This is a genomic window from Agrobacterium sp. El2ro-1b, assembly GCF_048298475.1.
GTDB classification, from domain to species: Bacteria; Pseudomonadota; Alphaproteobacteria; order Rhizobiales; family Rhizobiaceae; genus Agrobacterium; species Agrobacterium fabrum.
The window spans coordinates 1,921,421-2,034,833 of the sequence record NZ_CP103459.1; the positions used below are offsets into that span (position 1 = coordinate 1,921,421).

General features: G+C 59.7%; 110 protein-coding genes and 1 pseudogene (1 of these 111 only partly in view). 72 read left to right on the plus strand and 39 right to left on the minus strand.

Translation table 11 applies throughout. From position 1 onward, the window contains the following. Positions 1-114: the 3' end of a YqaA family protein gene (locus NYR50_RS22810; protein WP_092732962.1), read on the plus strand. The gene continues 324 nt to the left of window position 1, outside the view; only the last 114 of its 438 coding nucleotides appear in the window; its start codon lies off the left edge, out of view; its stop codon occupies positions 112-114. 78 nt (positions 115-192) lie between these two features. Here the strand turns inward: NYR50_RS22810 and zigA are convergent, their stop codons facing one another. Beyond that, on the minus strand, positions 193-1,395 hold the full coding sequence (gene zigA / locus NYR50_RS22815) for a zinc metallochaperone GTPase ZigA (protein ID WP_418138133.1): 1,203 nt from the start codon (positions 1,393-1,395) through the stop codon (positions 193-195). Between the two features lie 299 nt (positions 1,396-1,694). Between zigA and aztA the strand changes: the two genes are divergently transcribed. The 10 genes from aztA (at position 1,695) to NYR50_RS22865 (ending at position 11,446) form a co-directional block, all read left to right on the plus strand. Continuing rightward, on the plus strand, positions 1,695-2,522 hold the full coding sequence (aztA, locus tag NYR50_RS22820; RefSeq protein WP_418138134.1) for a zinc ABC transporter ATP-binding protein AztA: 828 nt from the start codon (positions 1,695-1,697) through the stop codon (positions 2,520-2,522). Further along, a complete protein-coding gene (gene aztB, locus NYR50_RS22825; RefSeq protein WP_418138135.1) occupies positions 2,515-3,381 on the plus strand; it encodes a zinc ABC transporter permease AztB in 867 nt (288 codons plus the stop codon). Before aztA ends, aztB begins: the two co-directional genes overlap by 8 nt. A 28-nt stretch (positions 3,382-3,409) precedes the next feature. Further along, positions 3,410-4,423 (plus strand): zinc ABC transporter substrate-binding protein AztC, encoded by a 1,014-nt coding sequence (gene aztC, locus NYR50_RS22830; protein ID WP_418138136.1) that lies wholly within the window; start codon positions 3,410-3,412, stop codon positions 4,421-4,423. 137 nt (positions 4,424-4,560) lie between these two features. Continuing rightward, positions 4,561-5,034, plus strand: a complete 474-nt coding sequence (locus NYR50_RS22835) for a ribonuclease H family protein (protein WP_174009747.1) — start codon at positions 4,561-4,563, stop codon at positions 5,032-5,034. A gap of 241 nt (positions 5,035-5,275) precedes the next feature. Then, on the plus strand, positions 5,276-5,968 hold the full coding sequence (locus tag NYR50_RS22840) for a FadR/GntR family transcriptional regulator (protein ID WP_162688084.1): 693 nt from the start codon (positions 5,276-5,278) through the stop codon (positions 5,966-5,968). Continuing rightward, positions 5,965-7,137, plus strand: coding sequence for a PLP-dependent transferase (locus NYR50_RS22845; protein WP_418138137.1), 1,173 nt, complete (start codon positions 5,965-5,967; stop codon positions 7,135-7,137). Before NYR50_RS22840 ends, NYR50_RS22845 begins: the two co-directional genes overlap by 4 nt. A 38-nt stretch (positions 7,138-7,175) precedes the next feature. Continuing rightward, entirely contained in the window at positions 7,176-8,435 is a 1,260-nt protein-coding gene (locus NYR50_RS22850; RefSeq protein WP_418138138.1) for an ABC transporter substrate-binding protein, read from the plus strand. A gap of 151 nt (positions 8,436-8,586) precedes the next feature. Next, entirely contained in the window at positions 8,587-9,531 is a 945-nt protein-coding gene (locus NYR50_RS22855) for a carbohydrate ABC transporter permease (RefSeq protein WP_174021093.1), read from the plus strand. Between the two features lie 3 nt (positions 9,532-9,534). Then, entirely contained in the window at positions 9,535-10,365 is an 831-nt protein-coding gene (locus NYR50_RS22860; RefSeq protein WP_006314464.1) for a carbohydrate ABC transporter permease, read from the plus strand. A 4-nt stretch (positions 10,366-10,369) separates the two neighbouring features. Further along, positions 10,370-11,446, plus strand: coding sequence for an ABC transporter ATP-binding protein (locus NYR50_RS22865; RefSeq protein WP_418138139.1), 1,077 nt, complete (start codon positions 10,370-10,372; stop codon positions 11,444-11,446). A gap of 402 nt (positions 11,447-11,848) precedes the next feature. On the opposite strand, the gene NYR50_RS22870 is transcribed toward NYR50_RS22865, so the two are convergent. From NYR50_RS22870 to NYR50_RS22890, 5 genes are all read right to left on the minus strand, one after another. Beyond that, entirely contained in the window at positions 11,849-12,847 is a 999-nt protein-coding gene (locus NYR50_RS22870; protein WP_418138140.1) for an ABC transporter ATP-binding protein, read from the minus strand. 12 nt (positions 12,848-12,859) lie between these two features. Continuing rightward, positions 12,860-13,684 carry a carbohydrate ABC transporter permease gene (locus NYR50_RS22875; RefSeq protein ID WP_121691137.1) on the minus strand — a complete coding sequence of 275 codons (825 nt, stop codon included), beginning with the start codon at positions 13,682-13,684 and terminating at the stop codon, positions 12,860-12,862. 12 nt (positions 13,685-13,696) lie between these two features. Further along, positions 13,697-14,569: a carbohydrate ABC transporter permease gene (locus tag NYR50_RS22880; RefSeq protein ID WP_080814368.1), complete on the minus strand. Its 873-nt coding sequence runs from the start codon at positions 14,567-14,569 to the stop codon at positions 13,697-13,699. Positions 14,570-14,691: 122 nt separating this feature from the next. Then, the gene (locus tag NYR50_RS22885) at positions 14,692-15,969 is read right to left on the minus strand and encodes a D-tagatose-bisphosphate aldolase, class II, non-catalytic subunit (protein ID WP_174009731.1); all 1,278 of its coding nucleotides are present in this window, start codon (positions 15,967-15,969) and stop codon (positions 14,692-14,694) included. Next, positions 15,966-16,955 carry a sugar kinase gene (locus NYR50_RS22890; protein ID WP_418138141.1) on the minus strand — a complete coding sequence of 330 codons (990 nt, stop codon included), beginning with the start codon at positions 16,953-16,955 and terminating at the stop codon, positions 15,966-15,968. Before NYR50_RS22890 ends, NYR50_RS22885 begins: the two co-directional genes overlap by 4 nt. A gap of 329 nt (positions 16,956-17,284) precedes the next feature. Here NYR50_RS22890 and NYR50_RS22895 point away from each other — a divergent pair, with 329 nt between their 5' ends. The 10 genes from NYR50_RS22895 (at position 17,285) to NYR50_RS22940 (ending at position 27,644) form a co-directional block, all read left to right on the plus strand. Next, positions 17,285-18,598: an ABC transporter substrate-binding protein gene (locus tag NYR50_RS22895; RefSeq protein ID WP_418138142.1), complete on the plus strand. Its 1,314-nt coding sequence runs from the start codon at positions 17,285-17,287 to the stop codon at positions 18,596-18,598. Positions 18,599-18,860: 262 nt separating this feature from the next. Further along, complete coding sequence (locus NYR50_RS22900; RefSeq protein ID WP_418138143.1) at positions 18,861-19,631, plus strand: galactitol 2-dehydrogenase; 771 nt, start codon at positions 18,861-18,863, stop codon at positions 19,629-19,631. 16 nt (positions 19,632-19,647) lie between these two features. Beyond that, positions 19,648-20,658: a D-altritol 5-dehydrogenase gene (locus NYR50_RS22905; RefSeq protein ID WP_418138144.1), complete on the plus strand. Its 1,011-nt coding sequence runs from the start codon at positions 19,648-19,650 to the stop codon at positions 20,656-20,658. A gap of 114 nt (positions 20,659-20,772) precedes the next feature. After that, entirely contained in the window at positions 20,773-21,786 is a 1,014-nt protein-coding gene (locus NYR50_RS22910) for a LacI family DNA-binding transcriptional regulator (protein ID WP_080814376.1), read from the plus strand. A 262-nt stretch (positions 21,787-22,048) separates the two neighbouring features. Next, complete coding sequence (locus tag NYR50_RS22915) at positions 22,049-23,407, plus strand: NAD(P)H-dependent oxidoreductase (protein ID WP_418138145.1); 1,359 nt, start codon at positions 22,049-22,051, stop codon at positions 23,405-23,407. A gap of 17 nt (positions 23,408-23,424) precedes the next feature. Then, a complete protein-coding gene (locus tag NYR50_RS22920; protein ID WP_211398674.1) occupies positions 23,425-23,727 on the plus strand; it encodes a putative quinol monooxygenase in 303 nt (100 codons plus the stop codon). Positions 23,728-23,739: 12 nt separating this feature from the next. Continuing rightward, complete coding sequence (locus NYR50_RS22925) at positions 23,740-24,666, plus strand: NAD(P)-dependent oxidoreductase (RefSeq protein WP_418138146.1); 927 nt, start codon at positions 23,740-23,742, stop codon at positions 24,664-24,666. 101 nt (positions 24,667-24,767) lie between these two features. Then, positions 24,768-25,763, plus strand: a complete 996-nt coding sequence (locus NYR50_RS22930) for a DctP family TRAP transporter solute-binding subunit (RefSeq protein WP_418138147.1) — start codon at positions 24,768-24,770, stop codon at positions 25,761-25,763. A 55-nt stretch (positions 25,764-25,818) separates the two neighbouring features. Beyond that, positions 25,819-26,367 (plus strand): TRAP transporter small permease, encoded by a 549-nt coding sequence (locus tag NYR50_RS22935; RefSeq protein ID WP_174009723.1) that lies wholly within the window; start codon positions 25,819-25,821, stop codon positions 26,365-26,367. Continuing rightward, entirely contained in the window at positions 26,364-27,644 is a 1,281-nt protein-coding gene (locus NYR50_RS22940; protein WP_174009722.1) for a TRAP transporter large permease, read from the plus strand. The genes NYR50_RS22935 and NYR50_RS22940 overlap by 4 nt, the downstream gene beginning before the upstream one ends. 25 nt (positions 27,645-27,669) lie before the next feature. On the opposite strand, the gene NYR50_RS22945 is transcribed toward NYR50_RS22940, so the two are convergent. Further along, positions 27,670-28,566 (minus strand): LysR substrate-binding domain-containing protein, encoded by an 897-nt coding sequence (locus NYR50_RS22945; RefSeq protein WP_306019268.1) that lies wholly within the window; start codon positions 28,564-28,566, stop codon positions 27,670-27,672. 85 nt (positions 28,567-28,651) lie between these two features. Next, positions 28,652-29,848 (minus strand): MFS transporter, encoded by a 1,197-nt coding sequence (locus NYR50_RS22950; protein WP_418138148.1) that lies wholly within the window; start codon positions 29,846-29,848, stop codon positions 28,652-28,654. A 123-nt stretch (positions 29,849-29,971) separates the two neighbouring features. Here NYR50_RS22950 and NYR50_RS22955 point away from each other — a divergent pair, with 123 nt between their 5' ends. Then, positions 29,972-30,826: an AraC family transcriptional regulator gene (locus NYR50_RS22955; RefSeq protein WP_418138150.1), complete on the plus strand. Its 855-nt coding sequence runs from the start codon at positions 29,972-29,974 to the stop codon at positions 30,824-30,826. Here NYR50_RS22955 and NYR50_RS22960 read toward each other — a convergent pair. After that, complete coding sequence (locus tag NYR50_RS22960; RefSeq protein ID WP_418138151.1) at positions 30,823-31,713, minus strand: helix-turn-helix domain-containing protein; 891 nt, start codon at positions 31,711-31,713, stop codon at positions 30,823-30,825. The genes NYR50_RS22955 and NYR50_RS22960 overlap by 4 nt on opposite strands. Positions 31,714-31,805: 92 nt before the next feature. Here NYR50_RS22960 and NYR50_RS22965 point away from each other — a divergent pair, with 92 nt between their 5' ends. The 6 genes from NYR50_RS22965 (at position 31,806) to NYR50_RS22990 (ending at position 39,699) form a co-directional block, all read left to right on the plus strand. Beyond that, positions 31,806-33,077: an ABC transporter substrate-binding protein gene (locus NYR50_RS22965; protein ID WP_418138152.1), complete on the plus strand. Its 1,272-nt coding sequence runs from the start codon at positions 31,806-31,808 to the stop codon at positions 33,075-33,077. A gap of 257 nt (positions 33,078-33,334) precedes the next feature. Beyond that, the gene (locus NYR50_RS22970) at positions 33,335-34,195 is read left to right on the plus strand and encodes a carbohydrate ABC transporter permease (RefSeq protein ID WP_418138153.1); all 861 of its coding nucleotides are present in this window, start codon (positions 33,335-33,337) and stop codon (positions 34,193-34,195) included. Then, a complete protein-coding gene (locus NYR50_RS22975) occupies positions 34,192-35,028 on the plus strand; it encodes a carbohydrate ABC transporter permease (RefSeq protein ID WP_418138154.1) in 837 nt (278 codons plus the stop codon). Before NYR50_RS22970 ends, NYR50_RS22975 begins: the two co-directional genes overlap by 4 nt. An 11-nt stretch (positions 35,029-35,039) precedes the next feature. Further along, entirely contained in the window at positions 35,040-36,125 is a 1,086-nt protein-coding gene (locus NYR50_RS22980; protein ID WP_418138155.1) for an ABC transporter ATP-binding protein, read from the plus strand. A 45-nt stretch (positions 36,126-36,170) separates the two neighbouring features. Beyond that, positions 36,171-38,174, plus strand: a complete 2,004-nt coding sequence (locus tag NYR50_RS22985; RefSeq protein WP_418138156.1) for an aldo/keto reductase — start codon at positions 36,171-36,173, stop codon at positions 38,172-38,174. 292 nt (positions 38,175-38,466) lie between these two features. Continuing rightward, positions 38,467-39,699: a M24 family metallopeptidase gene (locus tag NYR50_RS22990; RefSeq protein WP_418138157.1), complete on the plus strand. Its 1,233-nt coding sequence runs from the start codon at positions 38,467-38,469 to the stop codon at positions 39,697-39,699. Positions 39,700-39,707: 8 nt separating this feature from the next. Here the strand turns inward: NYR50_RS22990 and NYR50_RS22995 are convergent, their stop codons facing one another. The 3 genes from NYR50_RS22995 to NYR50_RS23005 form a co-directional block, all read right to left on the minus strand. Further along, positions 39,708-40,025 carry a cupin domain-containing protein gene (locus tag NYR50_RS22995; protein WP_174009711.1) on the minus strand — a complete coding sequence of 106 codons (318 nt, stop codon included), beginning with the start codon at positions 40,023-40,025 and terminating at the stop codon, positions 39,708-39,710. A gap of 43 nt (positions 40,026-40,068) precedes the next feature. Then, a complete protein-coding gene (locus tag NYR50_RS23000; protein WP_418138158.1) occupies positions 40,069-40,806 on the minus strand; it encodes a FadR/GntR family transcriptional regulator in 738 nt (245 codons plus the stop codon). A gap of 90 nt (positions 40,807-40,896) precedes the next feature. Continuing rightward, positions 40,897-41,694, minus strand: a complete 798-nt coding sequence (locus NYR50_RS23005) for an NAD-dependent epimerase/dehydratase family protein (protein WP_418138159.1) — start codon at positions 41,692-41,694, stop codon at positions 40,897-40,899. A gap of 138 nt (positions 41,695-41,832) precedes the next feature. Here NYR50_RS23005 and kduI point away from each other — a divergent pair, with 138 nt between their 5' ends. The 8 genes from kduI to NYR50_RS23045 all read left to right on the plus strand — a co-directional run bounded on the left by kduI (position 41,833) and on the right by NYR50_RS23045 (position 49,450). Next, positions 41,833-42,657: a 5-dehydro-4-deoxy-D-glucuronate isomerase gene (kduI, locus tag NYR50_RS23010; protein WP_418138160.1), complete on the plus strand. Its 825-nt coding sequence runs from the start codon at positions 41,833-41,835 to the stop codon at positions 42,655-42,657. Beyond that, positions 42,654-43,397, plus strand: a complete 744-nt coding sequence (gene kduD / locus NYR50_RS23015) for a 2-dehydro-3-deoxy-D-gluconate 5-dehydrogenase KduD (protein ID WP_418138161.1) — start codon at positions 42,654-42,656, stop codon at positions 43,395-43,397. Before kduI ends, kduD begins: the two co-directional genes overlap by 4 nt. 113 nt (positions 43,398-43,510) lie before the next feature. Further along, positions 43,511-44,422: a 5-dehydro-4-deoxyglucarate dehydratase gene (gene kdgD, locus NYR50_RS23020; protein ID WP_418138291.1), complete on the plus strand. Its 912-nt coding sequence runs from the start codon at positions 43,511-43,513 to the stop codon at positions 44,420-44,422. 23 nt (positions 44,423-44,445) lie between these two features. Beyond that, positions 44,446-45,582 carry a D-galactarolactone cycloisomerase gene (locus tag NYR50_RS23025; protein ID WP_418138162.1) on the plus strand — a complete coding sequence of 379 codons (1,137 nt, stop codon included), beginning with the start codon at positions 44,446-44,448 and terminating at the stop codon, positions 45,580-45,582. Continuing rightward, the gene (locus NYR50_RS23030) at positions 45,579-46,457 is read left to right on the plus strand and encodes a D-galactarolactone isomerase (RefSeq protein WP_418138163.1); all 879 of its coding nucleotides are present in this window, start codon (positions 45,579-45,581) and stop codon (positions 46,455-46,457) included. Before NYR50_RS23025 ends, NYR50_RS23030 begins: the two co-directional genes overlap by 4 nt. Positions 46,458-46,600: 143 nt before the next feature. Continuing rightward, on the plus strand, positions 46,601-47,578 hold the full coding sequence (locus NYR50_RS23035) for a TRAP transporter substrate-binding protein (RefSeq protein ID WP_111806740.1): 978 nt from the start codon (positions 46,601-46,603) through the stop codon (positions 47,576-47,578). 70 nt (positions 47,579-47,648) lie between these two features. After that, complete coding sequence (locus tag NYR50_RS23040; RefSeq protein ID WP_258114339.1) at positions 47,649-48,170, plus strand: TRAP transporter small permease; 522 nt, start codon at positions 47,649-47,651, stop codon at positions 48,168-48,170. Next, positions 48,170-49,450: a TRAP transporter large permease gene (locus tag NYR50_RS23045; protein ID WP_174009704.1), complete on the plus strand. Its 1,281-nt coding sequence runs from the start codon at positions 48,170-48,172 to the stop codon at positions 49,448-49,450. Before NYR50_RS23040 ends, NYR50_RS23045 begins: the two co-directional genes overlap by 1 nt. A 29-nt stretch (positions 49,451-49,479) precedes the next feature. On the opposite strand, the gene NYR50_RS23050 is transcribed toward NYR50_RS23045, so the two are convergent. Then, entirely contained in the window at positions 49,480-50,406 is a 927-nt protein-coding gene (locus NYR50_RS23050; protein WP_418138164.1) for a helix-turn-helix domain-containing protein, read from the minus strand. Between the two features lie 212 nt (positions 50,407-50,618). On the opposite strand from NYR50_RS23050, the gene NYR50_RS23055 reads away from it, so the two are divergent. The 7 genes from NYR50_RS23055 (at position 50,619) to NYR50_RS23085 (ending at position 58,828) form a co-directional block, all read left to right on the plus strand. Next, complete coding sequence (locus tag NYR50_RS23055) at positions 50,619-51,500, plus strand: carbohydrate ABC transporter permease (RefSeq protein ID WP_418138165.1); 882 nt, start codon at positions 50,619-50,621, stop codon at positions 51,498-51,500. Between the two features lie 4 nt (positions 51,501-51,504). Further along, on the plus strand, positions 51,505-52,389 hold the full coding sequence (locus tag NYR50_RS23060) for a carbohydrate ABC transporter permease (protein ID WP_006311868.1): 885 nt from the start codon (positions 51,505-51,507) through the stop codon (positions 52,387-52,389). Positions 52,390-52,391: 2 nt separating this feature from the next. Continuing rightward, complete coding sequence (locus NYR50_RS23065; RefSeq protein ID WP_418138166.1) at positions 52,392-53,492, plus strand: ABC transporter ATP-binding protein; 1,101 nt, start codon at positions 52,392-52,394, stop codon at positions 53,490-53,492. 43 nt (positions 53,493-53,535) lie between these two features. Further along, positions 53,536-54,801, plus strand: a complete 1,266-nt coding sequence (locus tag NYR50_RS23070; RefSeq protein WP_418138167.1) for an ABC transporter substrate-binding protein — start codon at positions 53,536-53,538, stop codon at positions 54,799-54,801. A 114-nt stretch (positions 54,802-54,915) separates the two neighbouring features. Then, positions 54,916-56,469, plus strand: coding sequence for a glycoside hydrolase family 28 protein (locus tag NYR50_RS23075; protein WP_418138168.1), 1,554 nt, complete (start codon positions 54,916-54,918; stop codon positions 56,467-56,469). 8 nt (positions 56,470-56,477) lie between these two features. Beyond that, positions 56,478-57,575 (plus strand): glycoside hydrolase family 88/105 protein, encoded by a 1,098-nt coding sequence (locus NYR50_RS23080; protein ID WP_418138169.1) that lies wholly within the window; start codon positions 56,478-56,480, stop codon positions 57,573-57,575. 155 nt (positions 57,576-57,730) lie between these two features. Then, positions 57,731-58,828: an acyltransferase family protein gene (locus NYR50_RS23085; RefSeq protein WP_418138170.1), complete on the plus strand. Its 1,098-nt coding sequence runs from the start codon at positions 57,731-57,733 to the stop codon at positions 58,826-58,828. Between the two features lie 391 nt (positions 58,829-59,219). Here the strand turns inward: NYR50_RS23085 and NYR50_RS23090 are convergent, their stop codons facing one another. The 12 genes from NYR50_RS23090 to NYR50_RS23145 all read right to left on the minus strand — a co-directional run bounded on the left by NYR50_RS23090 (position 59,220) and on the right by NYR50_RS23145 (position 67,500). Continuing rightward, entirely contained in the window at positions 59,220-59,507 is a 288-nt protein-coding gene (locus NYR50_RS23090; RefSeq protein WP_010972777.1) for a hypothetical protein, read from the minus strand. 551 nt (positions 59,508-60,058) lie between these two features. Further along, the gene (locus NYR50_RS23095; protein ID WP_006311876.1) at positions 60,059-60,196 is read right to left on the minus strand and encodes a hypothetical protein; all 138 of its coding nucleotides are present in this window, start codon (positions 60,194-60,196) and stop codon (positions 60,059-60,061) included. 46 nt (positions 60,197-60,242) lie between these two features. Continuing rightward, entirely contained in the window at positions 60,243-60,458 is a 216-nt protein-coding gene (locus tag NYR50_RS23100; RefSeq protein ID WP_006311877.1) for a hypothetical protein, read from the minus strand. A 36-nt stretch (positions 60,459-60,494) separates the two neighbouring features. After that, a complete protein-coding gene (rpsU, locus tag NYR50_RS23105; RefSeq protein ID WP_080827726.1) occupies positions 60,495-60,731 on the minus strand; it encodes a 30S ribosomal protein S21 in 237 nt (78 codons plus the stop codon). Between the two features lie 28 nt (positions 60,732-60,759). Continuing rightward, positions 60,760-61,050, minus strand: a complete 291-nt coding sequence (locus tag NYR50_RS23110; protein ID WP_006311879.1) for a cold-shock protein — start codon at positions 61,048-61,050, stop codon at positions 60,760-60,762. Between the two features lie 111 nt (positions 61,051-61,161). Beyond that, complete coding sequence (locus NYR50_RS23115) at positions 61,162-61,371, minus strand: cold-shock protein (protein WP_003508146.1); 210 nt, start codon at positions 61,369-61,371, stop codon at positions 61,162-61,164. Between the two features lie 260 nt (positions 61,372-61,631). Beyond that, entirely contained in the window at positions 61,632-61,802 is a 171-nt protein-coding gene (locus tag NYR50_RS23120; protein WP_006311880.1) for a hypothetical protein, read from the minus strand. Between the two features lie 332 nt (positions 61,803-62,134). After that, complete coding sequence (locus tag NYR50_RS23125; protein WP_174009697.1) at positions 62,135-63,370, minus strand: Gfo/Idh/MocA family protein; 1,236 nt, start codon at positions 63,368-63,370, stop codon at positions 62,135-62,137. Between the two features lie 19 nt (positions 63,371-63,389). Further along, positions 63,390-64,211 (minus strand): sugar phosphate isomerase/epimerase family protein, encoded by an 822-nt coding sequence (locus tag NYR50_RS23130; RefSeq protein ID WP_174009696.1) that lies wholly within the window; start codon positions 64,209-64,211, stop codon positions 63,390-63,392. Positions 64,212-64,239: 28 nt separating this feature from the next. Further along, positions 64,240-65,403 carry a dihydrodipicolinate synthase family protein gene (locus NYR50_RS23135; protein WP_418138171.1) on the minus strand — a complete coding sequence of 388 codons (1,164 nt, stop codon included), beginning with the start codon at positions 65,401-65,403 and terminating at the stop codon, positions 64,240-64,242. A 10-nt stretch (positions 65,404-65,413) separates the two neighbouring features. Continuing rightward, on the minus strand, positions 65,414-66,556 hold the full coding sequence (locus NYR50_RS23140; RefSeq protein ID WP_162688101.1) for a Gfo/Idh/MocA family protein: 1,143 nt from the start codon (positions 66,554-66,556) through the stop codon (positions 65,414-65,416). Positions 66,557-66,801: 245 nt separating this feature from the next. Next, positions 66,802-67,500 carry a TetR/AcrR family transcriptional regulator gene (locus NYR50_RS23145; protein WP_174009694.1) on the minus strand — a complete coding sequence of 233 codons (699 nt, stop codon included), beginning with the start codon at positions 67,498-67,500 and terminating at the stop codon, positions 66,802-66,804. Positions 67,501-67,617: 117 nt separating this feature from the next. On the opposite strand from NYR50_RS23145, the gene NYR50_RS23150 reads away from it, so the two are divergent. The 4 genes from NYR50_RS23150 (at position 67,618) to NYR50_RS23165 (ending at position 71,886) form a co-directional block, all read left to right on the plus strand. After that, a complete protein-coding gene (locus tag NYR50_RS23150) occupies positions 67,618-68,907 on the plus strand; it encodes an ABC transporter substrate-binding protein (RefSeq protein ID WP_174009693.1) in 1,290 nt (429 codons plus the stop codon). A 72-nt stretch (positions 68,908-68,979) separates the two neighbouring features. After that, positions 68,980-69,867: a carbohydrate ABC transporter permease gene (locus tag NYR50_RS23155; protein WP_010972768.1), complete on the plus strand. Its 888-nt coding sequence runs from the start codon at positions 68,980-68,982 to the stop codon at positions 69,865-69,867. After that, positions 69,860-70,735 carry a carbohydrate ABC transporter permease gene (locus NYR50_RS23160; protein WP_010972767.1) on the plus strand — a complete coding sequence of 292 codons (876 nt, stop codon included), beginning with the start codon at positions 69,860-69,862 and terminating at the stop codon, positions 70,733-70,735. Before NYR50_RS23155 ends, NYR50_RS23160 begins: the two co-directional genes overlap by 8 nt. 77 nt (positions 70,736-70,812) lie before the next feature. Beyond that, positions 70,813-71,886: an ABC transporter ATP-binding protein gene (locus NYR50_RS23165; RefSeq protein WP_174009692.1), complete on the plus strand. Its 1,074-nt coding sequence runs from the start codon at positions 70,813-70,815 to the stop codon at positions 71,884-71,886. 17 nt (positions 71,887-71,903) lie between these two features. On the opposite strand, the gene NYR50_RS23170 is transcribed toward NYR50_RS23165, so the two are convergent. The 6 genes from NYR50_RS23170 to NYR50_RS23195 all read right to left on the minus strand — a co-directional run bounded on the left by NYR50_RS23170 (position 71,904) and on the right by NYR50_RS23195 (position 77,445). Continuing rightward, entirely contained in the window at positions 71,904-72,383 is a 480-nt protein-coding gene (locus NYR50_RS23170) for a hypothetical protein (protein ID WP_174009691.1), read from the minus strand. After that, on the minus strand, positions 72,380-72,640 hold the full coding sequence (locus NYR50_RS23175; protein WP_174009690.1) for a DUF4160 domain-containing protein: 261 nt from the start codon (positions 72,638-72,640) through the stop codon (positions 72,380-72,382). The genes NYR50_RS23170 and NYR50_RS23175 overlap by 4 nt, the downstream gene beginning before the upstream one ends. Positions 72,641-72,727: 87 nt before the next feature. Next, positions 72,728-73,504, minus strand: coding sequence for a sugar phosphate isomerase/epimerase family protein (locus NYR50_RS23180; RefSeq protein ID WP_418138172.1), 777 nt, complete (start codon positions 73,502-73,504; stop codon positions 72,728-72,730). Then, positions 73,501-74,517: a hydroxyacid dehydrogenase gene (locus NYR50_RS23185; protein WP_174009688.1), complete on the minus strand. Its 1,017-nt coding sequence runs from the start codon at positions 74,515-74,517 to the stop codon at positions 73,501-73,503. Before NYR50_RS23185 ends, NYR50_RS23180 begins: the two co-directional genes overlap by 4 nt. After that, positions 74,514-76,391 (minus strand): DUF2264 domain-containing protein, encoded by a 1,878-nt coding sequence (locus NYR50_RS23190; protein WP_418138173.1) that lies wholly within the window; start codon positions 76,389-76,391, stop codon positions 74,514-74,516. The genes NYR50_RS23185 and NYR50_RS23190 overlap by 4 nt, the downstream gene beginning before the upstream one ends. Further along, positions 76,384-77,445 (minus strand): LacI family DNA-binding transcriptional regulator, encoded by a 1,062-nt coding sequence (locus NYR50_RS23195; protein ID WP_174009686.1) that lies wholly within the window; start codon positions 77,443-77,445, stop codon positions 76,384-76,386. The genes NYR50_RS23190 and NYR50_RS23195 overlap by 8 nt, the downstream gene beginning before the upstream one ends. A 112-nt stretch (positions 77,446-77,557) precedes the next feature. On the opposite strand from NYR50_RS23195, the pseudogene NYR50_RS23200 reads away from it, so the two are divergent. From NYR50_RS23200 to NYR50_RS23230, 7 genes and pseudogenes are all read left to right on the plus strand, one after another. Continuing rightward, a pseudogene (locus NYR50_RS23200) lies at positions 77,558-78,832 on the plus strand (ABC transporter substrate-binding protein); the annotation flags it as partial. 165 nt (positions 78,833-78,997) lie between these two features. Continuing rightward, positions 78,998-79,927 (plus strand): ArsR/SmtB family transcription factor, encoded by a 930-nt coding sequence (locus NYR50_RS23205; protein ID WP_418138174.1) that lies wholly within the window; start codon positions 78,998-79,000, stop codon positions 79,925-79,927. A gap of 120 nt (positions 79,928-80,047) precedes the next feature. After that, positions 80,048-81,559 (plus strand): alpha-N-arabinofuranosidase, encoded by a 1,512-nt coding sequence (locus NYR50_RS23210; protein WP_174009683.1) that lies wholly within the window; start codon positions 80,048-80,050, stop codon positions 81,557-81,559. Positions 81,560-81,566: 7 nt separating this feature from the next. Further along, a complete protein-coding gene (locus tag NYR50_RS23215; protein WP_174009682.1) occupies positions 81,567-82,640 on the plus strand; it encodes an ABC transporter ATP-binding protein in 1,074 nt (357 codons plus the stop codon). A 74-nt stretch (positions 82,641-82,714) separates the two neighbouring features. Next, positions 82,715-83,989 carry an extracellular solute-binding protein gene (locus NYR50_RS23220; protein ID WP_174009681.1) on the plus strand — a complete coding sequence of 425 codons (1,275 nt, stop codon included), beginning with the start codon at positions 82,715-82,717 and terminating at the stop codon, positions 83,987-83,989. Between the two features lie 69 nt (positions 83,990-84,058). Next, positions 84,059-84,943, plus strand: coding sequence for a carbohydrate ABC transporter permease (locus NYR50_RS23225; protein WP_174009680.1), 885 nt, complete (start codon positions 84,059-84,061; stop codon positions 84,941-84,943). Further along, the gene (locus NYR50_RS23230) at positions 84,940-85,767 is read left to right on the plus strand and encodes a carbohydrate ABC transporter permease (protein WP_418138175.1); all 828 of its coding nucleotides are present in this window, start codon (positions 84,940-84,942) and stop codon (positions 85,765-85,767) included. The genes NYR50_RS23225 and NYR50_RS23230 overlap by 4 nt, the downstream gene beginning before the upstream one ends. A 223-nt stretch (positions 85,768-85,990) precedes the next feature. On the opposite strand, the gene NYR50_RS23235 is transcribed toward NYR50_RS23230, so the two are convergent. From NYR50_RS23235 to NYR50_RS23255, 5 genes are all read right to left on the minus strand, one after another. Then, positions 85,991-87,112, minus strand: a complete 1,122-nt coding sequence (locus NYR50_RS23235; protein WP_418138176.1) for a sn-glycerol-3-phosphate import ATP-binding protein UgpC — start codon at positions 87,110-87,112, stop codon at positions 85,991-85,993. Between the two features lie 31 nt (positions 87,113-87,143). Beyond that, complete coding sequence (locus NYR50_RS23240) at positions 87,144-88,028, minus strand: ABC transporter permease subunit (protein WP_174009677.1); 885 nt, start codon at positions 88,026-88,028, stop codon at positions 87,144-87,146. A 7-nt stretch (positions 88,029-88,035) separates the two neighbouring features. Then, a complete protein-coding gene (locus NYR50_RS23245; RefSeq protein ID WP_174009676.1) occupies positions 88,036-88,926 on the minus strand; it encodes a carbohydrate ABC transporter permease in 891 nt (296 codons plus the stop codon). An 82-nt stretch (positions 88,927-89,008) separates the two neighbouring features. Beyond that, positions 89,009-90,352, minus strand: coding sequence for an extracellular solute-binding protein (locus NYR50_RS23250; RefSeq protein WP_174009675.1), 1,344 nt, complete (start codon positions 90,350-90,352; stop codon positions 89,009-89,011). Positions 90,353-90,612: 260 nt separating this feature from the next. Further along, complete coding sequence (locus tag NYR50_RS23255) at positions 90,613-91,086, minus strand: VOC family protein (protein WP_006311917.1); 474 nt, start codon at positions 91,084-91,086, stop codon at positions 90,613-90,615. Between the two features lie 236 nt (positions 91,087-91,322). Between NYR50_RS23255 and NYR50_RS23260 the strand changes: the two genes are divergently transcribed. The 4 genes from NYR50_RS23260 to NYR50_RS23275 all read left to right on the plus strand — a co-directional run bounded on the left by NYR50_RS23260 (position 91,323) and on the right by NYR50_RS23275 (position 96,148). Further along, on the plus strand, positions 91,323-93,107 hold the full coding sequence (locus NYR50_RS23260; protein ID WP_418138177.1) for a methyl-accepting chemotaxis protein: 1,785 nt from the start codon (positions 91,323-91,325) through the stop codon (positions 93,105-93,107). Positions 93,108-93,511: 404 nt separating this feature from the next. Further along, positions 93,512-94,450 (plus strand): IS110 family transposase, encoded by a 939-nt coding sequence (locus tag NYR50_RS23265; protein ID WP_418138178.1) that lies wholly within the window; start codon positions 93,512-93,514, stop codon positions 94,448-94,450. A 234-nt stretch (positions 94,451-94,684) separates the two neighbouring features. After that, positions 94,685-95,578, plus strand: a complete 894-nt coding sequence (locus NYR50_RS23270; protein WP_418138293.1) for a transglycosylase SLT domain-containing protein — start codon at positions 94,685-94,687, stop codon at positions 95,576-95,578. 168 nt (positions 95,579-95,746) lie between these two features. Next, positions 95,747-96,148: a hypothetical protein gene (locus NYR50_RS23275; RefSeq protein WP_162688099.1), complete on the plus strand. Its 402-nt coding sequence runs from the start codon at positions 95,747-95,749 to the stop codon at positions 96,146-96,148. Between the two features lie 48 nt (positions 96,149-96,196). On the opposite strand, the gene NYR50_RS23280 is transcribed toward NYR50_RS23275, so the two are convergent. Continuing rightward, positions 96,197-97,099 (minus strand): hypothetical protein, encoded by a 903-nt coding sequence (locus tag NYR50_RS23280; RefSeq protein WP_418138179.1) that lies wholly within the window; start codon positions 97,097-97,099, stop codon positions 96,197-96,199. Between the two features lie 191 nt (positions 97,100-97,290). On the opposite strand from NYR50_RS23280, the gene NYR50_RS23285 reads away from it, so the two are divergent. From NYR50_RS23285 to chrA, 12 genes are all read left to right on the plus strand, one after another. Continuing rightward, positions 97,291-98,271 (plus strand): 3'-5' exonuclease, encoded by a 981-nt coding sequence (locus tag NYR50_RS23285; protein ID WP_418138180.1) that lies wholly within the window; start codon positions 97,291-97,293, stop codon positions 98,269-98,271. 226 nt (positions 98,272-98,497) lie between these two features. After that, a complete protein-coding gene (locus tag NYR50_RS23290; protein WP_418138181.1) occupies positions 98,498-99,583 on the plus strand; it encodes an ABC transporter ATP-binding protein in 1,086 nt (361 codons plus the stop codon). Between the two features lie 30 nt (positions 99,584-99,613). Continuing rightward, positions 99,614-100,903 (plus strand): ABC transporter substrate-binding protein, encoded by a 1,290-nt coding sequence (locus NYR50_RS23295; protein WP_418138182.1) that lies wholly within the window; start codon positions 99,614-99,616, stop codon positions 100,901-100,903. A gap of 236 nt (positions 100,904-101,139) precedes the next feature. Then, positions 101,140-102,051 carry an ABC transporter permease gene (locus NYR50_RS23300; RefSeq protein WP_174009737.1) on the plus strand — a complete coding sequence of 304 codons (912 nt, stop codon included), beginning with the start codon at positions 101,140-101,142 and terminating at the stop codon, positions 102,049-102,051. Positions 102,052-102,054: 3 nt separating this feature from the next. Continuing rightward, complete coding sequence (locus NYR50_RS23305) at positions 102,055-102,873, plus strand: ABC transporter permease (protein WP_173988407.1); 819 nt, start codon at positions 102,055-102,057, stop codon at positions 102,871-102,873. Positions 102,874-102,884: 11 nt separating this feature from the next. Continuing rightward, positions 102,885-103,628 carry an aspartate/glutamate racemase family protein gene (locus tag NYR50_RS23310; protein WP_418138183.1) on the plus strand — a complete coding sequence of 248 codons (744 nt, stop codon included), beginning with the start codon at positions 102,885-102,887 and terminating at the stop codon, positions 103,626-103,628. A gap of 150 nt (positions 103,629-103,778) precedes the next feature. Next, complete coding sequence (locus NYR50_RS23315; protein ID WP_418138184.1) at positions 103,779-104,321, plus strand: RNA polymerase sigma factor; 543 nt, start codon at positions 103,779-103,781, stop codon at positions 104,319-104,321. Next, complete coding sequence (locus NYR50_RS23320; protein ID WP_418138185.1) at positions 104,318-104,758, plus strand: hypothetical protein; 441 nt, start codon at positions 104,318-104,320, stop codon at positions 104,756-104,758. Before NYR50_RS23315 ends, NYR50_RS23320 begins: the two co-directional genes overlap by 4 nt. Further along, the gene (locus tag NYR50_RS23325; RefSeq protein ID WP_418138186.1) at positions 104,755-105,204 is read left to right on the plus strand and encodes a periplasmic heavy metal sensor; all 450 of its coding nucleotides are present in this window, start codon (positions 104,755-104,757) and stop codon (positions 105,202-105,204) included. The genes NYR50_RS23320 and NYR50_RS23325 overlap by 4 nt, the downstream gene beginning before the upstream one ends. Before the next feature lie 76 nt (positions 105,205-105,280). Next, on the plus strand, positions 105,281-106,774 hold the full coding sequence (locus NYR50_RS23330; RefSeq protein ID WP_418138187.1) for a DUF1800 domain-containing protein: 1,494 nt from the start codon (positions 105,281-105,283) through the stop codon (positions 106,772-106,774). A gap of 2 nt (positions 106,775-106,776) precedes the next feature. After that, positions 106,777-108,000 carry a DUF1501 domain-containing protein gene (locus NYR50_RS23335; RefSeq protein WP_418138188.1) on the plus strand — a complete coding sequence of 408 codons (1,224 nt, stop codon included), beginning with the start codon at positions 106,777-106,779 and terminating at the stop codon, positions 107,998-108,000. A 117-nt stretch (positions 108,001-108,117) separates the two neighbouring features. Beyond that, positions 108,118-109,335, plus strand: coding sequence for a chromate efflux transporter (chrA, locus tag NYR50_RS23340; RefSeq protein ID WP_418138189.1), 1,218 nt, complete (start codon positions 108,118-108,120; stop codon positions 109,333-109,335). Between the two features lie 9 nt (positions 109,336-109,344). Here chrA and NYR50_RS23345 read toward each other — a convergent pair whose 3' ends face one another. Beyond that, the gene (locus tag NYR50_RS23345) at positions 109,345-110,223 is read right to left on the minus strand and encodes a LysR substrate-binding domain-containing protein (RefSeq protein WP_418138190.1); all 879 of its coding nucleotides are present in this window, start codon (positions 110,221-110,223) and stop codon (positions 109,345-109,347) included. A 134-nt stretch (positions 110,224-110,357) separates the two neighbouring features. Here NYR50_RS23345 and ampC point away from each other — a divergent pair, with 134 nt between their 5' ends. Both ampC and NYR50_RS23355 read left to right on the plus strand, forming a co-directional pair. Beyond that, positions 110,358-111,515 carry a class C beta-lactamase gene (gene ampC / locus NYR50_RS23350; protein WP_418138191.1) on the plus strand — a complete coding sequence of 386 codons (1,158 nt, stop codon included), beginning with the start codon at positions 110,358-110,360 and terminating at the stop codon, positions 111,513-111,515. Positions 111,516-111,772: 257 nt separating this feature from the next. Then, positions 111,773-113,095: a solute carrier family 23 protein gene (locus NYR50_RS23355; RefSeq protein ID WP_418138192.1), complete on the plus strand. Its 1,323-nt coding sequence runs from the start codon at positions 111,773-111,775 to the stop codon at positions 113,093-113,095. 85 nt (positions 113,096-113,180) lie between these two features. Here NYR50_RS23355 and NYR50_RS23360 read toward each other — a convergent pair whose 3' ends face one another. After that, entirely contained in the window at positions 113,181-113,381 is a 201-nt protein-coding gene (locus tag NYR50_RS23360) for a type II toxin-antitoxin system VapB family antitoxin (RefSeq protein ID WP_418138193.1), read from the minus strand. Positions 113,382-113,413 lie beyond the last annotated feature (32 nt).

Sequence of the window (113,413 nt, forward strand, 5' to 3'; positions counted from 1 at the left end):
ACCGTGGCAGCCGGGATTATGAAGGAACCATTACCGGTGTTTCTGCTGCTGGTCACCATCGCCAAGGTCGGAAGATACGTCGTGCTGGCGCTGCTGACGCTGAATTTTCTTTGAGCCGCCCGTTTCTTCTCCCCGGGCGGGGAGAAGACTAAAACTGCTGTCGCTCGCCTGAAATGCGGGCGGCGAGGGCAATCAGGCGGCCTGTCGGTCCCAACTCGCAAAGGGGTCCGGCAGTTGCCGCCAGGCGTCCGGCGTGAATGCTTCGGTATCGATCAGGCAGGCATCCAGCTGCGCCCGGATGCGGGCCTCGCTCATCGGATCGGAACCGATGAACACGATTTCCTGCCGACGGTCACCGAAGGTCGGGTCGAGATAGGGTTTCATCATGTCGAGGAACTGCCTTTCGCGCGGCCATTGTTCCCTGGGCACGGCGGACCACCAGAGGCCCATCTTGCCGGTGCGGACCAATGCGCCCGCCTGGCTGATTTCGCCGACATAACGCGGCCGTGTCGCCAGCCAGAAAAAGCCCTTGGCGCGCACCACTCCCGGCCAGGCACGATCGATGAAGCGCTGGAAGAGCACGGGATCGAACGGCTTTTTGGCGCGGTAAACGAAGGAGCGGATGCCATATTCCTCGGTCTCGGGAATGTGGTCCTTGAAGCCATGCAGCTCCTTGAACCAGAGGGGATGTTCTTCGGCCCTGGCGAAATCGAAGCGGCCGGTGCCCAGCACCTCCTTCAGTTCCACCTTGCCGAAATCGGCCTCGATGAGTTTTGCATCCGGGTTCAGCCCGACGATGATCTTGCGGGCCGCATCCCGTTCCTCCGGGGTGGCGGTGCCGATCTTGTTGAGGACGACCACATCGGCAAATTCGATCTGCTCTACCAGAAGGTCGACAATGGTGCGGTTGTCGCCATCACCCGCGGTTTCACCCCGGTCGGCCAGAAAATCGGATGAACCGTAGTCATTAAGAAGATTGGCGGCATCCACAACCGTCACCATCGTATCCAGCTGCGCGACATCAGACAGGCTGCGGCCGTTCTCGTCACGGAAATCGAAGGTGGCGGCGACGGGAAGTGGCTCGGCGATGCCGGTGGATTCGATCAGCAGATAATCGAAGCGACCCTGTTCGGCGAGCGCACGGACCTCGGTCAAGAGGTCGTCGCGCAGCGTGCAACAGATGCAGCCATTGGTCATTTCCACCAACTGTTCCTCGGTGCGTGAGAGATTGGCGCCGCCGTCCCGCACCAGCGCCGCATCGATATTGATTTCGCTCATATCGTTAACGATCAACGCCACGCGCAGGCCATCACGATTGGCGAGGATGTGGTTGAGAAGGGTGGTTTTGCCAGCGCCTAAAAAGCCGGAGAGGACGGTGACAGGGAGTTTTTTCATGGGGACCTCGTTCTGTGGCAACGGTCGCGTGGACATTATGACGACCACGGCAGGCGATCTGGAAACGGAGGATTTTTGAAGTGCCGGTTCCAGTTATGTAACGTAATAACATTACATATGCGCGACATGTCAACGGGCTTTGGAAAAAAAGCATCTGCGTAAGAGTGAGGTATCTGCCCAACAGCGCGCCACTCTAACTTTCCAATAGTTAATGTTATTTCATTACATATTCGTTTGACGAATGTAATAACATTACATATCAAGGGGCCAATGAATGAAATCCTGCCCCGGAGGGATCGATGAACGATCCGTGCCTTACCTTCACAAATCTGACGCTTGGATATGCCGGCCGTGCGGCCGTGCATCATTTGGATGGCGATATCACCAAGGGATCGCTCACCGCGGTTGTCGGTGCCAATGGCTCGGGAAAATCGACGCTGATGAAGGGCATCGCCGGCATCTTGAAACCGCTCGGCGGTGAGTGCCGGATCAGCGCAGGCATTTCCGTCGCCTATCTGCCACAGCAGTCGGAACTCGACCGGTCGTTCCCGGCTCAGGTGCGCGATCTCGTTGCGCTGGGTCTCTGGCCGAAACGCGGCCTGCTTGGCCGACACCTTTCCCAGGACAAAGCGGCGATGGGCCGGGTGATGGAAGCGGTCGGGCTTTCCGGTTTTGAAAAGCGCAATATCGATTCGCTCTCCGGTGGCCAGATGCAGCGCGCCCTGTTTGCCCGCGCCATGTTGCAGGACGCGCAGCTTATACTGCTGGATGAACCCTTCAATGCCGTCGATGAGCGCACCGTCACCGATCTTCTGGTGCTGATCAAGGCGTGGGTTGCGGAAGGGCGCACGGTGCTGGCCGTCCTGCATGACCATCAGCTGGTGCGGCAGCATTTTCCCCAGACGCTGTTCCTTGCGCGGCGTCTCGTGGGCCTTGGCCCGACAGCCGATTTCCTGAAGCCGGAAAACATGCGCCAGGCGCGGCATTTCCACGAGGCATGGGAGGAAAATGCACCGTGGTGCGCGCCGGGCGATGCGCCAGCGACCGATGCGCTCGATGCAGGCCCACGGGCGGCGTCATCCCATTCCCACATTCACTCCCACGCGAATTCGAATGCTCATGGCTGATTTCTTCATCGAACCCTTCGTTCAATATGTCTTCATGCAACGGGCACTCGCCGGCGCGTTGATCCTTGCCATCAGCTGCGGGCCAGTCGGAGTGTTCCTGATGCTGCGCCGCATGAGTCTCACGGGCGATGCCATGTCGCACGCCATCCTGCCGGGCGCGGCGGTCGGCTTTCTGTTTTACGGGCTGGAAATCCTGCCGATGACGATTGGCGGGCTGGTGGTCGGCCTCGTGGTGGCGCTGGGTGCCGGTGCGGTATCGCGTTTCACCGTCCAGAAGGAAGATGCGTCACTTGCCGCCCTTTATCTGATTTCACTGGCGCTCGGCGTGCTGCTCGTTTCATGGCGTGGCTCCAGCGTCGATCTCATGCATGTGCTGTTCGGCACCGTGCTGGCGCTGAACAACGAGGCGCTCGGCCTCATCAGCGGTATCTGCATCGTGACGCTGGTGGTGATGATCACCTTCTGGCGGGCGCTTCTGGCGGAATGCCTCGATCCCCTGTTCCTGCGCTCGGTCAGCAGCTGGGGCAGCCCGGTGCATTTCCTCTTCCTCGCCATCGTCGTGCTCAATCTGGTTGGTGGCTTTCAGGCGCTCGGAACGCTGCTTTCGGTCGGCCTGATGATGTTGCCCGCCGCCGCCAGCCGTTTCTGGTCCAACCGCGTGGCGCCCATGTGCTTCATCTCGATCGGCATCGGCATGGTCTCCTGCTTTGCCGGCCTCATCCTGTCCTATCACGCGTCGTTGCCATCAGGCCCGGCGATCATCCTTTCGGCGGGCGTCATCTATGCGCTCTCCATTCTCGTCGGCACGCGCGGCCTGCTTGGCGATCTTCTCGGTTCCGGCCGCCACAGAACGGCCTGAAAACAGCGTTCGAAAAAGGAGAACCTTCATGTTCAGAACCTTCCGTCTTGCCACCTGCGCAAGCCTTCTTACCCTCTCCCCGGTCCTGATGGCGCAGGCTTCGGCTGCCGAACTCAAGGTCGTCGCCAGCTTCTCGATCATCGCCGATTTCGCCAAAAATGTCGGCGGCGACCGCGTCGAGATCACCACGCTCGTCGGTCCTGATGGCGATGCGCATGTCTATGAACCGCGTCCCGCCGATGCCGTCGCCGTCAGCAAGGCGGATGTCGTTCTCGTGAATGGCCTGGAATTTGAAGGCTTTCTGAAGCGGCTGATCGACACCAGCGGCACCAAGGCCCCCGTTGTGGAGCTGACCAAGGGCGTCGAGCCATTGAAGCTTTCCGACGAGCCTGCCGGTCACGCCCATCCGGAAGCCGAGGAAGAAGGCCATGACCATAAGGCCGAAGAAGCCGGCCACAAACACGAGACGGCCGGGGCCCATGATCACGTCCACGAGGGACATCATCACGGCGAATACGACCCGCATGCGTGGCAGTCGATCAACAACGCCGAAATCTACGTGAAGAACATTGCTGGCGCATTCTGCGAGGTCGACAAGGCAGGTTGCGCGACCTACACCGCCAATTCGGAAGCCTATATCGCCAAGCTTGCCGCTCTGAACGAGAAGGTGAAGACCGAAATCGCCGCCATCCCGCCGGAAAAACGCGTCATCATCACCTCGCATGACGCCTTCGGTTATTTCGAACATGCCTATGGCCTCAACTTCCTCGCGCCCGAGGGCATCTCGACGGAATCCGAAGCCTCGGCCGCCGATGTCGCCAAGCTCGTGGATCAGGTCAAACATGACAAGGCTTCGGCGATCTTCGTCGAAAACATCACCGACAAGCGGCTGATCGACCAGATCGCCAGCGAAACCGGCCTGAAGGTTGGTGGCACGCTCTATTCCGATGCACTTTCCACCGCCGATGGCCCGGCCGCGACCTATATCGACATGGTCAACCACAATATGCAGACGATTACGGCCGCCGTTCTCAGCCAGTAAAACGGGCAGTTTCGGCGTAAGTGAGGAGAGGGTGGCTGGCGCCGCCCTCTCTGCTTTTGTGGTGCTGGAACGAAAGAATCCCTCCGCGATGCCCTGTTCCTTTAGCGATTTCCATTTTGGTGCTACACACCCTCTTCATGTCCGACGCGCTTCACATCTTCACCGACGGCTCCTTCGACGATGCATCCCGATCCGGGGGATGGGCGTTCGTCGTTCATGAAGAAGGTCACCAAGTCCATTCCGCCACGGGCAAGGCGGCTGGCGCATCGAACAATAGTTTCGAGGTTCTCGCCGTCCTGAACGCCATGTCCTGGGTCGCCGCCGAAGCGCCCACGCGAGATGTCACGCTCTGGACGGATGCCGTTCATGTGATTGAGGGCTGCTGCCGTTATAGGGCGATCTGGCGCAATAACGGCTGGAAGCGGATCACGCCCAACCAGCGCGCCCGCCGAAGACCGATCCCCGACAGGGAAATCTGGCAGCAGCTCGACAAGCTGCTGGAGCGGCATCCGCATGTGGCCGTGGAGTGGTGCAAAGGACATTCGGGTACAGCTGGCAATGAGCGTGCCGATGCATTGGCGCGTGGTGTCGTCCAGGCGACGGCGACTTAACCGGCCGCCATCAGTCACCGTCCTTCGGCACCTTAAGTTTCATTCCAGCCGTTCCCGGTCTCGACCTTTCCCCTATCGAGCGGGTGCACCGATATTTTACCGCGCCGTCAACCCACTTGGCCACATGCAGTTACCTGAGTCGTATTTTTCGTAGCCTGTTGACAATCGATTTTCCCTTTGAAATGGTAAGATGTCAGACCAATTTAGAGGGTAAGTCTTGGACAGGTCCAGCCGGGAACTCATGCAGCCCATTCCGCCGAGCGACCGTGTGCGCCAGGTGGAGGCCGCGCTTTCCGACTATGTCGAGCGGGCAGGGCTGAAGGCAGGCGAACGGCTGCCGGCCGAGCGGGAGCTGATGGCGGCGCTGGGCGTCGGCAGGTCGACCATCCGCGAGGTTATCCGCAAATTTCAGGCGCTTGGCGTCATCGACAGCCGCAAGGGCAGCGGCAATTATCTGCTGAAGCCGATTTCCGCCGCCACTGTGCATATGCCGATTTCCATCGACGCCGAAAGCCTGCGCGACGCGCTGCTGATGACGCTGGAAGTGCGGCGCGGCATCGAGGTCGAGGCCTCCATGGCCGCCGCGCGCCGGCGCACGGCAGAAGATATCGCCACCATGGAAGCGCGGCTTGATGAGATGGAGCGGGTGCATCTGGCCGAAGGCACCTCCGGTAAGGCCGACCTTGCCTTCCATCTTTCGATTTACGACGCCACGCATAACTCGCTGTTCAAGCAGCTGCTCGAGCAGATGCGTGAAGGTTTCGAACGCTTCTGGCTAAAGCCCTTCGATCGGCCGGATTTCGCCAGCCGCTCCTTTCCCTTTCACCGCACGTTGTTCAACGCCATCGCCGCCGGCGATGCCGAGACCGCCCGTGAAGAAACACTGAAAATCCTCGCCGTCGTCGAGGAGGATATCAAGGACATGTCGAAATGAACCAAGGCAACGATCTCTTCGATCCCGCCTCCCTGATTGTCGCGCATGACGAGACCCACGCTTTCGAAGCTGTGGTCCCGCCCCTTGTGCAGACCTCGCTTTTTACCTTTTCCAGCTACGATGAAATGGTCTCCACCTATCGCGGTGAAAAGGTGCGACCGGTCTATACGCGGGGGCTGAACCCGACGGTGCGCATGTTTGAAGAAATGCTGGCCAAACTCGAAGGCGCTGAAGACGCGCTCGGTTTTGCCAGCGGCATGTCTGCTATCTCTTCCACCGTTCTGTCCTTCGTGTCGCCGGGCGACCGCATCGTCGCGGTGCGCCATGTCTATCCCGATGCCTTCCGCCTGTTCGGCACCTTCATGCAGCGAATGAATGTTGAGGTGGTCTATGTCGACGGCCGCGACGAGGCGGCGGTTGAAAAGGCGATGCCGGGCGCCAAGCTGTTCTACATGGAAAGTCCGACGAGCTGGGTGATGGAGACGCATGATGTCGGTGCGCTGGCTGCCATCGGCAAACGGCATGGCGCCGTCACCGTCATCGACAATTCATGGGCAAGCCCGGTCTTCCAGCAGCCGATCTCGCTTGGCGTCGATCTCGTCGTGCATTCGGCCTCGAAATATCTCGGCGGCCATAGCGATGTGGTCTCCGGCGTGGTGGCCGGTTCGAAGGCGATGATCGACCGCATCCGGGCGGAAACCTATCCCTATCTCGGTGGCAAGATGGCGCCTTTCGATGCGTGGCTGCTCATTCGCGGGCTTCGCACCCTGCCGCTGCGCATGAAGGCGCATCAGGCCTCGGCGCTCGACATCGCAACCCGCCTGCAGTCGCTGGACGTGGTAGAGAAGGTTTGCCATCCGGGTCTGTCGAACCGCCTGCCGCCTGGCCTTCACGGCACGTCGGGCCTGTTTTCCTTCATTTTCAAGGAAGGCGTGGATGTGCGCGCTTTTGCCGATCGCCTCCAGCTTTTCAAACTGGGCGTTTCCTGGGGCGGGCATGAAAGCCTGATCGTTCCGGGCGAAGTGGTGCTCGAACAGAAGGCGCAGCCAAACTCCGCCCACACGTTCGGCATCAGCGCGCGTTCGGTGCGCCTGCATGTCGGACTGGAGGGCACGGAAGCGCTCTGGAATGATCTCGAACCCGCGATCAAGGCGGCGTCTGCCGCCTGACGTGTTTTTAAACTGACGACAAAAAAGGGGAGAACGACATGAAAAAACTGGTAACAGCAGCAATCTTCACCGCCCTGATGACCGGAACGGCGCTGGCGGACACGACCTTGAAACTGGTCGAGGTCATCACAAGTCCCGAGCGGACGGAAACGCTGAAAGGCATCGTCTCGAAATTCGAGGCTGCCAATCCCGGCACCAAGGTGGAGATCATCTCCCTGCCGTGGAGCGAAGCCTTCCAGAAATTCGCTACCATGGTATCCGCCGGCGATGTGCCTGACGTGATGGAAATGCCCGACACCTGGCTGTCGCTTTATGCCAATAACGGCATGCTGGAGAGCCTCGAACCCTATCTTGCCAAGTGGGAATACACCAAGGGTCTGAGCGAGCGCACGCTGGAACTCGGCCGCGATGTGAAGAACACCGCCTATATGCTGCCCTACGGCTTTTATCTGCGCGCCATGTTCTACAACAAGAAACTGCTGGCCGAAGCCGGCGTGAAGGAACCGCCGAAGACGCTCGAGGAGTTTGCCGACGCCTCCAAGAAGGTCGCGGCACTGCCCGGCAAATACGGCTATTGCCTGCGCGGCGGCCCGGGTGGCCTGAACGGCTGGGTGATGTTCGGCGCATCCATGGCCGGTTCGAACGAGTTCTTCACCAAGGACGGCACCTCCACCTTCGACAGCCCCGGCTGGGTGAAGGGCCTGACCTATGTGATCGATCTCTACAAGAACGGGTCGGCGCCGAAGGACAGCGTCAACTGGGGCTTTAACGAGATCGTCGCCGGCTTTTATTCCGGCACCTGCGCCTTCCTCGATCAAGATCCGGATGCTCTTATTGCCATTGCCCAGCGCATGAAGCCCGAAGATTTCGGAGTCATGACCATGCCGAAGGGACCCGACGGCAAGACCTTCCCGACCATCGGTTTTGCCGGCTGGTCGATCATGTCGGCCTCTGCCAACAAGGACCTCTCCTGGAAACTGGTCGAGACGCTCGAGGGGCCGGAAGGCAATATCGAGTGGAACAAGAAGACAGGCGCACTGCCGGTGCACAAGTCGGCGGAAAAAGACCCCTTCTATGCCAGCGAGCAGTTCAAGGGCTGGTTCGACGAGTTGGCCGACAAGAACGCCGTGCCGACGAAAATGCCGACCTATCTTGAGGAATTCGCCTTCTTCAAGGATTCGCTTGTCATCAAGACATCGCAGGAAGCGCTGCTCGGCGATATCACGCCGGAAGATCTGGCCAAGCAATGGGCTGATTACATGACGAAGGCGCAGCAGAAGTTCCTCGCCTCGAAATAAACGACTTGGGGCCGGCTGCGCGTGGGTAAACCCGCGTGGCCGCTCTTCCGGGCTGCCAGAAAAGGCAGGCCGATTTGAAAACGTGCGGACCGGCTGGCCAGAGGCCATGAAAAACCTGTCTGCCCCGCCGTCCGATCAGGAGCGATCAATCATGTCCTATGCCCATGGCGCCGGACCCGTGGCCGCGCGTAACCGCGCCGGCAAGCCGGCAATGCGACGGTTTGCCGATTGGGCCGAACCCTGGCTCTACAGCGCTCCGGTGCTGGTGCTCATCGTTGCCGTCATGCTGGTGCCGCTGGTGCTCGGCTTGTCCTATGCGTTTCGCGACGTGCAGCTGCTCAACCCGTTCTCCGGCGGTTTCGTCGGTTTGAAACATCTGGAAGCCCTTTCACAGGACGCTGCCTTTTATCGGGCGCTGAAAAATACGCTGTGGTGGACGGGTGCTTCAGTTTTTCTGCAATTCTTCTTTGGCCTCATTCTGGCGCTGCTGCTCGATAAACCCTTTGCGGGCAGGGGGCTGGCGCAGGCGCTGGTATTTCTGCCATGGGCGGTGCCGACATTTCTTGCCGGTCTCAACTGGGCCTGGCTGTTCAATCCGGTCATTGGCCCGCTGCCGCACTGGATGGTTTCGCTGGGGCTTCTCTCCGCACCCAACAATATTCTCGCCGATCCGCAGCTTGCCATGTGGGGGCCGATCATCGCCAATGTCTGGTGGGGTATTCCCTTCTTCGCCATCACTTTGCTTGCGGCCCTTCAGGCCATCCCGCGCGATCTCTATGAAGCAGCGGAAATCGACGGCGCAAACCCGTTCCAGCGCTTCACCTCCATCACCCTGCCGTTTCTGGCGCCCACCATCGCCATCACGGTGCTGTTGCGCACCGTCTGGATCGCCAATTTCGCCGATCTCATCATCGTCATGACCAATGGCGGACCGGCCGACCGCACCCAGATCGTTGCCAGTTACATTTTCACGCAGGCCTTCCGGCGTCTCGATTTCGGCTACGCCTCGGCGATTGCACTGGTGCTGCTGGTCCTGCTGCTTGCCTATTCCATGCTGATCGTGCTTTTGCGCCAGCGCCTGATCGAGAAGGACTGACCGATGACATCAAGGATATTTTTTACCCTTGCCCATCGCCTGGCGATCCTTGCTTATATCGTCTTCGCGCTGTTTCCGCTGTTCTGGCTGCTCAAGGTTTCGGTTACGCCGAACGACCTGCTTTACAGCGAAGGCGTCAGAATGTGGCCGTCGCATGCGACGCTGGATCATTACCGTTACGTCATAGAAAACAGTGCCTTCCCGACGTTTTTTAAGAATAGCGTCATTGTTGCCGGCTCCACTGCACTTGCCGTTACGGTACTTTCCTCGCTGTCGGGTTATGCGCTGTCGCGTTTCCGCTTCAAGGGCAAATACTGGATCGTCGCGCTGATGCTGATCACCCAGATGTTCCCGCTGGTCATGCTGGTCGCGCCGATCTTCAAGATGCTGTCGCCGCTCGGCCTCACCAACAGTTTGACTGGCCTCGTCATCGTCTACACCGCCTTCAACGTGCCCTTCGCCACCTTCCTGATGCAGTCCTTCTTCGATGGCATTCCGAAGGATCTGGAGGAGGCGGCGATGATCGACGGGGCAAGCCGTTTCACGGCCTTCCGCCAGATCATCCTGCCGCTGACGCTGCCGGGCATTGCCGCCACGCTGGGCTTCGTCTTCACCGCCGCGTGGAGCGAGCTTCTGTTTGCGCTGATGCTGATTTCCGGCAACCAGAGCGCCACTTTCCCGGTCGGGCTTTTGACCTTCGTTTCCAAATTTTCCGTCGATTTCGGGCAGATGATGGCGGCGGGCGTTCTGGCGCTCATTCCGGCCTGCCTCTTCTTCCTGCTCATTCAACGTTATCTCGTGCAGGGCCTGACGGCCGGCGCGGTGAAAGGATAATTCCATGGCTTCCATCGAGCTGAAGAATGTCGGCAAGACCTATGGCGACCTCGCCGTGCTGCATGGCGTCGATCTTGATATCAGGGATGGCGAGTTCATCGTCCTCGTCGGCCCCTCCGGCTGCGGAAAATCGACGCTGCTGCGCATGATCGCCGGGCTTGAAGAGATAACATCCGGCGACCTGTCGATCGATGGCGAGCGCGTCAACGACCGCAGGCCGAAGGATCGCGACATCGCCATGGTGTTCCAGTCCTATGCGCTTTATCCGCATATGAGTGTTGCCGACAATATGAGCTATAGCCTGCGCCTGCGCCGCAGCACCAAGGAAACCATTGCGGCGGCGGTGGCCGGTGCTTCCGCCAAGCTCGGCCTCGACCCCTATCTCGCCCGCCGCCCGAAGGCGCTGTCCGGCGGCCAGCGCCAGCGCGTCGCCATGGGCCGCGCCATCGTGCGCCAGCCAAAGGCGTTTCTGTTTGACGAGCCGCTGTCCAACCTTGATGCCCGCCTGCGCGAGCAGATGCGTGCCGAAATCAAGCGCATGCATGCCGATCTCGGCGCGACGTCAGTCTACGTCACCCATGACCAGATCGAGGCGATGACGCTTGCCTCGCGCATCGTCGCCATGAATGCCGGCCATGTGCAGCAGATCGGCGCGCCGCTCGATCTTTACGATCGTCCCGCCAATCTGTTCGTCGCCGGTTTCATCGGCTCTCCGGGCATGAATTTCCTTGAAGGACGGCTCGGGCAGGAGAATGGCGGCAGTGTCGTCGTGCTGGGTGACGGCACGCGCCTTGCGCTTGGCCGGGAAATAGACCTCGCCGATGGCGAGCCGGTCACGCTCGGTATCCGCCCGGAACATGTCACCGTTGCGCCGGCTGATGGCGGTGTCGAAGCGACGGTCGATCTGGTCGAGCCAACCGGCCTAGGCATCATCCTGCATCTGACCGTGCACGGATTGCCCTTCAAGCTGTTTTCGTCGGACCGGTCATTGTTGCAGCCGGGTAAATCCCTGCGGGTCGGTTTCCCGCAGGAAAGACTGCATGTCTTCGATCGGAATGGCGTCAGGATCGGGGAGGCGTGAGGCTTTCCTGTGCCGTTGTATGCCCCCTCCGTCATTTTTTGGCTAAAGCCGGAAAGACGGAAAGCTGGAGATGTTGAGAACCGTCGCAAACGCGCCAACCGTGGCATCAGATTGCCGTTCGGTCGTCTATTGCGGAGGCTCCGGCTGGATGTGAACTTTCACAAGATGCGGACCCGAAGGTGCGTGAGGCTTACCCCCCTCTGCCTGCCGGGCATCTCCCCCTCAAGGGGGGAGATCGGCAAGAGGCTCTTTCATCGCTTCATTCGCAAGCCCCGAGATGGGCGAGACCTTGCCGCAGATCGATCTCCCCCCTTGAGGGGGAGATGCCCGGCAGGGCAGAGGGGGGTAAGCCCCACGCGCCTGTGGGTCCGCGTGAATGAAAAACCTTGTGAAAGCCAACACCTAGATCGCGATGCCCTTGTCATCGAACCTGTGGATTTTGGTATCATCCGGCGTGATGAACACGGTATCGCCGTGTTTGCATTCGAACTCGCCATCGGTCCTTGCGGTGATGGGCCCGATGCCTGACACCTCGAGATGCAGGAAGGTATCCGATCCGAGATGTTCGGCAACCGTGACCTTGCCCTGCCAGAGGCCGGTTTCCTTCGACAGCACCAGATGCTCCGGCCGCACGCCGGCGGTGGTCGCACCCTTTTGGCGGGCAAAGTCGCCGGTGATGAGGTTCATGCGCGGTGAGCCGATGAAGCCGGCGACGAAGAGGTTGCGCGGTGTCTTGTAAAGCTGCATCGGCGAGCCGACCTGCTCGATATTGCCGCGGTTGAGGACGACGATCTTGTCGGCCATGGTCATGGCTTCCACCTGGTCGTGGGTCACATAGATCATCGTTGTCTTCAGCGTGTTGTGCAGCTCGGAGATTTCCAGCCGCATGGTGCCGCGCAGCGCCGCATCGAGGTTGGAGAGCGGCTCGTCGAACAGGAAGGCTTTCGGTTCGCGCACGATGGCGCGGCCGATGGCAACGCGCTGGCGCTGGCCGCCCGACAGCTGCGAGGGCCGGCGCTCCAGATAATCGGTGAGGTTCAGCACCCGGGCGGCGTCTTCGACCTTCTTGTCGATCACCGCCTTTTCGAGCTTGGCCATCTTCAGCGGGAAGGCGATGTTGTTGCGCACACTCATATGCGGATAAAGCGCATAGGACTGGAACACCATGGCAAGGCCACGCTCGGCCGGGGCCTTTTCGGTGGCGTCATTGCCGTCGATGACGATTTTGCCACCGGAGACGTCTTCCAGCCCGGCAATCAGCCGCAGAAGCGTGGACTTGCCGCAGCCGGAGGGGCCGACGAAGACGACGAATTCGCCATCGTTGATATCGAGATCGATCGACGGGATGACTTTCGCCTCACCGAAGAGCTTGGACACGTTCTGAAGGGAAATGCTGCCCATGTTTGTCGTTCCTTATTTCACGGCGCCGAAGGTGAGGCCACGCACGAGTTGTTTCTGCGAGAACCAGCCGATGACGAGAATGGGGGCGATCGCCATCATCGAGGCGGCCGAGAGTTTTGCCCAGAACAGCCCCTGCGGTGAGGAGAAGGAGGCGATGAAGGCCGTCAGTGGCGCGGCATTGGTGGTCGTCAGCCGGATCGTCCAGAAGGATTCGTTCCAGGCAAGGATGACGTTCAGAAGCAGCGTCGAGGCAATGCCCGGCACCGCCATCGGGGTCAGCACATGCACGATCTCGTTCCAGAGCGATGCGCCATCCATGCGGGCGGCCTCGAGTATCTCGCCGGGGATTTCCCGGAAATAGGTATAGAGCATCCACACCACGATCGGCAGGTTGATGAAGGTGAGCATGATGGTCAGCCCAATGCGGCTATCGAGCAGGCCGGCATTGCGGAAGATCAGGTAGATCGGCACCAGCACCGCCACCCCCGGCATCATCTTGGTGGAGAGCATCCACATCAAAATGTCCTTGGTGCGTTTGGTCGGCGAGAACGCCATCGCCCAGGCGGCGGGAATGGCGATGATCAGCGCAATGATGGTCGAGCCGAGCGACAGCACCACCGAGTTCATGAACGGCTTGAAGTAATCGCGCTGGGTCTGGACGGTGATGTAGTTTTCGAGCGTACCCGATGGCAGGAGGCTGAAGCCTGCGATCGCTTCCGGCTCGGTCTTGATCGAGGTGAGGAAGGCATAAAGGATCGGGAAGAACAGCAGGAGCGCCACGGCCCAGGCCGCGATGGAAAAGCCGATCTTTGCGCGAGTGGTTGTCTTGCGGGCCATGATCGGTTCTCCTTAACGGTCCAGATTCTTGCCGACGGCGCGCATCAGGAAGATGGCGACGATATTGGCGAGCACGACGGCGATGATGCCACCGGCCGATGCGCCGCCGACGTCGTAGCCTAAAAGTGCGGTGCGATAGATGAGGAAGGCAAGGTTGGTGGAGGCATAACCCGGTCCGCCATTGGTGGTGACGAGGATTTCCGCGTAGACGCCGAGCAGGAAGATCGTCTGGATGAGGATGACGACGGTGATGGCGCGGGCAAGATGCGGCAGGGTCAGATAAATGAAGCGGTTGACGAAGTTGGCGCCATCCATCTCGGCGGCTTCCTTCTGCTCGCCATCGAGCGACTGCAGGGCGGTCAAGAGGATCAGCGTCGCGAACGGCAGCCATTGCCAGGCGACGATGATGATGATCGACAGCAGCGGAAACTGCGCGAACCAGTCGACCGGTTGCAGGCCGAAGAAGCGCGAGAGATCGGCAAGCACGCCGTAACCGGGATGCATGATCATGTTCTTCCACACCAATGCTGCGACAGGTGGCATGACGAAGAAGGGCGAGATGATCATGATGCGCACGATGCCCTGACCGAAAATGTCATTGTCGAGCAAGAGCGCAATGGCGATGCCGCCGACGACGGTGATCAACAGCACGCCGCCGACGATCAGCAGCGTATTCCAGATCGACTGGAAGAAGGCCGGGTCGGTGTAGAAATACTGGTAATTGAAGAGACCCGCAAAGCTGACATTGGCGGGGTTGAGGAGATTGTAGTTCTGGAACGAGAACCACAGGGTCATCGCCAGGGGTACGATCATCCACACCAGCAAAAGCAGAACCGAAGGCGCCATCATCACCCGCGCTAACCCGCTCGTGTTTCGTGTTGCCATGGGTAGTCCTCCCTCACGGATATAGTTATAAGTTTGAGCGGGATTTCAGGTGAAAACCGCTCGCACTTCCCCATCTCGCTCCGGCGGCCTCTGCCGCAGGGGCATCCGGATTATGATTGCCGTCAGTGGCGGCCTTCGCCCGTCGCCGCGTGATAGGTCGCCAGCACCTGATCCACAGCCGCGACCAGAACCTCCTCCGGTTCTTTGCCCGCAACCGCCGCGAGCGGCAGTTCGCCGAGATATTGGCGCAGCAGGGTTTCGGGAATTGTCTTCCCATCCAGCGCCTTATGCAAGGCGGAAACGGCCGCGAGCGCCTCCGGCCGCGTCCAGTAATAGCGGATGCGGTCGCTGTAGCTGTAATGGCGCTGCAATCGGAGCGTGATGTCATCGCCATGGTAATGGCCCTGCCAGTCGCCCGGTGCGCTTAACATCAATTTTTCCATGGTCCGCGCCAGCGGCCGCTCGCCATAGGTACTGACCATTTCGGAGGCGATCATGTCGAGTGCATAAAGGGCTTCCCGGTAAGCGAAGGTGAGGCCCGGACCGACTTTAAGGATCGGATACCCGTCGCGCACCAGTGCCGCAAGAGCAGGCTCGGTCTGGTAATCGGTCGAATGGGCCTCGAAAACCAGCTGCGGTTCGCCGTCCAGCACGGCGCTGAGCGCTGTGGCCGCCTGCGGGTCATAAGCGACGACATTGTCGCTGCCGAATTCCACACCCGGCTGCACGACAAAGGCGATGACCCGTTCGAAAGCTTGCGAAAGACCGTGCTGCGCGAAGATTTCGCGGTGAAGATCGATGGTGTTGCGCGCCGCCTGCGGTTCGGTCGGGGCAACGGTGTCAAGCACATGGTCGGCACCACCAGGCACGGGCACTTCGGTGCCGAGAATATAAAGCGGTCTGGGCAAGCCAGCCTCAGTGGCTGCCTTTTCGGCAACGGCTGCGAGTTTGGCGGCGCGGTTGGCGATCGTCACGTCGTCCAATGCCGCCGGCTCACCGGCGCAGCCCATCGACGCATCGAGATGGATCTTGCGAAAACCGGCTGAAACATAGGCTTCGACCATGGCGGCGGCTTTTGTCAGCGCGTCCTCGGCCTTCTCCCTGCGCCAGGGATTGGGGCCGAGATGATCGCCGCCGAAGATCAGCAGTTCAGCGGGCAGCCCTTCTTCAGAGGCGATGGTGTTGACGAAGGCAACGAAGTCACGCGGCGTCATGCCGGTATAACCGCCGAGATGATTGACCTGATTGCAGGTTGCCTCGATCAGCACGGCTGTCTGACTGGCGGCGGCGCGGCGGATTGCGGCGCGCAGGACAACGGGGTGGGCCGAGCAGACCGAAGTGATGCCGGCAGGTTTGCCGGCGCGGCGCGCGGCGGCGAGATTTTCCAGAATGGCGGTCACAGGATTTCCTCCGACAATTGCGCGGCCATGAAGGCGTCGAGTTCGGGAAGGCTGGCAGCGCCCTCCATCGGGCCGCGCCTGATGACGTTGTGGGCGCCCGATGCATTGGCGTAAGCGAGCGCTTTTGCCGGGTGCATGCCGAGGCGGCGGCAGGTGAGATAGGTTGCGCCGAAACAGTCGCCGGCACCGGTCGGGTCGATTTCCTCCACTTCAAGGCCGGGGGCGTCGATGCGCCCATGGGCGCGGCTGAAATGGCTTGCGCCGTTTGCACCGCGTTTCAGCACGATCTCGCCGATACCGGCGGCGAGCAGCTTTTCTATCGCTGCTTCCTCGTCGTCCAGACCGGAGGCGGCCTGAAGTTCTTCGCCTGACGGCAGCAGGAGATCGGTGACGGCAAGCAGATCGTCTATCAGTCTGCGGCCGGCATCGCCCTGCGCCAGTTCCTTGCGGATATTCGGATCGAAAGACACCGAACCGCCGCGCGCTTTAACGCTTTTAACGGCCTCGAGAATGATCGCGCCGATGCCGGCAATCGCGAAGGCCGATCCCATGACGTGCACATGGCCCGCCTTTTTGATGAGCGCCTGCGCCTCATCCGTCATCCGTGTTTCGCTGGCGGCCGAATGGGCGATGTTGAAAACGAAATCCCGCGCGCCGTCTTCGCGATAACGCACGAAGGCGCTGCCGGTCGGGCGGTCCGCTATGGTGGTGATGGCCGAGACATCGACGCCGTCGCGGCGCAGCCGCTCGATGTTGAGGCGGCCGAAATCGTCGTCACCGACAGCCGCGATGATGCCGGCGGTTCCGCCGCAGCGCGCCACCTGATCGATGAAGATGGCGGGCGCACCGCTCGGAAAGGGGCCGATCAGCGTTTGCGGCTCCAGAAAACCGTCGCCCACCGTCGTCGCCATGATCTCCACGAGGATTTCGCCGGCCGTGATGGTCGGGCCTTTCATCTGCGACGCCAGTGCGGATGCCTGCCTCATCGTCTCCTCCATATGCTTTCGGCTCCATCCTTCCGATGGGGGAAAATCCCCGGAATTTCGGGTTCGTTGTTTTCCGGATATCAGTTAAAATTTACACGCGTCAAGATATTAATTGATGCAAATTTTGTTGCAATGCAGCAAGTGGCAGGGGAATTATAATAATTTTTTCTGATATTATTCGCATTAAAACAGGCATTTAATGTCTTGTTGGCAAGCGTTGTTACCACTTCGTCTATTTTTGGATGTTGACAAAAGACGCGATTTTGCAGGATAAAAAATTTACGCATGTATTGTTGTGCGTGGACATCCGTAAAGGAGGAGCGGGTCTCATGAGCAAATTCATTGGAATTCTGTCGTCGTCTGTGGTGGGAGCAGGGCTTCTGGCCGGGCTGGCGCAGGCGGAAGAAATCAACATCGCCACCGTCAACAATGGCGACATGATCATCATGCAGAAGCTTTCCAGCGCCTGGGAGAAGGAAACAGGCAACAAGATCAACTGGATCGTGCTGGAAGAGAATGTTCTGCGCGAACGCGTCACCACCGATATCGCCACCAATGGCGGCCAGTTCGACATCATGACCATTGGCGGTTACGAAGCGCCGATCTGGGGCAAGCAGGGCTGGCTGGCGCCCGTTGATGATCTCGGCGACGACTACGATTATGCTGATCTGCTCGACCCGATCAAAAAAGGTCTGACGGTGGACGGCAAGCTTTACGCCGTGCCGTTCTACACCGAAAGCTCGTTCACGCTTTACCGCAAGGATCTGTTCGACGCCGCCGGCCTGAAGATGCCTGACAATCCGACCTACGCCCAGATCAAGGATTTCGCCGCCAAGCTGACCGACAAGTCGAAACAGCAATATGGCATCTGCCTGCGCGGCAAGCCGGGCTGGGGCGAAAACATGGCCTTCCTCGGCACCATGATCAATACCTATGGCGGCCGCTGGTTCGACATGGACTGGAAACCGCAGCTGACGAGCGAGCCGTGGAAAAAGGCGATTGCGGATTATGTGGCGCTGATGACCTCCTACGGTCCGCCCGGTGCGGCCGCCAACGGCTTCAACGAAAACCAGACGCTGTTTTCCTCCGGCCGTTGCGCCATGTGGATCGACGCCACCTCGGCGGCGGGCCGCGTTTATGATCCCAAGCAGAGCCAGGTTGCCGACAAGACCGCGTTTACGCGTGCTCCGGTGGAGGTAACGCCGAACGGTTCGAGCTGGTCGTGGTCCTGGAACCTCGCCATTCCAAACAGCACGAAGAAGCTTGAAACCGCCAAGTCCTTCGTCAAATGGGCGACCTCCAAGAACTACGTGAAGACGGTTGGTGAAAGCGAAGGCTGGGTGGCCGTGCCGCCAGGCACGCGCAAATCCACCTATGAGCTGCCGGAATACAAGAAGGCCGCGCCTTTCGCGGATACGGTGCTGAAGGCGATCATGTCTGCCGATCCGTCGAAGCCGACCAAGGATCCGGTGCCCTATACCGGTGTGCAGTTCGTCGCCATACCGGAGTTCCAGTCCATCGGTACGGTCGTCGGCCAGCAGATCGCGGCAGCCCTTTCCGGCCAGCAGACCGTCGATGCGGCGCTTGAGGGCGCGCAGAAACAGGTCGAACGTGACATGACCCGCGCGGGCTACATCAAGTAGCCGCGTCCTCCCGGCGTGCCGCCCGTTCGCCTTTTGGTGGCGGGCGGCATGGGTGGGGATTGAGGGCCAGTTCTTCCCTCATTCCTGTGCTTGTCACAGGAATCCAGTCAGCCCAAGTCTTTGGGCTGGAAGGACTCTCTTGCCGCGCAGACGCGCGTCGGCTGGATTCCTGTGACAAGCACAGGAATGAGGGGAGTGACGAAAAGCATCCAAAAACAAACGGGCATGGCCAATTTACCCGCCATGCATCACGGAGATCGACATGAGATTGAACAACAAGGTTGCGCTGATCACCGGCGCTGCCCGCGGTATCGGCCTTGGTTTTGCGCAGGCTTTCGCTGCTGAGGGCGCAAGGGTCATCATCGCCGATATCGATATTGCCCGCGCCACGGCGTCTGCTGCCGCCATCGGTCCTTCGGCTAAGGCGGTGCGGCTGGATGTTACCGACCTCGCTCAGATCGACGCTGTCGTGAAGGCGGTGGATGAGGAGTTCGGCGGTATCGATATTCTCGTCAACAATGCCGCGATCTTCGATATGGCGCCGATCAACGGCATTACCGAAGAGAGCTATGAGAGGGTGTTCGACATCAATCTCAAGGGGCCGCTGTTCATGATGAAGGCGGTCTCCAATGTCATGATCGAGCGCGCGCGCGGCGGCAAGATCATCAATATGGCTAGCCAGGCCGGCCGGCGCGGTGAGGCGTTGGTCACGCTTTATTGTGCTTCCAAGGCGGCGATCATTTCCGCCACGCAGTCGGCGGCGCTGGCGCTCGTCAAACATGGCATCAATGTCAACGCCATTGCGCCGGGTGTCGTGGATGGAGAGCATTGGGAAGTGGTCGATGCGCATTTCGCCAAATGGGAAGGCCTGAAGCCCGGCGAGAAAAAGGCGGCGGTGGCCAAATCCGTGCCGATCGGCCGTTTCGCCACGCCTGATGATATCAAGGGGCTGGCGGTTTTCCTCGCCTCCGCCGACAGCGACTATATTCTCGCCCAGACATATAATGTCGACGGCGGCAACTGGATGAGCTGAAAAGCCGGAGATGACCATGCATGCCATTCAATTCGTCGAGAAGGGACGCGCCGTTCTGGCGGAACTCCCGGTCGCCGATCTGCCGCCGGGTCACGCGCTTTTGCGGGTCAAGGCTTCCGGCCTGTGCCATACCGATATCGACGTGCTGCATGCGCGTTATGGCGACGGTGCGTTCCCCGTTATTCCTGGGCATGAATATGCCGGTGAAGTTGCAGCCGTGGCGTCCGATGTGACAGGCTTCAAGGTCGGCGACCGGGTGGTCGTCGATCCCAATCTGCCCTGTGGCAGCTGCGCCAGCTGCAGGAAAGGGCTGACCAACCTTTGCAGCACATTGAAAGCTTACGGCGTTTCCCACAATGGAGGCTTTGCGGAGTTCAGTGTGGTGCGTGCCGATCACCTGCACGGCATCGGTTCCATGCCCTATCACGTCGCGGCCCTTGCTGAACCGCTCGCCTGTGTCGTCAACGGCATGCAGAGTGCCGGCATCGGTGAGAGTGGCGTGGTGCCGGAAAGCGCGCTTGTATTCGGTGCCGGTCCCATCGGCTTGCTGCTTGCTTTGTCGCTGAAAGCACGCGGCATTGCGACGGTGACGATGGCCGATATCAATGAAAGCAGACTGGCCTTTGCCGAAAGTCTCGGGCTCAAGGTGGCGGTTTCCGGCTCGGAAGCGCTCTTGCGGCAACAGAAGTCTTTCGATTTCGTGGCCGATGCGACGGGTATTGCCTCTGTCGCGGAAGCGATGATCCCGCTGGTTGCGGATGGCGGCACGGCGCTGTTCTTCGGCGTCTGCGCGCCGGATGCCCGCATTTCGGTGGCGCCTTTCGAAATCTTCCGGCGTCAGCTGAAGCTTGTCGGCTCACATTCGCTGAACCGCAACATACCGCAGGCGCTTGCCATTCTGGAGACGGATGGCGATGTCATGGCGCGGCTGGTGTCACACCGGCTGCCGCTTTCGGAAATGCTGCCGTTCTTTACGAAAAAACCGTCTGATACTGCGACGATGAAAGTGCAATTTGCGGCCGAATGATCGTTTGGCCGTTGATAACCATTCGACCGGCTTTTCGTGCAAAGGCCGGTCGATATAGAGTACCACATGTAATATTTCATGGGGGCAAGCAGTTTGGCCAAATCTATCAGGACGATGGAAGAATTTTCGGAATTCGTCGGCCTTTCCCGCCCGACCGTTTCGAAATACTTCAATGATCCCGCCTCGGTCCGCAAGAAGACGCGGGACACCATCGAGGATGCGCTGAAGAAATCAGGCTTCCGGCCGAATATCTTTGCCGTCAATCTCAACCGCCGCCGTTCCAATATCATCGGCATCATCATTCCGAACTCGACCGACCCGTTCTACATGGCGCTGACGAGCCGTATCGAGCTCATCGCCAACGAGGCGGGGTTCCTCGCCTTCGTGCTGTCGTCCGACGGTAAGGCGGAAATCGAGGACCGGGCGATCCGCACCTTCAAGTCGATGAATGTCGCGGGCGCGATCATCGCGCCGCTCGGCGTCAAATCCCATCGCGCCACGCTGGAGCAGCTGGCGGCCAGTATTCCGATCGTTTATGTCGATTCGCCGCTGGATGAGACCTCGGCCTTTGTCGGCACCGACAACCGCCAGAGCGTCGGGCTGATGGTGGATTATCTCTGCCGTTCGGGCGAACCGCCCTGTTTTTTCGATATGCCGCAGGTCAATACCAACGCCGCCACACGCCGCACGGCCTATGAGGAGGCGATGCAGCGTCTCGGTTTCGAGCCGCATGTCATCGGTGTTCCCGGCACCGTCACCTGGGATTTCGAGCGTTTCGCCTTTGATGAAGCGAGCCGGCTGCTGGATGGGGCAGGGCATTTGCCATCGCGCACCATTTTATGCGCCAATGACCGTATCGCCTTCGGCGTCATCGCCGCCGCCTTCCAGAAGGGCATCAAGGTTGGCCACGGCGCGGATTACGACCTCAGAGTCGCCGGCCATGACGATCATCCGCTGTCGCGTTATGCCTGCCCGCCGATTACCACGGTCGCGCAAAATTATAACGAGATCGGCAGGCTGTCGATCGAGCTTCTGCTGCAGAAGCTGAACGAAGAGGCGGATGACACGACACGGATGCGGGAACGCATTCTCCTCAGCGCCGATCTGATGCTGCGTAAATCGGCCTGATAGTTTGTTAGATAAACTAAACGAAAAATCTGATTTTCTAAATAGAACTAATATCTGAACGCTCCTACTCTGGTCTCAAGGTTGCTTTGGGAGGCGACCGCGAGAGCCGGCACAGAGGTGCGCCGGAATCCGGGAGGAACGCAGAAACGTCATGTGGCCAGCGCCGCGAAGGGTGAACCTTCGCAGCCTCGGTATCGCATGGCCTTCGCCGGGCAGACTGGACACTCTCGCCAGCAATTTCCCCAGCGAAGGATGTCAAAACATGAATCTCTATTCTCTTCTGTCAGCGCGTGCAGCCGGCGGCAAACCTGTCCGGGTCGGTCTCATCGGTGCTGGCAAATTCGGCTCCATGGTGCTGGCGCAGGCGCAGCGCATCGCCGGTTTCCACATGGTCGCCGTCGCAGACCTCAATGTCGGCAAGGCGCGGGAATCGTTTGATCGCGTCGGCTGGCCGAAGGAGCGTTATGACGCGACGAGCTGCGCCGACGCTTTGAAGAGCGGCAAGACCTATGTGACCGACGATGTGAACGAGCTGTTTGCCTGCGGCGAGATTGAATGCATTATCGAAGCGACTGGCCATCCGCTGGCCGGCGCGCGCCATGCGCTGGGCGCCATCGACAACAACAAGCACGTCGTCATGGTCAATGTCGAAGCCGACGTCATGGTCGGGCCGATCCTTGCCGAAAAGGCGCGGGCCAAGGGCCTGATCTATTCCATGGCTTACGGCGACCAGCCGGCGCTGATCTGCGAGTTGGTCGACTGGGCGCGCGCCACCGGTTTCGAAGTTGTTTCCGCCGGCAAGGGCATGAATTTCGAGCCGCGTTACCGTTATTCGACACCGGACACGGTCTGGAGCTATTTCGGCTGGACAGACGAGGAAGTGGCCAAGGGCGACTTCAATCCGAAAATGTACAATTCCTTCACCGATGGCACCAAGGCGGCCATTGAAATGGCGGCCGTCGCCAATGGCACGGGACTGGATTGCCCGGATGACGGTCTGGCCTTCCCGCCCGCCGGCCTGCACGATCTCGCCCGCGTTTTCCGCCCCGCAGCCGATGGCGGCCGTATGGCGCGCTCGGGTCTGGTCGATATCGCCGCGAGTCAGGAGCCGGATGGACGCGAGGTGTTCAACAACATTCGCTACGGCGTTTTCGTCACCTTCAAGGCGCATAACGACTATGCCCGCGCGTGCTTCAAGCAATATGGCCTCCTGACCGATCCGTCGGGCTGGTACGCCTCCATGTGGCGTCCGTTCCACATCATCGGTCTCGAAACCTCGATCAGCGTGCTCTCCGCGGTCCTGCGCAACGAGCCGACGGGTTGCTCGAAAGAGTTTCGCGGCGATGCTGTCGCGACCGCCAAGAAGGACATGCAGCCCGGCGAGATGCTGGATGGTGAGGGCGGTTATGCGGTCTGGGCAAACGCCATTCCGGCGACGCGCAGCCTCGACATCAAGGCGCTGCCGATCGGCCTTGCCCATAATGTCAAGCTGAAGCGCCCGATCAAGAAAGACCAGATCGTCAGCTTCGACGACGTGGAGCTGGTGAGCGATCTTGATGTGGTCAAGCTTCGCCAGGACATGGAAAACCAGTTCCGTCCGCAAAAAGACGCTGCGGCGTGATGGGCGGAGAAGCTGACATGTCCAATGGCGCTTTTGTGGTGATCGCGGAATTTCGGGTGAAGCCCGATGCGATGGATGCGTTTCTCGATGCAGCGCGCGATGACGCCAAGCATTCGGTTGCGGACGAACCGGGCTGCCGGCAATTCGACGTGGTGCGGCCGGAAACGGGAAACAATGTGGTGTTCTACGAGGTCTATGATAACAGGCAGGCTTTCGACGACCATCTGAAAACACCGCATCTCGACCGTTTTCGCGAGGCGTTTCCCGCCCTCATCGAAGAAGAACTGCCGGTGCGTTTTCTGAACCGGCAGTGGCTTTGAAGGATGGAGCAAATGCAGGACATCCGCGACATCGCCGTCATCGGCACGGGTATCATGGGCGCGCCCATGGCGGTCCGTCTGGCTGAGGCCGGTTTTGCCGTCCGTGCCTGGAACCGCAGTGCTGAAAAAGCCGCTACCCTGGCGGAAAAAGGCGTGCGTCAGGCGGCGACAGCCATCGATGCGGCGGCGGAAGCGGATGTCGTCATCTGCATGCTGAGTTCGGGGCCTGTCTGCGACGAGGTTCTGCTCGGGGCCTCGGGTGTCGTTTCTGCCATGAAGCCCGGCGCGCTTCTGCTGGTCATGAGTTCCATTCCCGTCGATAGCGCGCGGGACCAGGCGCAGGCCGCCAAGGCTCACGGTGTGAGATATGTCGATGCGCCGGTCTCCGGCGGCGAGAAGGGCGCGATCGAGGGAACGCTCGCCATCATGGCCGGCGGCGAACAGCGGGATGTGGATGCGCTGCGGCCACTCCTGAATTGCCTCGGCCGCGTCACCCATGTCGGTCCGGTGGGTTGCGGTTCATTGGCCAAGCTTGCCAACCAGTTGATCGTCGCCTCGACAATCTGCGCTGTTGCCGAAGCTTTGACGCTGGTTGAAGCGGGGGGAGCCGACCCGGCACAGGTGCGGCAAGCTCTACTTGGCGGTTTTGCCGATTCCACCGTTTTCCGCCAACACGGAAAACGCATGGTGGAGGGCGATTTTCGCCCCGGCGGGCCGGCGAAATACCAGGTGAAGGATACGTCCACGGCGCTGGCTTTCGCCAAAAGCCGTGGCCTCAGTTTACCGGTCGGCGAGGAGGTTGACCGGCTGTTCCGTTCCATGGTCGAGCATGGCGCGGGCGAGCTTGATCACAGCGGTGTGATCCTTGAAATTAAACGCATGAATGCGTTCGGAGGAACGCTCGAAACTGTCCAGAGCATTTCCAGTAAAAGTGCGTAGCGGTTTTACGTCCGGATAATGCTTTAAAACAAAGAGATAGAGCACGTCCAAAGATTCCGTTTTAACCGGACGTGCTTCACAGACAACAAAGGGAGGAACACATGAAAATTTCAAAACTTTACGGGCTGGCTTTGGCCGCCACCATGCTGGTCGCATCGATCGCACAGGCGGAAACGCTGACGCTTTCGACGCCGGATCCGGACAATTCCGAAATTACGCTGGCCGCCAACAAGTTCGCGGAGCTGGTGTCGGCAAAAACGAATGGCGAAGTCACCGTCAAGGTCTTCCCGAACGGCTCGCTTTATGGCGGTGATCCGTCGGGCGCCGTCAAACAGCTGGCGGGCGGATCGCTCGACATGCTGCTTCTGGCGACATCGCTTTACGCGAATTTCGATCCGCGTTTTTCGGCGATCTCCATTCCCTATCTTTTTGACGATGAAGAACAGCTTCGCACCTATCTGGAAGGCGAGCAGGGCAAGGAGCTGATTGCCGGACTGGAAAAGATCGGCATCAAGGCAGTCGATCTGTGGCCGCGCCCGTTCCGCCAGATGACCAATTCCAAGCACCCCATCACCTCGCCGGATGATCTCAGCGGTTTGAAGTTCCGGGTGCCCAACAATCCGCTCTGGGTGGAGTTCTTCAAGAAGATGGGCGCCGCACCAACGCCGCTCGCCTTTGCCGAGGTCTATAATGCCCTGCAGCTGAAAGTCGTCGACGGCCAGGAAAACCCGATCAACGTGCCGCTATCTGCAAAATTCTACGAAGTGCAGAAATTCGTCTCGATCACCAACCACATGGGTGACGGCTGGGTTCTGGGCATCAGCCCGGCCAAGTTCAACGCGCTCAGCGATGCTCACAAGGCGGCTGTCGAGGAGGCGGCCAGGGAAGCGGAAGTGTGGAAGGTGCAAAACGACGCCTCAAGCGCGGAAACGACGATTGCCGAACTGCAGAAACATGGCATGGAGGTCAATCGCCTGACGCCCGAGCAGCAGAAGGCTTTCGTGGAGGTGTCAAAGGGCCTCTATCCCGTCTTCGCCGGTCTCGTGAAGGATCAGGCTTTCTTTGACAAGACCATTGCCGCCGTTGGCAAGAAATAAGGCAATCAGGTCTTCCGGGCCGGCGCGCAGCCGGTCCGGTCGGGAGGACAGGTTTATGGACGAAACGTCATCAATTTTCGGCAGGGTCATCAGATTGGCGACCGACGTGCTGGCCGGTCTGGCTGCTATCGGGGTTCTGGCCGTCGTGCTTTTGCAAGTATCGACCCGTATGTTGGGCACACCGGTCTCCTGGACCGAGGAAGCGACACGGTATCTTTTCATATGGATGGTTTTCCTGGGCGTGGCGGGCAGCTTCCGCACGGCTGACATGGCGCGGGTGACGGTGTTCATTGCCCTGATGCCGGCCTTTGTGCGGCGTCTTGCGCTGCCCATTTACGTTCTGTCGTCGGTCGTCTTCTTCGGCCTGATGATCTGGACGGGCTGGACGCTGGTGCGCCAGCAATATGTGATGAATGAAGCCGCCGCGACGCTTGCCACGCCGATGTGGATGATCGGCGTCATCGTTCCGCTGAGCGCGGCTCTCGGCATTGCCGCCATCGTGGAATCCCTGCGTCAACATCGCGACCGTATCGAACTGCCGGAAGGCCTGCAGCCTCTCGCGGATGCCGATCTGGTCGTTGGAAATATGGAGAAACGGCCATGAGCCTGACGCTGCTGGGACTTTTCCTTCTCATGAGCGCCTTTGGCGTTCCGCTTGCCGTCGCTCTCGGCCTTGCGAGCCTTGCCGCCATCGCGCTCTACACATCGATGCCGATGGACCTTCTGGCGCAGACCATGTTTTCGGGCATGAACTCCTTCCTTCTCGTCGCCGTGCCGCTTTTCATTCTCGTCGGTGTTCTGATGGAGCGGGGCAAGGTCGCCGAACGGCTGTTTGACTTTGCCGAGGCGATTGTCGGCTGGCTTCCCGGCGGTCTCGGCCACGTCAATGTTGCCTCGTCGGTGATTTTCGGCGGTGTCTCCGGCTCGTCCGTCGCCGATATCGCCTCTATCGGCGCCATCGAAATCAAGGCGATGGAACGCCACGGTTTTCCGAAAGGCTATGCCGTCGGCCTGACGCTCTGCACTTCCACGCTTTCGTCCATCATCCCGCCGTCGATCCTTATCGTCATCGCCGGTTCGGTGGCGAACGCCTCAATCGGAACCTTGCTCGTGGCCGGGCTGGTGCCGGGATTGTTCCTCGCATTCGTCTTTATGGTGTATAATCACATCTATGCGGTGCGAAACGGTTTTAATCCGCCCACGCCGTTCAATGTCCGGCGTGTGGTGACGACCGGCCTTGCGGCCATCCTGCCGATGCTGACGCCGGTGATCCTGCTGATCGGTATCGTCGACGGTTATTTCACGCCGACGGAAGCCGCCGGCATCGCCGTTGTCTATACGCTGTTTCTGGCCGTCATACTTTACCGGACGATCCCGTTTTCGGCGCTGCTCGGCATCTTCATGGAAACGGCGCGGACATCCGGCTCGATCCTGTTCATCGCCGCGACGGCGAAGCTGGCAGCCTGGGTTTTCACTTTTGATGGTCTGCCGGCGCAGGTCGCGGTCTTCCTTGGCCATATCAGCACCGGGCCGACCATGGCGATGGTTCTGATCTTCCTGTTCCTCATCGTCGTCGGCATGTTCATGGATGCGATTGCCGCCATGTTCATTCTGATCCCGGTGCTGATGCCGCCAGCCGTCCTGCTTGGGGTCGATCCGATCCACTTCCTGATCGTCATGGTCATCACCCTGACGCTCGGGCTTGTCACGCCTCCAGTCGGCGTATGCCTGTTTGCGGTGGCGCAGGTGGCGAAAATGTCGATCGAGGATGTGATCAAGGGCTCGCTAGCGCCCATGTCGATCCTTGTCGCCGCGATCCTGGCCCTGGTGCTGTTCCCGGCTCTGACGCTCGCGCCGATCAGGCTGATGGGTCTTTATTGACCCGAAAAATGGACCGCCTGAACTCTCAGACAACGCGACGGGTTTGCCACTCGTCGCGTTGTTTTCGCATCCACTCCAGAAACAGCATCACCTTTCTCTGCCGCAGATGGGAATGCGGGCAAACGATCCATTGGGTGACCAGCTTGATGCGCGGGGCGTCCGCTACGGCTGGAACCAGCATTTTGTCCTGCAGCTCCCGCTCCATCATCAGCGTGCTTTCCAGCGCCACGCCGATGCCGAGAACGGCGGCGTCGATGGCCATGTGGCTGCGGTCGAACAGGACACGCCGCCAGCGCTTTTCAGCCGTTACGCCAGCCAGAGGAAACCAGTGGTTCCATTGCGCCTGCGCTTTGACCGAATGGATCAGCCGCTCATTCTGCAGCTCTTCGGGCTGAAATTTTCCGGCCCCCTGATAGTTGGGTGAACAGACCGGCAGGAATTCCTCCTCCACCAGCCCTTCCACGAACAGCCCCGGCCAGCGGCCATCGCCATGGCGCAATTCAATATCGACAAGTTCCTGCGAAAAATCGGTCGGCTCGTTGGTGCCGTCGAGGCGCACTTCGAGTTCCGGATGTTCCTCCAGAAAAGAGCCGAGACGCGGCAAAAGCCATTTGTTGGAAATGGTCGGCGTCGCCCGGATCGTTAGCGTCGTGACCGAGCGGAAGCCGCGAATACTGTCGGTGGCGTCGGAGATCTGCTCGATCTGGGCGGTGATCATCGAGAAATAGCGCTCGCCGGCTTCCGTCAATGTCACCTTGCGGCCGGTTCGCGCCATCAGCGTCGTGCCAAGCTGGCCTTCCAGCAGCTGAATCTGCTGGGAAACGGCAGAAGGTGTGACGCTCAATTCTTCCGCCGCCCGCGAAATGCTGCCCGCCCTTGCTGCGGCGTGGAAAACAAGGATCGATTTTATCGGGATTTGCATGGGTAGGGCTTTGCTCAACGAATTACGGCGGTCACCTGAGTATCACAGGTGACCGCCGTGTTGAAAAGCGTTGAACGCGAAGCTCTTAGCGGTGGCTCGGCAGTTTTGGCAAAAGCACCGTCAACAGGCCGAGCAGCGGCATGTAGGAGCAGATGCGGTAGACGAATTCGATGCCTTCCTTATCCGCATAGACGCCAAGAACCGCAGCACCGATGCCGCCGAAACCGAAGGCGAAACCGAAGAACATGCCGGCGATGAGGCCCACACGACCCGGCACCAATTCCTGCGCGAACACGACGATGGCCGAGAAGGCGGAGGAGAAGACGAAGCCGATGACGACGACCAGAACCGCAGTCCAGAACAGGTTCGCATAGGGCAACATCAGCGCGAAGGGAATGACGCCGAGGATCGAGAACCAGATGACGACACGCGAGCCGAAACGGTCACCGATCGGGCCGCCGAAGAACACGCCCAAGGCCGAAGCGCCGAGGAAGAGAAACAGCAGAACCTGCGCATCCTGCACGCCAAGGCCGAACTTCTCGATGGTGTAGAAGGTGAAGTAGCTGGAAAGGCTGGCGAGATAGGCGTTCTTGGTGGCGGTCAGAACCACCAGCACGGCGAGCGTCATCATGACAGTGCCACGGGCAAGGGGAAGGGTGCGGCTGGCCGGCGCCTTGCCGACGGTTGCGCGGCGGTGGCGGGTGTACCAGACGCCGACCCAGGAAAGCACGCCAAAACCGACGAGCGCGATCAGCGAGAACCAGCTGAGGCTGGACTGGCCAAGCGGGATGACGATGAAGGCCGCGAGCAGCGGGCCGATGGCCGTGCCGGTATTGCCGCCCACCTGGAAGAAGGATTGTGCCAGACCGTGACGGCCGCCGGATGCCAGGCGCGCAACGCGGGAAGCTTCCGGATGGAAAATCGCCGAGCCGATGCCGATGAGGCAGGCGCCGATGATGAGAACTTCAAAACTATGGGCGAAGGCGAGCGTGATGAGGCCGGCGCAGGTGGACAGCATGGCGACGGGCAGGGAGAACGGCATGGGCCAGCGGTCCGTTACCATGCCGACGACCGGCTGCAACAGCGATGCGGTGACCTGAAAGGCGAAGGTAAGCAGGCCGATCTGCATGAAATCGAGCGCGTAATTGGCTTTCAGCAATGGATAAAGCGACGTCAGCAGCGATTGCATGATGTCGTTCAGCATGTGGCAGAAGCTGGCGGCTGCGATGATCGAAAAGGCCGTGCGTTGCGGGTTAAACCCGGCGCTGGTGACGGTGGCCATGATGAAGTCCTCTTGGGGTCCCGGCGGAAGACGGGAAACATGTCTTTATTTCTTCCCGCTTTTATTCATATTGTTTCTGGCCTGCATCTGTGTTCTGGACGATTTTCTTTGTGAGTGGGCCAAATGGCTAAAATCAAATCGCGGCAGCCTTCAGGACTGACGCATGACGAGCATGAGCGCAGCCTGAAATTGATCGACGGCACCAATGAGCCGGTGCTGGCGCTTCATCGTGTCTATCCGACCGGGCATAGGACGCCGCCGCACAGCCATAGTCGCGTCCAGATCTGGTGCGCCCGTCAGGGCGTGGTGCTGGTAAGCACAGCCGATGGGCGTTGGATGATACCGCCTGGTCACGGTCTCCTCATTCCCGCGGGGCTGCAACACGAAGCAGAGATCATATCCAATGTCGAGATGCATTCGATTTACGTTCATCCCGAACTATTCCAGGCGGAGTCTCCAAGGGTTGTGGAAATAACCGATCTGGCCTCCAGCCTTATTTCCGAATTGCTGGCCGAGGAACATCAGCCTTCAGCATTTCACCGGCAGGGGCTTGTGCGGGCTCTTTTGCTGGATGAGGTGAATCGACTGCCAGAACGTCCACTCGGATTGCCGTTTCCGGACAATCAACGTCTGGCGGCGCTCTGTCGTGATTTTCTCAGGAAGCCCGTGGCGCGGGTGGAGATCGACGAGTGGGCAGCGGCCATGGGTATCAGCCGCCGCTCTTTCACACGCCTTTTTCGCCGTGAACTCGGTGTCAGTTTTGTAACCTGGCGTCAGCAGGCCTGTATCTTCGCCTCGCTGCCGAGGCTGGCGGCGGGGGAAGCGGTGACGAATGTGGCGCTGGACGCCGGTTATGAAAACATCCCGGCCTTCACCACCATGTTCCGGCGCATGCTGGGCAGTTCACCAAGGGCCTATCGGCAGGCGGCGCGGCAGCGCAGCGCTGCTTTCTCCGACAGGGAGGACAGCGAAGACTAAGCCGCCGTCGCCCGCATGTCGCGGCGGAAATCGGATGGCGACATGCCTGATATCTGGCGGAACGCCTTGTTGAAGGCGCTGACGGAACCGAAGCCGCTTTCCATGGCAATCTGCAGGATATTGTCCTTGCCGGTCATCAGCATTGCCTGCGCGCGGGAAAGCCGCAGCAACGTCAGATATTTGATCAGCGTCATGCCGGTGGATTTGCGGAACAGGTTCATCGCATATTTCGGGTGCAGCGAAGCGGCGCGGGCAATTTCCGTCGCGTCAATATCGTCGAGAAAATTGGCGGCGATGAAGTCGCACATGCGCACCACGCCAATCGAGGGCGCTATTCCCTCGTCATCCTGCCTGCGTTTGCCATTGGCGGCGGATGATATGACGGAGTAGGGTTCAAGGAACATCCGCTCCACCCTGAGCAGCAATTCCTCCACTGCGTGCTGGGCTTTCGCCTCTTCACCCGAAGTCACATAACGAAACCAGCGGCCGAAATTCTCCGCATCGGCCCGGTCGGTCTCACCGCTCACCATCGTAGCACCCCCCATCAGCAGGCTGGAGACCGTGGCGGGCAGCCGCATGCGGAAGAAGTGCACGAGCGGCAGATGCGCGCCGGCGTAAAAGGAATCGTCGGAGGAATGGTCCATCTGGTGCGGCTGGCCACCCCAGAAAATACACATCTGCCCGGCATTCAGCGTCAGGTCGTGATCGCCCATGCGGTAATGCACCGATCCCGACATCACATAATTCACCTCCACCTGCGCGTGCCAGTGGGGGCGAAGCATGATGGGCGGATGGTTGTGGAAAAGCTGAAGCGTTGTCGGCATGCCTTCGATGCTACTTGCACCGGGCTGGTAAAAGGCTCTTTCGGCAATCTTACTTTCCGCCAAATCGATGTTCCCTTTTTACGAGACAGATTTCCTGCCGCCGCTAATGTGCCCATGTTCGCTGAAGAACGGCAATTGAAAAAGGGAGGTTTTCAATGTGCTTTAAATTTCTTGGCGCGTCTACGGCTCTGCTGCTGCTTGCAGCCCCGGCTTTCGCGCAAACCGAAACCGTCACCATCTGGAGCTGGAATGTCGCGGCTTCCGCGCTGAAATCCACGGTCGAGGGCTTCAACAAACAGAATCCTGACATCAAGATCGTCGTTGAAGACCTTGGAAACAATCAGGTTTTTGACAAAACTCTGGCTGCCTGCGCAGCCGGGGGCGATGGTCTTCCTGATATCGTCACCATTGAAAATTTCGAGGCGGAGCTGTTCTGGAGCCGTTTTCCCGATTGTTTCGCCAATCTGACAGAGCTTGGCTATACGCCTGAAAAACAGGCGCTTTTCCCTGACTTCAAGCGCACGGAGCTGGAAGTTGACGGTGTCGCCTATGCGGTTCCGTGGGATTCAGGCCCTGTGGCTGTGTTCTATCGCCGCGACTTCTATGAGAAGGCAGGCGTCGATCCGGCCACCATCAAAAGCTGGGATGATTTCATCGCCGCCGGCAAGAAGGTCATGGCCGCCAATCCCGGCACCGTCATGGCGCAGGCCGATTTCAACGGCGATAGCGAATGGTTCCGCATGATCGCCAATGAGCAGGGATGCGGTTACTTTTCGACCGATGGCCAGAATATCACCATCAACAAGCCTGCCTGTGTCGCGACCCTTGAAAAGGTCAAGGAAATGAAGGATGCGGGCATCATCACGGCGGCGATCTGGGATGAGAAAATCCAGGCGAACACGGCCGGCAAGGCCGCAAGCCAGATGTATGGCGCGTGGTATGAAGGCACGGTGCGTTCCGGCTCTCCTGATCTTTCCGGCAAATGGGGCGTCTATCTGATGCCCAGCCTGACGGCGGATGGTCCGCATGCGGCCAATCTCGGCGGTTCGTCGCTGGCGATCAGCTCGACATCGCAGCACAAGGAAGCCGCGTGGAAATATATCGATTACGCGCTCACCACCAATGAAGGCCAGGTGACGATGCTGAAATCCTTCGGCCTCGTTCCCTCGCTGCTGTCAGCCATCGACGATCCTTTCGTCAAGGAAAAGCAGGCCTATTGGGGCGGGCAGGCGGTGTGGACCGACATTCTCGCCACCCTGCCGAAGATCGTGCCGAGCCGCGGCACCGCGTTCCAGTCGGATGCCGATGCGATCTACAAGGCCACACAGACGAAATATTTCGCCGGCGGATATCCCGATGCGAAAGCGGCGCTGGACGATGCCGCCAAGCAGATCGAAACGGCGACGGGGCTGCCAGTCGCGCAGTAAGCCGGCGGTTTAGGAACCGAGCGGGTGCCACGAATTTCTTCTCCCCGAGGGGGAGAAGTCCGCGGCAGCGGGATGAGGGGGGCGACGGTAGCGATAGACCGAGAGCTAGCCCCCTCATCCGACCCTTCGGGCCACCTTCTCCCCCTCGGGGAGAAGAAATACGCCGCGCCGTTTTGCAATGGTCTCGCCCTCAAACGGGGGGCAAGCCTCCAAGCTTTTCCATTTATCCGGCCATCGTCCGGCATCTGGAGGTCGTCATGCCGTCTAGGAACAGGATCGCTTATGCGTTTCTCGCGCCCTATCTCCTGATTTTCGCCACCTTCTGGGTGTGGCCGATCATCAGCTCGTTCATGCTGTCATTCCAGAATACGCGGATCAATCCGTGGCGGTTTGCGCCTTCCATGAACTGGGGGCGGCTCGTTTCCGATCCGGCCTTTTATAATGCGCTTTATAATACGTTGATCATTCTGGTCATTCAGGTGCCCGTGATGATCGCGCTCGCCACCGTCATGGCGGTGCTGTTGAACTCGCCTCTCCTGAAGGCGCGGCCGCTTTATCGTTTTGCCTTTTTTGCGCCTGTCGTCGTTGGCGAGGTGGCCTATGCAGCTGTCTTCCGGCTGATGTTCAGCGCCGATTTCGGCATCATCAACAAGCTCATCACGTCAGTTGGCCTTTCGCCCCTCTCGTGGTTCGACAATGCCAATGCGGCCATGGCGCTGGTCATCATCGCGGTGACCTGGCGCTGGGCGGGGTATAATGCCATCATCATCCTCGCCGGCCTGCAATCGATCCCCGGCGATGTCTATGAGGCGGCCACGCTGGACAAGGTCAGCAAGCGTCAGCAGTTCTTTTATATCACCCTGCCATTGCTGAAACCCATCATCCTGTTCTGCGTGATTTTGTCTGTCATCGGCACCATGCAGCTGTTCGCCGAACCCTTCCTCATCACCAATAGGGGCGGGCCGGGCGGCGGCACGGAAACGCTGGGGCTATTCCTTTACCGCCAGGGCTTCACCTCGCTCAATTTCGGTTACGCCTCGGCCATCGCCTACACCATGGCGGCGCTCGCCATCGCCATTTCCCTCCTCAATCTCTGGGTCGGGAGGGAACCGAAATGAGATCGAAATCGAGATCGCTTTTCTGGCAGAAGATAGCCCTGCACGCGGCGCTGACACCACTTGCCATCATCTGGCTGTTTCCGCTGTGGATGATGTTCGTTTTCTCGACCATGCCGGATTACGGCATTTTCAGCCCTGATATCGTGCTCGTTCCGTCCAGCAATTTCATCGAGAACTTCGAGAACCTTCAGGCGGATACCAATTTCCTCAGGGCTATGTTCATCTCCATCACCGTCGCCGTCATCTACACCATCCTTTCGGTGTTCCTGACGTCGATGGCCGGCTGGGCGCTGGCGCGTTATCGTTTCGCCGGACGCGGGGTGGTGATCGCCATCATTCTCGGCACCATCACCCTGCCGTTCGCGGTTGTCGTCATCCCGCAATTCATCATGGTGGCGCGGGAGTTCAAGCTCGCCAACACATGGGTGGCGCTCATCGTGCCGCCGCTGTTCAACTCGCTCGGCGTGCTGTTCATGCGACAATCCTTCTCGATGATGCCGACCGAGCTTTTCGACGCGGCACGGGTGGAAGGCGTCAAGGAGTGGCAGATTTTCCTGCGCATCGCCCTGCCACTGACGCGGCCCACCATGGCGGCGCTGTCGATCATTCTCTTCCTGGCCTCGTGGAACAATTATCTCTGGCCGCTTCTCATCAATTCCCGCCCAGGAATGATGACCGCACCCGTGGCGCTTGGCACCCTCATCGGGCTGACCAAAGTGTCATGGGGCGGCATCATGGCCGGTGCGGTGCTGCTCACCGCACCCATCCTCGTGGTTTTCGTGGCTCTGCAACGTCACTTCATCGCCGGTATTTCCGCCGGCGCAGTCAAGTAAGGGGAGGCCGCATGGCGGAACTTTCGCTCAACAACGTGGTCAAGCGTTACGGCGCGCTGGAAGTCATCCATGGCGCAAATCTGGACGTAAAGGACGGAGAATTCGTCGTTTTCGTCGGCCCCTCCGGCTGCGGCAAATCCACGCTTCTCAGAATGATCGCCGGGCTGGAGGATATTTCCGGCGGCGATATCGTGATTGGCGGCAGAACCGTCAGCGATGCCGATCCGGCAGATCGTGGCATCGCCATGGTGTTCCAGTCCTATGCGCTTTATCCGCATATGACGGTGGCCGAAAACCTGTCCTTCGGCCTTCGAATGAACGGTAACCCCAAGGCCGATACGCAAAAACGTGTCAGCCGCGCCGCCGAAATCCTGCAGATCAACGAGCTGATGGAACGCCGGCCAAAACAGCTGTCCGGCGGCCAGCGACAGCGCGTCGCCATCGGACGTGCCATCGTGCGCGAACCGCAGGTCTTCCTGTTCGACGAGCCGCTGTCCAATCTCGATGCGGAACTGCGGGTGCAGATGCGCGTGGAAATCTCGCGGCTGCACAAGCAGCTCGGCACCACGATGATCTATGTGACGCATGACCAGACCGAGGCTATGACGCTGGCCGACAAGATCGTTGTGTTGCGGGCGGGCAATATCGAACAGGTCGGCGCGCCGCTCGATCTCTATGACGATCCCGCCAACCGTTTCGTTGCCGGTTTCGTCGGTTCGCCGAAGATGAATTTTCTCGAGGCGACCATCATCGGCACCGGCGCTGAAAGCGTAACACTCTCCCTCGACAGCGACCCAGCTGTGCGACTGACCTTGCCGATAAAGGAACGCATCGACGAGGGGGCCAAGGTTTCGCTTGGCATCCGGCCGGAGCATTTTGCCGATGCGGGCGGGGGCGATGCCGATCTCACCGTGCATGTCGATGTCGCCGAACATCTCGGCAATACCAGCTATGTCTATGCCCGAACCGAAGGCGGCGAGCAGCTGATCATCGAGCGGCCGGAATCGCGCGATGTCGGCAATCGTGACCGGCTGACGGTCGGCCTTTCCGCCCGCCGGGCTTTCCTTTTCGACAGCAAGGGCGACCGCCTGCGCTGAACCCTTTCCCAAGCACCCAAGACTGATATGAAGGACGAGGATTTCATGACGACCGAACAACCGATCCGCTGGGGCATCATCGGCCCGGGAACCATCGCCAGGACTTTTGCAGATGGCATCGCCCATTCCCGCACCGGCAGGTTAGAGGCCATCGCCACCCGCAATCCGGATAAGCCCGGCCTTGCCGAGGCCTTTGCCGGCGCGCGCATCATCCATGGTTACGATGCGCTGCTTGCCGATCCCGATATCGATGCCGTCTATATAGCCACACCCCATACCGGCCATGCCGAATGGGCGATCAAGGCGATCCGGGCGGGCAAGAACGTGCTGGTCGAAAAACCCATCGCGCTTTCCGCCTATGATGCCGATGCCATCTTCCACGAGGCGAAAAAAGCCGGTGTCTTCGCCGGCGAGGCCTATATGTATCGCCTTCACCCGCAGACGGCGAAATTGCTGGAACTGGTGAAAGCCCGCGCGGTTGGCGATATCCGCATCATCCGTTCCAGCTTCGGTTTCAACATGGGGTCTTTCCGGGCCGATCACCGGCTTTTCGCCAATGAAATGGCGGGCGGTGGCATTCTCGATGTCGGCGGCTATCCGGTCTCCATGGTGCGGATGATCGCAGGCGCGGTGGAGGGAAAACCCTTTGCCGAACCGGAAAAGGTGGCGGGTGCCGCCCATCTTGGCCAGTCTGGTGTCGATGAATGGGCCTCCGCCGTGCTGAAATTTTCAAACGGCATCGTCGCCGAAGTCTCGTGCTCGATCATGGCGGCGCAGGACAATGTGCTGCGCATCATCGGTTCGGAAGGCCGCATCGAGGTCAAGGATTTCTGGTATGCCGCCGGCCACAAGGGCGGCACCGGCCGGATCGATATCATCAGGGGCGACAAGGTCGAAACCATCGAGCTGCCGGAGGATCGCTGGCTTTATTCCTTCGAGGTCGATGCGGCTGGCGAGGCAATTCGGCAGGGCAGACATGAGTTCGATGCACCCGGCATGGCCTGGGCCGATAGCCTCGGCAATCTGCGTGTCATGGACCAGTGGCGGGCGTCCGTCGGGCTGGAATACAGCATCGAAAAGGCGACATCGCGCATCGGAAATATCGCTGGCGGCAAGGTCGTTGCCGGAAATTCGGTTCCCAAGCGGCAGATACCGGGCCTTGCCAAGCCGGCCTCCGTGGTCGCGCTGGGTTTCGAATTCTTCCCCAATTTTGCCTCCGCATCCCTGACGCTCGATGCCTATTACGAGGCGGGCGGCAATCTGTTCGATACGGCCTATGTCTATGGCGCGGGGAAGACCGAAGCGATTTTCGGCGACTGGCACACCAGCCGCAACGTGCCGCGCGAAGAGATCGTGCTGATTGGCAAGGGCGCGCATTCGCCGCTCTGCTATCCTGACATGATTGCCAAGCAGCTCGATCAGTCGCTGCAACGGCTCAAAACGGATTATGTCGATGCCTATTTCATGCATCGCGATAATCTGGACGTGCCGGTCGGTGAATTCGTCGATGCCATGGATGCCGAAGTCCGGCGCGGCCGCATTCGCGGCATTTTCGGCGGCTCGAACTGGACGCGCGAGCGCATGGATGAGGCCGCGGCTTATGCGCAGAAAAACGGCAAACAGGCCCCGGGCGCGCTTTCCAACAATTTCTCGCTTGCTGAAATGCTCGATCCCATCTGGGCCGGCTGCGTGGCGGCATCGGACGATGAGTGGAAGGAATGGCTGCAATCGCGCCAGATCCCCAATTTCGCCTGGTCCAGCCAGGGGCGCGGTTTCTTCACCGACCGGGCAGGGCGCGACAAGCATGATGATGAGGAAATCGTCCGCGTCTGGTATTCCGACCGCAATTTCGTCCGCCGCGACCGGGCGATCGAGCTTGCGCAAAAACTCGGCCGCCACCCGATCCACATCGCGCTCGCTTATGTCATCGCCCAGCCTTTCCCAGTCATCCCGCTGATCGGGCCGCGAACGATTGCGGAGCTTGAGGACAGTCTTTCGGCGCTGGATATTGCGCTGACGGATGAGCAGGTGAAGTGGCTGGAGGCGTGAAAGACCACGAGGCGTCGCGGCATATTTCTTCTCCCCGCCGGGGAGAAGATGCCCGAAGGGCAGATGAGGGGGCAACGTTGCCGAATATCTCTGCCGTAGCCCCCTCATCCGGCGCTACGCGCCACCTTCTCCCCGGCGGGGAGAAGAAACAAATGGCATGCGCTCGCTCCAACTGACGACCGTTGGGGTGGAGATGTCATCTTCCACCTTCTTTCCTCTTCCGGTGACTGCTAAAGCGTAGGTTCACAAACCTGCCGCGAAACACCGTAGCCAGACAATCACCGGGGTTCCCATGAGCGATATCGACCGAAGCCGTGCGCAGCAGCTGATGCGGGAGGCGGATATTGATGCGCTGGTGCTGTTCCAGCCCGAAGCCTTCCGTTATGCCGTCGGGGCTCCTGCCGGCGTGGCGACCATGTGGGGCAGGGCTGGTTCGGCGATTGCGCTTGTTCCGACAGACGCCGGGGCGGGGCTCGCCGCCGTTGTCAGCGATCATGCCGCGCCGCTCGTCCGACGCGCCGTGCCTGATGTCGATCTGCGCTGCCATCGCATCTGGATCGATTTGGTTGATCTTTCCGGTGCCGAAACCGTCCCGCAGGTAGATGACGCCTATCGCCGCAACAATTCCGGTGGGCCACGGCCGGAGACATTCGATCGTGCCGCCTGTTTCGGCCTGCTCTCCGATCTGCTGCGGGAGCGCGGGCTGTCTGCGGCGCGTCTTGGTGTGGACCTTGAGTTCATGCCTGCCGCCGATTTTTTGGCCCTGCGTCAGGCGCTGCCCCACGTGAACTGGATTGATGGTTCGACGGTGCTGAAACGTTTGAGGGCGGTTAAATCCGAACGCGAGATCAAACTTCTCCGGCAGGCGGCCGCTGCCGCTGAGGCAGGGTTGGTCGAAATGGCGACCGCCGTCAGGCCGGGAGCAGCCCTTGGTCAACTCTCCGCCGCCTGGAAATCCGGCGCACAGGCGCAAGCTGCGAAATCCGGTTTTTCGCTGAGCGGGCATTGGGACTATATTTCCGTCGGCCCGGCCCTGTCGGATATAACGGCAGCGGTCACGCCGGGCGCGCTGATCAAGGCCGATGTCGGCACGCTGGTCGATGGGTATTCATCGGATGGCGCGCGGACTTTTTCGTGGGGGCCGGTCTCGACCTTGGCGGCCGATATTTTCAAGGCGCTGGAAGCGGCTTTCGCCTGCGGGCTGGAAGCTGTTCGCCCCGGCAATACATTCGGCGCGGTGCACGCGGCCATGCTAGCCTCGATGCGAGGGCAAGGTTTCGGTGAATATTATCGCGGTCATTTCGGCCATTCCGTCGGCGGCGGGGTGGGTATCGAGGAATGGCCGTTCTTTTCCCATGACAATGCGGAAATCATTCTTCCCGGCATGGTGGTCGCGCTCGAAGCGCCATTTTACGGGGAAGGGCTGGGCGCGCTGATGATCGAGGATCAGTTTCTCGTCACGGCATCCGGTGCGGAGTGCATGAACAACCTGCCACGCACTCTCTGGGATTTATCCGTAAACTAAGCTCCGGTTTAGAGAAAATCGTCGCGGCGCGGGGTGAAGCAGTCGATCAGCTCGCCCTCTTCCAGACACAGGCAGCCGTGCTCGACATGGCCAGGAATGATCAGGCTGTCGCCCTTTTGCAGATCATAGGCTTCGCCATCGCGGTAAAAGCGGAAGCTGCCGCTGGAGACGTAGGTAGACTGCACATGCGGATGGCTGTGCAGCTTGCCTTCCGCGCCGGTCTTGAACCGGAAGGACACGACCATCAGCTCTGGCGCTTCGGAAAGCACGGTACGTTCCACGCCGTCATCGGGTGAAACGGTGGGGAATTTGGGAAGCTGCTGCATGTCGTTCTCCTCAGTCGTGTAATCTCATTGATGTGGGAAGTTCTCAGCGTGGTGCACGCAACATGGCGCGGTAACGCGTCTGGCTGCTTTTCAGGTGGCTGCGCATGGCGCTTCGCGCCGCATCCTCGTTGCCGTCCTGTATGGCGATCAGGATCGCCTCGTGCTCGCCGACGAGACGGCTGAGATCGGTGGGGGAAAGTACGGTTTCGGCACCGTTTTCGGCCACCGCGCGGCGCGGAATAACGGTTGGGCCAAGCACCTGCAGAAATTCGCTGAAGCGGGGATTGTTTGTCGCTTCGGCGACCGCGATGTGAAAAGCGAAATCGGCCTCGGCCGTCGGCATGCCCCTGGCGGCGCTGGCGCGGAAGGCATCGAAGGCCTCGATGATCTTTTCTTCCTGTGCCGGCGAACGGCGAATGGCGGCAAGGCCCGCGGCATCGCCTTCCACGGCGGTGCGCAGTTCCAGCATCTCGATCAGCGAGGAAACACGCGCAAGATCGACATTGTGGAACGGCCGCCGCTCGACAGGGGCGGGCTCCAGCACGAAGACGCCGGCGCCCTGACGCGGCTCGACCAGACCATCGGAGCGCAGCGAGGCAACCGCCTCGCGCACCACCGTGCGGCTCACGCCGAATTCCTGCGTCATCTGCGCTTCGGAGGGCAGGCGGTCGCCGGTTTTGTAGCGGCCCTTGGCGATCTGGCTGCGGAGTTCCTCCGAAACCTTCACCACAAGCGTCTTGGCTTGCGGAGCTGCCGGTTCGGAGGTGGTCGCTTTTGTCATCTGTGTCGCCGTTCTAAAATGGGTGCGGGGGTTGCGTCCGGATGTCCTCGATACGTCATTCGCGGCCCGGCTTGCAATCCCGCTGATCACTCAGCTCTGTTTGAAGATCGGGTTGTCGACAAAGGTGCCGCCCTGGAACCGCACCAACGCATCATTCGGGTCCGGCGGCGGTGTCGTCTCGGTTATATGCTGCCGGAAAGCCTCGGCATTGTCCTTCGGCTTCCAGCCCAGGAAGCCGAGATGCGAATTGTCCCACCAGCTGGCCTCATTGGCAGATGCGCCCCAGACCACTGGGCAGTCGAGTACCGGTGCCCGAAATACTGCCTCGATCAGCGACACGAAATCATCGTGCGAAAACCATGTCGAAAGCATGCGGTAATTGACAGGTTCCGGCGTGCAGGAGCCGATGCGCACCAGCGCCGTCTCCTGCCCGAATTTATCGAAATACATGCGGGCGAGGTTTTCGCCGAAACATTTGGAGACGCCGTAAAGACCGTCCGGCCGCGCCGGAACATCCGGACCGAGCCGTTCGGTCTGCGGATAATAACCGATCGTGTGGTTGGAGCTGGCAAAGACGATGCGTGGCTGGCCATGGGCGCGGGCGGCCTCATAGAGATTATAAAGCCCGATGATATTGCCCTGAAGGATCTGCTCGAAGGGCTTCTCCACCGAGATGCCGCCGAGATGAACAATACCGTCGCAGCCGGCGACCATGGCATTCACGGCATCCGCATCGGCAAGGTCGCATTGCACGCATTCCTCGTTCGGCCCTGCCGGATCGAGCGGGGAGAGATCGGCAAGGCGCAGTATCTGCGCCATCGGTGCGAGACGCTCGCGCATGACGCGGCCAAGCTGGCCCGCCGCACCGGTAACAAGAAGCCGTTTCATCACCATTCTTCCAAGCCTTTTCTGCGTCTTTGCTGTGGTCCAGAGTGCCGTCACCTCTTGACCTTGTCATACAGATCGTACAAAAAGCGGATAACATATATTATGTGCCATACGCAACAATCATGAAGGATGAGTTTGATGCTGACCGTCGAAACCAGACAGGCCGTGAACCCGGAATATGCAAAAACGCTGGATACCGAAGGGCTCCGTCGGCATTTCCTCGCCAACGACATGTTCCGTTCCGGTGAAATCAGGCTGATCTATACCCATTACGACCGTTTCGTCATGGGCGGCGCGGTGCCCAATGGCGCGCCGCTGACGCTGGACAAGGTGGAAGAAACCAAGACGCCGTCCTTCCTCGACCGGCGCGAAATGGGCATCGTCAATATTGGTGAGACCGGCACCGTCAGCGCTGGCGGGGAGACCTACACGCTCAATCGCGGCGATGTGCTTTATCTCGGTGCGGGCAGCGGGGCTGTCACCTTTGATGGGGAAAGCCGATTCTACATCACCTCCTGCCCGGCGCATCGCAGCCTGCCAGCCAAGCTCGTCACGCTCGCCAACAGCAAGGAAGTCAAGCTCGGCGCGACGGAAACCTCCAACAAGCGCACCATCAACCAGTTCATCCATCCGCTGGTCATGGAAAGCTGCCAGCTGGTGCTGGGTTATACGATGCTGGAGGACGGCTCGGTCTGGAACACCATTCCCTCCCACATTCATGATCGCCGCATGGAGGCCTATCTCTACTTCGGCATGGATGAAAAGTCGCGCGTGCTGCATCTGATGGGCGAGCCGCAGGAAACCCGCCATCTGTTCATTTCCAATGAAGAGGGTGCGATTTCGCCGCCCTGGTCGATCCATTCCGGCGCCGGCATCGGCTCTTACACCTTCATCTGGGCCATGGCCGGCGACAATGTCGATTATACCGACATGGACTTCATCCAGCCGGGGAATCTGAAATGAAAAATCCCTTTTCGCTTGAAGGGCGCAAGGCGCTCGTGACGGGCGCCAATACCGGGCTTGGCCAGGCGATTGCGGTGGGTCTCGCCGCTGCCGGTGCGGAGGTGGTCTGCGCCGCCCGCCGTGCGCCGGATGAAACGCTTGATATCATCGCAAAGGAGGGTGGCAAGGCGAGTGCGCTGCTCATCGATTTTGCCGATCCGCTGGCGGCGAAGGATAGCTTTACCGACGCCGGTTTCGATATTCTCGTCAACAATGCCGGCATTATCCGCCGCGCCGATTCAGTCGAGTTTTCCGAACTCGACTGGGACGAGGTGATGGACGTCAATCTGAAGGCGCTGTTTTTCACCACGCAGGCTTTCGCGAAAGAGCTTTTGGCAAAAGGCCGCTCCGGCAAGGTGGTCAATATCGCCTCGCTCCTGTCGTTTCAGGGCGGCATTCGCGTGCCGTCCTATACGGCGGCGAAACATGGCGTTGCCGGTCTCACCAAGCTTCTGGCTAATGAGTGGGCGGCAAAGGGCATCAATGTGAACGCCATTGCGCCCGGCTACATCGAAACCAACAATACCGAAGCGCTGCGTGCGGACGCCGCCCGCAACAAGGCTATCCTCGAGCGTATTCCGGCCGGCCGCTGGGGGCACTCGGAAGATATCGCCGGCGCGGCAGTATTTCTGGCGTCACCGGCGGCGGACTACGTGCATGGCGCCATTCTCAACGTCGATGGCGGATGGCTGGCGCGCTGATCTGCGTCAGTTTTTGAAATTCATCATATAACTTGTATGATGAATTGTTGACAAATATACGGCAAGCGGTTTAGGTGGCTTTCAGTCAGTGAACTTGCAGAGGAATTTCGATGATGAACCCTGAACAAATCAAGACGGCGCTCGGCTCCGGTCTTTTGTCCTTCCCGGTCACCCATTTTGATGCCGAGGGTCGTTTTGCGGCCGATAGCTACAGGGAGCATGTCGAATGGCTCGCCGGTTATAAAGCGCCGGTGCTGTTTGCCGCCGGCGGCACGGGCGAGTTCTTCTCGCTGAAGCCGGATGAAATCCCCACCATCGTTGCCGCCGCCAAGGACGTGGCCGGCGAAACCGCCATCGTTTCCGGCTGCGGTTACGGCACCGAGATCGCCGTCGATATCGCCCGCTCCGTGGAAAAGGTCGGTGCTGACGGTATCCTGCTTCTGCCGCATTACCTCATCGATGCGCCGCAGGAAGGTCTTTACGCTCATATCAAGAAGGTGTGTCAGTCGGTCGGCATCGGCGTCATGGTTTATAACCGCGACAATTCCGTGCTTCAGGCGGATACGCTGGCGCGTCTTTGCGACGAATGCCCGAACCTTGTCGGCTTCAAGGACGGCACCGGCGATATCGGCCTCGTGCGCCAGATCACCGCCAAGATGGGCGACCGCCTGATGTATCTCGGTGGCATGCCGACGGCGGAACTGTTTGCCGAAGCCTATCTCGGTGCCGGTTTCACCACCTATTCCTCGGCCGTCTTCAACTTCGTGCCGGGTCTTGCGAATGAGTTCTACGCGGCGCTGCGTGCCGGCGAGCGCGCCACCTGCGAACGCATTCTCGTTGATTTCTTCTATCCGTTCATGGCGATCCGCAACCGTGCCAAGGGTTACGCTGTCTCCGCCATCAAGGCCGGTGTGCGCCTGCAGGGCTTTAACGCCGGGCCGGTGCGTGCGCCGCTGAAGGACCTGACCAATGAGGAAATCGGCATGCTCGAAGCCCTGATCGGCACGCACAAGCGTAAAGCCTGATCACGGCATAACGGGAGGGAGCCATGAAAATCACAGCGGTGCGCACGCATCTGCTCGAACACCGGCTGGACACGCCGTTTGAAAGCGCATCCATGCGCTTCGATCGCCGCGCCCATGTTCTGGTGGAGATCGAATGCGATGACGGAACGGTCGGCTGGGGCGAATGTCTCGGCCCGGCAAGACCGAACGCCGCCGTGGTTCAGGCTTACGCGGGCTGGCTGATCGGCCAGGACCCGCGTCAGACCGAAAAGATCTGGGCCGTGCTTTATAATGCCCTGCGCGATCAGGGCCAGCGCGGCCTCAGCCTCACGGCCTTGTCCGGCATCGATATCGCACTCTGGGATATCAAGGGGAAGCATTACGGCGCTTCCATCTCGATGCTGCTTGGCGGGCGCTGGCGCGAAAGCGTGCGCGCTTATGCCACCGGCAGCTTCAAGCGTGACAAGGTGGACCGTGTCTCCGACAATGCCTCCGAGATGGCCGAGCGCCGGGCGGAGGGTTTTCACGCCTGCAAGATCAAGATCGGTTTCGGTATCGAAGAAGACCTCAGGGTCATCGCCGCGGTGCGCGAGGCGATCGGGCCGGATATGCGGCTGATGATCGATGCCAATCACGGTTATACCGTCACCGAAGCCATCATGCTCGGCAACCGCGCTGCCGACTATGGCATCGACTGGTTCGAAGAGCCTGTTGTTCCCGAACAGCTTGATGCCTATGCCCGCGTGCGGGCCGGCCAGCCGATCCCGGTTGCGGGCGGTGAGACATGGCATGGGCGCTACGGCATGTGGCAGGCGCTTTCCGTCGGTGCCGTGGATATTATCCAGCCCGATCTCTGCGGCTGTGGCGGTTTTTCCGAAACGCAGAAGATCGCGACGCTCGCCACGCTGCACGGCGTGCGCATCGTGCCGCATGTCTGGGGCACCGGCGTACAGATTGCCGCCGCGTTGCAATTCATGGCGGCGATGACGCCTGACCCGGTGCGCGTGAACCCAATTGAGCCGATCATGGAATTTGACCGTACGCATAATCCGTTCCGCCAGGCCGTGCTGCGTGAGCCTCTCGAAGCGGTGAACGGCATTGTCACCATTCCCGATGGTCCCGGCCTCGGCATCGAGATCAACCGCGATGCATTGACTGAATTCAGGATGCCAGACCCATGAGCGAACTCGTCAGAAAACTGAGCGGCACAACGCCGAACCCCGCCTTTCCGAGAGGCGCGGTCGATACGCAGATGCACATGTATCTGCCCGGCTATCCTGCCTTGCCGGGTGGTCCTGGCCTGCCGCCGGGCGCTCTGCCGGGGCCGGAGGATTATCGTCGCCTCATGCAATGGCTCGGCATAGACCGGGTCATCATCACGCAGGGCAACGCCCATCAGCGCGATAATGGCAACACACTGGCTTGCGTTGCCGAAATGGGCGAGGCGGCCCGCGCCGTGGTCATCATCGATGCGACCACGACCGAAAAGGACATGGAAAAGCTCACCGCCGCCGGTACGGTCGGCGCACGTATCATGGATTTGCCGGGCGGCGCGGTGAACCTGTCCGAGCTGGACGCGGTGGACGAGCGGGCATATGCGGCCGACTGGATGGTGGCAGTGCAGTTCGATGGCAATGGTCTTCTCGATCATCTGCCGCGCCTTCAGAAAATCCGCTCTCGCTGGGTGTTCGATCATCACGGCAAGTTCTTCAAGGGCATCAAGACCGATGGCCCGGAAATGGCGGCGCTTCTGAAGCTCATCGACCGCGGCAATCTCTGGTTCAAATTCGCCGGCGTTTATGAAAGCTCCCGCGAAAGCTGGCCCTATGCGGATGTCGCCGCCTTTTCGCGGGTGATCGCCGCCCATGCGCCGGAGCGCATCGTCTGGGGCACCAACTGGCCGCATAATTCGGTGCGCGAGACGGCGGCCTATCCCGACGATGCCCGTCTTGCGGAACTGACGTTCGGCTGGCTGCCGGATGAGGCGGCGCGTCATCGGGCGCTGGTCGAAAACCCGGAAGCGCTGTTCAAGCTGTCGCCGGTCAAGGCGACCTAGTTTTACAAGGGATGGTTGGGAATGGGAGGCCCCATCATCCTTTTCAAGTGAAAGGACTTTGCATGCCGGCCCGGATGGGCGTCAAAAAATCGGTCCGATAGCCTTGGAGGGGCTGGGCCGTTTCAACAATGGAGGAGGAAAGCATGAAAAAGATTGCAAGCATGATGTGCGTCGCGATGGGGATCGCGCTGTCAGGTGTTTCCGCCAGCGCACAGGAAATCACCCTGCGCTCCGCCGATATCCACCCGGATGGTTATCCGACCGTCGAGGCCGTGAAATATATGGGCGAGTTGCTGGCTGAGCGCAGCAAGGGTCGCATCAAGATCCAGGTGATGAACAATTCCGTTCTCGGCGGCGAGAAGGACACCATCGAGCAGACCCGCTTCGGCGTCATCGACATGAACCGCGTCAACGCTGCGCCCTTCAACAATCTGGTGAAGGAAACCACCGTTCTCGGCCTGCCTTTCCTGTTCCGTTCGACGGAGCACATGCATAACACCGTTGATGGCCCGATCGGTGATGAAGTTCTTGCGGCCTTCGAACCGCACGGCCTCATCGGTCTTGCCTTTTACGATTCCGGTGCACGTTCCTTCTACACCACCAAAAAGCCGATTGAAAAACTGGCGGACCTGAAGGGTCTCAAAATCCGCGTGCAGCAGTCGGATCTGTGGATTTCGATGATGCAGGCCTTTGGCGCCAACCCGACGCCGATGCCGATGGGTGAGGTCTACTCCTCGCTGGAAACCGGGGTCGTTGACGGTGCGGAAAACAACTGGCCGTCCTACGAATCCGCCCGTCATTACGAGGTCGCGAAGAACTACTCGCTGACGGAACATTCCCTCAACCCGGAAATCCTCGTCATTTCCAAGATCTCCTATGACAAGCTCTCGCCGGAAGACCAGAAGCTGCTGCGTCAGGCGGCCAAGGATTCGGTCGGCAAGATGCGCGAACTCTGGAGTGCCCGCGAAAAAGCGTCGGAAGAAAAAGTCCGCGCCGGTGGCGCCAACGTCATCAAGGTCGACAAGGAGGAATTCGCTGCGGCGATGGGTCCGGTCTACGACAAGTTCGTCACCGATCCGAAGATGAAAGACCTTCTGGAGCGGGTGAAAGCGGTCAAGTAACGCGCGGAAAACCGGCCTTGGAAACAGGGCCGGTTTTCTTTTGTCGCCGTTGACGCGGGAGGAACAGACAATGCGAAATTTCATGCGGGCAATTCGCCCTTTTCTCGGCGCGCTCAGCCACGCGTCGCTTTATATTGCCGGTATCGGCATGATCGCCATGACGCTCATCGTCGGCTGGCAGGTCTTTGCCCGTTATATCCTCAATGATTCACCCAGCTGGTCGGAGCCGCTGTCGCTGCATCTCATGTCCTGGTTCATCATGCTGGGGGCAGCCGTTGGCGTGCGCGAAAGCGTGCATCTCGGACTCGATATTCTGCGCTATATGATGCCGCCGCGCGTGCAGAAGGGCATGGACCTGACGAGCCTTGCGCTGATCTTCTTCTTCGGTGCGGGCATGGCCTGGTATGGCACCTCGCTTTCCATGGGCACCTGGACGGCGACCATTCCGGTTCTTGGCTGGCCGGGCGGAACTGATTTCTTTCCGCTGATCGGTGGTGGTTTCCTCATCGCGCTGTTTGCAGCGGAACGTTTTGCCGATCTTGCCATCGGCGAGGACACCGCAGCTGACGTCGTCGTGCAGGAGGCCGCATAATGGCTTACACCATTCTCTTCGGTGTCTTCACCCTGCTGATGCTGATCGGCACACCGATCGCCTTTTGCCTCGGCATTGCCTCCTTCGCCACGGTTCTTTATCTCGGCCTGCCGCCCATCGTGGTGTTCCAGCAGATGAATTCCGGCATGAGTGTGTTTGCGATGATGGCGATCCCGTTCTTCATTTTCGCAGGCGACCTGATGGTGCGTGGCGGCATCGCCCATCGCCTCATCCGGTTTGCCGCCGGTCTCGTCGGGCACCTGCGTGGCGGTCTTGGCCAGGTCAATATCGTCGCTTCGACGCTGTTCGGCGGCATTTCCGGTTCGGCCGTCGCCGATGCTTCGGCAGTCGGCGGTTTGATGATCCCACAAATGGCCAAGCGCGGTTATGACAGGGACTATGCCGTCAATGTCACCGTCAATGCCGCCATCATCGCGCTGATGATCCCGCCCTCGCATAACATGATCCTCTATTCGATCGCGGCGGGTGGCAATGTCTCGGTTGCCGATCTCTTTACCGCCGGCATCATCCCCGGCTTTCTGCTTGCTGCGGCGCTGATGGTGACGGCCTATATCGTCGCCCGGCGTAAAGGCTATCCGTCCGAGCCGTTCCCGGGCTTCTCCAAGCTGATGTATTATCTGCTGGCCTCGTTTCCCGGCATCCTGCTGATCGGCATCATCTTCGGTGGCGTGCGTTCGGGCATCTTCACCGCGACGGAGAGTTCCTGCATCGCCGTGCTTTATGCTTTCCTCGTCGCCATGCTGGTCTATCGCGAGCTGAACTGGGACGGTTTCGTGGAAGCGGTTATGGGTGCGGTTCGCACCACGGCCATGGTTCTGCTGGTCATCGGCACGGCGGCATCCTTCGGCTGGCTGATGGCATTCCTGCAGGTGCAGACATTGATGATTGCGGCCATCAGCGCGATTTCGGACAATCCGATCATCGTGCTGCTCGTCATCAACGTCATCCTGCTGCTGCTCGGCACTTTCATGGATATGGCGCCGATGGTCATCATCTCCACGCCGGTGCTTCTGCCTGTCGTGAAGGCCTTCGGCATCGACCCCGTGCATTTCGGCGTGGTGATGATCCTGAACGCCGGTATCGGCCTCAACACGCCGCCCGTGGGAACGGTGCTCTTCGTCGGCTGCGCGGTGGGCGGCATCACGATACGGGAAGCGATGCGGACGATCTGGCCGTTCTTCGGCGCCAGTATCGCCGTGCTGCTGGCTGTTACTTATATTCCGTCGCTGTCCCTGTGGTTGCCGTCACTGTTCCGGTAATTCCAGAGCTTGCAAACGAGAGGGCCCCGCTATGCCGGGGCCTTTTCCATTTCAGCGGCAAGCAGCCTTTGCTGTTCGTGTTCGTCAAAGGCCATGAGATTGCCGTGCCGGCTGCGGCGTATCCGGTTCATATGGTCGCGCGGACTTAAGCCCAATGTACGCTTGAACATCCGTGAAAAATAATAGGGGTCGCCGTAACCCACTTCTGCGGCCGCTGCCGAAACCGAAAGCCCCGCCTCGAGAAAATGCATGGCGCGTTCCATGCGCTTGAATTCCTGATATTTGCGCGGCGTCCGACCGACCCGCTTCTGGAATTCTCGCAGGAAATAATCGCGATTGTAGGGTGCCGCATCGGTCGCCCGGCCGGCAATATCAGGGTCGAGCGGATTGGCCGAAATCATCGTGATCGCCTTCATCACCGCAAGATCGAGGCCTTCCGTGCCCTCCGGCTGAAAACTCGGGCGGTCGACCCATCCGAGAAAGGCATCGTCAATAAAAGCAATCAGCAGCACCATGAAAAGATGGTGCTGGCCGAGTGTCACGGAGGAGGGCGGGGCACTCTGCCGGTAGTGGCGAACCAGTGGCTCCAGCAAAGGCCAGCGGCTCAGCCTCACCTTTGGTTTCAGGTCCATCTGCGCGATCAGGTTGTGTCGGCCGTAAATATCGAGGTTGAAGTGCTGCGCCACGCCGCGATAGGTCACGGCCTGTTCGTTCCAGCCGACGAAGAGCTGCCCCCTGAAAATCAGCATGGCGTCACCCGGCTCCAGCACCCGCGCTTCACCATCCACGAGATAATGCCCGCGCCCTTCCAGGCAGATGATGAGATCGTCCACCGGGTTGGATTTGTCGATCTGCCAAGTGCGCGAATGCTCCATCTTGATCGTCGCGCGCGTGAGATTGAGGTTGAGCGCCGCGGGCGGAACGGATGACAGAATGCCACCTTCGATTTCGTCCATCTTTTTCCTCATCTTTGTTAATTCACCTTGGCGCGGAAATTTGGTTTTGTCACCGTATAAATCGCATTTATGCGCCGTATCAATGAGGGAGGAGAACGGTCGCGACGTGACATTGCGCTTTTATGCGCCCGTCGTAGCCCGTTCCGGGAGAATCACTTGTACGAAATTGAATTCTGTCATTCGCGTCCCATCGGGGCGCGGGGAGGCGCATCATGAAATCTCAGCGCTTCCTGGGGCTGGGATATCTGACGCCTTATATCGTCGGGCTGCTGGTCTTCACAGCAATCCCTTTCCTTGGCTCGCTCTATCTCAGCTTTACCCGTTACGACCTGATGAGCGATCCCACATGGGCGGGGCTTGCCAATTACGAACGGCTGTTCACCCGCGACCGTACCTTCCTGAAATCGCTGAACGTTACCCTGTTCTACGTGTTCCTGACGGTGCCGCTGAAGCTTGCCTTTGCCCTCTTCATTGCGGCGATCCTCAATTACAAGCTGCAATTCATCAACTTCTTCCGAACTGCCTTTTATGTGCCATCCATCCTCGGCGGCTCGATCGCGATTGCGGTGCTGTGGCGTTATATCTTCGCGAGCGAAGGGCTTGCCAATATGGCGCTGGCGGTCATCGGACTGTCACCAGTCGACTGGTTCGGCGATCCGGGCAATGCGCTTTTCACCATCACGCTGCTGCGCTGCTGGCAGTTCGGTTCTGCCATGGTGATTTTCCTCGCCGCGCTGCAATCCATCGACAAGTCGCTTTATGAAGCGGCCGCCATCGATGGCGCGGGCAAGGTAAAGACCTTCTTCTTCATCACGCTTCCCTTGCTGACACCGGTAATCTTCTTCAACCTCATCATGCAGATGGTCCAGGCGTTTCAGGAGTTTAACGGCCCTTACATCATCACCCAGGGCGGGCCGCTGAAGTCCACTTACCTCTTGCCTCTCTACATCTATGACGAGGCCTTCAAGAAGTTCAACATGGGCTATGCCTCCGCCATTGCCTGGGTGCTCTTCACCATCATCACCGTGCTGACCCTCGTGGCCTTCTGGTCGTCGAAGAAGTGGGTCTATTACGCCGGCGACAAGCGGAATTGATGCCATGACCGATATCGCAACCCTCAACGACATGCAGGCGGCCCGCCGGGCAAGGCTCAGGCTGCTCTCCACCTCTGTGCGCTACGTGCTTCTCTTCGCGGTCGGCCTCGTCATGCTTTATCCGCTGATCTGGCTGGTGGGCGCGAGCTTCAAGACCAATTCGGAAATCTTCTCCGGTGCCGGGTTCATCCCCGAAAACCCGACACTGGACGGCTATATTCGCGGCTGGCAAACCTCGACGCCTTACACATTCGGCCGGTTCTTCTGGAATTCGTTCCTGATCATCCTGCCGAAAGTCATCGGCACGGCGATTTCCTGCACCATGGCGGCCTATGCCTTTGCCCGCTTCGATTTTCCGCTGAAGAAAATCCTGTTCGGATCGGTCATCGCCATTCTGCTTTTGCCGAATGTCGTTACCCGCATTCCGCAATATATCCTGTTCCGCGATCTCGGCTGGCTGGATAGTTTCCTGCCGCTCTGGGTGCCCTCGGCTTTCGCTGGTGATGCCTTCTTCGTCTTCATGCTGGTGCAGTTCCTGCGCTCGCTGCCGTCGGACATGGAAGAGGCAGCCCGCGTGGATGGCGCCAACAGCCTGCAGACGCTGATCTACATCGTCGTACCGATGCTGGCGCCGGCGCTGATTTCGGTCTGCCTGTTTCAGTTCATGTGGACGATGAACGATTTTCTCGGGCCGCTGATCTATCTGTCGTCGGTCGACAAATATCCTGTGAGCCTGGCGCTCAAACTCTCCATCGACACCACCGAAGCCTTTGAATGGAACCGCATCCTGGCGATGTCGGTGCTGACGATCGCGCCCGCGCTGATCGTGTTCTTCGCGGCGCAACGGTATTTCATTGAAGGGATCTCGTCTGGCGGGGTCAAGGGCTGAAAATGGCAAGCGTTCAACTTAGAAATCTCGAAAAAGTCTATGGCGGCAGCTTCAAGGCCGTGCACGGCATCAATCTCGATGTCGAGGATGGCGAGTTCATGGTGTTTGTCGGCCCTTCCGGCTGCGCCAAATCCACGACGCTGCGCATGGTGGCAGGGCTGGAGGAAATCACCGGCGGTGAAATTCTGATTGGCGACCAGCGCGTCAACGACCTGCCACCCGGCAAGCGTTCCATTGCCATGGTGTTCCAGAATTATGCGCTTTATCCGCATATGAAGGTGCGCGGCAATCTGGCCTTCGGCCTCAAGATCGCCGGTGTCGCCAAACCCGAGATCGAAAAGGCAATCGATAATGTCGCGCGCATTCTCGAAATCGAACCGCTGCTCGACCGATTGCCGAAGCAGCTATCCGGTGGGCAGGCGCAGCGTGTGGCGTTGGGCCGCGCGCTCATCAAGAAGCCGGGCGTGTTTCTGTTCGATGAGCCTCTGTCCAATCTCGATGCCAAGCTGCGTGCCTCCATGCGGGTGCGGATCACCGATCTGCATCGTCAGCTGAAGGCGGAAGGCCTGTCCTCGACAGTTATTTACGTCACCCACGACCAGACGGAAGCCATGACCATGGGCGACCGTATCTGCGTCATGCAGGCGGGCCGCATCATGCAGGTTGCTACTCCGAAGGAGCTGTATAACCGCCCTGCCAATCTGTTCGTGGCCGGTTTCATCGGCATGCCGGAAATGAATCTGGTGGATGTGGCCATCGAAGGCGCGGAATTCGTCATCGGCGGACAGCGCCTGCCGATCGGTGCGCATCTGGAACAACGGCTTTCGGCCAGACCTTCGGACGCCGTTATCGGCATCCGCCCACAGCATCTTTCGCTGGTGGGGGAAGCCGATGGTCCGGCGCTGGAGGCGAAACTCACCAATGCGGAATTTATGGGGCACGAGGTCTATCTGCACGCCGATCTCGGTGGCCAGAAACTGGTGAGTGTTGTGGGTGCGGCGGAATTCGAGGCGCTCGGGCGCGACGGCATCCTGCGGCTGAAACCGGACCCGGAGAAGCTGCATATTTTCGACAAGGCCGATGGCCGCAACGTCTCGCTGTGAGGAGGGGACGGGCGTGCCTGATTTTTCGAGGAGGAGAATAACAATGACGATGACAAGAATAATGGCGATGCTTGCCGGTGCCGCCTATGTGGCGATGGCAACTGCCCCGGCTGCCGGCGCTGCCGAAATGCGCATGTCGTGGTGGGGCGGTGAAAGCCGTCATGTCGCCACCCAGAAGGCAATTGCCGCCTGCGGCGAGAAATACGGTCACACGGTAAAGGGCGAATTCACCGGCTTCGACGGTTATCTCGAAAAGCTCACCACGCAGATGGCGGGCAAGACGGAGGCCGATATCGTTCAGGTCAACTGGCCGTGGCTGCCGCTGTTTTCCAAGAGCGGCGAGGGTTTTGCCGATCTGCGCCAGCTGAAGCCGCTCGATCTTTCGCAATGGGCCGAGAGCGATCTGGAGGCGGGGTCGATGAACGGTGTGCTGCAGGGGCTTTCCGTTTCCACCACCGGCCGCGTCTTTTTCTTCAACGCCACCACCTTTGAAAAGGCGGGCGTCGAAATTCCGAAGACATGGGACGAATTCTTCGCCGCAACGAAGACCATCAAGGAAAAGCTCGGCAAGGACCACTATACCTTCAACGCGGTGAAGGAGACTGCCCAGCTTCTGGTGACGCTGGCCGTCGTGCAGAAGACCGGCAAGGATCTGGTCGACCCGAAGACCAACCGTGTCGCCTGGACACCGGCGGAACTGGCTGAGGGCATCTCCTTTGTCGGCAAGCTGGTGGAGACCGGCTCCATCCGCTCCCAGAAAGAAGAAGCGGCTGATGGCAACGTCAACCTCTATGAAAAACCGTCATGGTCCGAAGGCCGCATTGCCGGCTCCTACGAATGGGATTCGACCTATTCGAAATACGCTGATCCCCTGAAGGAAGGGCAGGTTCTGAAACCCGTGCCGATGCTGAAGCTCGCAGATGCGGTAACCGAAGGCGTCTATCGCAAACCTTCCATGGTGTTTTCGATCTCGAAAAACTCGAAGAACCCGGAAGCGGCCGCGCAAATCCTGAACTGCCTGCTGAACGAACCGGAGGGTATCGATGCGCTCGGCACCTCGCGTGGCCTGCCTGCGTCAAAGGCTGCGGCGGAGCGTCTGGGCAACAAGGGTGAGCCGGAAGTGCGCGCTGCCAATGCCATCGTCATGGCGGCATCGGGTCCGGTGGTATCGCCCTTCAATGAACATCCGGAAATCCGCTCGGGCTTCATCGATACGCTGGAGGAATATGCCTATGGCCAGCTGACGGCGGAAGAGGCGGCCGAGCAGATCATCGATACGACCAACGATGTTCTGGCCAAGTTCGACTGAAACAAACGGTCCCGCCGCGCAAGTTGCGGCGGGGCCATTTTTGCGGCCGCCGGGTGATAGGCTGCATGTCCGGCAGCAGATTGGCCGGACAGGCGTGAAAGACGAGAAGAGAGCATGAACGAACCCCTTATCATCGCGCTTTCCGCGCGAACGGCAGCCCTTTGCCTTGCCGCACCAGGTGCGCGCTATCACCTGCCGTCAAAAACGGCATGGCATCTGTCCTTGCCGGATGGCGATGTTCAGCATGGCGAAACCACGACCGTGGTGACGCTGCTGCATGATCTGCGCCCGGATACGCGCTATGTCTTCGAAGCTGAGGGGTTCGGCAGGCTGGAATTCAGGACCATCCCCTGTGCCGGGCTCGTCGAAGCCACGGCGTTTTCCCTGCAACCGGATATTGCGCTTGACGATGAAGACGGTGCGCGCGCCAATGCGACGGCGCTCGAAAAAGCTGTCGCTGCCGTGCCTGCTGGCGGCGCCCTGCGTCTTGAGCCCGGCGTCTGGACGGCCTTTCCGGTGCGGCTGAAAAGCGACATGACGCTGCACCTTTCGGAAGGTGCCGTGTTGCGTGCGCCATCCGTCCGTAACAGGTGGCCGATCCTGCCCGCGCGCGATGAGGCCGGGGGCATGCTCGGCAGCTGGGAGGGACTACCGGATGCCTGTTTCGCCGCGCCTGTTCATGCGATCGGGGCGGATAATCTCGTGATCGAGGGCGGGGGTATCCTGGATGGCTCCGGCGACAGGGGCGACTGGTGGAGCTGGCCGAAGGAAACCCGTGACGGCGCGCGCCGGCCGCGCGGCCTGCATCTTGTGTCCTGCCATAAAACACAGCTTTTGGGGTTCACGATCCGCAACGCCGCTTCGTGGACGATCCATCCGCAGGGCTGCGAGGATCTGACGGCCGCCGGCCTCACCATCATCGCGCCGCATGATAGCCCCAATACCGATGGTTTCAACCCTGAAAGCTGTCGTAACGTGATGATATCAGGCGTGCGCTTTTCCGTGGGTGATGATTGTATTGCGGTGAAGGCGGGAAAACGCGGGCCTGATGGTGAGGACAATCATCTGGCGGAGACACGCGGTATCAGCGTGCGCCATTGCCTGATGCAGCGCGGCCACGGCGGGCTGGTCATCGGTTCGGAAATGTCCGGCGGGGTACATGATGTGACCGTGGAAGACTGTGACATGATCGGCACCGATCGCGGCCTGCGTCTCAAGACGCGGCGCGGTCGCGGCGGTATCGTCAGCAACATCACCATGCGCCGGGTGTTGCTGGACGGCGTGCAGACCGCACTTTCCGCCAACGCCCATTATCATTGTGATGCCGATGGGCATGATGACTGGGTGCAGTCGCGAAACCCGGCGCCGGTCAATGACGGCACGCCGTTCGTCGACGGCATCACCGTGGAAGATGTCGAAATCCGCAATCTCGCCCATTCGGCAGGTGCCTTTCTCGGCCTGCCGGAGGCTCCCATCCGCAACATCGCCATTCGAAACCTCACCATCGTCTCGCATGATCCTTCGGCCGTTGCGACTCCGCCGATCATGGCCGACCGCGTGCGCCCCATGTGCCATGAGGCGATCGTCTTCGAGCAGGCGGATGTCACCTGCGATGATCCGGCGCTTCTGAGTGACGCTTCTGTTTCCATTTCGTCAGATTTCGATTGAGAAAAGCCATGAAAGCCACTGAATATTTTGATCAATTCTCTAGCCGATACAAACACTACAAAGGCGGCAGCTGGTGTTATGAGGATGGCTGTGTCTATCGCGGTCTGCAGCAGCTGCTCGAGGCGACGGGCGAGGCCCGCTGGAACGACCATTTGCACCGTCTGGCCGATCCCCAGATCGGTGCGAATGGAACGCTGGCCGGTTATGACCCGCAGGAATATAATATCGACCATATCCTTGCCGGACGCATTCTCTTTCCCCTGTCGGCGCAAACCGGGGATGCCCGGTATCTGGCGGCAGCGGGACATCTGGCGGGCCAGCTCAACAGCCATCCACGCACCCATGCCGGCAACTACTGGCACAAGAAGCGGTATCCGCATCAGGTCTGGCTCGATGGCCTCTATATGGGGCTGCCATTCCAGATCGAATATGGTCAGGCGACGGGCCGCCCCGAGCTGATCGAGGACGCGTTGCGGCAGTTTTCAGCGGCGCTTGCACTGGCGGCGGATCCCGGTGGTCTTTACGTTCATGGTTATGACGAGAGCCGCAGCCAGCGCTGGGCCGATCCTGCGACCGGCAAATCACCGGCCATCTGGGCGCGGGCGGTGGGCTGGCTTGCCATGGCGCTGGTGGATGCACTGGTCATCTTGCCGGACGACAGTGCGACGGCTGACCTTGGCGAGAGGACGCGACGTCTTCTGGATGGTATCATTGCACGGCAGACGCAGGCCGGTCTCTGGATGCAGGTGCTCGACAATCCGGACCTTGCCGGCAACTACGCGGAAACATCCGCCTCCGCCATGTTCGCTTATGCCCTGCTGCGTGCGGCCCGGCTGGGGCTATTGCAGGGTGAAGAAGCGGAGGCCGCCCTTGCTGCTGGCCAACGGGCGCTTGCCGCACTTCTGGAAACGCGCCTCGAGCGGGATGAGCAGGGCGTCGCGCGGCTAACTGGCATCGTGCATGTCGCCGGGCTCGGCGGTTTCGACGGCAATTATCGCGATGGAACGCCGGGCTATTATCTGACGGAGCCGGTCGTATCCGACGATGCAAAGGGGGTAGGACCGCTGATGATGGCCTATGCGGAAAGCCTGCTTCTGGCCCGCTGAAGCCGGATGCTTTTCGGATATATGGTGATATAAACGCGGCGCCGATAGAATTCGGGTTGCGCTGAACGGTTTGTGACTGGAAGAAATGAACCGCTGCGGGATAAACCTCGTTTTTGCGATATAGTCAGAATCCAGTGTCACCGAGCCCCAATGCCATGATCCAGTCACCCCCGGAACGTTTCATCCTGCTGGACGGCATAAGGGGTGTGGCTGCGCTTTTTATCGTTCACCGCCATGCCGAACAGTTTTTCGGTCGGGACCCGGCCTCGAGCTATCTTGCCGTGGACTTGTTTTTTGCGCTCAGCGGCTTCGTGCTGGCCCATGCCTATGGCAAGAAACTATATGAGGGGACAATCACGCCGGGCTTTTTCATGAAGGCGCGTTTTGCCCGTCTTTATCCGCTCTATATGCTGGCGCTGGCGCTGATGGCCGCCTATTTCATCTGCCTTTACATGCTGGGCCTGACGACGCCGATCGATGATCTACATCGTCTCATCGATCCCGGCGAGCTGGCTTTCGCTCTTGTCACAGGACTTCTGTTCCTGCCCGCGCCCTTCACACTCACCCTGAACGGCGCGCTGTTTCTGGTCAGCCCGGCCTGGTCGCTGTTCAACGAACTGGTGGTGAATGCGTTTTACGCCCGCTGGGGTGTGCGCGCCACAATGAAACATACGCTTTTGGTGCTTGCCGTGAGCGCCATCGTGCTGATGGTGGCAGCGGCGGAATTCGGCAAGCTGCATGCGGGTTTCCGCTGGCATGAAATGTATGCCGGCATGGGTCGGGTATTTTTCTCGTTTTTTGCCGGCGTGCTGATCTACCGTTTCCGCAACGGCGTGCCGGTGTTGAAACCGGTTCAGGCCGGCCTTTGCCTGCTGCTGGTCTGCTTCATCCTCGCAGTGCCCATGTCAAGCGCGTTGCGGCCGTTTTTCGATCTCGTCGTCGTGCTGTTCGTCTGGCCGCTGCTGTTGTTCGTGGCCAGCAAGACCGTGCCGGGCCCAAAGGTAGGGGCGGTGTCGGTGTTTCTCGGCACGGCATCCTACGCGGTCTATGTGCTGCATATTCCGCTTCTGGCCTGGACGGAGTTTCTGGTTCCAGCGGCCACGCGGGAAACAATCGCCCTGCCGGCCGGGATGGTTTTTCTTGTCGCCGTAACCTGCCTGTCATGGTGGCTGACGGTCTATTACGATCAGCCCGTTCAGAAATGGCTGAAGAACCGCCTGAGAAAACGCGCGGAAATCCGCCAGCCGGTCTAGTCCAGCGGGCGGACTGTCGATCTCAAATATGGCGATCTCAAATATGCGCGAAAATCGGAGCCGTCAGCACGAAGGCTGCCACGAGGCTGATGATCGTCAGTTTTGCCGCTCGCACGCGCCGCATCCTGCGGCCGCTCCAGTCATACGTCATACTCACCCTCCACGCAGACGCTACGCCGGTATGGAACCGTTCGGGCTTAACGCAGACCGGTCATGGTTGCGCATTCAGCCTGAAGCATTGGTCCATTCCCAGGCATCCCTGGCGCGCCTGATCGCGCGCGGGAAGCCCAACTTCAGTGTTGCCTGATATACGGCTTTTGCCAAGCCGCTATTTTCATCGGTGATTTTGACGGCTCAATCGCGGGTTGGCCGCGAGCGTCTGGCACCATAATCACCGGTACAGGGGCGGCAGGCCCTGGATGGCGTAACGCGGCAGCGGTTTCCACGCTCTGACACGCTCATGTTTGTGAACGCCGAACAGAAACAGCATTTCCTCTGAAATATCCGCGGGGTTTGTCAAACCATCCTGAAAAAGCTCAATCACCTTGCGGGCGGCGTTGTTATAGAGCATGGCATCGTCATCCATGCTGTCGCGCTCATAGCCGAGACCTTCCAGCACGCACTGGAGCATATTGAGGTCCTGCGACGTGATGATACAGTTTTGAAAAGTGGAAGACATGACGCCCTCCTTTCTTGTGGGTTCACAAAAGCCGCAGCGCCGGGCAGGGGGCCGCGACGCTTCAACGCTTCAAAAGACAGACTTTGACAGGGAACGATTCCCTTTCCGTGCCGTAACGCAATGTCATGTAAATGCTGGAAGTTGCTGCCGGTCGACGAAAAGGGATAGAGCCGGGGCTGGGATACGCCATAGAGGCCTGACAGCGGCAACGCCAGTCAATGATCGATGAGGAAGAGTGCGCCCTTTGGGTGGAATAGGCAAGGCAATTCCGAAGGTGGTGCAGGTAAAAGGGATATCTAAGATGTCACCACCGCAGGCAACAAAAAAGGCCGGGGCAATATTGCACCGACCTTCCTCATATCGCTCTTAACACCAGTGCCAGTACATCCGTGGTCAAAAGTTTGAAGCGACAAAACAGCTGCGAACGACAATTTCATTCGCGCTCACCAGCAGTTGCTATAGGAACTATATAGTAGGGCAATGTGGCCAAAACAAGTCCGGCATCCATAATGATACTTTTATTGTCGTGACTTGCCGGTCGATGCCGTGCCCTACTTCTTTTTGCCATCCGCTGCCGTGGCGTTTGCGAACTTCACCTGCGAACCGGCTGGCGCCGCGGCAGGTGTCTTCGTCTTGTCCTTCTTCGGTTTGCGGACTTCCTTGTTACTGCGTACTTGACCCTTAGCCATGATATCGTCCTCCTGAGTTAACCGGGAGGCGGTAAAAAACCGCCCGCTATTTCTTGCCGGATCGCTTCTTCGCGGGCACCGGTTCGGCGACGACAATAGTCGCTTCCTGTGCCTCGCGAAGCTGGCGAAGGCGCTCTGTCTTGCGAGCGCGCAGGTCGGCTTCGGCGTTGATGATCTGCTTTGCCGCGCTATCGGTCAATGATGCTTTGTCCTGCGCGGATAGTTTGCCGGGCTTGAAAAAAGCTTCTTTTGTCGCGGCCATGGCAGTTCTCCTTCACGGAAGAGCGGTATCGAACAGTTACCGGGTACGGGCGGCCTTTTTGGGCGCTGGCAGCAGGCCTTCGCGCTGCATTTTCTTCTTTTCCAGCTTACGGTGGCGGCGCACGGCCTCGGCCTGTTCGCGAACGCGCTTTTCCGACGGCTTTTCATAGGATTCCCGGGCGCGCATCTCGCGGAAAATGCCTTCACGCTGCATTCTCTTTTTCAGGACGCGAAGGGCTTGCTCTACATTGTTGTCTCTGACGAGTACTTGCAAGAATATCTCCTTTAAGCAGCCGATGCCGCTATTTTCTGATTTTGATCGTATTCAGATTGATCCAGCTCGATCCGGTTTCGCGTGGCGCATGGCTTTCGCCTTTGCCTGGCCGCGATGCCGTCGACATCTGCGCATCAATGTCATCGAGCGCGACACTGCGCTCGAAATTCTCATGCTGGAAACGTACCCTGTAACGAACCGTTCCCTGCGCTTCGGGCATGACTGACGTGATCCGGCCTGGGCCGTCGGGCTGGGTATTACCGAGGACCCCTGACTTCAAAAACACATCATCGCCACAACGATAGGGATTTTTGCGCATTAAGGACCTCCATGGCCCAAAAACAAAAGGCCGGGCTTTTACCCGACCTCTCACAGTCATTTGCACCTGCAGCCAGTACATCCGTGGTCTGCGGGGCCAAAATGACGAATATCAAGCTGCCTGAAGGTTATCGGCAGAGCTTTTTCCGGACCGGCGGTCCTGAACGATCTCATAGCTGATCTTCTGGCCGTCGTTCAGCGAACGCATACCAGCGCGCTCAACAGCAGAAATGTGAACGAAAACGTCCGTGCCGCCGTTATCAGGCTGAATGAAGCCGAAGCCCTTGGTGGCGTTAAACCACTTTACAGTACCAGTGTTCATAACGATCTCCTTTTTAGAATCGTTGTGGTTCCCGCGATACCTTGCGGGATTAGATCGATTTTTGAGAGGAAATCCGACGGGGAACACGAGGTTCCGGTAACGACGTCACAAGCAATGGTCGATGGAGGTAAATATAGGCACAATTTTCGATTTTGCAATGACCGGGCCCGGAAAATTGGGTTCGTTCCCCATTTGATGGTTTAACCAACTGTTTTATAATTAAAATATCTTGCTTCAAGATGGTCCGGCGCAGCTGTTTTTCAGCCCGCGCCAGGGGTCACCTCCCGGCTGTCATCGTCCGGCAGGCTACCGGCGCCCGGGGTCTTTTCGTAGTCGGTAAGGGAGGGTTTGGCGTGCGGACCGGCGGGCGGAATGTCGCTTGCCTTCGAAGGCTTTTTGTCGGCGGTTTTCGGTTTTTGTTGCTGCGTCATTGGCGTTCTCCTTTGGCAGGAAACGCCGGTAAGCGGACGAAGTTCCGCAACCGCGCAAGGTACGGAACGGCGCGGAAGCGTCAGCGGCGGGTGCGCGGCTTCTTCTCTTCGCGGTTCATATCGCGTCCGACCCATTTGAAAAACAGGAAGAGGCTGACGCCGATGATGACGAGCGGAACGAAGGATTCAAAACTGGACATGATTCACTCTTTCTTCCCCCGGTGAGCATTTTACCGGTCTGGAAGAAGCGCGTAATCTGCTGAATATCGTCTGTTCTTTTTGGCAGTTGCCGTCTGTGGCCCGTGGTTTGACACGCCACGGGCCAGAATCGATCAGAGCGGCAGCGATTTTATCGGCTGGGAGCCGCCCTCGCGGGCGCTTTTCAGCGCCGCCACACCACAGAGGACAGACATGGCGCCGGCGCGTGATCCCGCCCGCTGCCGCAGTCGGTCGTTTGAGCCCGGCTTGAAGATCATGTCACGCATGCGGTTGTCGCCGCCATAATGACCGCCCGGCTCATGTGGCACCCATATGCGCTCGACGCCACCACCGAAGCTCTTCACGACGAGGATTTCGTCGGCCGGCGGTTCCGCCCATGGCTGCTTTTCATATTGGCGCATCTCGATGCGGCCCTTATGGCCGTTAAAGGCAATGTGATGACCCTCGATCGGCATATAGGTATTGAGCGAATAGGAAACCTGCACGCCGCTGGCATAACGGATCGAGGCGCTCATCGTATCGGGAATATCGATCTCTTCGCGGAAAACGCAGGCGTCGCGCATATAACCGTCGATGCTCGAAGGGTCTTCATAGAGGGCGTCGAGGAAGGGATCTGCGCCAAGATCCATGAAATAATCGCACTCATCCTTGTGCGGACAGGTGCGACAGCGCGTTCCGCGGAACGGGCCGTTCTTGCCGTAGTGCAGTAATTGCCCGAAACCCTTCACTTCCACGGGGTCGGAATCGAGATACCAGTTCAGAAGATCGAAATGGTGCGTCGCCTTGTGCACGAACAGGCTGCCGGAATGTTCGGTGAAGGCGTGCCAGCGGCGGAAGTAGTCCGCGCCGTGCTGGTTATCGAGATACCAGTGGAAATCGACCGAGGTAACCGTGCCGATGGCGCCGTCATCGATCAATTCCTTGATGCGGGCGGCTGTCGGCGAAAAACGATAGTTGAAGGACACATCGACACGTCGGCCGCTTTTGGTTTCCGCCGCGCGAATGCGGTCGATCTTTTCCGGGGTGGTGGTCATGGGTTTTTCGCTGATGACATCAGCGCCGCCCTCAAGCGCACGGATGATGATGTCGTCATGCGTGTCATCAGGCGTGCAGACGATCACCAGTTCGGGGCGTTGCTCCAGCATCATCCGGTCGAAATCGTCGTAAAGCGGCGCGTTCGAACCCATCATGGCGCGGGCGCGCTCGGCGCGCATCAGGTTCAGGTCGCAAATGCCGACCAGCTCGACATAATCGCTCCAGCCGGCCAAAAGTTCGCGGCCCCACATGGTGGTGCCGCGATTGCCGGTGCCGACCAGCGCGTAGCGTTTGCGTTTCACCCTTTCAGGCATTGTCTCTCTCCCGGATATCTCAACAAACAGTCTTGAAACGCTCGACCACGGTGGACAGAACCTCGTCTATTGGCCGCGCCTGCCAGCGATGCGAAAAGATTTCTACTTCCTGCGGACCGTGGAAGCCGGCGGCCTCGATCATGGCGCGAAATGCCTTGAGGTCAATCACGCCGTCACCCATCATGCCGCGATCATTGAGGGGATCGGTGGTCGGCACCAGCCAGTCGCAGATGTGATGGGCAAGGATTTGCCCGTTCCGGCCGGCGCGCGCCACCTGCTCCTCCAATTCCGGGTCCCACCAGACATGGTAGACGTCGATGGCAACGCCGGTGCCCGGCCCCAGCCGGTCGCAGAGATCAAGCGATTGCTTCAGCGTGTTGAAGCAGGCTCGCTCGGCGGCGTAAAAGGGGTGAAGCGGCTCGATGGCCAGCGGCACGCCAGCGTCCCGCGCGTAGGGCAGGAGTTCGGCCATGCCGTCCTCCACCATCTGCCGCGCGCCCTTCAGATCACGCGAGCCGGCGGGCAGGCCGCCGACGACAAGCACGAGGCAATCGGCCTTCATGGCGGCCGCTTCATCGACGGCGCGTTTATTGTCCTCGATGGCGCGGCGGCGGCCATCGGCATCGGGCGCTGGGAAAAAGCCGCCGCGGCAATGGCCGCTGAGGCGCAGGCCGTTCTGCTCGACGATGCGGGCGGCTTCCGCGAGACCGACACCGTGCACCTGTTCGCGCCAGGGCGAAATGGCGGTGATGCCATGCGCAAGGCAGGCATCAACGATGGCACCAAAAGCACCGCCCTGGCGCACGGTGGCGAAATTGATGGAAAGGCCTTCAAGGCTCATATCGATATCTCCCCTTAGTTGTGCTGCCTCAGTCAATGCCCCGGACGGCAAGGAACGCCTTCATGCGGTGCGTCGCGAGGTCCGGCTCGGTCAGCACATTGGCCTTGTCGGCCAGCCGGAAAAGCTCGGCGAAATGCTGCGTGGAGCGGGTGCTTTCCTGCCCGCCGACCATTGTGAAATGATCCTGTAGACCGTTGAGATAGGCAAGGAACACCACGCCGGTTTTGTAAAAGCGCGTCGGGGCCTTGAAGATATGGCGCGATAGCGCCACCGTCGGCTCCAGAATATCGAAGAATTCATTGTCCGCGCCGCGCTTCAGGCTGGCGAGAGCTTTGGAGGCAGCCGGTGCAATGGCGTCGAAAATGCCGAGCAGGGCGTCCGAATGGCCCTGTTCGTCGCCGGCAATCAGTTCGGCATAGTTGAAGTCGTCCCCGGTATACATGCGCACGCCAGCCGGCAGGCGGCGGCGCATGACGATTTCCTTTTCCTTGGAAAGAAGCGAAATCTTGATGCCGTCGATCTTGTCGGCATTTTCTTCGATCATGGCAAGGCAGGTTTCCATAGCCGTCATATGGTCGCCCGAGCCCCAGTAGCCCTCAAGCGCCGGGTCGAACATTTCGCCCAGCCAGTGGATCACCACTTTCTGCTCGGCGCGGGAAAGTACCCTGGCATAAGCCTTGAGATAATCATCCGGGGAACGGGCTGCAGCGGCCAGCGCGCGGCTCGCCATCAGGATAACGCGCCCGCCTTCTCCCTGAACAAAATCAAGCTGTTCCAGATAAGAGTCGATAATCTGGTTCAGATCGTAACCACCACTATCAAGATGGTCGGTGCCGACGCCGCAGGCAATCAGCGCATCCTTGCGGCTGGCCGCTTCCTTCAGTGAACGGGAGATCAATTCCTGCGCCTGCGGCCAGGCCAGCCCCATGCCGCGCTGCGCCGTATCCATCGCCTCGGCAACGCCGAGGCCGAGGTCCCACAGGCGATGGCGAAAGCGCAGGGTTGCGTCCCAGTCGATCGCGGGCGTCAGCCACGGGTCGTTATCGGCAAACGGATCGGCCACCACATGGGCGGCGGCGAAAGCGACGCGGTTGAAATCCGCGGCACTTCGTTTTTCAACGGCGACGGGCGTGCCTGATAGCCGGTAGACCTCGATACTGCGGTCGTCTTTCGGAAGCTTGAGTTCGCTCACATCAGCCTCCTCAGGAAATAGCGGGAACGTCGAGCCAGCGGCGTTCCTTCCACGATCTCAACCCCAGTTCGGCAAGCTGCACGCCCTTCACGCCTTCCATCAGCCCATAGGGCCACGGCTCGTTGTCGACGAGATGGCGCACGAACATTTCCCATTGCGCCTTGAAGCCGTTGTCGTAGACGACATTATCCGGCACTTCCTGCCAGGTCTTGTAGAAATCGATGGTCTGCGGCTGGTCGGGGTTCCACACCGGCTTTGGTGTGTTGGTGCGGTGCTGGGTGAAGCATTTGGTCAGGCCCGCCACTGCCGAACCATGCGTGCCATCCACCTGGAAGGTCACGAGGTCGTCGCGGCGCACCCGCACCGCCCATGAGGAGTTGATGTGGGCGATGGCGCCGCCCTCCAGCTCGAAAGTGGCATAGGCCGCATCGTCAGCATCCGCCTTATAGGCTTTGCCCTGCTCATCGAAACGTTCCGGAATATGGGTAGCGCCGAGGCAGCTTACCGATTTCACCGGCCCGAACAGATTGTCGAGTACATAACGCCAGTGGCACAGCATATCGAGAATGATGCCGCCGCCATCCTTGAGGCGATAATTCCAGGACGGACGTTGCGCCGGCTGCCAGTCGCCCTCGAACACCCAATAACCGAACTCGCCGCGCACCGAGAGGATTTTGCCGAAAAAGCCGCTGTCACGCAGCATGGCGAGCTTGCGAAGGCCCGGCAGGAACAGCTTGTCCTGCACGACGCCGTGCTTGATGCCCGCACTTTCGGCGAGCCGGGCAATCGCCAGCGCCTCTTCCATCGTGTCGGAAATCGGCTTTTCGCAATAAACGTTCTTGCCGGCCTTGATGGCTTTCTCCAAAAGGCTGCCGCGCATCTGCGTCGTGCCGGCATCGAAGAACAGAGTATCGTCAGGGTTTGCGAGCGCCGCATCGATATCGGTCGTCCAGCGCTCGACATTGTGCTTTCTGGCGATTTCCTCGATCTTCGCGCCGTTGCGGCCGACCAGAATGGGGTCGAGCATGACCCTTTCGCCATTTTTCAAAAGCACGCCGCCCTGATCGCGAATGGCGAGAACGGAGCGCACGAGATGCTGGTTGTAACCCATGCGGCCGGTGATGCCGTGCATGATGACGCCGATACGTTTCATGAATTTCCTCCCAAGGCGGTCTCTTCCCGAAAACCGCTTCCGTCAAACATGGCAATTTGTAACCATTTGGTTATTTGTGGTCGTGAAGGATGCGATCTGTCAAGGTGTTTTTGACGGTAAAAATCTGGATTTCGTGCGCCAGTCACATCTCGCGTCTTCGCCGCGCCGCAACAGAAAACGACGCGCTTCGCGGTTGCGAATGGCACGTCGTCACTGTTGTTAAAGGAGAATTCGGTTCGGCAGGATCAGACCGGCCGCACCGCAGCAAGCAGGGTGTTGACGATGTGCTGGCCCCAGCGTTCCAGTTCGGCCGGGTCGGTCAGGTCGCGCTGGAAAATGGTGGACAGCGTGAACCGGTTCGACAGATAAAAGGCGCCGAGTGAAGCGATGGTCAGATAGACGTCGATCGGATCCAGCCCGTCGCGAAATTCGCCCGCGTCGCTGCCACGCCGCAGCACGTCTTCAAGCTCCGAAATGAAATTCGAATGCATCGCCGCAATTGTCGGGGATTGCCTGAGATAGCGGGCTTTATTGAGGTTTTCCGTGGCGAGAATGCTCAGGAATTCCGGATGGTCGAGGAAATAATGCCAGGTGAAAAGCGCAAGCTCCCGCAAGCCTTCCGCTGGGGGTTTGCGCGTCAGGTCAAGACGTCTTTCGGTGTGGCGGATATGGCGATAGGCATCCTCAAGAACGGCAAGATAAAGCGCATCCTTGTCGCCGAAATAATGATAGATCATCCGCTTGTTGGTGCCGGCGCGGCGGGCGACGACATCGATTCGAGCGCCGGCCAGACCTTTTGCCGCCACCTCGCGGCGGGCCGCTTCAAGGATCGCGGCACGGGTTCTTTCAGGGTTTCGCACCTGGGTCGTCGCGCGTTTGCGTTTGGTCGCTGGTGTTTCTTCAAGTGCCGTATCGAGTGGCTGGCTCTTTGTCGTTTTTTCCATTTCAGCACCCGCTTGACAATGTTGGTGATCGGTGTTCCCATGTAACCAATTAGTTATAAAACGGCAAGTGTCGTTTACGTTCATCATCAATTGGCAGTCAATAGGGAGGAGTTGCCAATGCCCGTGGTGCTTAAGAGGAGAACTGTGCTTTCGACAGGGCTTGCGGCCCTGTCGCTCGCAACATTGGGAGGAGGGTCGGCGCAGGCGCAGGCCGCGCGCCTTCGCATGTTGTGGTGGGGGTCGCAGGAGCGTGCCGATCGCACCAACAAGGCGATATCGGCCTATAAGCAGGTGAAGCCCGATCTCGACATTGCCGGCGAATTTGCCGGCTGGAGCGATTACTGGCCGCGCCTTGCCACGCAGGTGGCGGGCCGCAATGCGCCCGATCTGATCCAGATGGATTACCGCTATATCTTCGAATATGGCCGTCGCGGCGCGCTTGCGCCGCTGGACGACTATATTGGCAAGGGCCTGAAGATCGAAGACTTCGGCAAGATGAACATCGATTCCGGCAGGGTCGATGGCAAGCTTTACGGCATCAATCTCGGGGTCAATTCCAGCGCTGTCTTCTTCGACAAGGCGGCGTGGGAAAAATCCGGCGCCACACCGCCGGTGACCGGGCAGACTTGGGAGGAGTTCGCCGAAAACGCCGCCAAGCTCAGCAAGAACAAGCCGAAACCCGGCTATTATGCCACGGCCGATGCGAGCGGCGTGGAACCGAGCTTCGAAAACTGGCTGCGCCAGAACGGCAAGTCGCTCTATACGCAGGATGGCGCCATCGGCTTCGATCCTACTGACGCGACCAAGTGGTTCACCCTGTGGGCCGACCTGCGCAAGAGCGGCGCCTGCGTGCCCGCCGATGTGCAGGCGCTGGACCAGCTGAACATCGAAACCAACCCCTTGACGACGGGCAAGGCGGCTACCGCTTTTGCCCATTCCAACCAGTTCGTCGGTTATCAGAAGCTCAACAAGTCCAAGCTGGCGATAAGCTCCTATCCGAAGAGCAAGAAAGATGGCCCTTCCGGCCATTATCTGAAGCCCTCGATGCTCATCAGCGTTGCCAATGGCAGCGCCGGCATCGAACAGGCGGTTGGTTTCATCAACTTCCTCGTCGCCGAACCGCAGGGTATCGATATTCTCGGTGTCGAGCGCGGCGTTCCGGCCTCGGAATCCATGCGCAACGCCCTGAGCAGCAAGCTCGACGAGGTCAGTAAGATCATGGTGGACTATATTGCCGAGATTACCCCCGGCGTCGGCGATCTGCCGCCGGCGCCGCCTCCGGGTGCGGGCGAGTTCGCCTTCGTCCTGAAACGCACGGCGGAAGAAGTCGGTTTCGGCAAGATTTCGCCGGAAGAGGGCGGTGACCGCCTCGTCAAGGAATCCGAAACCGTTATCAAACGGAAGTGATGGTTTATGGCCTTTCGATCTGAAACTCTTGTGGGGGAGAGTCGTGGCGCGGCTCTCCCGAAGCGGGGCGGCATGAGGCGGATGTTTGACCGCAACATTCACGCCTACCTGTTTCTCCTGCCCTGGCTTATCGGCTTTTTCGGCCTCACGCTGGGCCCGGCGCTTGCGTCGCTTTATCTATCCTTCACCAATTACGACCTGTTGCAGTCGCCGGACTGGGTGGGGGCGGCAAACTATGTGCGCATCGCCACCGCCGACCCGAAATTTGCCGCGGCCATGCAGGTGACATTTACCTATGTGCTGCTGTCAGTGCCGCTGAAGCTGATCTTCGCGCTGCTGGTGGCGCTTGCCTTTAATCGCGGCATCCGTGGTCTTACGCTTTACCGGGCGATTTTTTACCTGCCGTCGCTGCTTGGTTCCAGCGTCGCCATTGCCGTTCTCTGGCGCCAGCTTTTCGCGTCTGATGGTCTCGTCAACATGATCCTGTGGCAGGCTTTCGGTTATGAAGGGCCGAGCTGGATTTCCAATCCGGATTATTCGATCTACACGCTGGTCATCCTGTCGGTCTGGCAGTTCGGCTCGCCGATGATCATCTTCCTCGCGGGTCTCAGGCAAATTCCGCAGGATATGTATGAAGCCGCCGAAATCGATGGTGCAAGCAAGGTGCGGCAGTTCTTCCGCATTACCCTGCCGCTTTTGACGCCTGTCATCTTCTTCAACGCCGTGATCCAGACAATCGACGCCTTCAAGGCCTTCACGCCCGCCTTCATCATCTCCGAAGGCACCGGCGGGCCGATCAACTCGACGCTGTTTTACACGCTCTACCTCTATCAGGAAGCCTTTGGTTTCTTCCGCATGGGCTATGCCTCGGCGCTTGCCTGGATTTTGGTGATCATCATCTCGCTGTTCACGGCCTTCTCGTTCCTCAGCGCGAAATACTGGGTGCATTACGATGACTGACGCTGTTACCGCTCCCCGGCCGGGACAAGGCCCGCAACGCTCGCCGTTGAAATCGGTGATGCTCCACACGGCCCTGATCATCGCCTCCTTTGCGATGCTCTACCCGATCCTGTGGATGATTTCAGGCTCCTTCCGGCCGCAGGACGAGTTGTTCGGCTCGTCGTCGCTTATCCCCTCGGCAGTCGATGTCGGCGGTTATATCAGAGGCTGGACGGGGCTACAGGTGAGCTTCGGGCAGTTCTTTTGGAACTCCTTCTTCATCTCGGTGCTCGCCACCATTGGCAATGTGGTCGGCTGCTCGCTCACCGCCTTTGCTTTTGCAAGGCTTCGGTTCGGTGGGCGTAATTTCTGGTTCGCGCTGATGCTCGGCACCCTGATGTTGCCCTATCATGTCGTGCTCATCCCGCAATATATCCTGTTTCTGGAAATGGGCTGGGTGAACACCTCGTTGCCGCTGATCGTGCCGAAGTACCTGGCGACGGATGCCTTCTTCATCTTCCTGATGGTGCAGTTCTTCCGCGGTATTCCGCGTGAACTGGACGAGGCGGCTGTGATGGATGGCTGCTCGCCCTTCCGCATCTACTGGAAGATCATGCTGCCGCTGTCGATGCCGGTGCTCGCCACGGCCGCCATCTTTTCCTTCATCTGGACCTGGGACGATTTCTTTGGCCCGCTGATCTATCTGAACGACATCAACACCTACACCGTGCAGCTCGGTCTCAGATCCTTCGTGGATTCCACCGGCAGCTCGGACTGGACCTCGCTTTTCGCCATGTCCAACCTGTCACTGGTGCCGGTCTTCCTGTTCTTCCTGTTTTTCCAGCGGCTGCTGATCGAAGGCATCGCCACGACGGGAATGAAACGCTGAACCGAGAAAACACTTTATAAGACCATCAACACTGTCGCGGCTGCCCTTTGCGCGGCGCGACAGTCGGGAGAAACAGCATGGCAAGCAGCATTACTCTGGAAAAAATCGTCAAGCGGTTCGGCGCTTTTCCGGTCATCCACGGCATCGATCTCAAGATAGAACCCGGCGAATTCACCGTTTTCGTCGGCCCTTCAGGCTGCGGCAAATCCACGCTTTTGCGCATGATCGCCGGTCTGGAGGAAATCTCCGGCGGCGACGTCCGTATCGATGGTGAGCGGGTCAACGAGACTGCCGCCTCCAAGCGCGGCATTGCCATGGTCTTCCAGTCCTATGCGCTTTATCCGCATATGAGCGTCTACAAGAACCTCGCCTTCGGGCTGGAAACCGCGGGTTACAAAAAACCGGAAGTCGAGGCGCGGGTGCAGAAAGCCGCCGATATCCTGCAGATCGGCCCGTTGTTGCAGCGCAAGCCGAAGGCGCTTTCGGGCGGTCAGCGCCAGCGTGTCGCCATCGGCCGGGCCATCGTGCGCGAGCCGAAAATCTTCCTCTTCGACGAGCCTCTGTCCAACCTCGATGCCGAACTGCGCGTGCAGATGCGCGTTGAAATCGCCAAGCTGCACCAGACGCTCGGCAGCACCATGATCTATGTGACGCACGACCAGGTGGAAGCCATGACCATGGCCGACAAGATCGTCGTCCTGCGCGACGGCCGCATCATGCAGGTCGGCCGCCCGCTCGATCTTTACAATAATCCGGCCAACCAGTTCGTGGCCGGCTTCATCGGCTCGCCGAAGATGAACTTCCTCTCCGCCAAAGTCGCCTCAGGCGACAGTTCCAACCGCACCATAGAGGTGGCAGGTCAGCGCATCGTGCTGGAAAAACCCGTCGCGGCTGAGCAGGGCGAACCGCTGACCTTCGGCGTGCGCCCCGAACACGTCAACCCGCAGGCGCAATCCTCGCTCGGTGAAGCGTCGATCCAGCTCGTGGAACATCTGGGCGGCTCAACGGTGGTTTACACCAGCACCCCCGATGGCCAACCCGCCACCGTGCTGCTGGACGGCCAGCGCCCAATCCGCATCGGCGAAACCATTCCCTTTGCGTTCGATCTGGCGAAGACGCATCTGTTCGGGGCGGATGGGCGGCGGATATAGTACCGTAAAGAAATGTCTTATGCGGCGTGTCTGGGACGTCCCGGCCGCCTGGGGCGGAAATGAGCATGCAATAGAAGCGGGTCGCGCTGGCTGGCCCGTAACAGCATCTTCACCGCATGGCTTACCGGTGTGCCAGCGCGGTAGTTGTTCCATGTCCTCAAGGTCACACCAAGAAAATCCGCCGCCTCATTGTTGGAGAGGCCAATGTCTTCCTGCCATTTGCGCAGATCGTCGACGTCGAAGTCGCGCTGGTCCTCGGCGATCTGGTATAGATGATAGGCATCGATCGCAAGATCATCACCGTCCCATTCCACGCTGGCGCCATAGTCGGTGACTTTTGCAGTTTCCCAGATACTCGCTGAGCGGAGGGGAGCGAGCAACTCTCCTCCCGTTGCGATCCATCCCATCAGATTGGCGGTTGACCGTCTGCCATCGGCCCAGTCGATTGTGAGAGAGCTAGGCAGGGTGGGCAGTATGGCTTTGACGCGGGTTGTCATGACTTGTTTCCCTTTTCTGCAATGGGAAAACGCGGGTTCGTGCGATTCCATTCCTCAACGATCAGGCTTCCATTGGCTTTCGCCCATGCCAACGCTTCGGCCTCCGCCCTGCGCGATAGTTTGCCACGCAGGATTTCCAGAGTTTCTATGTCGACAAGGGCATCCGCATCGGGTGTTATAATGTGGAAATGTGGTGGCAGGTGATCGTTCGCATACACGCGGATGATGATGTTCCCGATCTGAATGAGCTTGCCCATCCAGCGCCCCTATCTCCTCAAAAATATAGTGCATAATTTTCACTATGTGAAGTGTGGCTGGAAGATATTTATGATGAGCAGGCGGTTCTAAGTTCTGCTGAGGATCTGCCGAAGCGTCTGTGCATCGTCGGCGAACTGACCGACGTCGTCACCCCTGACGAATTCCAGCATTGCATAAGTCTGCTTATCCCAATCGCTTTGCGGCATCGCGTCGATACAGGCCTGCCAAAAATCCACTCGTTCGCCAAGTGACAGTCGGCTGGCATCGGCAAGCCAGGCGAAGACGTGCAGGTGGCATATGCGCGGGCTGAGGGCGGCGATTTCCGTGAGTGCGTCAGAAAGAGGCAGGCCGGGTGCTGGCTGCCAGTAGAAGAAGAGATTGGGGGCGGTCAAATCTTGCGCCAGTTGCAGGGCCGAGGGCAGGGTGTCCGTCAGTGAATTGGGGTGATATTCGAGGCCGATCGTCATGTCGTAATCTTGCGCGTGGCGGGCGATCTCTGCCAGCGCCTCGGTGGCCGTGCGGCGCTCGGCGGGAGAGTAGTCCGTGGAAAGCCTTTTACGGTGGCCCGGCCAGATACGGATATGGCCGGTGCCGAGCGCTTTGGCGGTTTCCAGCACGGCGGCCAGATCTTCCCGCGTAAAATCCGGCGCGAAGATGTAGGAGCCGTAGGAGGAGACGGTGAGGCCCGCTTTAGCGGTCCGCTCGGCCACACCCCTTGCATTTTCGAGGTCGCCGGCGGGAACGTGGATATCCGCGCCCCATTCGATTGCCTTGATGGCGTTTGCGACGGCAAGGTCGATGACCGCCTGCGGCGACAGGGAGCGGAAGGTGACGGAGCAGAGGCCCGGCTCGAAAATTCTCATGCGATTAGTTCCAGATGTTCCGGCCGTACCTGCTGTTCAAGTGCCGCGCCCTGACAGAAGCGTTCGATTTCCGCGATTGCCATGTCGCCCAGTCTGGCGCGCTCGAGGCCTACTGCGCCGGCGATGTGCGGCGTCAGGAAGACGTTGGGCAGGCTGTAGAAAGGCGAGTCCGGCGGCGGCACTTCCGGATCGGTCACGTCGATGACCGCCTCGATGCGGCTGGTCTTCAGTTCGCTCAGAAGCGCATTTTCATCCACCAGCGCGCCGCGCGCGGTGTTGATGAGTGTCGCGCCATCCTTCATCCGGGCGAGTTCCTGTGCGCCGATCATATGCCGTGTTTGCGGCAGGGAGGGCGCATGCAGGGATATGACATCGCTTATCGCCATCAGCGCATCAAGCGACACGAGGCGTACACCGAGCCGCTCCGCCTCCGCCGGGCTTAGAAAAGGGTCAAAGAGAACAAGATCGAGATCAAAGGAGCGCAAAAGAGAGATGACACGCCGTCCGATCCGCGACGCGCCGACGATGCCGACCGTGAGGCCGAGATTGCCGATGGGCGCCGATTGCAGTCGTTCGACATTGCTCCGCCCGCGATCCCGCTCGTAGAGGCGCCTGAAGCCGAAGGTGCGTTTGCCTGCAAGCAGGATCATTGCCAGCGAAAACTCTGCGACCGGTTGCGCATTCGCCTCCGCCGCGCTGCACACGGTGATGCCGCGTTCAAAGACCGCTTGCGAGAGAAAATATTTGACCGTGCCGGCGGCATGGGAGATCAGCTTCAGCCGTGGCATCAGCGCCAGTTCCCTTGCGCCGATGTCGGGGCAGCCCCAGCCGGTCAGGAGAATATCCGTGTGTTCCAGCCGGTCCTGCACGGATGGATCGTGAAAATCGCAGATCCGGGCCGGATCGAGGATTTCAACGCTGTGTGACAGCCTTTCGAGCGCCTGTGGTGTCAGCACATGCTGTGTCCGCTCCGGGTCCATGGCAAGGCTGAGACGCGGAAGCGGTGTCGTCATTGCGGCTCTCCGGTCGCCGCCATGCTGCTGACGGAGACACCGCGTTCTGCAAACAGGCGGTCGAGCGCCTTAATGTCCGGAAGTGCGGGAGCGGCTGCCAGCGCTTTTTCACTTTCAGGCCCGGTCAATCCTGCAAAGACGGCGCAGGCGAGCAGAGTTGTCCCGGCTGGAATGTCGCCACGCAATTGCGGCACGGTGGTTTTTGCATTGATGAGATTGGTATTCGGCAGGGCCTTCAGCGCGATGCCCTGGCGCGTGACACTCGAACCGAGATCGAGGATGGCGGATATGTCGGTGCCGCAATCTGCCGTTGCCCGACCGGTTGCCTCGCTCACAACATCCCTGTCGCCGTCATTGCGGTTGATTGCGAAGCCACCTTCGGTCACGGAAAGAGGGCGCGGGGAGGAAATTCGATGGAGCCTGATATGCCAGTCCCCCGCCGCCGCCAACGTCGTTTCGACTTCGACATCGGGGAACGGTTTCCATGTCGCCCGCAGGTTATTCCCTGCAAGCAGAACCTTCTGATTGGTCTCACGCACCCGATAATGCAAACCGTCATCGGAGAAGGCCAGCATATTGTCGAAACCATTGGTCTTGAAACCGCGCTCGTCCACCTCGACGCCGAAGCCGTAACGGGAGGAATAGGCGAATTTGGCGTACTTCTCGGGCCCGCCGCGCATGGAAAGGTTTTCCTGCCCACTGGAAAGGGCGGTGACATTGCCCTTGGTCCTCATCATCACCATGCCGGGATGAACGAGCGGCCGTGGTTTTGAAACGGCCGGGGGCAGTTTTTCCTCCGCCTGCCAGAAGGGGTGGCTTTCGGGAAGCGCCAGCGGCAGAAAGGCCTTAAAGGCCCAATAGGGCGAGCCGGCGGAATTGTAGCTTTCCGACATGGTCAGCTGCGGATAGGCGTAACCGATGGAGAGGACACCGTCGCGATCCGCAATCGGTTTGTTCGCCCACCAGCGCAGATGCTGCAAATAAAGCCCCTTGATCTCGCCCCAGGGCAGTGCTTCCTCATCGGCGAAGGCAAGGACGGCCCAGAAGCCGCCGCAGGCGAAACGATAGGTCATGGAGCGGCCGAAGGCCAGCGCGCCGCCATCCTCCTCGAACCAGCTGGCGAAATCGCCGGCGAAGAGGCGGGCGCGCTCGCGGTAGCGTGCGGCATAGGCATCGTCAGGCTTGCTGAGCCTGGCATAGATCAGGCCGTAAAAATGCATGGCGAAGGCGATATAGTGGTCGATGCGGCGATAATTGCCGTCGCGATACCAGCCATCGGCAATGTAGAAATCGTCCAGTTCCCTCTGGAATGTCTCGGTCAGACTGCGGTCGAAAGCGATGCCGAGATGGTCGAGCGCCATGTCGACCATCACCCGGAAGAACTTCCAGTTATTGTCGGCATAATTGCGCTCGCGTGCCGTCAACAGGTAGCGGCTTACATTCTCCTTCTGCGCGTCGGACAGTGGCTCCCAGAGGTGTTGCGGCGCAAGCCGTAGCGCGAAACCAAGTGCGGCTAGTTCGACCAGTCGCTGGTCCTTCTGGCGCACGTCGCCCCAGTAATCGGGATGGGCGGGATCGGTGCCGTTGGCGATGCCTTTGGCCAGAAGCGGCCAATGCTCAAAACTGTCGCCGCTCAGCGCCAGCGGTGCGATGCCCCAGAGCGGCCGGGCAAATCCCTCCAGATCGGCCGCGGCCCGGTCGAAATGCGCGGCGGTGCCGCTCAGCGTTACCCTTGCCCCACCCGGTGAAAAATAGGGGAGCAGGGGCGCGAAACTGTCATCGAGCGCACGCCGGACATCGACGCGGCTCTTGAGCGGATTGCCATGCAACGGGTTAAATCTTGCCATATCGCTTCTGGTCCCCGTGTCATGCATCGCCTGCTGCCTTTCCGGTGTTTTTTGCCTGTCCGGCGGTTTGCCCCTCCACTAGCTGCACGCCGAGCTGTATGTGTCGGGCATTGGCGGAAGGTTCCGTCATCCGGCGCCGCAGCAGCTCCACCGCTTCGCGGGCAATTTCACGGCGATCAACCCTGATCGTGCTGAGCCTCGGAGTGGAGAGTTCGGCAAAGGGCAGGTCGTCGAAGCCGATGATGGAAAGATCGTCCGGTACGGCAAGGCCAAGCTCCTGCGCAGCACCCAGCGCGCCGAGCGCAATCGCGTCGTTCATGCAGAAAATGCCTGTTGTCCCAGGGTCTTTGGCAAGCAGCTGGCGAACCGCATCGCCGGCCTGTCCGAAGCCGCTCTCCACCGTTGAAAGCAGGCATTCTTCATAGGTGGCTCCCTCTTCCTCGATCGTTTGCCGGAAACCGCGCATGCGCTCCCGTATGGTGTGGCGATGATGCGGGCCGATATAGGCGACCTTGCGGTGGCCGAGTTCCAGCAGCCGCCGCGCCGCCATCGCGCCGCCGTAAAAGTTGGAGGGTGAAATACAGTCCAGCAGCATCGCAGGATCGGCGCTGTTGACCAGAACCGGCTGCACCACACCCTGCGTGATGCGGTGAATGATTTCGTCTTCGGGGTCGAGACCGATGGCGAGAAGGCCGTCTACTTCGCAGACGCGCTGCGTGAGCGCCTCGTCGATCTGCTTCTGGTGCAGGAGCCGGATATCGAGTTCGAAACCATCCGTCTGGGCAAGGCTACGCAGCGTGTCGAAAATGTCGTGATAGAAGGCACCGATGTCGCCGGTCGCTCTTTCCGCAGCCATCAGCGCAAGAATTTTTTTGCCCTCCAGCGTCACGCCGCTCGCCTGGTTTCCGGTCGGGCGCAACGGATAACCAAGCTCGGCGGCCACACCCAGCACCTTGGTCTGTATCGAAGCGCTGATACCCTTTTCGCCTGCCAGAACCCGCGAGACAGTGCTGATGGAGACGCCGGCGCGCTGCGCGATATCCGACTGGCGCGGGCGGCTGATGTCGGGCGTATCGTTCATATCGTCTCCTGCGCTTGCAAAAAAATCTAATGTGATGCAAATATTGCAAACCAAGAAAATTTGCAAGAATTTAAGTGACATCTGAAAAATTTGCGAAACGCGGGAGGAGCAGATGCAAATGATCGATAGACGTGGATTTCTGGTGACGGCGGCGCTGGCCGGCCTGGGGGCTGCGGCGGGTGGTTTTCGCGCGATGGCGGCGGAAACTCGGCTTCGTTGCGTATGGTGGGGTTCGGCAGACCGCAACAAGCGCACCAATGAGGTGATTTCGCTTTACCAGAAGGCTGATCCGCAAACGGTGGTGAGCGGCGAGATGATCGCCGGTTCCGACTACTGGACCAAGCTTGCGACCTCGATGGCCGGGCGCAATGTCGCCGATATCTTCCAGCTCGAGCCTTCCACGATTGCCGATTATTCCGGCCGTGGCGCCTGCATGGAACTCGATCAGTTCGTCGGCTCGGCGCTTGATCTTTCCAACTTCGGCAAGAGCGAGATCGATCTTTGCCGTATCGATGGCAAGCTTTATGGCGTTGGTCTCGGGCTCAACTCCTTCTGCATGATGTATGATGCCGAGGCGCTGAAGGAAGCGGGCGTTTCCATGCCGGCGGGCCAGATCACCTGGACGGCGCTGGCGGAACTGGCGCGGGATTTCAAAAAAAATGGTCCGGCAAAAAGAAATTACTGGGCGGTGCCTTATGGCGCACGGTATCATTATGTCTTCGATGTCTGGCTGCGCCAGCGCGGCAAGCTCCTGTTCCAGGATGGCACCATCGGTTTCAACAAGGAAGACGCCAAGGAATGGTTCGCCTATTGGGAGAAGCTGCGCGAGGACAAGCTCTGCGTTTCCGCCGATATCCAGACGCGTGATGACAATACCATCGAATCCAACGCTTTGACGCTTGGCAATTCGGCCATCGGTTTTGCCTATTCCAACCAGCTCGTGGGTTACCAGGCGCTCAACAAGAAGACGCTGTCCATCGGCATGCTGCCGGGCGAGGGGGAGGGCAAACCGACCGGACATTATTACCGGCCGGGCCTTATCTGGTGCATTTCCTCCACCTCCACCAATCCGGAAGCGGCGGCGAAGTTCATCAACTTCTTCGTCAACGATATCGACGCCGGCAAGGTCCTCGGTGTCGAACGCGGTGTGCCGCCGGCCAAGAAGGTGCGCGAGGCGGTGTTGCCAAGCCTCAACGAGAGCGAACGCAAGACGGTGGATTATATCGAGGGCCTGTCCGGCAAGCTCGATACCTATCCGGAACCTGCCCCGATCGGCGCCAATGAATTCGACCGCGGTGTGATGCGGCCGATTGCCGATTCGCTCGCCTTCGGTCGCGCCAGCGTCGATGAGGCGGCGCAGAATCTTGTCGACACCGGCACGCGGTCTCGCAGCCGTGTGGCGGTGCTTTTTTCATTGATCGCAAGAGGATCGCGACGGAATGAGCGGCGCTTTACGCCATCTGCTACGGCTTTATGACAAACAGGACTGGACAAGGGCAGGGCATTTAAGCCAGAAATTCTGATCTGGATCGATAAATCTGAAGATTAGACCATGGCGCCCAATTTCCTCCTCATTGATGCTGAAAAAGAATTCGATGTGCTAAAGGCGGCCGCGTCGCTGATCCGCGTGCAGATATTGAAGTTGCTGCATGAGGCCAATGGCCTGAACGTCAACGAGATCGCCCAGAGGCTGGCGCTGCCGCAATCCACCGTATCGGCCGGCGTGGCGGTTCTCGAAGAGGCGGGACTGTTGCGAACGGAGACGCGCAAGGCGCGCAAGGGCAGTCAGAAAATCTGCTTTGCCACCTGCGACGAGCTCATCGTTTCTTTCCGAAAACCGGAGACGCCGGCGGCTTCCAACTACATTGCGGTGGCGATGCCACTCGGTCTTTATACGCAAAGTTCGGTCACCGCGCCCTGCGGTATCTGCTCGCCGGAGGGTATCATCGGACTGCTGGATGTGCCCGACACATTCATGGATCCGGACCGCATGAAGACGGCACTGTTGTGGCTGACCTCGGGTTTCGTGGAGTATCAATTCCCCAATAATGCGAAGATTCAGGGCCGGAACGTCGAGGAAGTCGAGTTTTCGATGGAAGTGAGTTCCGAGGTGCCGAGAACCCACAGCAACTGGCCGTCCGATATCACGCTGTCCGTCAACGGCAAGGAAATCGGTGTCTGGACCTCGCCCGGCGACTTCGGCGACAAGCGGGGCGTCTTTACGCCGGACTGGTGGAAGCTGTCCGGTTCCCAATACGGCATGCTGAAAACATGGCGTATCACACCCCAGGGAACCTATGTCGACGGAACGCGGATTTCGGATGTGACGCTTGCGGATATTGATCTCGCAAGCCACCGTTCCATCCGGTTGCGCATCGAGGTCAAGGCCGATGCAAAACATCCCGGCGGGTTGAATATATTCGGCCGCGGTTTCGGCAATTACGATCAGGACATCGTCCTGCGTCTGCGAACGGCCGTCTGATCCAGCAAATTTAATAAGTATGATTTTAGCGGTTGACAGGCGCGGATTCTCTCGGCAACTATATTACGAAATATGGTTTATATCATATTTTAAGATATAAATGCGCAGGGAGGAGAGCCTATGAAAGCGCGGGTTTCAGTCCACCGGGACTTCCGGATTGGGCGTATCGACGATCGCCTATATTCCGCCTTCATCGAACATATGGGACGTGCGATCTATGGCGGGATTTACGAGCCCGGCCATCCGCAGGCGGATGCCAACGGTTTTCGCAAGGACGTCCTGAAATTCGTGCAGGACCTGAAAATCCCGGCCATCCGTTATCCCGGCGGCAACTTCGTGTCTGCCTATCGCTGGGAGGACGGCATCGGCCCGCGCGACCAGCGTCCCATTCGTCTCGACCTTGCCTGGCGTTCGAAGGAAACCAACCAGATCGGCATCAACGAATTTGCCGACTGGGCGCAGATGGCCGGTATCGAGATGATGCTTGCCGTCAATCTCGGTTCCCGTGGTCTGGATGATGCGCGCAACTTTCTCGAATATGTGAATTTCCCGGGTGGTACTGCGCTCAGCGATCTGCGCCGCAGCCATGGCACGGAAAAGCCCCACGGCGTGAAAATGTGGTGCCTCGGCAACGAAATGGACGGCCCCTGGCAGATCGGCCACAAGACCGCGGTGGAATATGGCCGTCTGGCCAACGAAACCGCCAAGGCCTTCAAGGGCTTCGATCCCACCATTGAAGCGATTGTCTGCGGCAGCTCGAACGATGGCATGCCGACCTATCCCGAATGGGAGCGCGAGGTGCTGGAGGAGTGCTACGAGAATGTCGATCACATCTCGCTGCATAAATATTTCGGCAATAACAGCCGCGACACACTGAATTATTTCGGGAAGATCGAGGAAACCGGGCGCTACATCCAGACCATTGCCGGTGTCATCGATTATGTGAAGGCGAAGAAGCGCGCCAAGAACGATGTCTCCATCTGCTTTGACGAATGGAACGTCTGGTATCATATCCGCGAAGACGACGGCAAACGCATCAAGAGCTGGGACTGGCCGGAAGCGCCGGCACTTCTGGAAGAGACTTACAACTTCGAGGATGCGCTTTTTGTCGCCGGTCTGCTCAATGAGTTCATCCGCCGTTCGGATCGCGTGCGCATCGCCTGCATCGCCCAGCTCGTGAATGTCATCGCTCCCATCCGGGCGGAAAAGAACGGGCCGGCCTGGCGCCAGACGATCTATTACCCCTATCAGTTCGCCTCGCTTTATGGTCGTGGCGTCGCGCTGAATGTCGCGGTCGATTGCCCGACCTATGATTGCAACGCGGCCGATGACGTCAAATATCTCGACGTCGCCGGTGTTTATGATGAAGCCGAGGGCATGGTGACGTTGTTCGTCCTCAACCGGCATCTCACCGAGGCGGCCGATATCAATGTCAGCCTCACCGGGTTCTCGTCGGCCACGCTCGACCTGCATCTTGCCATGGCGGGATATGATCTGCGCGTCGGCAACGGTCCGGATCAGCCGGATCGCGTCGTGCCGGTGCCGGGCAGCGGCATTGGTGTCGAGGATGGGGCGCTGAAGGGTTCCGTGCCGGCATTGTCCTATCATGTGCTGCGGCTGAAGGTTCAGTGAGGCGGCGATGGGTGTCCGTCTCAACAATATAGCCAAGTCCTTCGGATCTTTCGCAGCGATCCGGGATGTCTCGATGGAAATCCCGACCGGCAGCTTCGCGGTCTTTGTCGGGCCTTCTGGTTGCGGCAAATCCACGCTACTGCGGATGATCGCCGGTCTTGAAGAGACCAGCGGCGGCCACATCGCCATCGATGACCGTGATGTCACGGCCGTCGAACCGGCAGAACGCGGCGTCGCCATGGTGTTCCAGAACTACGCGCTTTATCCACATCTCAGCGTGTTCGAGAACATGGCTTTCAGCCTGCGGCTTGCCCGCAGGCCGAAAGCCGAGGTGAATGAAAGGGTGGGCGAAGCTGCGCGCATCCTGCAGCTTGAAGACCATCTGCATAAAAAACCGTCGCAGCTTTCGGGCGGGCAGCGGCAGCGCGTGGCGATCGGTCGCGCCATCGTGCGGCAGCCGAAGGTCTTCCTTTTCGACGAGCCGCTTTCGAACCTCGATGCGGAGCTGCGCGTCCAGATGCGGCTGGAACTGACGCGTCTTCACCGCAAGCTCGGCGCCACGATGATCTATGTCACGCATGACCAGGTGGAGGCCATGACGCTTGCGGACAAGATTTTCGTGCTGAAGGGCGGCGTCGTGCAGCAGGCGGGTGCGCCGCTCACCCTTTATGATGATCCGGATAACCGGTTCGTGGCGGGCTTCATCGGCTCGCCGGCGATGAACTTCCTGCAGGCGGCGATTGTCGAACAGCGAAATGGTGTCGTGACGCTTTCACTCGATGGCGGCGAGAGACATCTTGAGGCACGGCTTTTGCAGCCTGTTTCCGCTGGCCAGCGGGTCGAAATCGGCGTTCGGCCGGAGCATCTGACGATCGCGCAGGATGGCGCCCTGCCTGTCAATGTCGAGGTGGCGGAGGAGCTGGGGGATGTTTCCTATCTCTACACACGCGCGGCCTCGGGCAAGGAAATCATCGTGCAACGCCAGGGCTCGCGCGAAAGTCTCGATGGCCGGTCCGTCCTGCTGAGCGCCTCACCCGACCACATCATGGTTTTCGATAGCGACGGCAAAAGATTGCGATAGGCGCGAGGAGGCGCCTTTCGATGCAGCAGACCGCCCCAGCAGGGGTGTTTCCACATAAACGGGAGGAGTGAACGATGCGACTGATCAAGACATTGCTTGTTGGCACGGTTCTGGGTTTGACCGCCCTGCCGGCGCTGGCCAGACAGGATATCGTCTGGTGGGATTTTCTGTCCGGCGGTGACGGCGTGCGCATGAAGGCGCTGATCGATGCCTTCAACAAGGAGCACCCGGATATTCAGGTGAAGGGAACGACGCTGGAATGGGGCGTGCCCTTCTATACCAAGGTGCGGACTGCCTCTGCCGTCGGCGAGGGGCCTGATGTCATGACCTACCACCTTTCGCGTGCGCCACTGGCGCTGCAGGAAAAGGTGCTGAGCGAAATCACCGACAAGGATCTTGAGGAAGCCGGCCTGAAGAAGGACGATTTCTTCAGCGCGCCGCTCGAGGCGGCCACTCATGACGGCAAGCTTTATGCCGTGCCTTTCGATATTCACGCGCTTGTTCTTTATTACAATGCCGATCTTCTCAAAGGCTCACCCTATCTCGATGCCGAAGGCAAGCTCACCGGCATCAAATCAATGGATGATTTCGAAAAGGCGCTGGCCTGGGCGAAAGAAAAGGGCGTCCAGACGCCGGTCACCTATCAGTCCGGCGGTGAAGCCGGTGTCTGGCGCGTCTTTTATACGTTGTTCTCGCAGCAGGGCGGCGAACTCGTCACCAATGGCGAGGTGCTTGCCGGCGACAATGCCGAGAAAGCTGCCAAGGCGATCGACACCATGTCGAAATGGCGCGAAAACGGCTGGGCACCGGAACAGGCGGAATATGCGGCGTCCGTCGCGCTGTTCTCCGCCGGAAAATCCGCCTTCCAGCTGAACGGCGTCTGGGAAGTGCCGACCTACAAGGATCTGGAGAAAAACGGCAAGCTGGGCTTCAAGTGGAGCGCGGTCGAGGTTCCACCCTTCATGGGCAAACGCGCCACCTGGGCGGATTCGCACGCCTTCGCCATCCCCAACCAGGGTGACAAGACCGCTTCCGGCGAGAAGCGCGCTGCCGTGATGAAGGTGATCGGCTGGATGGAAAAACACGCCATCAGCTGGGCCGATGCCGGTCATATCCCGGCCTATAAATCGATCACTGAAAGCAGTGACTACAAGGCGATGCAGCCGAATGCCACCTATGCGTCGCTCGCGGAAGCGGCCGTGTTCGATCCGAAGACGACGATCACCGGTGTCGCTTCACCCGCCTATGATGCCGCTCTCAATGTCATCGCTCCGGCCATTCAGGGCTTCATGAGCGGCACGGATGCGGTGGCGCAGATCAAGGACGAGCTGCAAAGCAAGCTGAAGTGACAGGAAACCAACCCTCCGGTCTCTGGCCGGAGGGTTGCCTTGCAATGCGTAATGTCCCGGAGACTGTCCATGGCTATGATTGAAAACCGGCGCAAGAAATCGCTGATCGCGCTGTCGATGGTGACGCCGTTCATCGTGGTCTTCGCCACCTTCTTCCTTTATCCACTAATCGAGATGGTACGCATCAGTTTTACCGATGCGCCGCTGATCGGTGACGGAAACTGGGTCGGGCTGGCGAACTACGCAAAACTGCTGAGCGACCGCCTTTTCGTCACCTCTTTGAAAAACAATGGCTATTTTGTGCTTTTGACCGTCGTGCCGACGACCGTCATCGCGCTCATGATCGCTCTTGCCGTCAGCCGTCTGTCGGGCGTCAAGCAGACGATCGCCATGAGCCTGTTTTTCCTGCCCTATGTGCTGCCGGTTTCGGTCGTTACGGAAATCTGGGCATGGATGCTGGATCTGCAGTTCGGCATTCTCCAGCCTGTCATTTCGCTCATTGCCGGCAAGCCGGTTGCGGTTTTCAAGAACCCCTATTGGGTGATGCCGATGGTCGCCGTCGTGACCATCTGGTGGACGAATGGCTTCAACGTGTTGCTGTTCATCGCCGGGTTGCGCAATATCCCGACCGAGCTTTACGAGGCTGCCTCGCTTGATGGCGCAACCACCTGGCAGCGCTTCTGGCGGGTGACATGGCCGCTTCTCTGGCCCGTCACGGCACTGGTTCTCACCTTGCAACTGATCCTGCAGCTGAAGATATTCGATCAGATCTATCTCCTGAGCGGCGGCGGTCCCTTCAATTCCAGCTTTGTGCTTCTGCTGAAGGTCTATCGCGAGGCGTTCCAGCTGAACAATGGTGGTTATGCTTCCGCCGTTTCCACCGTGCTGTTCCTGCTGATCGTCATCGTTTCCATTCTCCAGTTCCAGTTGCTGCGCATCCGGAGGAATTCATGAGCTTCACACGAAGACTAGAAAACGTCGTTCTAACCCTGCTGACATTTTCGGCGGCGCTCGTATGGATTTTTCCGCTCTATTGGGGGTTCGTGACCTCTCTGCGTTCGGACAATAATGTCGCCGGCAACATGTCGTTGTTGCCGGATGAGTTTCAGCTGGGGGCTTATGTGAACGCCCTCTTCAACACGCGGCTGTTGACCTGGTATGTGAATTCCATCGGCACCGCCGCAATCGTCACCGTTTCCGTGCTGGTAATTTCGATGTTGTGCGCCTATGCGCTGTCGCAGATCCGTTTTCCGGGACGCCGCCTGCTGTATGGCATCGTGCTGGCCAGTTTCATGGTGCCGGCGCAAACGCTTGTGGTCACCCAGTTCATCCTGATGAAGAACCTCAACCTCATCAACACCTGGGCGGGCATCATCCTGCCGCAGCTCATCACGCCCATCGTCATCATCGTCTACAAGCAGTTCTTCGACAGCGTGCCCAAGGAAATGCGCGAAGCGGTGGTTCTGGATGGCGGCGGCGAATACACCATCCTTTTCAAGGTCTATCTGCCGTTGAACTGGGGCATCACCACCGCGCTCGCGATCGTGACCTTCATCACGGTGTGGAACGCCTTCTTCTGGCCGTTTCTTGTTATCACCTCTGAAAACATGATGACGATCCCTGTCGGCATCACGCAGGTCAACGATACTTTTGGCATCGTTTATGCGCGCCTTATGGCGATTGCCATGCTGGCGGCCCTGCCGGTCATCATCGCTTATGTCGTCTTCCAGCGCCGCGTGACGGAAGCGATCATGATCTCATCAGGCGTGAAGGGGTGAGGCCGCCAATCTTCGCAGGATGCGGCGGGCAGCAAAGGAAATGGACGCTGCCCGCTTTATCGTGACCAAGCCGTCCCTCCGGCTCATCCGCAACGCCTGTGCTGTTCGGGCAAAGATGAAGCCCGCATAGCCGCCCGGTCCGGCCGCTGCCACCGATCTCGATCGCAGGTCCGGCGCGGCCGGAATTTATCCGAAGCCGTGCCGGACGTATCTCAGGGGATCATTAAACCGCGAGCAGCGTCTCGTTGTTGCTTCGGGCAGTCTCCGCCGTCCCCTCCGTTTCGATCCGCTTGCTGGTAGCCGGGTCGAAGAAATGAAGATGGGCGGCGGGAAGATCCAGATGGATGCGCTGGCCGGGTTTTACCAGGAGATCCTCACCGATGGCGGCGGAGAAGGTTTCGCCAGCAATATCCGCATGCACGATGCGACCGGAGCCAAGTTCTTCGACGAAATCCACGATGGCAGGCACGCCGGGGCCATCCATGCTCACCACACATTGTTCCGGGCGGATGCCGACCGTCACGTTGCGGCCACGCAGTTCCAGCGCGGTTTCGGGGAAAAGTTTCACCGGGGTGGCGGAGAGCATCACGGCAGGGGTCTCCACTTCCACCTTTGTGGTGAAGAGGTTCATGGCGGGGGAGCCGATGAAGGAAGCGACGAAGGTGCTGGCCGGACGGTGATAGATATCGAGCGGATGGCCGACCTGCTCGACATTGCCCTTGTTCATCACCACCAGCCGGTCGGCCAGCGTCATGGCTTCCACCTGGTCATGGGTGACGAAGACGGAGGTGGCGGAGAGGCGCTGGTGCAGCTTGCGGATTTCGGCGCGCATGGATACGCGCAGCTTGGCGTCGAGGTTGGAGAGCGGCTCGTCGAAAAGAAACACGGCGGGTTCGCGGATGATGGCGCGGGCCATGGCCACGCGCTGGCGCTGGCCGCCGGAAAGGGCGGCCGGCTTGCGCTCCAGATAGTCGGACAGGCCGACGATCTTGGCGGTCTCCTCGATGCGGCGCTGGCGTTCGGCCTTGGCAACGCCGGCGACCTTCAGCGCATAACCGATATTGCCGGCAACCGACATATGCGGATAAAGCGCATAATTCTGGAATACCATGGCGCAGCCGCGCTCACGCGGCTCCAGCGTGTTGACCACGCGCCCGCCAATGGCGATCTCGCCCGAGGTGATTTCCTCTAGGCCGGCGATCATACGCAGGAGCGTGGATTTGCCACAGCCCGAGGGGCCGAGAATGACGACGAATTCGCCGGAGTCGAAAGAAAGATCCACCCCGTGCAGGGTCTGCGTCTTGCCATAGGATTTGCGGACCTGACGAATATCGATCTGAGCCATGATAGAAAACCTTGTTGTTGAAAGCCGCGCGTCACTTGTCGGACGAGACGAGGCCACGGACGAACCAGCGTTGCAGGAAGGCCACGACGAAAAGCGGCGGCAGAATGATGATGAGGGAACCGGCCAGCGTGACGTTCCAGTCCGGCGTGCCGTCATCGGCGGGCAAAAGCGCCCTCAGCGACATCATCACCGTCTTGTAGGAAGGGTCGGTGATCATCAGCAGCGGCCACAGATACTGGTTCCAGGCATAAACGAACATGATGGTGGTGAGCGCCAGCATATTGGTGCGCGAGAGCGGCAGCAGCATGTCCACGAAGAAACGTGCGGCACCCGAACCGTCCATGCGGGCCGCTTCGGCCAGCTCGTCCGGGATCGTCATGAAGAACTGCCGGTAGAGAAAGGTGCCGGTGGCGGTGGCGACAAGCGGCAGGGTCAGGCCGGCATAGGAGTTCAGGAGGTTCCATTCCATCGTCATCTCGATGCCGAACAGGCCGAGAATGGAGCGCAGCGGCTGGAAAAGATCGGCGGCGACTGAATAGGTGGGGACCACGCGCACTTCGAGCGGCAGCATCAGGGTGATGAAGACCGTCCAGAAGAACAGATGTTTCAGCGGCGAGCGGAAGAAGACGATGGCGAAGGCGGTGAAGGCGGAGAGGGCCACTTTGCCGATGGTCACCAGCGTCGCCATGATCAGGCTGTTTAAGAGGGCGTTGCCGAGATTGGCGCGTGTCCAGGCGGTCTGCGCATTGGCGAAGAATTCGCCCTGCGGCATGAAACTGAACGGCACGCTGTTGACCTGCTGGACAGACTGGCTCGCGCCGGAAATGACGACGAGGAAAGGGCCGATGAGCAGGAGAAAGCCCGCGACCATGATCGCGTAGGTCAGGGCGTCGGCATAGGGTGTGCGCTGGATCATCGCCGCCTCACTTGTAGTGGACTTGCCGCTCAACGAAGCGGAACTGAATGAAGGTGAAGACCATGATGAGGCCGATGAGGACGAGGCTCTGGGCCGAGGCGCCGGAATAGTTCAGCCCCTGGAAGGCCTCGCTGACGATGCGATAGACCATCACTTCCGTGGCGTGGTTGGGACCACCCTCGGTCGTGGAGGCGACGATGCCGAATGTATCGGCGCCGACGAAACCTTCGGTCATCATAATGACGGTCAGAAAGAACAGGGTGGGCGCAAGCAGCGGCACCTGGATGTCGATGGCGCGGCGGATCGGCCCGGAACCGTCCATGGCGGCAGCCTCGGTCAGCGAGCGCGGCACCGATTGCAGACCGGCGAACAGGAAGATGAAGGTGTAGCCCGCCCATTTCCAGATGAAGATGACGATGATGAGTGCCAGCGCATGTTCATTATATTTGGCCGGGTTCCAGATATCGGGCCACCAGGCGTTCAGCGAGGCGGCGAGACCGCGTTCCGGTGACAGGATGAAGCGGAAGGCCATGCCTGCGGCGGGACCGGCAATTGCATAGGGCAGGATATAAAGCACCCGGAAGAAACCGGAGCCGGGAAGCTGGCGATCGACTGCAAGGGCCAGCACAAGGCCGATGAGAATGGCAAAAAACGGTCCGACGATGGCAAAGGTGAGGCTCGTGACGATCGATTGCCAGTAGAGCGGATCGCCGAAAGTTTCCACGAAATTGGCGAGACCGACAAATTCCGCCGGGCCGCCGAAGGGCGGTTCGAGGGTGAATGCCCAGTTCAGCACCGCGACAACCGGCCAATAGAAGAACAGAAGAATGAGCAGGAACTGCGGCAGGGCGAAGAGCACAGGCAGCCATGTGCTTTTGAAAACGGTACGTTTTTCCATTGGGAACCGGCAATGTTCGAGATTGAGGCGGGCCTGTCCGGAGGATGTCCGGACAGGCCTTATGACGGCAATAAAAACGGGCTTAGTTCAGCTTGGCGCCTTCATAGGTCTTTTCGAAGCGGCGCAGACCGGCATTGGAGCGCTCCACGGCCTTGTCGAGTTCGGCCTGGATGTCGGCGTTCTGCATGAAGATGGCTTCGAGTGAGGTCGCGATTTCCTTGCGGATCTGCGTGAAGCCGCCGAGGCGGATACCGCGGGTATATTCGGAAGGCGGCGTAAACGTCAGGCTTTCGATTGCCTTTTCGCGGCCCTTGTAGGGAGCCTTGTCGTAAAAGCCGTTGGCCTTCATGGCGTCGAAGCCGGTCTTGGTGACCGGGATGTAGCCGGTGACCGTCGACCACCACTCAACCATGTCAGGCTGGGCGATGAAGTTCAGGAATGCGGCGGCACCCTTGTATTCGGCGTCCGGACGACCGGCCATGACCCATAGCGAAGCGCCGCCGACCAGCGAATTGTGACGCTCGGTGCCCTTCCAGATCGGCAGCATGGCGACGTCCCACTTCACGCCGGCTGGCATGCCTTTGCCGACGGTGCCGTGGTTAGCGATCGAGGTCATGAACATCTGGCAGGTCTGCGAGGTGAAGGCGGGCAGAATGTCCATGCCGAGCTGCTTTGTCTTGACGACGAAAAGCTTCTCGTCCTGCATCTTCTTGAAGAATTTGACCTGGTCGACAAACTTGGTCTTGTTGATCGTCAGTTCGGCATCGAGACCCTGATAGCCGTTGGCCTTGGTGGCGATCGGCTGATTGTGGATGGCGGAGAACTGCTCCATCAGCATCCAGGTGTCGAAATTGAAGGCGAGCGGGCATTCGAAACCGGCGGCTTTAAGCTTCTTCGAAGCGTCTTCAACCTGTTCCCAGGTGTCGGGCTTGAAGGTGATGCCAGCTTTTTCGAAGGCATCGACATTATAATAAAAAACGGCGGTGGAGGAATTATACGGAAAGGAATTCAGCTCGCCCGAGGCGGTGGCGTAATAATTGGCGATGCCGGGGAAATAATTGTTCCAGTCGATCTTGTAGCCATTGTCGGCCATCAGCTTCTTGGCGGGAACGAAGGCCTTGGACAACATCATGTCCAGCGTGCCGGCGTCGTAAATCTGGGTAATGGCGGGCTGCTTCTTGGCGCGATAGGCAGCAATGGTGTTCTGCAGGGTGGATTCGTAATCGTTCTGCGAGGTGCAGACGATCTCGAAATCGGCCTGGGCATCGTTGAACTTCTTGCAGGTTTCCTGAACGCGCTCGCCGAGATCGCCGGAAAGGCCGTACCAGAATTCGAACTTGGTCTTTTCTGCGTGGGCAGCCGTTGCGCCAAAGGCGGCGGCGACGGCAATGCCGGCCACGAAGGAAGTCAGAGCGGAAGATTTCATGAGTTGAGCCCCGTTAATGGAATGATGGCCTGCTCGGCAAGGACATCACGTCCCCGGCACGACGCCACGGGCTCTGCTAACAGCCGTCTTTGACGGCTCGCTTACATTTTGTTGAACGTTTTGTGATGACTGGCCGCGCAGGGCATTCTGCGCGGCTGCAAATGTGCCTTAAATCCAAGAAATAGAATTTTTTCTTTAGTTTTCAATGGCTTGTGATTTTTACTTAACTTCGCTACTTGCTGCTGAGTCGGTCGCTCGCGTCAACCGCGACGTGCGGCCTCGATGGCGGCGACGTCGATTTTCTTCATATCCATCATCGCGTCGAAGGCGCGTTTGGCCTCTGCGCCACCGGCAGCCATGGCGTCCATCAACACGCGTGGCGTGATCTGCCAGGAGACGCCCCATTTGTCCTTGCACCATCCGCAGGCGCTTTCTTCACCGCCATTGCCGACGATGGCGTTCCAGTAACGGTCGGTTTCTTCCTGGTCTTCGGTCGATATCTGGAACGAGAAAGCCTCGCTGTGCTTGAAGGTCGGTCCGCCGTTGAGGCCGATGCAGGAAACCCCGGCTACGGTGAATTGCACGGTCAGCACATCGCCCTTCTTGCCGGAGTGAAAATCGCTCGGCGCATGATGCACGGCGGTCACGGCGCTATCGGGAAAGGTCTCGGCATAAAATCTGGCGGCAGCCTCCGCGTCCTTGTCGTACCAGATACAGATCGTGTTCTTTTCCATGTGCATGATCCTCCCAAAGTTGAAATCTTTCCCGGCCGGTGGAATTCAATGGCCGATTGCCCATTCCTCATCAGGCATAAAATGCGACCGTGCGAAAAACGTTCCGAAAATTCCGGGCCCCGCCGTCCCAATCCTGATGGCGAAAGTCAATATTATCCTTAAATATTATTTAAGAATGCAATCATAATATTCATGAATAATTTTCGATATGAACTTATTTCATCGGAGGACTGCGCGTGACTATTCTTGATCGTGGTGCCAATGCTGTCGCGGTTCTCGCCGCACTTTCCAAATCCCAGGCCATCATAGAATTTGACCTCTCCGGAAAGATTCTGACGGCCAATGAAAGTTTCTGTCGGGCGCTCGGTTATGAGCTTGCCGAAATCGTCGGCCGGCATCACAGCCTGTTCGTCGAGCCCTCCGTCGTGTCGTCACCGGAATACAAGGCCTTCTGGTCCAAGCTTGCATCCGGCCAGTTCGATCAGCGGCAATATAAGCGCATCGGCAAGGGAGGCCGCGAAGTGTGGATCGAGGCCTCCTATAATCCGGTGTTCCGCCGAGGCAGGCCGGTGAAAGTGGTCAAGATCGCCACCGATATCACCGAACGCAAACTGAAGGCGGCGGAAGATGCTGGCAAGATCGATGCCCTGTCGCGGGCGCAAGCCATCATCGAATTTTCCCCCGAGGGCGAGGTTCTGACCGCCAACGACAATTTCCTGGCGGCGCTGGGGTATTCGCTCAGTGAAGTGCAGGGCAGGCATCATTCCATGTTCTGCGAACCGGCCTATACACAATCGTCGGAATATAAGCAGTTCTGGCAGAAGCTTGCCGGCGGCGATCTCGTTGCGGATGAGTTCATGCGGCTCGGCAAGGGCGGCCGCAAGGTCTTCATCCAGGCCTCCTATAATCCGATCTTCGATATGAACGGCAAGGTGTTCAAGGTCGTCAAATTCGCGACTGACGTGACCGGTCGCGTCGAGAATGTCGAGAAACTGGCGCAATGTCTCAACGATCTCGCCGAGGGCGATCTGGCGCAGAGCATCGACAAGCCTTTCATTCCTTCTCTTGAAAGACTGCGCACAGATTTCAACGCGGCTTCGGAAAAGCTGAAGAGGGCCATGACGCTGGTCTCCGAAAATGCCGGTGCGATTTCCTCGGGTTCGAACGAGATACGCTCCGCTGCCGACGATCTGGCCAAACGCACCGAACAGCAGGCCGCCTCGATCGAGGAAACGGCCGCCGCCCTCGAGGAGATCACCACGGCGGTCAATGATTCCAGCCGCCGGGCGGACGAGGCCGGCAAGATCGTCGCCCGTGCCCGCGATCATGCGGAACATTCCGGCCAGGTGGTGCGCGATGCGATCAGCGCCATGGATCAGATCGAAAAATCGTCCCGCGAGATTTCCAACATCATTGGCGTGATCGACGAAATCGCCTTCCAGACCAATCTTCTGGCGCTGAATGCGGGTGTCGAAGCGGCGCGTGCGGGGGAGGCGGGCAAGGGTTTTGCCGTCGTGGCACAGGAGGTTCGCGAACTCGCCCAGCGTTCGGCAACCGCGGCGAAGGAAATCAAGAGCCTGATCAATGCCTCGGGCGCGCAGGTGGAAAATGGCGTCGGCCTTGTCACCAGGGCTGGTTCGGCCCTGCAGGAAATCGCCGAGCAGGTGCGTGACATCAACACCAATGTCGTTGCGATCGTTGAGGCTGCCCGCGAACAGTCCACGGCGCTTGCCGAGATCAACCAGGCGGTCAACACCGTCGATCAGGGCACCCAGCAGAATGCGGCGATGGTTGAAGAGCAGACTGCCGCAAGCCATAGCCTTGCAAGGGAAGCGGCGGCGCTGTTTGAGCTTCTCGGGCAATTCCGGTTCGAGGATGCGCCGCGATCGACCTCCTCCTCTCGCAACCGCTTCGAGCAGCAGGCCGCGCCCGTTAGTCCGCGCCACAGCCCATCTCGTCCGCTTGCGGCACGCGGTTCGGCCGCTGTTGCGGTCAAGCATGAAGAGTGGCAGGACTTTTAAGGCAGGCTAAGTCGCCCTGAAGTCGATACTGAGGGCGCACATGCTCTCGACGTCATCCTCGCACTGAAGCATAGCGGTGGATGTGGGATGACAGATCGTACCAAACTCTCCAACGTTATCCTCGGGCTTGTCCCGAGGATCTGCAACCGATTGATTTTATTAGAAGTGGTTAGATCCTCGGCGCAGGGCCAAGGATTGTTTGTTGCTTTCCGGGTATTGTCGGTGCGGGACTGCGGGCCCTTCACAGCCCGCAGTCCCGGCGGCGGGCGACCGTCCAAGGATCGGGACCACGCTCGACGTCATCAAGGTTCCCTGCCGCCTTTGCTTCACCGCTTGGAGAGTTGATTGGGCCGCTGATCGCCACGCCCGCAAACAATCCGAAGCCTGCAAAGGATAGCAGACCTATGGACTTTTTGCACACGCCACCCCTTCGATGCCTCGGTGTCGATGTCGCCAAGGACAGTCTCGTCGCCAGCGAGGGTAGCCGCATCCTGACCGTCGACAACAACCGCTGCGGCGTCCGCGCGCTGCTCAAGACGATGCGGCCGGATTTCGTCATCTGCGAACCGACCGGCGGATACGAGCTCATGCTGCTGGAGGAATGCCTCAAAGTGGGCATTGCCTGCCATCGCGCCGATGTGATGAAGCTCAAAGCCTATATCCGTTCGCTGGGAACGCTTGGCAAAAGCGACGCCATCGACGCCAGACAGATGGCTGCCTATGGCTGCGAGCGTTGGACGAGGTTGCCGCTATGGCATGCGCCGGATGCCGATGAGGTGGAATTGCAGGCGCTGGTGCGGCGCAGGACCGATCTGGTGGCGCTCAGGGTAGCCGAGCAGAACCGCTCTAAAGCCCCTGGCGCAAAGGCTATCGCAGCCTCGTTCAAGGCCATGCTCGGTGCCATCCAGCGCCAGATCGACGCCCTCGATGGCCAAATCGCAGCGCTCGTCGAAAGAAGCGACAGGCTTGCCAGGCGCATCCGTATCTGCACCACGGTCAGCGGCGTCGGAACCCTAAGCGCTGCAAACCTGATCGCCCAGATGCCGGAACTCGGCTCCCTGCATCGCCGCCAGGCCGCAGCCCTTGCCGGAACCGCTCCCCATCCCAGCGAAAGCGGAAACGCCAAAGGTCGACGGCGACAGCGCGGCGGAAGACCCCAGGCCAAAACCGCATTGTTCATGCCCGCAATGTGTGCAGCACAGGGAAAGGGACAGTTCGCACCCTTCTACAAACGCCTCATCCAAAACGGAAAACCGCCCATCGTCGCTATCGCCGCAACCATGCGAAAGATCGTCGTGACCATAAACGCAAGGCTCAGGGACGACTTGTTACAACAGAGTTGATGACGCCGAGGGGATGTTTACTCTTCCCAACCGGCTTCAGGCCTCTATCAAAAAACCGGACAGCAGTGGGCAGGCCCGAGGATGAAGTTGGCATGATTGGTTTGGTCTTTCTCGGTGTTCGATATGTGATGACAAGCCCGAAAGCGGGGCATATCTTCCCCATTGACGGATAATCGGCACGTCACGGTTGGAGTTTTCGAGGACACTCGCTTGGCAGGAATATCAACAAGCCGCATGGCTCTTGCCTTCTGTTTGCTTTTCTCAGCCTCAGGCGCGGCGAAAGCCGAAGAGCCCGCCCGGAAAAACACCGCCTGCGCCTATTCCCATGATGTCGCCCCGGAACTTTGCATCAGTGCCGACAGTTACAATAATGATCTGTGCCGCGCCATCGAGGTTCTCGCCGCCCGCCACGCCGTTCCGCCGGACTATTTCGCCCGGCTGATCTGGCGGGAAAGCCTGTTCCGGGCCAGTGCGGTCAGCCCGAAAGGAGCGGAGGGCATTGCCCAGTTCATGCCCGGCACCGCACGGCTGCGTGGTCTTGAAGACAGTTTCAACATTATTGCCGCCCTTGAGGCCTCGTCGCGTTACCTCTCGGAACTGAACGTGCAGTTCGGCAATTTCGGTCTTGCCGCCGCAGCCTATAATGCGGGTGAGGCGGGCCTGCGGAATTTCATCGCCACCGGCCGCCTGCCGACGGAGACCCGCGACTATGTGTTTGCGATCACCGGATATCCCGTGGAGAACTGGAAGGACAATCCGCCGGAAAAGGCCGCACCGGCGCTGGATGACAACCGCTCCTTCCTCGATGCCTGCGTGCGTCTGGCCGATACCCGCACCATGAACGATCCCGTCCTCATTGCCTCGGCCGACTGGGCGCCCTGGGGCGTGCAGCTTGCTGCGCATTATAGTCCTGGTGTGGCGAACCGGCTTTTCACCCGGGCGATATTGCAGCTTTCACAACCGCTGAATGCCGAACGAGCCCTGATCGTGCGGCAGCGGGGCGGGAACTTCGGCTCGCGGCCGCGTTATGCTGCCCGCATCGGCCGTGAAACCCGCACCGAAGCCAACATGCTTTGTGGCGAGATCAGGCGGGCGGGAGTTCCCTGCACCGTGTTCCGCAACCGTTAGCAGCGGCGAGCGCCGGACCGATATGTCTTCGCTCCGCAGGCACGTCGATCATAACAAGTTGATCGGCTTTGCGGCTGTCCCATCTTTCGGGGCGGCATGATCGTGCATAGATTTGCCGCCAATACTGGCCAACGGGGTCCGGCCGCAGGTGTGGGGAATGATCTGGAAATGAAATGGTTTGAAACCGGATGTCTTGTGGCCGTTCTGGTCGTCGTTGCGGCGTGCACCAGCACCGGGGAGACGGAGATTTCCCGCACCGTTGCGGGCTTCGTGGGGCAACCGCGCGATGCCGCAATCGCAAGGCTCGGCCGGCCTAACAAGGTCATCATCGAAAACGGCGAAACCGAATCCTACTGGCTGAAGGTCGATGTGGAGACCTATGCCGGGCTCAGCAACCGGCGCGAAATCAGGACCGTGGACGGGCAGGCGCGGATTTCGGAAACGGAGGGCATGAAGATCAAGGAACATCGTCGCGATTGCATCATCAAGATCACCGCGAATGCCGCCTCCACCATCAAGACGAGCGAGGTCATCGGCAATCCCGCCAATTGCGCGGATCTTTTCAATTGAGCGGCTTCGTGAGGCAGTCCGTTGCGACCGCCCCGGTTGCCAGATGTCTCAAAGCTCCATCTTGATGGTCAGCATATATTCGGTGCCCTTCGCCCGGTCGCGCGTGCGCGATACTTCAAGTGTGACCTTGTCCAGCTTGTGCCCGAGGCTTTCCTTGATCGTTCCGCCCGGCGTATCCTCGCGTCGGAACGAGGTGTTGCCGTAACCGACGCCCATTTTGCGAGTGATGGCGTTTTCCGTATAGGTTCTTCCGAACATCGCCGAAGCCTGGCCGCTGCGCACCGTCGTCTCGAAACCGCGGGAATCGATATCCCGATAGGCCGAGGCGGCAATCGAATTGTCCGAACTGCTATAGCTGCCGCCCGCACTTACTTTGGCGAGGCGATGGCCGTCGTGCTCGAGAGAGACATTGCCGTCGGCAGAAGGTCCGTAACGACCACCGCTCATGCTGTCCTTATAGGTGAAGCGGAAGCGACCGCTGCGCGCATCGACTTGATAATTATAGGAGGCGTCGCCACTGCGGATCTGAATGCCCGGCGCCGGTTCGCTGCCGAGGATCGGTGAAACCTTGTCCGCGAACTGGAACAGCGGTTTCGTGACCTGATCGAACTCCGACTTCGACAATTCCAGCGGTTTGCCATCCGGGTCGAACTTTCCGACCGCCAGGCAGGGGCGCTGGTTAATGATGCTTTTCAGGGCAAAGACCGTGCAATTGTCGCTGGTCGTGCCGGCAATGGCGGCATGCACGGAGTTGCGCAGGGTGTAGCTGCCGCAGCAGGAGAAGGCTTCATTGTCCACGTTCGCGTCTCGCGTATACCCCGTGAAGACAATGCCGCTCGCCCCGTTGCTGAGACCTACATTGGCGAAATGCGGGCCACTTTGCAGCGGAAACAGCTTCAATTGGCTCTGGTCGGCAAGCGTTTTCGGGTTGGAAGGTGATGGAAGCGGCATTCTTCTTCTCTCCTGAAACACGGGAACGGTGCGCTTTTTTTACCATCGTAAATTGAAGTCGCAACCCTCAACTGTACCCTGTGAAATATCCCGTTCCTGTGGATGAGGCTGGACGCTGTTGTTACTGTGAGCCTCTGCGCATATGTTGGAGTACTCAATCTTGATTTCCGGGCACGACGGACACGCGCATAATGACCTCCCAGATGGATTTTTTTGCCCCCGCGGCCGCGCGGCTTCCTCAGGCTGAAAGGGGACGAAAGTCGGGTGGTCGCGAAGCGGTGCCAAAGGCCGGCACGGATGATGAAGCACTTGCCGCGCATCTTGAAGCCACCGGCAATTATCGTGTCCTGCGAAGGCTGCAGCCGCGTCCGATCGTCGATCGCCCGAGACCGGAATTCCCGCGCCAGGGCGTGATCCTCGATACGGAAACGACGGGCCTTGATTATCGCACCGACGAGATCATCGAAATCGGCGTCATCACCTTCACCTTTGATGACCAGGGTGCGATCGGCGATGTCACCGGCATCTATGGCGGGTTGCGGCAGCCTGGCGTTGCCATTCCCGAAGACATCACCCGCCTGACGGGGATTACCGACGAGATGGTGGCCGGACAGTCGATCGACATGGTGCGCCTGACTTCGCTCATTGCCGATGCCGATCTGATCATCGCCCATAATGCCGGCTTTGATCGTCCATTCTGCGAGGCCTTCTCGCCGATCTTCCGTGACAAGGCCTGGGCCTGTTCCGTTTCGGAAATTGACTGGCGGGTGCGTGGTTTCGAAGGCAACAAGCTCGGTTATCTGATCGGGCAATCGGGCTATTTCCATGACGGCCATCGCGCGGTGGATGATTGTTTCGCTCTGCTGGAAGTGCTGGAACAGACCCGCCCCGGCCAGGAGACCACGCCTTTTGCAGAGCTTTATGCAGCAAGCGGGCGTTCAAGAGTGCGGATCTACGCCGAAAACAGCCCTTTCGATATGAAAGATCACCTGAAGAAGCGGGGTTATCGCTGGTCCGATGGTTCCGATGGCCGGCCGAAATCCTGGTGGGTGGAACTGCCGGGAGAGAAGCTCGAAGAGGAACTGCATTTCCTGCGCACCGAAATCTATCGCTGGGATGCCGATCCGACCGTCAAACATCTCACCGCCTTCGACCGCTTCAGGGCGGGATAGGCAAGCCGGTTTGCCGGCGCTGCCGCGACAGGTGTTTGCCAGCGGAGACTATCTACAATCTGGCGCCGGATTGAATACAATTTTGCCAATCAATCGAAAACAATCGCTGCAAATTTAAGCAGTCGGTTGGATGGCGATGCAGTTGTGTTAAAAACTCCGTTTTATATCAACGGCTAAGCCGATTGGCACGCCTCCTGCATGACAAAGATGTCGCAGGAGAGTGTTTATGAGCAAAGCCGCCGCAATCGACATCGCGTCCGTATCCAAGATTTACGGCACCACCACCGCCGTGCATGCGATCAGCCTCAAGATACCGGCTGGAAGTTATTGCTGCCTGCTTGGTCCTTCGGGCTGTGGCAAGACCTCGACGCTCAGAATGATTGCCGGCCACGAGAGCATTTCCAGCGGCGATATCAGGCTCGGTAATATGGTGGTCACCGATCTGCCGCCGGCACGGCGCGGCACGGCGATGATGTTCCAGTCCTATGCGCTGTTTCCGCATCTAGATCTCGTCGACAATGTCGCCTTCAGCCTCAAGATGAAGGGTGCGGATAAGGAGACCCGGCGGGCCAAGGCGCTCGAGATGTTGCAGCTGATGCAGCTCGAGCCCTATGCCAACCGCCGTCCGGCCCAGCTTTCCGGCGGCCAGCAGCAACGTGTGGCACTGGCCCGGGCGCTGATTACCGATCCGGAGGCGCTGTTGCTGGATGAGCCGCTGTCGGCGCTCGATCCGTTTCTCAAGATCCGCATGCGCGCCGAGCTGAAAAAGCTGCAGACCTCGCTCGGCATCACCTTCGTGCACGTCACTCACAGCCAGGAAGAGGCGATGGCGCTTGCCGATATCGTCGTCGTCATGAATGACGGCCGCATCGAACAGGCAGCCACACCGCGTGAGGTGTTCGAGCGCCCGGCCACCGCTTTCGTTGCCCGTTTCATGGGAGATCATAACGTCATCTCCGGCCGCTGCCGCGAAAAATCGGGTGATCTCGTGACGCTCGAAGTGGCGGGCGGTGGCACATTCGTCGCCAGTGGCATGGCCCCGGATGACGGCGCGGTCGACATCGCCGTGCGTACCGACCGGGTCCGCGTCGGCGAGGCCGAGCAGCCGGGCCTCGGTTTCACCGGCATCGTCTCGAACGTCGAATATCGCGGTGCGAGCGTGAATATCGCGGTGGCGGGCGCGGGTATCGAGGATTTTAACGTCATCCTCAGCGATGCCGCCTTTTTCGAAAATCCGGTCAGGACCGGCGACGCCATACCGCTTTCATGGAATGCGGCCGATGCCATCGTGCTCGGCCGGGTAGAGAAGTGACCCCAAAAATAACCCGAGGAGAACTTTGAAATGACCGATATCACCAACAGCAATAAGGGCCTGTCCCGCCGCGGCCTTCTGAAGGCAGGCGCGGCCGCCACAGGTGCGGCGATCGGCTCCGGCCTCATCACCGGCTTCCCGACCATCTGGGCGCAGAACCCCATCACCATCCGCCAGTTCGGCACCGGCGTCTCGAACCTCAATGCCATCGCCGAAAAGTGCAAGGCCGATCTCGGCATCACGCTCGAAATGACGGCGACGGATTCGGATGCGGCCGCCCAGCGCGCCGTCACCCAGCCGAACTCCTACGACATCGCCGATATCGAATACTGGATTCTGAAAAAGGTCTATCCCGCCGGCGTCATCCAGCCGATGGAAATCAAGAAGCTCAAATATTACGACAAGATCGTGCCGCTGTTCAAAAACGGCAAGCTGACGCCTGACAGCGTCGTGGCGCAGGGCACCGCTCCGCATACGGTCGGTTTCGTCGAGAAGCCCGGCGACAAGAAGTTTGCAAAGACCGAGACCGAATATTTCACCATGGTTCCGACCATCTACAATGCCGATACGCTCGGCATCCGTCCTGATCTCGTCGGCCGCGATATCACCAGCTGGGCCGATATCATGGATCCCAAGTTCAAGGGCAAGGCCTCGATCCTCAACATTCCGTCCATCGGCATCATGGATGCGGCGATGATCATGGAAGCGATGGGCAACATCAAATATGCCGACAAGGGCAACATGACGAAGGAGGAGATCGACAAGACCATCGAATTCCTCATCAAGGCCAAGAAGGACGGCCAGTTCCGCGCCTTCTGGAAGAGCTTCGATGAAAGCGTCAACCTCATGGCCTCGGGCGAAGTCATCATCCAGTCCATGTGGTCGCCGGCCGTCGCGGCGGTCCGCTCCAAGGGCATCGCCTGCAAATACCAGCCGCTGAAGGAAGGCTATCGCTCCTGGGGCGGCGGTCTTGGCCTTGCCAAGCACCTCTCCGGTGCGAAGCTCGACGCGGCCTATGAATATATCAACTGGTACACCTCCGGCTGGGTTGGCGCCTATCTCAACCGTCAGGGTTATTATTCCGCCGCCATGGATACGGCGAAAGAACACATGTCCGCCGACGAGTGGGGTTACTGGGTGGAAGGCAAGCCGGCGCAGGGCGATATCATCGCGCCCGATGGCAAGGTGATGGAAAAGGCCGGTGCGGTGCGCGACGGCGGCTCCTTCCAGGAACGCATGGGCAAGGTCGCCTGCTGGAACTCCGTCATGGACGAAGACCGCTACATGGTCCGCCGCTGGAACGAGTTCATCGCGGCTTAGTACCCGAAACAGTTAAGATCGGTGGCGTCGGCTGCCGGTCTTGACAGCGACAGAGCCTCTAAACTCTCCGTCATCCTCGGGCTTGACCCGAGGATCTAACGAACCACCACATCAAACGTGGTTGGATCCTCGGGACAAGCCCGAGGATGACGTCGCATTTGAAGAGAGCTTTGCCTGACACATTACCCGGTGCGAAAGCCGCCGGTGCATCCGCAAATCCAGCGAAAGGCTCCACCATGGTGACGGTCAGACTCATTGGCGTCAGCGAAAAGAAGGATAGACCGCCCCGCAGCTTCGCGCTGCCGCAGAAGCTCGTATCCTATGTGCAGGCCCTGCCGCTTTTCCTGATCCTCGGCTTTTTCCTGGCCCTGCCGATCCTCATGATCGCCGTCGTCAGCTTCTGGGATTACGACTTCGCCCAGATGTATCCCGATTTCGTCACCTTCAATTACCTGGAGACGCTCGGTTCCTGGGTGACCTGGCAGACCTATCTCAACACGCTGAAATACGCGGCCATCGTCTGGGCGATCACGCTGTTCTGCGGTTTCTGGGTCGCCTATTTCCTCGCCTTTCACATTCGCACCACCACCATGCAGATGGTGCTGTTCCTCGTCTGCACCGTGCCGTTCCTGACATCGAACATCATCCGCATGATTTCCTGGATTCCTGTTCTCGGGCGAAACGGTCTCGTCAACAGCGCATTGGTCGGCTCCGGCATCCTTCCCGAGCCGGTCGAGTGGCTGCTTTATTCCGATTTCGCCGTGGTGCTGGCCATGGTGCATCTTTATACGCTGTTCATGGTCACGCCGATCTTCAACACGCTGATGCGCATCGACAAATCGCTGATCGAGGCGGCGCGTGACGCCGGTGCAACGGGGTGGCAGACACTCTGCAATGTCATCATTCCGCTTGCCAAGCCCGGCATGGCCATCGGCAGCATCTTCGTCGTGACGCTGGTCATGGCGGATTTCTCCACCGTTCAGGTCATGTCCGGCGGCCAGAGCGCGTCGGTGGCGCTGATGATGAAGAACCAGATGTCGCTGCTGCAATATCCGGCGGCGGCCGCGAACGCCGTCATCCTGCTCATCCTCGTTCTGCTGATGGTCGCGGGCATCCTGCGCATCGTCGATATCCGCAAGGAGCTTTGATCCATGCATCAGGAAAAACGCGGCCGCGAATTCTACATTCTCGCCTTCTTCTTCGTCCTCTTCGTGCTGTTTCTCTATGGCCCGCTATCGGCCATCCTCATCCTTGCTTTTCAGGGGCCGAATGGCGGGCTGACCTTTCCGCTGAACGGCGTTTCGCTGCACTGGTTCGGCAATCTCTTCGAACAGCAGGCGGTCGGCGATTTCGGCGGCTCGTTCCGCCGGTCTTTCGGCCTTGGGCTGATGGTCATGGCCGTCACCGTCCTCGTCTCGCTGCTGGCAGGCCTTGCATTCAGGCGCAAATTCATCGGCGCGACGCCGCTTTTTTACCTCTCGGTCGCGAGCCTGGTGGTGCCGTCGATCATCATCTCGCTTGGCATTGGTGTTCTTTTCCAGCAGCTTGGGCTGGAACCTTCATGGTATACATCAGCTTTCGGCGCGCATCTCACCTGGACGCTTCCTTTCGGCGTGCTCATCATGCTCGCCGTCTTCAACCGCTTTTCGCCTTCCTATGAGGAGGCGGCCCGCGATCTCGGCGCTTCCTCCTGGCAGACCTTCGCCCATGTGGTGCTGCCGATGATCGCGCCGAGCCTGATCGGTGTCGGCCTGTTCGGTTTCACGCTTTCTTATGACGAGTTCGCCCGCACGCTGATGACATCGGGCACCTACAACACGCTGCCGCTGGAAATCTACGGCATGACCACCAATGTCACGACGCCGGTGCTTTATGCGCTGGGTGCCGTCACGACGCTGTTCTCGCTTCTGGTGATTGCGGCCACGCTCGGCCTGATCGTGACCCTCAACCGCCGCCATTCACGCGGATAAAGAAACGTCCAATGCGCCTCCTCGTCGTCAATCCCAATACCACCCGATCCATGACCGCAACGATCGCCGACGCCGCCATGCGGGTGGTCGGCCGGGATACCGAAATTCTTGGCGTGACATCCTCTATGGGGCCTGTCTCCATCGAAGGTTATTATGACGAGGTTTTTGCCGTTCCCGGCCTGCTGCTCGAACTTGCCAAGGCTCCGGCGCTTGGCGTTGACGCGGCCGTCATCGCCTGTTTCGACGATACCGGGCTCGATGCGGCGCGCGCATTTTGCGATATACCCGTCATCGGCCTCTGCGAGGCGGCGGTCTCCGCCACTGCCTTCATCGCGCAGAAATTCACCATCGTCACGACGATGGAACGTTCACGCCTGCCGCTCGAACATCTGGTTCATCGTTATGGCATGTCCGCCCGCTGCAATGTGCGCGCCGCCGATATTCCCGTCCTATCGCTCGAAGATCCCGCTTCGAACGCCCGCGAAAGGCTGCGGCAGGAGATTGCGCTGGCGCTGAAGGAAGACCGGGCGGAGGCAATCATTCTTGGCTGCGCCGGCATGGCAGATCTGACCACCGAGCTGCGCGCCGAATTCGGCATACCTGTCGTTGATGGTGTCGCAGCCGCCGTCAAACAGGCGGAATCCCTAGTTTCGATGGGGCTTTCCACCGCCAAAAGCGGCGCCTATGCCAAGCCGGTCGCCAAGCCCTATCACGGCCTGCTGGAGGCATTTCGGCCGGACCGCATGACGGCGTGAATCCGCCTTCATCGTTGCTGAAAAAATTTCGAAACGCCGCGACGGATTTTCGCGCCTTTCCCCGTTAAAGTCGAAAATTGCGTGTAAAACGTCATTTATCGACATTTCTTGTCCGGCTTTGCAGGACCGCAACGGAGATTCGACCGAAGCATGGTAAGCGACCCCGATGCAAAGCTCGTGGCAGATGTCGCGGCCGGAGATATCAGGGCGATGCGGACACTGGTTGAGGCAAAATTGCCGAGGATCATGGCGCTGGCAAGCCGCATGCTTGGTGATCCGGTCGAGGCGGAGGATGTCGCGCAGGAAACCTTTCTGCGGATATGGAAACACGCGGGAACATGGCGGCAGGGCGCTGCGCGGTTCGATACGTGGATACACCGCGTAGCGCTGAACCTCTGTTATGACCGGCTGAGGAAGCGACGTGAAATATCCGTCGCCCAGCCGTCCGACCTTGCCGATGCGCGCCAGTCACCGGAGACCGGCGGTGCTGATATCGACGAGGGCGAGGCTGTCGGGCGGGCGCTCTCCCTCATTCCCGAGCGGCAAAGGGAGGCGATCATTCTGGTCTATTATCAGGAGATGTCGAACCGGGAGGCCGCCGATATCATGCATGTCAGCGCCGACGCATTGGAAAGTCTTCTGTCGCGCGGGCGCAGAGCGCTGCAGAAAATCTTGAACGAGGATGAGACATGAGCGGGTCGAGGGAAGACGGCATGGACGGGCAGGCATTTTCCGCCCTCGTTTCGGCATATGGCGCCGATCCAAGACGCTGGCCCGAGGATCGTCGCGCGAAAGCCGAGCTTTATTCTAAAACAGCCGATGGTCAGCGTCTGCTCAGCGACGCGGCGCAGCTGGACCGCGCCCTGGCTGCTTTCCGGCCCAAGGCTGCGCCCTCCGCCGCCCTTCAGGGACGAATTCTTGCAGAAGGTACGTCCCGGCTTTCGCGCCACCGGCGGTTCGTCCGTTTCGGGCTTGGTGCTGGCATGGTCGGCATCAGCCTTGCGGGTGCCCTGACCGGTGCTGTCGCCGTCATCAATCTCACCCCGCCGCCGTCTTTCTCGTTTGGCGACAATCTGACGGCATTCGGAAATTTGCAAAGTGAAAACGAGTTGGCTGAGGACGCGAAATGACCGATCAGAATTTCCGCTGGATTGTCGTTGTGCTGCTCGTCGTCAATACATTCCTCGTCTGCGCCCTTGCCGGTGCCGGTTTCGTTTATCTGCGCAACGATACCTCGGCCTCCGCGTCACGGATGCCGCTCGCCGGAGAGCAGCTGCCAAAGGCGGAACGGGAGGCCTTTCGCCAGGTGCTCAGCGATGCACGCAAACCCATGCGCGAGACCTCGGCCGAGGCACGGCAGGCCCGCATCGAGGCTGCTTCACTGATGGGCGCCGATACGCTGGACACAAAAGCGCTGTCCGACGCGCTGGAACGCGCCCGCAAGGCGGAATATGCGGTCCGGGCCGCCGTCGAGCTTCAGGCCGTGGAATTTACCCGCACGCTTTCGCTGGATGCAAGACGGCGTCTCGCGGAAGGTCTGCTCTCCCGCGAGGCGCCGAAGCCTGCCACGAAATGATCACAATTTGGCGGCGACGGATTTGCGATATCCACGCCGTTAAAGGGCCGATAACGAAACGGAGTTCGTATCGGCCATGTCAAATACGACGCCTAATTCCAGTCAAGTGGATGCCGCGCTGTGCCTCTGGCGCTTCGGTCTTGGTGCCCGGCAGGGAGACCTGCAGGCAATTGCGGATGATCCACGCGATCTCTTGCGGTCAGAAGTAACCGAACATGCGGTGCCGATCCCGGTTGGCCCGCAATTGCACTCCAGCGCCGATCTCATGGTCTCGCTCATTGCCTTCAACAGGCAGGTGAAAGCCGAACGTGAAAAACCGGCGGTGACCGCCGTCTCTGTTGAGAAGGCGATGACTGAGACGGACAACAGGATGGATAAGGCTGGAATGGCGGCCGCGCCGACCATGCCGCCACCCATGTCAAAAGACAAACCGGCCGACGTGGCCAATAAGAGACCCTATCTTCCCCAACAGATATTGCTGGCGGAGGTCGATGCGCGGTTTAATGGCACCGTCCGCCAGCCTCTGATCGGCTTTGGCGAACGTCTTGCGATGTTCTGGGCAAACCACTTCTCCGTCGCCATCGGTAAGGGTGGCGATGTGCACATCCTCGCCGGCGCCTTCGAGCGCGAAGCGATCCGCCCGCATATATTCGGCAATTTCGAGGACATGCTGCTTGCCGTGGAAACCCATCCTGCCATGTTGTTCTTTCTCGACAACCAGCAATCGATCGGTCCCAACTCACCGGCCAACAAAAACGGCAAGCGCGGCCTGAACGAAAATCTGGCCCGCGAGATCATGGAACTTCACACGCTGGGCGTGGATGGCGGTTACAATCAGGCTGACGTGACGGAGCTTGCGCGCATCATCACCGGCTGGACCGTTTATCGTGACGAGAACAGGCCGGGGCCGGTCGGGCGCTTCAGCTTCAATGCCAACAGCCACGAGCCGGGTGATCACGCGGTGATGGGCATCACCTATGCCGATGCCGGGATGGAGCAGGGGCGGCGGGCGCTGCGCGATCTCGCCCATCACCCATCCACCGCCCGCCACCTTGCCTTCAAACTGGCAAGGCACTTCGTCAGCGACCAGCCGCCTGTGGCGCTGGTGACCAAGATCGCCGCTGCCTACACCAAATCCCACGGCGATCTCGCCGCCACCTATCTTGCCATGCTGGATGCGGAAGAAGCTTGGGATCCCACTTTCAAGAAGTTGCGGCCACCGCTCGATTTCGTCACCGCCGTGCTGCGCAGCAGCGATGTCAAGCCGAAACCCGAACAGATCGTTTCGGTGCTGAAGGCGCTCGGGCAGCCTTTCTGGGACCCCTCCGGACCGAACGGTTTTTCCGACGCGAGCGATAGTTGGGGTTCCTCCGAGGGGCTGGCAACGCGGATCGATGCCGCGAGCCTTTTTGCCCATCAGGTTGCCGGCGGCATCGACCCACGCGACTTCGTGGCCGATCGGTTCGGTCCGCTTCTGACGCGTGAGACCGCCCAGGCCGTCCAGCGCGCGGAAACCAAGCCGCAAGGCCTGACCATCGCTTTCCTTTCCCCCGAATTCCAGAGGCGCTAACCATGCTGTGCGAAGATTTCTCCCCCACCCGCCGCGCTGTTCTCGGCGCAACCGGCGCTCTTTTTGCCTGGGCCTTCATGCCACGTTTTGCCCATGCGGCCTCCGGGCGTGATCCGCGTTTCGTGACGATCATCCTGCGTGGCGCGCTTGACGGGCTGACCGCCGTGCCACCGGTCGGCGATCCCGATTACGAAGCGCTAAGACAGCAATTGACGCTGCTAACGGAAGGCGAAAACCCGGCGCTGGCGCTGGATGGGTATTTCGCGCTGCATCCTTCGCTACGCAATTTCCAGCGGCTTTACCGCAAGGGTGAGGCGGCCGTGGTGCATGCCAGCGCCACCGGTTATCGCGACCGATCCCACTTTGACGGGCAGGATGTTCTCGAATCCGGTTTTGCGACACCAGGCCATGTCGAAAGCGGCTGGCTCAACCGGCTGCTGGAGCAGATGCCGGCGGGAGAAACGATCAATCCTGCCGCCGGCGACCGGGTGAGCGGGCTTGCCATCGGGGCCAGCGCACCGCTCGTCATTCGCGGCAAGGCTCCGATCCTTGGATGGGCGCCATCCGTGCTGCGGCCCGCCGATGGCGATCTTGCACCCCGGCTTGCCGATCTCTACGGCCAGACGGACCCGATGCTCGCCGCCCTGCTGGCCGAAGGTGTGGAGACCGGCAGGATCGCATCGGGTGTCGACATCAAGGCGCGCGGTGGCCCCGGTGATCCGCAGGGAATGGAGCAGATGGCGCGTGGCGCGGCACGGCTGATTGCCCATCCGGAAGGCCCCCGCGTGGCGGCGCTGGCTTTCGAGGGCTGGGATACCCATGCGCAGGAGGTCGATCGCCTAGCCAAGCTCTTGTCCGGTCTGGATAATGCCCTTGCGGCCTTCGAACAGGAGCTGGGGCCGGTCTGGAAGGATACTGTGATACTCGTGGCCACGGAATTTGGCCGCACCGCGCGTATCAACGGCACTGATGGCACCGACCACGGCACCGCCACCACCGCCTTTCTGGCCGGTGGCAGCATCCGCGGCGGCCGTGTCATCGCCGATTGGCCGGGCCTGAAGGAAGCGCAGCTACGTGACGGCCGCGACCTTGCCGCGACCACCGATCTACGCGCCGTCATCAAGGGGCTCGCCATCGATCATCTCGGCGCGAGCGCCGGAGCCCTGGACAAGCTTGTGTTTCCCGGATCTGATCTCATCCGCCCTCTGAAGGGCCTGATCGCCTGAGACCTGATCGCCTGAGACCTGGTCGTCTTGGGGACGGGCCCTTCATGTTCCTGTTGCAATAGTGTCTGATATCCACCCAGTGCCGACGAGTCGCCGCGGCACTGTGTGGAGAGAGATGTGGCATCGCAGGAACGTGAAGGTAATAGAGCGCCGCAGGGCACACCGGGGGAGGTTTTCGCAGCCTTTCTGAAGCTTGGCGTCACCTCCTTCGGCGGCCCCATCGCCCATCTCGGTTATTTCCGCGACGAGCTTGTCGTGCGGCGCAAATGGATCGACGAGGCTGGTTATGCCGATCTCGTGGCGCTCTGCCAGTTTCTGCCGGGCCCGGCCTCCAGCCAAGTGGGGTTTGCGTTGGGGCTGCTCAGGGCAGGGCCGTTCGGTGCGCTGGCGGCCTGGGCGGCATTCACTTTGCCATCGGCCATTCTCCTCATTCTTTTCGCCATGGTCGCCGCCTCGATCGAAGGGCCGGTCGGCACCGGTCTGTTGCACGGTTTGAAGATCGTCGCTGTCGCCGTGGTGGCGCAGGCCGTGTGGGGCATGGCGAAAAGCCTCGCGCCGGATCGTCAGCGTGCCAGCATTGCGCTTGCCGGCATCGTCTGCGTGGTGTTCGTCGCGGGCGCCTTCGGGCAGGTTCTGGCGCTTGGCCTCGGCGCATTCGCCGGGCTTGTCTTCTGTCGCTCCGGTGCCGCGGGACAGGCCACCCACCTCAGCTTCCGGGTGTCGAAAAGCGTCGGATATGGTGCGCTCGCCACCTTCGCCCTGCTTCTCGGCCTTTTGCCGCTGCTTGCAGCAGGGGCATCGTCGCAGGGCATCTCCCTGTTTGATGCTTTTTATCGCGCCGGCGCGCTGGTCTTTGGCGGCGGCCATGTGGTGTTGCCGCTGCTGCAATCGGAAGTCGTCGCGACCGGCGGGGTCACAAAAGACGCTTTTATTGCCGGTTATGGCGCAACACAGGCGGTGCCCGGCCCGCTCTTCACCTTCGCCGCCTATCTCGGCGCGGTGGTGGGGCCGCAGCCTAACGGTATTACGGGTGCGGCAATCGCTCTCGTCGCGATCTTCCTGCCGGGCATGCTGCTGCTCGTCGGCGCGCTTCCCTTCTGGGAAGGTTTCCGCAAACACCTGACGGTGCAGGCCGCGATGCGCGGGGCAAACGCCGCCGTCGTCGGCATTCTTGGTGCCGCCCTTTATGACCCGGTGTGGACGAGCGCGATCTTCACGCCGAAGGATTTTACCCTTGCGCTCACCGGCTTCATCTTGCTGACGGTGTGGAAAACGCCGCCATGGGCCGTGGTTCTGCTCTGCGCGGTCGGCGGCGTTCTGCTTGCCTTGATGTGATAGGGCCGGTCACGCCGTCCCGATGGTCTCGAACAGCCAGTCGGAAAAGGCCTGCATGGCTGATGTCTGCGGTTTCGATTGCAGGCGCGTCAGCCAGTAGCTTCCAAGCGAGATGGTGACGGGAAAGGGCTGCATGACCGCGCCCGACGCCAGATGCCGCGAAAACATCAATGGCGGCGCGAGCGCCACGCCCAGCCCCTGAAGCGCCGCTTCCATCATGCCGAGCGACGTGTCGAAGACGATACCGGCATTGACCTGCGCTGCCGGTGAAACGCCCGCCGCGGCAAACCATGTGCTCCACTCATCGGCGCGGTAGCTGCGCAGCAATGTTGCATCCGTCAGGTCGGCGGGCTCTTTCAGCATTTCCGCCAGTTTCGGCGTGCAGAGCGGCGAAAGCGGTGCCTCGAACAGCCGGAAGGCATCCGTGCCGTGCCAGGAGCCCTGGCCGAAACGAATGGCGAAATCCAGCCCCTCCGCCGCCATGTCCACCCGGTTGTTGTTGGTGGAAACCCTGACATCGATAAACGGATGCCGCTTTTGAAATGCCGCCAGCCGCGGCAGCAGCCAGCCGACGGCGAAGGTGCCCACGACCCCGAGAAACAGCAATTCGCGCACCTGTCCGGCCTCGATCCGGTCGAGCGTCGTCGCCATCTGGTCGAAGGAGCTGGTCACCGTCGGCAACAGGGCCTCACCTTCTGCGGTGATCTTCAAGCCGCGCGGAAGCCGCTGGAAAAGAGCGACACCCAGCCGCTTTTCCAGCCCTTTCACCTGCTGGCTGACAGCCGCCTGCGTCACGCAGAGTTCAATGGCCGCCCGGGTGAAGCTCAGATGCCGTGCGGATGCCTCGAAGGCCCGCAGACCGTTTAAGGGAAGAAATTGCCGAACCATTCAAGACCTAGATTTTCTTGTGTCTCCTCCGAGATATCATGGTTTGTTCGTGCAATGTAGGGCGGCTAAACCTCTTTTCGCTGGGGATGGCGGAGACGCCGACAATCCACCTAAGGTTTTGGAGAACGCGAAAGATGACATTTAACCGCAGACATATCGCACTGGCCGCTCTGGTCTCGACAGGCCTGGTCACGCAGGCTTCTGCCGCCGATGACGCCAGCCTGAAAGCGATAACGGATGCCGCAATCAAGCCTGTCATGGAGAAAAACGGCATTCCGGGTCTGGCCGTCGCTATCAGCATCAACGGCGAAAACCACATCTTCACCTATGGTGTCCTCTCCAAGACCACGGAAAAGCCCGTTACCCCGCAGACGCTGTTCGAACTCGGCTCCATCTCCAAGACCTTCACGGTCACCCTCAGCACCTATGCGGAACTGAATGCCCAGCTGTCATTGTCGGGCAAGGTCAGCAAGTATCTTCCGTCCATGAAGGGAAAGCCCTTCGGCGATGTCGCGCTAATGCATCTCGGCACCCACACTGCCGGCGGTTTTCCCATTCAGGTGCCTGACGACGTCAAGACGGAACAGCAACTGATGGCCTATCTCAAGGCCTGGAAGCCTTCATACAAGGCCGGCACCCACAGAAGTTATGCCAATCCCAGCATCGGCATGCTCGGCTATATCACCGCAAAGGCGATGGGGCAGGGTTTCGATGAGGCGATGCAGGGCACGCTTTTCCCGGCGCTTGGGCTGAAGAACACCTTCACCGTGGTGCCGAAGGCGAAGATGGATGATTATGCACAGGGCTACAAAAGAACCGGCGAACCGGCTCGCGTAACACCGGGCGTCCTTTCCTCGGAGGCCTATGGCGTCAAATCGACGGCGGAGGACATGATCCGCTTCGTCAATGCCAATATGGGGCTGGAAAAGCTCGACGGGAAAATCCAGCAGGCGATCACCAACACCCATACGGGATATTTCAGCGTTGGCGCCATGACGCAGGACATGATCTGGGAGCAATATACCCACCCGGCTCCCCTGAAGACACTGATGGAGCTGAACGGCGGCGCACTTCTGAAGACCGTGCCGGTCTCCGAAATATCGCCGCCGATGAAACCGCGCGAAGACGTTTTCATCAACAAGACCGGCTCCACCAATGGTTTCGGCGCTTATGTGGCGTTCATACCCAAGGAGAAATTGGGCATCGTCATTCTGGCCAATAAAAACTATCCCAATGAGGAACGCGTCTCTGCCGCCTATGAGATTTTGACGGCGCTCGAAAAGGCACAATAACCCTGTCCTCCGTTTGATGTTTTTATCCCGGCGCGGGAGCTGAATGCTCCTGCGCCAAAACGCGTAACGGTGGGAAACAATCCAATCCCGATGACAGCGGCCGGCAATCGCGCTAACCGGGAAAAGATGCGCCGGCAACCGATTCGGTCTCGGGCGACGGGCGCAAATCACAAAGAGCAGATCTTTTTTTGCACGGCTACGAACCGGGACGGGAAAGCCCGGAAGATGCATGCCGGGCATTTCCTGGGGGGACGACGATGAGCGATACCGGTGGTTATTTTCCTCGCTGGCGGCTGAAAACCGAAGGGCGCATCATGCCGGACGAGCGGCTGCCCGCCGGGCAGACCGCAGTGCTCGGGTTGCAGCATGTCGTGGCCATGTTCGGTTCCACGGTTCTTGCGCCGCTGATCATGGGTTTCGATCCCAACGTCTCCATCCTGTTTTCAGGCATTTCGACGCTGATCTTCTTCATCGCCGTCGGTGGGCGTGTGCCGAGTTATCTCGGCTCGTCCTTCGCTTTTATCGGTCCCGTGCTGGTGGCAACGGGGGCGGCTGCGGGTGCGGCCAGCCCTGATATCGCGCTGGCACTCGGCGGTATCATCGCGGCCGGCGTGCTTTATGCGCTGATTGGCGTCATCGTCATGATTGTCGGCCATAACTGGATCGAAAAGCTGATGCCGCCGGTTCTGACCGGCGCGATCGTCGCCGCAATCGGTCTCGTGCTGGCACCCATCGCGATCGCAAGCGCCTCCGGCACGGGTCCGGGTAATCCCGATGGCGACCAGCTGTCGCGCTGGATTGCGATCTTGACGGTGACGTCGGTCGGTGCGATCGCGGTCTATGCGCCCGGCATGACGCGCCGGCTGCCCATTCTTCTCGGCGGCGCGATTGCCTATCTCGCCTATCTCGTGCTCGCAAACGGTTTCGGTCTTGGCAAGCCCGTCGATTTTGCAGGCGTTGCGGCCGCAGCCTGGTTCGGATCGCCGTCCTTCACCACGCCGGTGTTTTCCGCACCGGCGATTGCCCTGATCGCTCCGGTCGTCGTCATTCTGGTGGCGGAAAATCTCGGGCATATCAAGGCAATCGGCGCGATGACCGGCCGCAATCTCGATCCCTATCTCGGCCGCGCCTTTATCGGTGACGGCATCGCGACGATCTTTTCCGGCGCCTTCGGTGGCACCGGCATGACGACCTACGCCGAAAATATGGGCGTGATGGCGATCACCCGCATCTTCTCGACGCTCGTCTTCATCGTCGCAGCACTTGTCGCCATCATTCTCGGCTTCTCACCGAAATTCGGCGCACTCATCCAGACGATACCGGGACCCGTCATCGGTGGCCTGTCGGTCGTGGTCTTCGGCCTGATCGCGGCGACCGCAGGGCGCATCTGGGTGGAAAACAAGGTGGATTTCTCCGAGCCGCGCAACCTCATCACCGTGGGCATCGCGCTGGTTCTCGGTGCCGGCAATTTCAAGCTCAATGTCGCGGGCTTCACGCTGGATGGCATCGGCACGGCGACAATCGGTGCGATTGCGTTTTATCACCTGCTGGGCCTCGGTAGAGCGGCGCAGGGCAAGTGACGTTGGGCGGTTCCAGGCCACAGGTTTGGAAAGCATGGGCGCGTAATCGGGCCAGCGGCCGAGTGGACTAGGGCCTCAACAAGGATCACTTGTTGAGGCCGTTCCGTCGGCGAGGGGTGATTTTGGCCTCGGGCATGGAGCCGCCCAGAGCGATCAATCGCTTGCCAGCCTCGACACGTACGAGCGTTTCCAGTGCTTGTTGGACAAGAGTTGCGATCTCTTTCGTGCCCGTCAGGGATTTGGCCCTCTCCACGAGCTTGTCGTCGAGATCGATGGTGGATCGCATTGATAATCTCCCGTCTTCATCGCTTTAAATAC

Bases quoted from the DNA above. Each gene is read 5' to 3' on its own strand.
- zigA (WP_418138133.1), bottom strand. From the start codon at position 1,395: ATGAAAAAACTCCCTGTCACCGTCCTCTCCGGCTTTTTAGGCGCTGGC.
- aztA (WP_418138134.1), top strand. From the start codon at position 1,695: ATGAACGATCCGTGCCTTACCTTCACAAATCTGACGCTTGGATATGCC.
- aztB (WP_418138135.1), top strand. From the start codon at position 2,515: ATGGCTGATTTCTTCATCGAACCCTTCGTTCAATATGTCTTCATGCAA.
- aztC (WP_418138136.1), top strand. From the start codon at position 3,410: ATGTTCAGAACCTTCCGTCTTGCCACCTGCGCAAGCCTTCTTACCCTC.
- NYR50_RS22835 (WP_174009747.1), top strand. From the start codon at position 4,561: ATGTCCGACGCGCTTCACATCTTCACCGACGGCTCCTTCGACGATGCA.
- NYR50_RS22840 (WP_162688084.1), top strand. From the start codon at position 5,276: ATGCAGCCCATTCCGCCGAGCGACCGTGTGCGCCAGGTGGAGGCCGCG.
- NYR50_RS22845 (WP_418138137.1), top strand. From the start codon at position 5,965: ATGAACCAAGGCAACGATCTCTTCGATCCCGCCTCCCTGATTGTCGCG.
- NYR50_RS22850 (WP_418138138.1), top strand. From the start codon at position 7,176: ATGAAAAAACTGGTAACAGCAGCAATCTTCACCGCCCTGATGACCGGA.
- NYR50_RS22855 (WP_174021093.1), top strand. From the start codon at position 8,587: ATGTCCTATGCCCATGGCGCCGGACCCGTGGCCGCGCGTAACCGCGCC.
- NYR50_RS22860 (WP_006314464.1), top strand. From the start codon at position 9,535: ATGACATCAAGGATATTTTTTACCCTTGCCCATCGCCTGGCGATCCTT.
- NYR50_RS22865 (WP_418138139.1), top strand. From the start codon at position 10,370: ATGGCTTCCATCGAGCTGAAGAATGTCGGCAAGACCTATGGCGACCTC.
- NYR50_RS22870 (WP_418138140.1), bottom strand. From the start codon at position 12,847: ATGGGCAGCATTTCCCTTCAGAACGTGTCCAAGCTCTTCGGTGAGGCG.
- NYR50_RS22875 (WP_121691137.1), bottom strand. From the start codon at position 13,684: ATGGCCCGCAAGACAACCACTCGCGCAAAGATCGGCTTTTCCATCGCG.
- NYR50_RS22880 (WP_080814368.1), bottom strand. From the start codon at position 14,569: ATGGCAACACGAAACACGAGCGGGTTAGCGCGGGTGATGATGGCGCCT.
- NYR50_RS22890 (WP_418138141.1), bottom strand. From the start codon at position 16,955: ATGAGGCAGGCATCCGCACTGGCGTCGCAGATGAAAGGCCCGACCATC.
- NYR50_RS22895 (WP_418138142.1), top strand. From the start codon at position 17,285: ATGAGCAAATTCATTGGAATTCTGTCGTCGTCTGTGGTGGGAGCAGGG.
- NYR50_RS22900 (WP_418138143.1), top strand. From the start codon at position 18,861: ATGAGATTGAACAACAAGGTTGCGCTGATCACCGGCGCTGCCCGCGGT.
- NYR50_RS22905 (WP_418138144.1), top strand. From the start codon at position 19,648: ATGCATGCCATTCAATTCGTCGAGAAGGGACGCGCCGTTCTGGCGGAA.
- NYR50_RS22910 (WP_080814376.1), top strand. From the start codon at position 20,773: ATGGAAGAATTTTCGGAATTCGTCGGCCTTTCCCGCCCGACCGTTTCG.
- NYR50_RS22915 (WP_418138145.1), top strand. From the start codon at position 22,049: ATGAATCTCTATTCTCTTCTGTCAGCGCGTGCAGCCGGCGGCAAACCT.
- NYR50_RS22920 (WP_211398674.1), top strand. From the start codon at position 23,425: ATGTCCAATGGCGCTTTTGTGGTGATCGCGGAATTTCGGGTGAAGCCC.
- NYR50_RS22925 (WP_418138146.1), top strand. From the start codon at position 23,740: ATGCAGGACATCCGCGACATCGCCGTCATCGGCACGGGTATCATGGGC.
- NYR50_RS22930 (WP_418138147.1), top strand. From the start codon at position 24,768: ATGAAAATTTCAAAACTTTACGGGCTGGCTTTGGCCGCCACCATGCTG.
- NYR50_RS22935 (WP_174009723.1), top strand. From the start codon at position 25,819: ATGGACGAAACGTCATCAATTTTCGGCAGGGTCATCAGATTGGCGACC.
- NYR50_RS22940 (WP_174009722.1), top strand. From the start codon at position 26,364: ATGAGCCTGACGCTGCTGGGACTTTTCCTTCTCATGAGCGCCTTTGGC.
- NYR50_RS22945 (WP_306019268.1), bottom strand. From the start codon at position 28,566: ATGCAAATCCCGATAAAATCGATCCTTGTTTTCCACGCCGCAGCAAGG.
- NYR50_RS22950 (WP_418138148.1), bottom strand. From the start codon at position 29,848: ATGGCCACCGTCACCAGCGCCGGGTTTAACCCGCAACGCACGGCCTTT.
- NYR50_RS22955 (WP_418138150.1), top strand. From the start codon at position 29,972: ATGGCTAAAATCAAATCGCGGCAGCCTTCAGGACTGACGCATGACGAG.
- NYR50_RS22965 (WP_418138152.1), top strand. From the start codon at position 31,806: ATGTGCTTTAAATTTCTTGGCGCGTCTACGGCTCTGCTGCTGCTTGCA.
- NYR50_RS22970 (WP_418138153.1), top strand. From the start codon at position 33,335: ATGCCGTCTAGGAACAGGATCGCTTATGCGTTTCTCGCGCCCTATCTC.
- NYR50_RS22975 (WP_418138154.1), top strand. From the start codon at position 34,192: ATGAGATCGAAATCGAGATCGCTTTTCTGGCAGAAGATAGCCCTGCAC.
- NYR50_RS22980 (WP_418138155.1), top strand. From the start codon at position 35,040: ATGGCGGAACTTTCGCTCAACAACGTGGTCAAGCGTTACGGCGCGCTG.
- NYR50_RS22985 (WP_418138156.1), top strand. From the start codon at position 36,171: ATGACGACCGAACAACCGATCCGCTGGGGCATCATCGGCCCGGGAACC.
- NYR50_RS22990 (WP_418138157.1), top strand. From the start codon at position 38,467: ATGAGCGATATCGACCGAAGCCGTGCGCAGCAGCTGATGCGGGAGGCG.
- NYR50_RS22995 (WP_174009711.1), bottom strand. From the start codon at position 40,025: ATGCAGCAGCTTCCCAAATTCCCCACCGTTTCACCCGATGACGGCGTG.
- NYR50_RS23000 (WP_418138158.1), bottom strand. From the start codon at position 40,806: ATGACAAAAGCGACCACCTCCGAACCGGCAGCTCCGCAAGCCAAGACG.
- NYR50_RS23005 (WP_418138159.1), bottom strand. From the start codon at position 41,694: ATGAAACGGCTTCTTGTTACCGGTGCGGCGGGCCAGCTTGGCCGCGTC.
- kduI (WP_418138160.1), top strand. From the start codon at position 41,833: ATGCTGACCGTCGAAACCAGACAGGCCGTGAACCCGGAATATGCAAAA.
- kduD (WP_418138161.1), top strand. From the start codon at position 42,654: ATGAAAAATCCCTTTTCGCTTGAAGGGCGCAAGGCGCTCGTGACGGGC.
- kdgD (WP_418138291.1), top strand. From the start codon at position 43,511: ATGAACCCTGAACAAATCAAGACGGCGCTCGGCTCCGGTCTTTTGTCC.
- NYR50_RS23025 (WP_418138162.1), top strand. From the start codon at position 44,446: ATGAAAATCACAGCGGTGCGCACGCATCTGCTCGAACACCGGCTGGAC.
- NYR50_RS23030 (WP_418138163.1), top strand. From the start codon at position 45,579: ATGAGCGAACTCGTCAGAAAACTGAGCGGCACAACGCCGAACCCCGCC.
- NYR50_RS23035 (WP_111806740.1), top strand. From the start codon at position 46,601: ATGAAAAAGATTGCAAGCATGATGTGCGTCGCGATGGGGATCGCGCTG.
- NYR50_RS23040 (WP_258114339.1), top strand. From the start codon at position 47,649: ATGCGAAATTTCATGCGGGCAATTCGCCCTTTTCTCGGCGCGCTCAGC.
- NYR50_RS23045 (WP_174009704.1), top strand. From the start codon at position 48,170: ATGGCTTACACCATTCTCTTCGGTGTCTTCACCCTGCTGATGCTGATC.
- NYR50_RS23050 (WP_418138164.1), bottom strand. From the start codon at position 50,406: ATGGACGAAATCGAAGGTGGCATTCTGTCATCCGTTCCGCCCGCGGCG.
- NYR50_RS23055 (WP_418138165.1), top strand. From the start codon at position 50,619: ATGAAATCTCAGCGCTTCCTGGGGCTGGGATATCTGACGCCTTATATC.
- NYR50_RS23060 (WP_006311868.1), top strand. From the start codon at position 51,505: ATGACCGATATCGCAACCCTCAACGACATGCAGGCGGCCCGCCGGGCA.
- NYR50_RS23065 (WP_418138166.1), top strand. From the start codon at position 52,392: ATGGCAAGCGTTCAACTTAGAAATCTCGAAAAAGTCTATGGCGGCAGC.
- NYR50_RS23070 (WP_418138167.1), top strand. From the start codon at position 53,536: ATGACGATGACAAGAATAATGGCGATGCTTGCCGGTGCCGCCTATGTG.
- NYR50_RS23075 (WP_418138168.1), top strand. From the start codon at position 54,916: ATGAACGAACCCCTTATCATCGCGCTTTCCGCGCGAACGGCAGCCCTT.
- NYR50_RS23080 (WP_418138169.1), top strand. From the start codon at position 56,478: ATGAAAGCCACTGAATATTTTGATCAATTCTCTAGCCGATACAAACAC.
- NYR50_RS23085 (WP_418138170.1), top strand. From the start codon at position 57,731: ATGATCCAGTCACCCCCGGAACGTTTCATCCTGCTGGACGGCATAAGG.
- NYR50_RS23090 (WP_010972777.1), bottom strand. From the start codon at position 59,507: ATGTCTTCCACTTTTCAAAACTGTATCATCACGTCGCAGGACCTCAAT.
- NYR50_RS23095 (WP_006311876.1), bottom strand. From the start codon at position 60,196: ATGGCTAAGGGTCAAGTACGCAGTAACAAGGAAGTCCGCAAACCGAAG.
- NYR50_RS23100 (WP_006311877.1), bottom strand. From the start codon at position 60,458: ATGGCCGCGACAAAAGAAGCTTTTTTCAAGCCCGGCAAACTATCCGCG.
- NYR50_RS23110 (WP_006311879.1), bottom strand. From the start codon at position 61,050: ATGCGCAAAAATCCCTATCGTTGTGGCGATGATGTGTTTTTGAAGTCA.
- NYR50_RS23115 (WP_003508146.1), bottom strand. From the start codon at position 61,371: ATGAACACTGGTACTGTAAAGTGGTTTAACGCCACCAAGGGCTTCGGC.
- NYR50_RS23120 (WP_006311880.1), bottom strand. From the start codon at position 61,802: ATGACGCAGCAACAAAAACCGAAAACCGCCGACAAAAAGCCTTCGAAG.
- NYR50_RS23125 (WP_174009697.1), bottom strand. From the start codon at position 63,370: ATGCCTGAAAGGGTGAAACGCAAACGCTACGCGCTGGTCGGCACCGGC.
- NYR50_RS23130 (WP_174009696.1), bottom strand. From the start codon at position 64,211: ATGAGCCTTGAAGGCCTTTCCATCAATTTCGCCACCGTGCGCCAGGGC.
- NYR50_RS23140 (WP_162688101.1), bottom strand. From the start codon at position 66,556: ATGAAACGTATCGGCGTCATCATGCACGGCATCACCGGCCGCATGGGT.
- NYR50_RS23145 (WP_174009694.1), bottom strand. From the start codon at position 67,500: ATGGAAAAAACGACAAAGAGCCAGCCACTCGATACGGCACTTGAAGAA.
- NYR50_RS23150 (WP_174009693.1), top strand. From the start codon at position 67,618: ATGCCCGTGGTGCTTAAGAGGAGAACTGTGCTTTCGACAGGGCTTGCG.
- NYR50_RS23155 (WP_010972768.1), top strand. From the start codon at position 68,980: ATGAGGCGGATGTTTGACCGCAACATTCACGCCTACCTGTTTCTCCTG.
- NYR50_RS23160 (WP_010972767.1), top strand. From the start codon at position 69,860: ATGACTGACGCTGTTACCGCTCCCCGGCCGGGACAAGGCCCGCAACGC.
- NYR50_RS23165 (WP_174009692.1), top strand. From the start codon at position 70,813: ATGGCAAGCAGCATTACTCTGGAAAAAATCGTCAAGCGGTTCGGCGCT.
- NYR50_RS23170 (WP_174009691.1), bottom strand. From the start codon at position 72,383: ATGACAACCCGCGTCAAAGCCATACTGCCCACCCTGCCTAGCTCTCTC.
- NYR50_RS23175 (WP_174009690.1), bottom strand. From the start codon at position 72,640: ATGGGCAAGCTCATTCAGATCGGGAACATCATCATCCGCGTGTATGCG.
- NYR50_RS23180 (WP_418138172.1), bottom strand. From the start codon at position 73,504: ATGAGAATTTTCGAGCCGGGCCTCTGCTCCGTCACCTTCCGCTCCCTG.
- NYR50_RS23185 (WP_174009688.1), bottom strand. From the start codon at position 74,517: ATGACGACACCGCTTCCGCGTCTCAGCCTTGCCATGGACCCGGAGCGG.
- NYR50_RS23190 (WP_418138173.1), bottom strand. From the start codon at position 76,391: ATGCATGACACGGGGACCAGAAGCGATATGGCAAGATTTAACCCGTTG.
- NYR50_RS23195 (WP_174009686.1), bottom strand. From the start codon at position 77,445: ATGAACGATACGCCCGACATCAGCCGCCCGCGCCAGTCGGATATCGCG.
- NYR50_RS23205 (WP_418138174.1), top strand. From the start codon at position 78,998: ATGGCGCCCAATTTCCTCCTCATTGATGCTGAAAAAGAATTCGATGTG.
- NYR50_RS23210 (WP_174009683.1), top strand. From the start codon at position 80,048: ATGAAAGCGCGGGTTTCAGTCCACCGGGACTTCCGGATTGGGCGTATC.
- NYR50_RS23215 (WP_174009682.1), top strand. From the start codon at position 81,567: ATGGGTGTCCGTCTCAACAATATAGCCAAGTCCTTCGGATCTTTCGCA.
- NYR50_RS23220 (WP_174009681.1), top strand. From the start codon at position 82,715: ATGCGACTGATCAAGACATTGCTTGTTGGCACGGTTCTGGGTTTGACC.
- NYR50_RS23225 (WP_174009680.1), top strand. From the start codon at position 84,059: ATGGCTATGATTGAAAACCGGCGCAAGAAATCGCTGATCGCGCTGTCG.
- NYR50_RS23230 (WP_418138175.1), top strand. From the start codon at position 84,940: ATGAGCTTCACACGAAGACTAGAAAACGTCGTTCTAACCCTGCTGACA.
- NYR50_RS23235 (WP_418138176.1), bottom strand. From the start codon at position 87,112: ATGGCTCAGATCGATATTCGTCAGGTCCGCAAATCCTATGGCAAGACG.
- NYR50_RS23240 (WP_174009677.1), bottom strand. From the start codon at position 88,028: ATGATCCAGCGCACACCCTATGCCGACGCCCTGACCTACGCGATCATG.
- NYR50_RS23245 (WP_174009676.1), bottom strand. From the start codon at position 88,926: ATGGAAAAACGTACCGTTTTCAAAAGCACATGGCTGCCTGTGCTCTTC.
- NYR50_RS23250 (WP_174009675.1), bottom strand. From the start codon at position 90,352: ATGAAATCTTCCGCTCTGACTTCCTTCGTGGCCGGCATTGCCGTCGCC.
- NYR50_RS23255 (WP_006311917.1), bottom strand. From the start codon at position 91,086: ATGGAAAAGAACACGATCTGTATCTGGTACGACAAGGACGCGGAGGCT.
- NYR50_RS23265 (WP_418138178.1), top strand. From the start codon at position 93,512: ATGGACTTTTTGCACACGCCACCCCTTCGATGCCTCGGTGTCGATGTC.
- NYR50_RS23270 (WP_418138293.1), top strand. From the start codon at position 94,685: ATGGCTCTTGCCTTCTGTTTGCTTTTCTCAGCCTCAGGCGCGGCGAAA.
- NYR50_RS23275 (WP_162688099.1), top strand. From the start codon at position 95,747: ATGAAATGGTTTGAAACCGGATGTCTTGTGGCCGTTCTGGTCGTCGTT.
- NYR50_RS23280 (WP_418138179.1), bottom strand. From the start codon at position 97,099: ATGCCGCTTCCATCACCTTCCAACCCGAAAACGCTTGCCGACCAGAGC.
- NYR50_RS23285 (WP_418138180.1), top strand. From the start codon at position 97,291: ATGACCTCCCAGATGGATTTTTTTGCCCCCGCGGCCGCGCGGCTTCCT.
- NYR50_RS23290 (WP_418138181.1), top strand. From the start codon at position 98,498: ATGAGCAAAGCCGCCGCAATCGACATCGCGTCCGTATCCAAGATTTAC.
- NYR50_RS23295 (WP_418138182.1), top strand. From the start codon at position 99,614: ATGACCGATATCACCAACAGCAATAAGGGCCTGTCCCGCCGCGGCCTT.
- NYR50_RS23300 (WP_174009737.1), top strand. From the start codon at position 101,140: ATGGTGACGGTCAGACTCATTGGCGTCAGCGAAAAGAAGGATAGACCG.
- NYR50_RS23305 (WP_173988407.1), top strand. From the start codon at position 102,055: ATGCATCAGGAAAAACGCGGCCGCGAATTCTACATTCTCGCCTTCTTC.
- NYR50_RS23310 (WP_418138183.1), top strand. From the start codon at position 102,885: ATGCGCCTCCTCGTCGTCAATCCCAATACCACCCGATCCATGACCGCA.
- NYR50_RS23315 (WP_418138184.1), top strand. From the start codon at position 103,779: ATGGTAAGCGACCCCGATGCAAAGCTCGTGGCAGATGTCGCGGCCGGA.
- NYR50_RS23320 (WP_418138185.1), top strand. From the start codon at position 104,318: ATGAGCGGGTCGAGGGAAGACGGCATGGACGGGCAGGCATTTTCCGCC.
- NYR50_RS23325 (WP_418138186.1), top strand. From the start codon at position 104,755: ATGACCGATCAGAATTTCCGCTGGATTGTCGTTGTGCTGCTCGTCGTC.
- NYR50_RS23330 (WP_418138187.1), top strand. From the start codon at position 105,281: ATGTCAAATACGACGCCTAATTCCAGTCAAGTGGATGCCGCGCTGTGC.
- NYR50_RS23335 (WP_418138188.1), top strand. From the start codon at position 106,777: ATGCTGTGCGAAGATTTCTCCCCCACCCGCCGCGCTGTTCTCGGCGCA.
- NYR50_RS23345 (WP_418138190.1), bottom strand. From the start codon at position 110,223: ATGGTTCGGCAATTTCTTCCCTTAAACGGTCTGCGGGCCTTCGAGGCA.
- ampC (WP_418138191.1), top strand. From the start codon at position 110,358: ATGACATTTAACCGCAGACATATCGCACTGGCCGCTCTGGTCTCGACA.
- NYR50_RS23355 (WP_418138192.1), top strand. From the start codon at position 111,773: ATGAGCGATACCGGTGGTTATTTTCCTCGCTGGCGGCTGAAAACCGAA.
- NYR50_RS23360 (WP_418138193.1), bottom strand. From the start codon at position 113,381: ATGCGATCCACCATCGATCTCGACGACAAGCTCGTGGAGAGGGCCAAA.